At 34.3% G+C, this 115343-nt stretch carries 101 protein-coding genes, 1 tRNA gene and 1 pseudogene (1 of these 103 only partly in view); 80 read left to right on the plus strand and 23 right to left on the minus strand.

Annotation, left to right across the window (positions count from 1 at the left end; all coding sequences use genetic code 11):
• The 3 genes from OL234_RS04295 to OL234_RS04305 form a co-directional block, all read left to right on the plus strand.
• On the plus strand, nucleotides 1-557 hold the final stretch of the coding sequence (locus OL234_RS04295) for a PD-(D/E)XK nuclease family protein (RefSeq protein WP_275469921.1). It extends 3031 nt beyond the left edge of the window; only the last 557 of its 3588 coding nucleotides appear in the window; its start codon lies beyond the left edge, outside the window; its stop codon occupies nucleotides 555-557.
• On the plus strand, nucleotides 541-4329 hold the full coding sequence (addA, locus tag OL234_RS04300) for a helicase-exonuclease AddAB subunit AddA (protein ID WP_275469922.1): 3789 nt from the start codon (nucleotides 541-543) through the stop codon (nucleotides 4327-4329). The genes OL234_RS04295 and addA overlap by 17 nt, the downstream gene beginning before the upstream one ends.
• Nucleotides 4330-4485: 156 nt before the next feature.
• On the plus strand, nucleotides 4486-5196 hold the full coding sequence (locus OL234_RS04305; RefSeq protein ID WP_275469923.1) for a GntR family transcriptional regulator: 711 nt from the start codon (nucleotides 4486-4488) through the stop codon (nucleotides 5194-5196).
• A 75-nt stretch (nucleotides 5197-5271) separates the two neighbouring features.
• On the opposite strand, the gene OL234_RS04310 is transcribed toward OL234_RS04305, so the two are convergent.
• Nucleotides 5272-5910 (minus strand): YigZ family protein, encoded by a 639-nt coding sequence (locus OL234_RS04310; RefSeq protein WP_275469924.1) that lies wholly within the window; start codon nucleotides 5908-5910, stop codon nucleotides 5272-5274.
• Nucleotides 5911-6085: 175 nt separating this feature from the next.
• On the opposite strand from OL234_RS04310, the gene OL234_RS04315 reads away from it, so the two are divergent.
• Nucleotides 6086-6628, plus strand: coding sequence for a hypothetical protein (locus OL234_RS04315; RefSeq protein WP_275469925.1), 543 nt, complete (start codon nucleotides 6086-6088; stop codon nucleotides 6626-6628).
• Between the two features lie 30 nt (nucleotides 6629-6658).
• Here the strand turns inward: OL234_RS04315 and OL234_RS04320 are convergent, their stop codons facing one another.
• Nucleotides 6659-7588, minus strand: a complete 930-nt coding sequence (locus OL234_RS04320; protein ID WP_275469926.1) for an alpha/beta fold hydrolase — start codon at nucleotides 7586-7588, stop codon at nucleotides 6659-6661.
• 128 nt (nucleotides 7589-7716) lie between these two features.
• On the opposite strand from OL234_RS04320, the gene OL234_RS04325 reads away from it, so the two are divergent.
• From OL234_RS04325 to phoU, 13 genes are all read left to right on the plus strand, one after another.
• Nucleotides 7717-9051, plus strand: coding sequence for an ATP-dependent helicase ComFA (locus OL234_RS04325; RefSeq protein WP_496198500.1), 1335 nt, complete (start codon nucleotides 7717-7719; stop codon nucleotides 9049-9051).
• Between the two features lie 3 nt (nucleotides 9052-9054).
• Nucleotides 9055-9753 carry a ComF family protein gene (locus tag OL234_RS04330; RefSeq protein ID WP_275469928.1) on the plus strand — a complete coding sequence of 233 codons (699 nt, stop codon included), beginning with the start codon at nucleotides 9055-9057 and terminating at the stop codon, nucleotides 9751-9753.
• 231 nt (nucleotides 9754-9984) lie between these two features.
• Entirely contained in the window at nucleotides 9985-10551 is a 567-nt protein-coding gene (gene hpf / locus OL234_RS04335; protein WP_275469929.1) for a ribosome hibernation-promoting factor, HPF/YfiA family, read from the plus strand.
• Nucleotides 10552-10783: 232 nt separating this feature from the next.
• Nucleotides 10784-13312, plus strand: a complete 2529-nt coding sequence (gene secA, locus OL234_RS04340) for a preprotein translocase subunit SecA (protein ID WP_275469930.1) — start codon at nucleotides 10784-10786, stop codon at nucleotides 13310-13312.
• A gap of 67 nt (nucleotides 13313-13379) precedes the next feature.
• Nucleotides 13380-14481, plus strand: a protein-coding gene (gene prfB / locus OL234_RS04345; protein WP_275470110.1) for a peptide chain release factor 2 whose coding sequence is annotated in 2 segments (ribosomal slippage) — nucleotides 13380-13451 and nucleotides 13453-14481 — 1101 coding nt in all. Because the reading frame shifts where the segments join, the coding sequence is not laid out codon by codon here.
• Between the two features lie 107 nt (nucleotides 14482-14588).
• Entirely contained in the window at nucleotides 14589-15275 is a 687-nt protein-coding gene (ftsE, locus tag OL234_RS04350) for a cell division ATP-binding protein FtsE (RefSeq protein ID WP_275469931.1), read from the plus strand.
• A complete protein-coding gene (gene ftsX, locus OL234_RS04355) occupies nucleotides 15268-16152 on the plus strand; it encodes a permease-like cell division protein FtsX (RefSeq protein ID WP_302471697.1) in 885 nt (294 codons plus the stop codon). The genes ftsE and ftsX overlap by 8 nt, the downstream gene beginning before the upstream one ends.
• A 538-nt stretch (nucleotides 16153-16690) precedes the next feature.
• On the plus strand, nucleotides 16691-17548 hold the full coding sequence (locus OL234_RS04360) for a phosphate ABC transporter substrate-binding protein PstS family protein (RefSeq protein WP_275469933.1): 858 nt from the start codon (nucleotides 16691-16693) through the stop codon (nucleotides 17546-17548).
• Between the two features lie 88 nt (nucleotides 17549-17636).
• Nucleotides 17637-18557: a phosphate ABC transporter permease subunit PstC gene (pstC, locus tag OL234_RS04365; protein WP_275469934.1), complete on the plus strand. Its 921-nt coding sequence runs from the start codon at nucleotides 17637-17639 to the stop codon at nucleotides 18555-18557.
• Nucleotides 18557-19441, plus strand: coding sequence for a phosphate ABC transporter permease PstA (gene pstA, locus OL234_RS04370; protein WP_275469935.1), 885 nt, complete (start codon nucleotides 18557-18559; stop codon nucleotides 19439-19441). The genes pstC and pstA overlap by 1 nt, the downstream gene beginning before the upstream one ends.
• Before the next feature lie 15 nt (nucleotides 19442-19456).
• Nucleotides 19457-20266 carry a phosphate ABC transporter ATP-binding protein PstB gene (gene pstB, locus OL234_RS04375; protein WP_275469936.1) on the plus strand — a complete coding sequence of 270 codons (810 nt, stop codon included), beginning with the start codon at nucleotides 19457-19459 and terminating at the stop codon, nucleotides 20264-20266.
• Nucleotides 20244-21029, plus strand: coding sequence for a phosphate ABC transporter ATP-binding protein PstB (gene pstB, locus OL234_RS04380; RefSeq protein WP_437184430.1), 786 nt, complete (start codon nucleotides 20244-20246; stop codon nucleotides 21027-21029). The genes pstB (OL234_RS04375) and pstB (OL234_RS04380) overlap by 23 nt, the downstream gene beginning before the upstream one ends.
• A gap of 11 nt (nucleotides 21030-21040) precedes the next feature.
• Nucleotides 21041-21721: a phosphate signaling complex protein PhoU gene (phoU, locus tag OL234_RS04385; protein ID WP_275469938.1), complete on the plus strand. Its 681-nt coding sequence runs from the start codon at nucleotides 21041-21043 to the stop codon at nucleotides 21719-21721.
• Nucleotides 21722-21759: 38 nt separating this feature from the next.
• Here phoU and OL234_RS04390 read toward each other — a convergent pair whose 3' ends face one another.
• Nucleotides 21760-22893: a trans-sulfuration enzyme family protein gene (locus OL234_RS04390; protein WP_275469939.1), complete on the minus strand. Its 1134-nt coding sequence runs from the start codon at nucleotides 22891-22893 to the stop codon at nucleotides 21760-21762.
• 440 nt (nucleotides 22894-23333) lie between these two features.
• On the opposite strand from OL234_RS04390, the gene OL234_RS04395 reads away from it, so the two are divergent.
• The 3 genes from OL234_RS04395 to OL234_RS04405 are packed head-to-tail and all read left to right on the plus strand — an operon-like array spanning nucleotide 23334 to nucleotide 26496.
• Nucleotides 23334-23699, plus strand: a complete 366-nt coding sequence (locus OL234_RS04395; protein WP_275469940.1) for a Rid family detoxifying hydrolase — start codon at nucleotides 23334-23336, stop codon at nucleotides 23697-23699.
• Nucleotides 23700-23732: 33 nt separating this feature from the next.
• Nucleotides 23733-25070 carry a CoA-disulfide reductase gene (locus tag OL234_RS04400; RefSeq protein ID WP_275469941.1) on the plus strand — a complete coding sequence of 446 codons (1338 nt, stop codon included), beginning with the start codon at nucleotides 23733-23735 and terminating at the stop codon, nucleotides 25068-25070.
• Between the two features lie 16 nt (nucleotides 25071-25086).
• The gene (locus OL234_RS04405; protein WP_275469942.1) at nucleotides 25087-26496 is read left to right on the plus strand and encodes a cation:dicarboxylate symporter family transporter; all 1410 of its coding nucleotides are present in this window, start codon (nucleotides 25087-25089) and stop codon (nucleotides 26494-26496) included.
• 33 nt (nucleotides 26497-26529) lie between these two features.
• Here the strand turns inward: OL234_RS04405 and OL234_RS04410 are convergent, their stop codons facing one another.
• On the minus strand, nucleotides 26530-27210 hold the full coding sequence (locus OL234_RS04410) for a helix-turn-helix transcriptional regulator (protein ID WP_275469943.1): 681 nt from the start codon (nucleotides 27208-27210) through the stop codon (nucleotides 26530-26532).
• Nucleotides 27211-27412: 202 nt separating this feature from the next.
• Here OL234_RS04410 and glpK point away from each other — a divergent pair, with 202 nt between their 5' ends.
• The 4 genes and pseudogenes from glpK to OL234_RS04430 all read left to right on the plus strand — a co-directional run bounded on the left by glpK (nucleotide 27413) and on the right by OL234_RS04430 (nucleotide 31393).
• Nucleotides 27413-28909, plus strand: coding sequence for a glycerol kinase GlpK (gene glpK, locus OL234_RS04415; RefSeq protein WP_275469944.1), 1497 nt, complete (start codon nucleotides 27413-27415; stop codon nucleotides 28907-28909).
• 136 nt (nucleotides 28910-29045) lie between these two features.
• A pseudogene (liaX, locus tag OL234_RS04420) lies at nucleotides 29046-30655 on the plus strand (daptomycin-sensing surface protein LiaX).
• Between the two features lie 40 nt (nucleotides 30656-30695).
• Nucleotides 30696-31034, plus strand: coding sequence for a PspC domain-containing protein (locus OL234_RS04425; RefSeq protein WP_275469945.1), 339 nt, complete (start codon nucleotides 30696-30698; stop codon nucleotides 31032-31034).
• Nucleotides 31034-31393, plus strand: coding sequence for a phage holin family protein (locus tag OL234_RS04430; RefSeq protein WP_275469946.1), 360 nt, complete (start codon nucleotides 31034-31036; stop codon nucleotides 31391-31393). The genes OL234_RS04425 and OL234_RS04430 overlap by 1 nt, the downstream gene beginning before the upstream one ends.
• 483 nt (nucleotides 31394-31876) lie before the next feature.
• On the opposite strand, the gene OL234_RS04435 is transcribed toward OL234_RS04430, so the two are convergent.
• The gene (locus tag OL234_RS04435) at nucleotides 31877-33577 is read right to left on the minus strand and encodes an NFACT RNA binding domain-containing protein (RefSeq protein WP_275469947.1); all 1701 of its coding nucleotides are present in this window, start codon (nucleotides 33575-33577) and stop codon (nucleotides 31877-31879) included.
• A 168-nt stretch (nucleotides 33578-33745) separates the two neighbouring features.
• Here OL234_RS04435 and OL234_RS04440 point away from each other — a divergent pair, with 168 nt between their 5' ends.
• The 3 genes from OL234_RS04440 (at nucleotide 33746) to OL234_RS04450 (ending at nucleotide 37741) form a co-directional block, all read left to right on the plus strand.
• Complete coding sequence (locus tag OL234_RS04440; protein ID WP_275469948.1) at nucleotides 33746-34579, plus strand: hypothetical protein; 834 nt, start codon at nucleotides 33746-33748, stop codon at nucleotides 34577-34579.
• Between the two features lie 105 nt (nucleotides 34580-34684).
• Nucleotides 34685-36196, plus strand: a complete 1512-nt coding sequence (locus OL234_RS04445) for a D-alanyl-D-alanine carboxypeptidase (RefSeq protein ID WP_275469949.1) — start codon at nucleotides 34685-34687, stop codon at nucleotides 36194-36196.
• 105 nt (nucleotides 36197-36301) lie between these two features.
• Nucleotides 36302-37741: a D-alanyl-D-alanine carboxypeptidase family protein gene (locus OL234_RS04450; protein ID WP_275469950.1), complete on the plus strand. Its 1440-nt coding sequence runs from the start codon at nucleotides 36302-36304 to the stop codon at nucleotides 37739-37741.
• A 29-nt stretch (nucleotides 37742-37770) separates the two neighbouring features.
• Here the strand turns inward: OL234_RS04450 and OL234_RS04455 are convergent, their stop codons facing one another.
• Nucleotides 37771-38832 (minus strand): YdcF family protein, encoded by a 1062-nt coding sequence (locus OL234_RS04455; protein ID WP_275469951.1) that lies wholly within the window; start codon nucleotides 38830-38832, stop codon nucleotides 37771-37773.
• Between the two features lie 344 nt (nucleotides 38833-39176).
• On the opposite strand from OL234_RS04455, the gene abc-f reads away from it, so the two are divergent.
• The 10 genes from abc-f to OL234_RS04505 all read left to right on the plus strand — a co-directional run bounded on the left by abc-f (nucleotide 39177) and on the right by OL234_RS04505 (nucleotide 50620).
• Entirely contained in the window at nucleotides 39177-40790 is a 1614-nt protein-coding gene (gene abc-f / locus OL234_RS04460) for a ribosomal protection-like ABC-F family protein (RefSeq protein WP_275469952.1), read from the plus strand.
• A 283-nt stretch (nucleotides 40791-41073) separates the two neighbouring features.
• Nucleotides 41074-41958: a shikimate dehydrogenase gene (gene aroE / locus OL234_RS04465; protein ID WP_275469953.1), complete on the plus strand. Its 885-nt coding sequence runs from the start codon at nucleotides 41074-41076 to the stop codon at nucleotides 41956-41958.
• Nucleotides 41959-41979: 21 nt separating this feature from the next.
• The gene (gene aroF, locus OL234_RS04470; RefSeq protein ID WP_275469954.1) at nucleotides 41980-42999 is read left to right on the plus strand and encodes a 3-deoxy-7-phosphoheptulonate synthase; all 1020 of its coding nucleotides are present in this window, start codon (nucleotides 41980-41982) and stop codon (nucleotides 42997-42999) included.
• A 65-nt stretch (nucleotides 43000-43064) separates the two neighbouring features.
• Nucleotides 43065-44129 carry a 3-dehydroquinate synthase gene (aroB, locus tag OL234_RS04475; protein WP_275469955.1) on the plus strand — a complete coding sequence of 355 codons (1065 nt, stop codon included), beginning with the start codon at nucleotides 43065-43067 and terminating at the stop codon, nucleotides 44127-44129.
• Nucleotides 44130-44146: 17 nt separating this feature from the next.
• Nucleotides 44147-45313, plus strand: coding sequence for a chorismate synthase (gene aroC, locus OL234_RS04480; protein ID WP_275469956.1), 1167 nt, complete (start codon nucleotides 44147-44149; stop codon nucleotides 45311-45313).
• A gap of 31 nt (nucleotides 45314-45344) precedes the next feature.
• On the plus strand, nucleotides 45345-46631 hold the full coding sequence (gene aroA, locus OL234_RS04485) for a 3-phosphoshikimate 1-carboxyvinyltransferase (RefSeq protein WP_275469957.1): 1287 nt from the start codon (nucleotides 45345-45347) through the stop codon (nucleotides 46629-46631).
• Nucleotides 46632-47156 (plus strand): shikimate kinase, encoded by a 525-nt coding sequence (locus OL234_RS04490; RefSeq protein WP_275469958.1) that lies wholly within the window; start codon nucleotides 46632-46634, stop codon nucleotides 47154-47156.
• Between the two features lie 129 nt (nucleotides 47157-47285).
• The gene (locus OL234_RS04495; RefSeq protein ID WP_275469959.1) at nucleotides 47286-48284 is read left to right on the plus strand and encodes an LCP family protein; all 999 of its coding nucleotides are present in this window, start codon (nucleotides 47286-47288) and stop codon (nucleotides 48282-48284) included.
• A 101-nt stretch (nucleotides 48285-48385) separates the two neighbouring features.
• Nucleotides 48386-49234, plus strand: coding sequence for a DegV family protein (locus OL234_RS04500; RefSeq protein ID WP_275469960.1), 849 nt, complete (start codon nucleotides 48386-48388; stop codon nucleotides 49232-49234).
• Nucleotides 49235-49414: 180 nt separating this feature from the next.
• Entirely contained in the window at nucleotides 49415-50620 is a 1206-nt protein-coding gene (locus tag OL234_RS04505) for a multidrug efflux MFS transporter (RefSeq protein ID WP_275469961.1), read from the plus strand.
• A gap of 31 nt (nucleotides 50621-50651) precedes the next feature.
• Here OL234_RS04505 and OL234_RS04510 read toward each other — a convergent pair whose 3' ends face one another.
• Nucleotides 50652-50840, minus strand: a complete 189-nt coding sequence (locus tag OL234_RS04510) for a YjzD family protein (protein ID WP_275469962.1) — start codon at nucleotides 50838-50840, stop codon at nucleotides 50652-50654.
• Nucleotides 50841-50992: 152 nt separating this feature from the next.
• Here OL234_RS04510 and dnaE point away from each other — a divergent pair, with 152 nt between their 5' ends.
• The 15 genes from dnaE to OL234_RS04585 all read left to right on the plus strand — a co-directional run bounded on the left by dnaE (nucleotide 50993) and on the right by OL234_RS04585 (nucleotide 70408).
• Nucleotides 50993-54325 carry a DNA polymerase III subunit alpha gene (gene dnaE, locus OL234_RS04515; protein ID WP_275469963.1) on the plus strand — a complete coding sequence of 1111 codons (3333 nt, stop codon included), beginning with the start codon at nucleotides 50993-50995 and terminating at the stop codon, nucleotides 54323-54325.
• A 158-nt stretch (nucleotides 54326-54483) separates the two neighbouring features.
• Nucleotides 54484-55446 (plus strand): 6-phosphofructokinase, encoded by a 963-nt coding sequence (pfkA, locus tag OL234_RS04520; protein ID WP_275469964.1) that lies wholly within the window; start codon nucleotides 54484-54486, stop codon nucleotides 55444-55446.
• A gap of 77 nt (nucleotides 55447-55523) precedes the next feature.
• Nucleotides 55524-57287: a pyruvate kinase gene (pyk, locus tag OL234_RS04525; protein ID WP_275469965.1), complete on the plus strand. Its 1764-nt coding sequence runs from the start codon at nucleotides 55524-55526 to the stop codon at nucleotides 57285-57287.
• 186 nt (nucleotides 57288-57473) lie between these two features.
• On the plus strand, nucleotides 57474-58928 hold the full coding sequence (locus OL234_RS04530) for a S41 family peptidase (protein ID WP_275469966.1): 1455 nt from the start codon (nucleotides 57474-57476) through the stop codon (nucleotides 58926-58928).
• Nucleotides 58929-59041: 113 nt separating this feature from the next.
• On the plus strand, nucleotides 59042-59584 hold the full coding sequence (gene lepB / locus OL234_RS04535) for a signal peptidase I (protein WP_275469967.1): 543 nt from the start codon (nucleotides 59042-59044) through the stop codon (nucleotides 59582-59584).
• 26 nt (nucleotides 59585-59610) lie between these two features.
• On the plus strand, nucleotides 59611-60471 hold the full coding sequence (gene ylqF / locus OL234_RS04540; protein WP_275469968.1) for a ribosome biogenesis GTPase YlqF: 861 nt from the start codon (nucleotides 59611-59613) through the stop codon (nucleotides 60469-60471).
• Entirely contained in the window at nucleotides 60464-61240 is a 777-nt protein-coding gene (gene rnhB, locus OL234_RS04545) for a ribonuclease HII (RefSeq protein WP_275469969.1), read from the plus strand. The genes ylqF and rnhB overlap by 8 nt, the downstream gene beginning before the upstream one ends.
• A 173-nt stretch (nucleotides 61241-61413) precedes the next feature.
• The gene (gene dprA / locus OL234_RS04550) at nucleotides 61414-62175 is read left to right on the plus strand and encodes a DNA-processing protein DprA (protein ID WP_275469970.1); all 762 of its coding nucleotides are present in this window, start codon (nucleotides 61414-61416) and stop codon (nucleotides 62173-62175) included.
• Nucleotides 62176-62313: 138 nt separating this feature from the next.
• Complete coding sequence (gene topA, locus OL234_RS04555; RefSeq protein ID WP_275469971.1) at nucleotides 62314-64392, plus strand: type I DNA topoisomerase; 2079 nt, start codon at nucleotides 62314-62316, stop codon at nucleotides 64390-64392.
• A 62-nt stretch (nucleotides 64393-64454) separates the two neighbouring features.
• The gene (gene trmFO / locus OL234_RS04560) at nucleotides 64455-65765 is read left to right on the plus strand and encodes an FADH(2)-oxidizing methylenetetrahydrofolate--tRNA-(uracil(54)-C(5))-methyltransferase TrmFO (RefSeq protein ID WP_275469972.1); all 1311 of its coding nucleotides are present in this window, start codon (nucleotides 64455-64457) and stop codon (nucleotides 65763-65765) included.
• 122 nt (nucleotides 65766-65887) lie between these two features.
• Nucleotides 65888-66418, plus strand: coding sequence for an AAA family ATPase (locus tag OL234_RS04565; RefSeq protein ID WP_275469973.1), 531 nt, complete (start codon nucleotides 65888-65890; stop codon nucleotides 66416-66418).
• 167 nt (nucleotides 66419-66585) lie between these two features.
• Nucleotides 66586-67482 carry a tyrosine recombinase XerC gene (gene xerC / locus OL234_RS04570; RefSeq protein WP_275469974.1) on the plus strand — a complete coding sequence of 299 codons (897 nt, stop codon included), beginning with the start codon at nucleotides 66586-66588 and terminating at the stop codon, nucleotides 67480-67482.
• Nucleotides 67483-67535: 53 nt separating this feature from the next.
• The gene (gene hslV, locus OL234_RS04575; RefSeq protein WP_275469975.1) at nucleotides 67536-68084 is read left to right on the plus strand and encodes an ATP-dependent protease subunit HslV; all 549 of its coding nucleotides are present in this window, start codon (nucleotides 67536-67538) and stop codon (nucleotides 68082-68084) included.
• Nucleotides 68085-68096: 12 nt separating this feature from the next.
• Nucleotides 68097-69497: an ATP-dependent protease ATPase subunit HslU gene (gene hslU / locus OL234_RS04580; protein WP_275469976.1), complete on the plus strand. Its 1401-nt coding sequence runs from the start codon at nucleotides 68097-68099 to the stop codon at nucleotides 69495-69497.
• Between the two features lie 35 nt (nucleotides 69498-69532).
• The gene (locus tag OL234_RS04585; protein WP_275469977.1) at nucleotides 69533-70408 is read left to right on the plus strand and encodes an aldose 1-epimerase family protein; all 876 of its coding nucleotides are present in this window, start codon (nucleotides 69533-69535) and stop codon (nucleotides 70406-70408) included.
• A gap of 43 nt (nucleotides 70409-70451) precedes the next feature.
• Here OL234_RS04585 and ald read toward each other — a convergent pair whose 3' ends face one another.
• Together ald and plsY are read right to left on the minus strand one after the other, a co-directional pair.
• Complete coding sequence (gene ald / locus OL234_RS04590) at nucleotides 70452-71564, minus strand: alanine dehydrogenase (protein ID WP_275469978.1); 1113 nt, start codon at nucleotides 71562-71564, stop codon at nucleotides 70452-70454.
• Between the two features lie 137 nt (nucleotides 71565-71701).
• A complete protein-coding gene (gene plsY / locus OL234_RS04595) occupies nucleotides 71702-72331 on the minus strand; it encodes a glycerol-3-phosphate 1-O-acyltransferase PlsY (protein ID WP_275469979.1) in 630 nt (209 codons plus the stop codon).
• Between the two features lie 398 nt (nucleotides 72332-72729).
• Here plsY and OL234_RS04600 point away from each other — a divergent pair, with 398 nt between their 5' ends.
• The 4 genes from OL234_RS04600 to OL234_RS04615 are packed head-to-tail and all read left to right on the plus strand — an operon-like array spanning nucleotide 72730 to nucleotide 76472.
• Complete coding sequence (locus tag OL234_RS04600; RefSeq protein ID WP_275469980.1) at nucleotides 72730-73650, plus strand: energy-coupling factor transporter transmembrane component T; 921 nt, start codon at nucleotides 72730-72732, stop codon at nucleotides 73648-73650.
• Entirely contained in the window at nucleotides 73623-75308 is a 1686-nt protein-coding gene (locus OL234_RS04605; RefSeq protein WP_275469981.1) for an ABC transporter ATP-binding protein, read from the plus strand. The genes OL234_RS04600 and OL234_RS04605 overlap by 28 nt, the downstream gene beginning before the upstream one ends.
• Nucleotides 75305-76000 carry an ECF transporter S component gene (locus tag OL234_RS04610; protein WP_275469982.1) on the plus strand — a complete coding sequence of 232 codons (696 nt, stop codon included), beginning with the start codon at nucleotides 75305-75307 and terminating at the stop codon, nucleotides 75998-76000. Before OL234_RS04605 ends, OL234_RS04610 begins: the two co-directional genes overlap by 4 nt.
• Before the next feature lie 46 nt (nucleotides 76001-76046).
• Nucleotides 76047-76472, plus strand: coding sequence for a DUF4430 domain-containing protein (locus OL234_RS04615; protein WP_275469983.1), 426 nt, complete (start codon nucleotides 76047-76049; stop codon nucleotides 76470-76472).
• Between the two features lie 26 nt (nucleotides 76473-76498).
• On the opposite strand, the gene OL234_RS04620 is transcribed toward OL234_RS04615, so the two are convergent.
• Nucleotides 76499-77401: a Rossmann-fold NAD(P)-binding domain-containing protein gene (locus tag OL234_RS04620; protein WP_275469984.1), complete on the minus strand. Its 903-nt coding sequence runs from the start codon at nucleotides 77399-77401 to the stop codon at nucleotides 76499-76501.
• Between the two features lie 232 nt (nucleotides 77402-77633).
• Between OL234_RS04620 and parE the strand changes: the two genes are divergently transcribed.
• From parE to OL234_RS04665, 9 genes are all read left to right on the plus strand, one after another.
• On the plus strand, nucleotides 77634-79697 hold the full coding sequence (parE, locus tag OL234_RS04625) for a DNA topoisomerase IV subunit B (RefSeq protein ID WP_275469985.1): 2064 nt from the start codon (nucleotides 77634-77636) through the stop codon (nucleotides 79695-79697).
• A gap of 14 nt (nucleotides 79698-79711) precedes the next feature.
• Nucleotides 79712-82174 (plus strand): DNA topoisomerase IV subunit A, encoded by a 2463-nt coding sequence (gene parC / locus OL234_RS04630; protein ID WP_275469986.1) that lies wholly within the window; start codon nucleotides 79712-79714, stop codon nucleotides 82172-82174.
• A 391-nt stretch (nucleotides 82175-82565) separates the two neighbouring features.
• Nucleotides 82566-84812, plus strand: a complete 2247-nt coding sequence (gene pflB, locus OL234_RS04635; protein WP_275469987.1) for a formate C-acetyltransferase — start codon at nucleotides 82566-82568, stop codon at nucleotides 84810-84812.
• An 87-nt stretch (nucleotides 84813-84899) separates the two neighbouring features.
• Nucleotides 84900-85670 (plus strand): pyruvate formate-lyase-activating protein, encoded by a 771-nt coding sequence (gene pflA, locus OL234_RS04640; protein WP_275470111.1) that lies wholly within the window; start codon nucleotides 84900-84902, stop codon nucleotides 85668-85670.
• A 154-nt stretch (nucleotides 85671-85824) separates the two neighbouring features.
• Nucleotides 85825-86793, plus strand: coding sequence for a LysR family transcriptional regulator (locus OL234_RS04645; protein ID WP_275469988.1), 969 nt, complete (start codon nucleotides 85825-85827; stop codon nucleotides 86791-86793).
• Between the two features lie 12 nt (nucleotides 86794-86805).
• Nucleotides 86806-87732, plus strand: coding sequence for a manganese-dependent inorganic pyrophosphatase (locus tag OL234_RS04650; protein ID WP_275469989.1), 927 nt, complete (start codon nucleotides 86806-86808; stop codon nucleotides 87730-87732).
• A gap of 71 nt (nucleotides 87733-87803) precedes the next feature.
• Nucleotides 87804-88703: a DUF1803 domain-containing protein gene (locus OL234_RS04655; RefSeq protein ID WP_275469990.1), complete on the plus strand. Its 900-nt coding sequence runs from the start codon at nucleotides 87804-87806 to the stop codon at nucleotides 88701-88703.
• Nucleotides 88704-88828: 125 nt separating this feature from the next.
• Complete coding sequence (locus OL234_RS04660; RefSeq protein WP_275469991.1) at nucleotides 88829-89260, plus strand: hypothetical protein; 432 nt, start codon at nucleotides 88829-88831, stop codon at nucleotides 89258-89260.
• 130 nt (nucleotides 89261-89390) lie between these two features.
• Entirely contained in the window at nucleotides 89391-90419 is a 1029-nt protein-coding gene (locus OL234_RS04665) for an acyltransferase family protein (RefSeq protein ID WP_275469992.1), read from the plus strand.
• A 45-nt stretch (nucleotides 90420-90464) separates the two neighbouring features.
• Here the strand turns inward: OL234_RS04665 and OL234_RS04670 are convergent, their stop codons facing one another.
• Nucleotides 90465-91343 carry a restriction endonuclease gene (locus OL234_RS04670; RefSeq protein WP_275469993.1) on the minus strand — a complete coding sequence of 293 codons (879 nt, stop codon included), beginning with the start codon at nucleotides 91341-91343 and terminating at the stop codon, nucleotides 90465-90467.
• Between the two features lie 195 nt (nucleotides 91344-91538).
• Between OL234_RS04670 and OL234_RS04675 the strand changes: the two genes are divergently transcribed.
• Nucleotides 91539-92186, plus strand: a complete 648-nt coding sequence (locus tag OL234_RS04675) for a hypothetical protein (RefSeq protein WP_275469994.1) — start codon at nucleotides 91539-91541, stop codon at nucleotides 92184-92186.
• 135 nt (nucleotides 92187-92321) lie between these two features.
• Complete coding sequence (locus OL234_RS04680; protein WP_275469995.1) at nucleotides 92322-92528, plus strand: hypothetical protein; 207 nt, start codon at nucleotides 92322-92324, stop codon at nucleotides 92526-92528.
• 225 nt (nucleotides 92529-92753) lie between these two features.
• Here the strand turns inward: OL234_RS04680 and OL234_RS04685 are convergent, their stop codons facing one another.
• From OL234_RS04685 to OL234_RS04700, 4 genes are all read right to left on the minus strand, one after another.
• On the minus strand, nucleotides 92754-93089 hold the full coding sequence (locus tag OL234_RS04685) for a DMT family transporter (protein WP_275469996.1): 336 nt from the start codon (nucleotides 93087-93089) through the stop codon (nucleotides 92754-92756).
• Nucleotides 93090-93416, minus strand: coding sequence for a DMT family transporter (locus tag OL234_RS04690; RefSeq protein WP_275469997.1), 327 nt, complete (start codon nucleotides 93414-93416; stop codon nucleotides 93090-93092). It lies immediately after the preceding gene.
• Nucleotides 93416-93952, minus strand: coding sequence for a TetR/AcrR family transcriptional regulator (locus OL234_RS04695; RefSeq protein WP_275469998.1), 537 nt, complete (start codon nucleotides 93950-93952; stop codon nucleotides 93416-93418). Before OL234_RS04695 ends, OL234_RS04690 begins: the two co-directional genes overlap by 1 nt.
• Before the next feature lie 220 nt (nucleotides 93953-94172).
• Nucleotides 94173-94269: transfer RNA gene (locus tag OL234_RS04700), tRNA-Sec, on the minus strand.
• A gap of 178 nt (nucleotides 94270-94447) precedes the next feature.
• On the opposite strand from OL234_RS04700, the gene selD reads away from it, so the two are divergent.
• From selD to OL234_RS04745, 9 genes are all read left to right on the plus strand, one after another.
• Complete coding sequence (gene selD / locus OL234_RS04705) at nucleotides 94448-95467, plus strand: selenide, water dikinase SelD (RefSeq protein WP_275469999.1); 1020 nt, start codon at nucleotides 94448-94450, stop codon at nucleotides 95465-95467.
• A 23-nt stretch (nucleotides 95468-95490) separates the two neighbouring features.
• Nucleotides 95491-96108: a sulfurtransferase-like selenium metabolism protein YedF gene (gene yedF / locus OL234_RS04710; RefSeq protein ID WP_275470000.1), complete on the plus strand. Its 618-nt coding sequence runs from the start codon at nucleotides 95491-95493 to the stop codon at nucleotides 96106-96108.
• A gap of 11 nt (nucleotides 96109-96119) precedes the next feature.
• Complete coding sequence (locus OL234_RS04715; RefSeq protein WP_275470001.1) at nucleotides 96120-96398, plus strand: putative Se/S carrier protein; 279 nt, start codon at nucleotides 96120-96122, stop codon at nucleotides 96396-96398.
• A gap of 21 nt (nucleotides 96399-96419) precedes the next feature.
• Complete coding sequence (locus OL234_RS04720; RefSeq protein ID WP_275470002.1) at nucleotides 96420-97565, plus strand: aminotransferase class V-fold PLP-dependent enzyme; 1146 nt, start codon at nucleotides 96420-96422, stop codon at nucleotides 97563-97565.
• Complete coding sequence (gene selA / locus OL234_RS04725; RefSeq protein WP_275470003.1) at nucleotides 97546-99000, plus strand: L-seryl-tRNA(Sec) selenium transferase; 1455 nt, start codon at nucleotides 97546-97548, stop codon at nucleotides 98998-99000. Before OL234_RS04720 ends, selA begins: the two co-directional genes overlap by 20 nt.
• Before the next feature lie 151 nt (nucleotides 99001-99151).
• Nucleotides 99152-99385 (plus strand): hypothetical protein, encoded by a 234-nt coding sequence (locus tag OL234_RS04730; RefSeq protein ID WP_275470004.1) that lies wholly within the window; start codon nucleotides 99152-99154, stop codon nucleotides 99383-99385.
• Between the two features lie 467 nt (nucleotides 99386-99852).
• On the plus strand, nucleotides 99853-100779 hold the full coding sequence (gene apf, locus OL234_RS04735; protein WP_275470005.1) for an aggregation-promoting factor: 927 nt from the start codon (nucleotides 99853-99855) through the stop codon (nucleotides 100777-100779).
• 236 nt (nucleotides 100780-101015) lie between these two features.
• A complete protein-coding gene (locus OL234_RS04740) occupies nucleotides 101016-102131 on the plus strand; it encodes a M20/M25/M40 family metallo-hydrolase (RefSeq protein WP_275470006.1) in 1116 nt (371 codons plus the stop codon).
• A gap of 41 nt (nucleotides 102132-102172) precedes the next feature.
• Nucleotides 102173-102748: a hypothetical protein gene (locus tag OL234_RS04745; RefSeq protein WP_275470007.1), complete on the plus strand. Its 576-nt coding sequence runs from the start codon at nucleotides 102173-102175 to the stop codon at nucleotides 102746-102748.
• A gap of 30 nt (nucleotides 102749-102778) precedes the next feature.
• Here the strand turns inward: OL234_RS04745 and OL234_RS04750 are convergent, their stop codons facing one another.
• From OL234_RS04750 to OL234_RS04765, 4 genes are all read right to left on the minus strand, one after another.
• The gene (locus tag OL234_RS04750) at nucleotides 102779-103387 is read right to left on the minus strand and encodes a disulfide bond formation protein B (RefSeq protein WP_275470008.1); all 609 of its coding nucleotides are present in this window, start codon (nucleotides 103385-103387) and stop codon (nucleotides 102779-102781) included.
• Nucleotides 103388-103398: 11 nt separating this feature from the next.
• Nucleotides 103399-103560, minus strand: a complete 162-nt coding sequence (locus OL234_RS04755) for a DUF5993 family protein (RefSeq protein ID WP_275470009.1) — start codon at nucleotides 103558-103560, stop codon at nucleotides 103399-103401.
• Between the two features lie 265 nt (nucleotides 103561-103825).
• On the minus strand, nucleotides 103826-104494 hold the full coding sequence (locus OL234_RS04760; protein WP_275470010.1) for a hypothetical protein: 669 nt from the start codon (nucleotides 104492-104494) through the stop codon (nucleotides 103826-103828).
• Between the two features lie 131 nt (nucleotides 104495-104625).
• Nucleotides 104626-106116, minus strand: coding sequence for a helix-turn-helix domain-containing protein (locus OL234_RS04765; RefSeq protein WP_275470011.1), 1491 nt, complete (start codon nucleotides 106114-106116; stop codon nucleotides 104626-104628).
• 165 nt (nucleotides 106117-106281) lie between these two features.
• On the opposite strand from OL234_RS04765, the gene OL234_RS04770 reads away from it, so the two are divergent.
• Both OL234_RS04770 and OL234_RS04775 read left to right on the plus strand, forming a co-directional pair.
• A complete protein-coding gene (locus OL234_RS04770; protein ID WP_275470012.1) occupies nucleotides 106282-106491 on the plus strand; it encodes a hypothetical protein in 210 nt (69 codons plus the stop codon).
• Nucleotides 106492-106600: 109 nt separating this feature from the next.
• A complete protein-coding gene (locus OL234_RS04775) occupies nucleotides 106601-106780 on the plus strand; it encodes a hypothetical protein (protein ID WP_275470013.1) in 180 nt (59 codons plus the stop codon).
• 89 nt (nucleotides 106781-106869) lie between these two features.
• On the opposite strand, the gene OL234_RS04780 is transcribed toward OL234_RS04775, so the two are convergent.
• The 4 genes from OL234_RS04780 to OL234_RS04795 form a co-directional block, all read right to left on the minus strand.
• Nucleotides 106870-107880, minus strand: a complete 1011-nt coding sequence (locus tag OL234_RS04780; protein ID WP_275470014.1) for a LacI family DNA-binding transcriptional regulator — start codon at nucleotides 107878-107880, stop codon at nucleotides 106870-106872.
• A 14-nt stretch (nucleotides 107881-107894) separates the two neighbouring features.
• On the minus strand, nucleotides 107895-108893 hold the full coding sequence (locus OL234_RS04785) for an aldose epimerase family protein (protein WP_275470112.1): 999 nt from the start codon (nucleotides 108891-108893) through the stop codon (nucleotides 107895-107897).
• Nucleotides 108886-109554, minus strand: coding sequence for a beta-phosphoglucomutase (pgmB, locus tag OL234_RS04790; protein ID WP_275470015.1), 669 nt, complete (start codon nucleotides 109552-109554; stop codon nucleotides 108886-108888). Before pgmB ends, OL234_RS04785 begins: the two co-directional genes overlap by 8 nt.
• Nucleotides 109555-109635: 81 nt before the next feature.
• Nucleotides 109636-111918 carry a glycoside hydrolase family 65 protein gene (locus tag OL234_RS04795; protein WP_275470016.1) on the minus strand — a complete coding sequence of 761 codons (2283 nt, stop codon included), beginning with the start codon at nucleotides 111916-111918 and terminating at the stop codon, nucleotides 109636-109638.
• A 288-nt stretch (nucleotides 111919-112206) separates the two neighbouring features.
• On the opposite strand from OL234_RS04795, the gene OL234_RS04800 reads away from it, so the two are divergent.
• On the plus strand, nucleotides 112207-114390 hold the full coding sequence (locus tag OL234_RS04800; protein ID WP_275470017.1) for a PTS transporter subunit IIBC: 2184 nt from the start codon (nucleotides 112207-112209) through the stop codon (nucleotides 114388-114390).
• Nucleotides 114391-114463: 73 nt separating this feature from the next.
• On the plus strand, nucleotides 114464-115303 hold the full coding sequence (locus OL234_RS04805; protein WP_275470018.1) for an endonuclease/exonuclease/phosphatase family protein: 840 nt from the start codon (nucleotides 114464-114466) through the stop codon (nucleotides 115301-115303).
• Nucleotides 115304-115343: the final 40 nt, after the last annotated feature.

Here is a 115343-nt window from a genome sequence, read left to right on the forward strand (position 1 = left end):
TGCAAAATGCGGTTTCTCTGATTGGAACAGAAGGTGTTAAACCAGCAGGGGCTTTTTATTTACAAGTGAAAAATCCGATTTTAGAGGGAGGAACTTCTGAGGAGCAGTTAGAGAGTCAGTTACTGAAAGAATTTTCTTATAAAGGTATTTTATTAGAGGATGAGAACTTATTAGATACCTTAGACCCGACTGTAAAATCTTCTGGAAGTAGTTCTTTAGTATTTCCCTATAAAGAAACTAAAAAAGGTTACAAATCAACACAATTTGTGTCAGAAGAAGAGGTTGATTTACTGATTCAACATAACCGTGAAAATTTTAAAAAAGCAGGTAATGCTATTTTTACGGGAGAAACAGCTATTAATCCAGCCTACCGGGATAAAAAAAGAGTGGCCTGTGAGTATTGTCCGTTTAGAAGTGTTTGTCAGTTTGATGTATTGTTAAAAGAAAATAATTACAAAAGAATTGATAGTCTGAAAAAAGCAGACGCGATAAAGAAAATGACCCCATGTTCCGAAAAAGAAAATAAGCGAGGTATGCTAGATGACACAGACAAATAATATTCCTTTAAAACCAGATAATAGTCACTTTACAGATGGTCAGTGGCAAGCTATTTATGATGGTGGCGACAATTTATTAGTGTCGGCTTCTGCAGGATCTGGAAAGACGACTGTTTTAGTTCAGCGAGTTATTGAGAAAATAAAAGCTGGTATCAATGTGGATGAATTACTAATTGTAACCTACACAGAAGCTGCTGCAAAAGAGATGAAGCAACGTATTCATAGTGCTTTACAAGAGGCTATCACAAAAGAAAGTGAAATAGAATTAAAACAGCACTTCGTTCATCAATTATCATTAATACCAACGGCTAATGTTAGTACGCTTCATGCTTTTTGTTTACAAGTAATCAGAAAATATTATTATTTAATTGATATTGATCCCGTATTTCGTTTGCTAACAGATGAAACCGAAATGATTCTATTAAAAGAAGATGTTTGGGATGAACTGAGAGAAGAGTTATATGAATCAGATCAAGAGATTTTTTATCATTTAACAGCTAATTTTTCTAGTGATCGTTCGGATGAAGGGTTGATGCGTCTGATTTTTGCTTTATATGATTTCGCACGGGCAAACCCGAGTCCTAAAGGTTGGTTAGATTCACTATCTCTTGCTTATCAAACAGATGGCAGTATCACTCAGACACCTGTCTATCAAGAAATTTTAAAACCTAATTTTTTGGCTGAAACACAGCAATTAATTAATCGTGGTGAGAATTTTTTAAGACTAGTTGAAGGTGAAAAAAAATTTGAAAAACTGACACAATTGGCACAAGATGAATTAAGTTATTGGCAAACTATTCTCCGTTTTTTGAGTGAAGATAATTTGGAAGATGCATATGATTATATTAATAATAAAGTGATTTTCCCAACTTTTTCAACACCAAGAAATTTGGAGGATGAAGAGAAATATGTAAAAGATCAGGCTAAAAACTTACGTGATCAAAATAAAAATATTATCGAAAAATGGCGTAAGGATTTTTTTGCAGTCCCTCCTAAAAAAATGTTAGCAGTTATGGAAGAATCTTATGAATTAGTTGCCTATATGGCAAAAGTTGCTTATCGCTTTGATAAAGCTTACTCATCCCGAAAAAAAGAACGTAACTTAGTGGATTTCAATGACTTAGAACATTTCACCTTACGTATCTTAGCTAGTTTTGATGGTGAAAATTGGCAAGGAAGTGAGGCTTCAACATTTTATCGAAGTCTATTCAACGAAGTCTTAGTTGATGAATACCAAGATATAAATAAATTACAAGAAAGTATCTTATACTGGCTACGGCAAGCTGATTCTGAGCATGGTAATTTATTCATGGTGGGAGATGTTAAGCAATCAATTTATTCTTTTCGTTTAGCAGATCCAACCTTATTTATCGATAAATATAACAAATTTGGTGGGAATGAAGGTGGGCGTAGAATTATCTTAGCCGAAAACTTCCGTTCTCGTCACGAGGTGTTGGATTTTACCAATCTAATCTTTAAACAATTAATGAACCCTTCTGTGGGTCAGCTTGATTATGATGAGGCCGCGGAATTAGTTAATGGCTATCAAGATTTTCCTGAAGATGCACGTTTTAAGACAGAATTATTAATTTTTGAAAATAGTAACGAGGATCACGAAGGTGATGAGGTAGAAGATGTAGGGAATGACTTTCAGATTGATGATAAAACCGAAGGTGAATTGCGAATGGTTGGAAATAAAATTCAAAGTATGGTGCGAGATGAGATACCAATTTTTGATAAAAAAACAAAGACTAATCGCCCCATTAGCTACAAAGATATTGTCTTATTATCACCAACCAAAAAAAATAATTTAGTCTTATTAGATATTTTTAAAGATATGGGAATTCCTTTAAGGGTAAACGATACTCAAAATTATTTCCAAGCAACGGAAATTAAAATAATGATTTCTTTATTGACGATAGTTGACAACCCATTTCAAGATATTCCGCTAGTTTCCGTTTTACGCTCCCCTATAGTAGGACTTAAGGAAAATGATTTGGCTTTAATTCGTGCTAATTATCCTAATGGGTATTTTTATGAAGCAATGTGCCAATTTATTAATAAAAATAAGACTAACAAGACGGAGTTACTTAATAAATTAGCTAATTTTCATGAATTATTTTTAGAGTGGCGTGAACTAGCAAGACGCCAACAACTTGTGGAGTTAATTTGGCGTATATATCAAGAAACTGGTTTTTTGGATTATGTCGGTGGTATGCCAGCAGGTAAACAGCGTCAAGCTAATTTACATGCTTTATATGAGCGAGCAACTAGTTATGAAGAGATGAGTTTTAAAGGGTTATTTCAATTTGTTCGTTTTATTGAAAAAATGCAATCTAAAGATAAAGATTTAGCTGAACCAACGGACTTAAGTGATGAGGAAGATGCTGTGAGGGTGATGACTATTCATGCCTCAAAAGGCTTAGAGTTTCCAGTTGTTTTTGTTTTAGATTTAACACGTAAGTTCAACTTGATGGATTTAAATAAACCATATATTTTCGATGTTGATCTTGGAGCAGGCATACATTATATTGATGATGACCGTTTACGTTATCGCACACTTCCATTTAGCGGAATTCGTAATGAAAAACGTAAAAAATTGTTGTCAGAAGAAATGAGAAAACTATATGTTGCTTTAACAAGGGCTGAGGAAAAATTAATCTTAGTTGGTTCCTATAAAGATAAAGAGACAATGATTAAAAAATGGAGTCCTGCTGGTATGGAAGAAGGTGCTGTTCTATCCGACCAATTGCGTTTGAAAAGTAACAATTTAATGGATTGGATAGGGATGTCCTTGATGCGCCATCGTAGTATGGATCAATACCAAACAGACTATCCTACTAATAAAAAAATAACATCTGTCTTAGAACATCCTGCTAACTTTAGTATCACATTTTATAATTTAGATGATTTACGTCAAATTAGTGGTAAGATGTCTCAAGTCGAGTTGGAGGATGATTCAGAGGCAATCACGAATCAATCAGCAGTTGTTGACTTGTCAGCAGAAGAGAAAAGTTTATTATCTGAAGCTAAAGGGTTACTTGATTATCATTATGAACATGACATGGCAACTAAAACAGCAAGTTATCAGTCCGTTTCAGAGATTAAAAGAGTATTTGAAGATCCTGATAGAGTGAATTTGCTAACGTTAGATTTAAGTAAAGAGACTGCCCAAACTGTAAATAGGTTTGCTGAGGACTCTTTAGCTAAACCAAACTTTTTAACAAGTGATAAAAAATTAACTGCTGCAGAAATTGGAACAGGCACACATTTGGTGATGCAATTGATTTCGTTAGATGAAACACCGACTAAAGAAAGTTTAATAGCATTGATTGATGAATTGGTTCGAACAGAGTCATTAACGCAAAAGTTGGCTGATGAGATTAGCCTTGACCATTTATTAGCTTTTTTTCAAACAGAGTTTGGTCAACTATTGTTAAGTAGAAAAGGGACTGTTGTACGGGAACAACCTTTTTCGATGTTGCTACCAGCAAATCAAATTTTTAAAGAATATCCCAAAAAAGAGCATGATCAGATATTAATTCATGGTATTATTGATGGCTATTATGAAACTGATGATGAGTTGATTCTTTATGATTTCAAAACGGATCATGTAATGAATCCTACTAGTAAAGAAGAACTGATTCGTATTAAACAAAAATATAGTGGGCAATTACATTTATATAAAAAAGCCCTAAGTGAGGCTAAACAAAAAAATGTAACGGGTGTTAAATTAATTTTGCTTTCAACTTCTCAAATTATTGATTTTTAAAAAACAAGACTAGTTTTAGTCTTGTTTTTTTTAGGTTATTCTTGTAAGTTTTCGGTATACCAGTTATAATATTCTTTGAATGAGGGTTGTGATTTCAACGATTCTTTTGATGGTCGATGATAGACCAATGATTACATACGAGAAAGGAAGTAAATCGTGAGTAAAAAAAATTTACCTGTATATATTCAAATACATGACCAAATACGTGAAGAAATCGAAAAAGGGAAATGGGAAGTTGGCGATCGTTTACCTTCAGAGCGTGAACTAGCTATTGAATTCGGGGTTAGTCGTATGACGTTGAGACAAGCTGTACAAGCACTAGCCGATGAAGGGATTTTAGAAAGAAAGATTGGCTCTGGGACGTACGTCGCACGAGAAAAAGTCCAAGAAACCATGACAGGTACTACTAGTTTCTCGGATATTATGAAGGCACAAGGAAAAATTCCATCTAGCAAAACAGTTTCTTATTTTGTAACAACTCCCACTTCAAGTGAGATGGAAAAACTAGCTTTAGATTCAAATCAACAGATTATTCGCATGGAACGAATCCGTTATGCGGATGATTTACCTATTTGTTTTGAAGTAACTAGCATCCCATATGATTTGGTCAAGACTTATCAAAAAAAAGAAATAACGCAATCTTTATATCAAACCTTAACTAAGAGTGCACGTCATGATATTGGAAAATCAGTTCAACAAGTGACTGCTATGGTTTCTTCAGAACGTATCTCAGAATACTTAGATATAAAAAAAGGCGATGCGATCTTAAGACTGAAACAAGTGTCTTATTTTAAAGATGGCAAACCATTTGAATATGTTCGCTCTCAATATGTTGGCAATCGCTTTGAATTTATTTTAGAAAAATAGTGACAGACAGATATAGATATTACTAAGACTAAAAAAGCGCACATAATCAGTTCAACTATGTGTGCTTTTTTAGTCTTAGCCAAGGTAATCTTTTTCAAAATAAGATTTTTCCCCAAGGGATAGCTCTTGTTGCCCGTTTAATAATTCAGTTATATCGGTTTCGAAGGCAGATAATTTATTTTCATCAATCATACAAGTTAAAATAACTTTGTCAGTAAATTCGGTAGCTTTTAAATCATAGGATGAGTTAGCTAGAAAATTTTCTACTTTGCTATGTTGAGCGTAATCGACTGTTAACATTATTTCTTGCTGTAATTTACCTTCAACAATTCCGATAGAGTCAAGCGCCTCATTAACAGCACCACCATAAGCTCGGATTAAGCCACCTTTTCCTAGCTCAGTCCCGCCAAAATAACGTGTTACTACTGCTAATGTATTTATTAACTCTCTTTTTTTAAGGATTTCTAGCATTGGAATGCCTGCCGTACCACTAGGTTCACCGTCGTCACTACTTCGTTGACAGTCGCTGTTATCTCCAAGAACATAGGCATGACAATTATGACTTGCTTTCCAATGTTCTTTTTTTATTGCCTGAATTATTTCTTTTGCTTCTGTTTCTGTTTTTATCCTAAATAGAGTGCAAATAAAACGAGATTTTTTTATTTCAGTTTCATGTGTACCATCTTCTTTTACTGTCAAATATCGCGTTAACATAAAAATACCTCTTTCTAAAATTTCCTAATTTTAGTATAGTACACTGTCTAGATTAATAGCAAGAAGGGAAGGTTATTTCATAAGATGTTAAATAGTATCTTGAATAAAAATTGCCTTCATATCTTTATTAGTAGTATGATAGTAGCAGATAGATAAATGATTAGGAGTGAAATCAATGGAGCATATGGAAAAGATGACAGGTGTATTCGATGGGGAAAATTTAATACTGAGAGATGGGAAAATGATTCCTTTAAGCACAATCCAACGTTGTCGGATTGAAATGTTACCATATTTAGAGTTTCCAATTACAGTACAAGATGACGTGAAAGGTACGATAGAATCTGAAGGACGCATTATTTATCCAGTGACTGCTGACAATAAACATGAAAATAATGATTTAGTATATGGAAGTGTGCGACAAACGCGGATTGGGCATTTTTTCAACAAAGAAACAAAGGCAGTTATTAGAAAGCCAGACTTGAAAAATCCGCATCAAGTGACAACCCTAGGTTATCGTAAAATTACTCTTGAGATGAAAAATGGTGAGGAAATAAAAGTAGAGTTTGACGGCAATGGTGTTGAACTACCTGAAGAAGCTACTGTTATTATCAATCGTGATGAAAAAATTCCGTTAAAGCCGTTATTTGATAGACCGTCTCACTTTATAAATATCATAAAAAAATCAGGCATTGAAGTTTATTACTTTAATACACCGTAATAAAAAATGAAGCTAACATTATTGTTAGCTTCATTTTTTATTTTGTAAATTGATCCAACGAATTAAATCATTTTTAACTAATTCGTGTTCTGCTTCATTAAGAATTTCATGCCTTAAGTAGGTGTAAAGTTGTAATGTCACATTTTTAAAATCTTTTTTCGATAAATCGGTAGCTAGATCTTGTGGACCAATCCCAAAATTTCCAACTGGATCTTGTTCGCCACTTACGATGTAGATAGGTAGATCACGCCTTATGGAATCAGCCCAATTATCTTTAGTTGCATTTTCTGTTAGTTGAAAAAGTGTATCAAATCCATTGTTTGTAAACGTAAAACCAAGTTTAGGATCAGCGATATAAGCATCTACATTTGCTTTATTTTTTGATAACCAATCATAACTAGTTCGTTTTTCCGGAAAGTAGTTTGAAAAATTTCCAAAAGCAATTTTATCAATAAAACTGTTTACTACTTTAGGAGCTAATGAATTTAGTTTACTAGTAATATGTAAGCCTAATTTCAATTCTGGTCGCTGACCACCGGTGCCCATAATAATGGCACCATCTACATCTTGTGCATATTTTTTTAAATAATTTCTAACAATGAATGAGCCCATACTATGACCAAGAATAAAAAGTGATGCCTCAGGATAATATTCTTTTATCATATTTGTTACTAAATGAGTATCCTCAATCAATATTTTAGGACTATCTCCTTTAGAAAAATAACCTCGTATATGGGTCTCATCAGCTAAAGAATCACCGTGACCTAAATGATCATGACCAACAACAACAATATTGTGAAGATTTAAATAATTAGCTAAAGACTCATAACGTTCAATATATTCAGCCATACCATGAACAACTTGTAAAATCACTTTAGGTGCTGATTCAGTATTATCCCAAATTAGACAGTTTAATTTGGTTTGTCCATCCGTGGATAAAAGTTTAGTTGTTTTTTTCAAATAATTCACCCTTTCTAAAGAAGTATTAATGATAACTTTAGTATAAGCTATTTTTCTTTTAGTATCTAATAATATAAATGAAATTATTTGTTTTTTTCGAATATATAAGATAAAAGGAGGAGGTTGTTCTGGAATTAACAGGAAGAAGATTGCTTTTAGAAGAGATGGAGTTGGAACAGAAAGAGGACGCGCTAAGTCTATCAATAAACTCAGAAAAAGCTATGATTGATATGGGAACAGAAATAGAATGTGTAAGGTGTGGCACTCGCCATTTAAAGTCAGATGTGAGGCTGGGAGAGGAAAATAACTTTTATTATTATTGTTCAACTTGTATTCAGTTAGGTCGTGTTACAAGTAACCAATTATTGTATTTTGAAGAATGTCGTGCACCTGTTGCTAACAAACAAGAGATTAACTTATGTTGGGAAGGTCAACTGACTCAAGCACAACAAACTGTTTCCTTAAAAATAAAAAAGGCGATGTTTGACAAAACAAAATTATTAATTAATGCCGTTACTGGTGCAGGTAAGACAGAAATGCTCTTTAGTGGTATTGAACATTCTTTAAAACATGGAGCCAGGATTTGCATAGCTTCTCCGAGAGTAGATGTTTGTTTAGAGTTATACCCAAGATTTTCTAGCGTCTTTCCAGATATCGTTATCAGTTTATTATATGGCGATCAAACTGTTCCTTATCAGTATTCACCTTTTGTAATTTGCACAACCCATCAGTTGTTACGCTTTTATCATGCTTTTGATGTGTTGATAATAGATGAGGTGGATGCTTTTCCTTTAGTTAATAATTCGATGCTACAGTATGGAATTAATCATTGTAAAAAGCAACAGGCAGCTGTTATTTATCTGACAGCAACTCCTGGGAAAAAACTATTAAATACTACAAAAACAGGTGAAATAGAAGAAGTAATTCTTCCTAGTAGGTATCATGGTTTTCCATTACCATCCCCACGATTGATATGGCAATGGCGCTGGAGAGAAGTTCTGTTATCACACTTTAATTTAAGTAAGGTTTATACTCTACTTGAAAGCGAAGTAAAACAAAATCGTAGGTTATTAATTTTTTGCCCTAACATTTTATGGATGCATCGTTTTGAGCAGGTGTTAATGAAATATTTTCCACATAAAAATATTAGCGCTGTTTATTCCGCCGATAGCCAACGAAATGCTAAAGTAACTAACATGAGAGCTGGGACCATCGATTGGTTACTAACGACGACTATTTTAGAACGGGGTGTCACATTTAGCGATATTGATGTGATGGTAATAGGGAGCAATCATGATGTTTATACAGAGGCAACATTAGTACAAATTTCGGGAAGGGTAGGACGAAAAGCTACACATCCAACAGGAGCTGTTTATTTTATCCATGATGGAAAGACGCTAGCCATGATGAGATGTGTGAAACGAATAAAAAAAATGAATCAATTATCTGGATTAGGGGGATAAGAGATGGATTGTTTAGGGTGTGGTAATAGATTTCATCAACAAGTACTTGTTGGTGAAATCTTGTTAGGTGACAGCTTATTAATCAAGGAATGGTGTGAGATATGTCAAAAAGAATTAATCTTGGTAAGCAGTTACGAAGGTTGTCAAAAATGTGGTCAAATCTGTCTGGAAAAACTATGTGAAGATTGTCAAGAATGGCAGCGAATTTACGAGGATGAGTTATTTATTCATGATAGTTTATTTTTTTACAATGACGCAATGAAAGAGTGGTTTAGGAAATATAAGTTTTTAGGTGACAAACGTCTAGCTTCTTGTTTTTCTAAAGACATAGCAGCATATTTTCAGGATAAACAGGAATGGCTAATCGTTCCTATTCCTTTGGATAGAGAGAGGTTCAAAAAAAGAGGGTTTAACCAAGTGGAACACTTGTTGGATTTAGCGGGTGTTAAGTTCATACCATTATTAAAAAAAGTCGAAGGATTAGAATCTCAATCAGCAAAAACTAAGAAAGAACGTCTAGAAACGAAGCAAGCCTTTGAATTGAATGAGAAAGTAATTGGGCGGTATAAAAAGCAACTTTTAGGCATGAAAATTTTAGTTGTTGATGATGTTTATACAACAGGACGAACTATTCATCATGCTAAAGATTGTCTTAAAAAGTTACACCCAGTTATCATTAAAAGTTTTTCTTTAGCAAGATAGCTCTCATAAACTTGCCATAAATAAGAAATGATAGAGAAGCTAGACAACTCCTTTTTGATAACGTTTTATTATTGATTAAATAAAAATGTAAAAAGAGAATATAATGACAAAAACAAAAGTATATTAATTGTAATTTAATTTATTATTGGTTATAATACAGGTAGAAAGAAACTTAAAGAAAGAGTGGTCCTTCAAAGTTTCTTTAAACGGTAAACGAAAGGGGTAATTGTTATGCTAAGATTTAACATTCGAGGAGAAAATATTGAGGTAACTGATGCCATTAGAAATTACGTAGAAAAGAGAGTTTCTAAATTAGAACGTTATTTCGATAAAGATAAAGCTCCAGAAGCAACAGCTCATGTGAATTTGAAAGTTTACTCAGATAAAAATGCTAAAGTGGAAGTGACAATTCCTTTACCATATATCGTTTTAAGAGCCGAAGAAACATCTCATGATTTATATGCAAGTATTGATTTAGTTGTAGATAAATTAGAACGTCAAATCCGCAAATTTAAAACTAGAATTAATCGTAAACAACGTGAAGGAAATATCGACACACAAATGGCTGCAGTTTTCTTAAATTCTCAAGGAGAAGCAGAGAATGAGTCAGAAGAGTCAGATTTAGAGATTGTCAGATCAAAACGTCTATCACTTAAACCAATGGATAGCGAAGAAGCTGTTTTACAAATGAACATGTTAGGACACAACTTCTTTATCTTTGAAGATGCTGAAACAAATGGAACAAGCATCGTTTACCGTCGTAAAGATGGCAAGTATGGTTTAATTGAAACAAATTAAGAAAGGACCAAGGCGTACAAGCCTTGGTCTTTTTTGATTTGCATAAAAAATTGTATATAAAAGTGAGCATTTACAAGGAAAATGGATAGTGTTTAAAAGGAATAAGTCATTAAAAATAGTTTCCTTTTCAATCTAATAATGCTAGAATGAGAGAGATAGATTCAAAGTAACTATGAATAGGAACGTAGATAAAATGAAATAGTTTTATTTATATTAAGAGGGGAAGACTAGAATGGCGAATTTTCTAAAAAAAATGGTTGAAAGTGACCGTAAAGACTTAAAACGCTTAAAAAAAATAGCAAATAAGGTCGATAAACATGCAGATGAGATGTCTAATTTAACCGATCAAGATTTAAAAGCAAAAACAGATGAATTTAAAAAACGTGTTTCTCAAGGTGAGACTTTAGATCAATTGTTACCAGAAGCCTTTGCTGTTGTTCGTGAAGCAGCCAAACGTGTTCTTGGTTTATATCCATATAAAGTCCAAATAATGGGTGGAGCTGTTCTTCATGATGGAAATATTCCAGAGATGAAAACAGGTGAAGGTAAAACTTTAACAGCGACAATGCCAGTATATTTAAATGCTTTGACAGGTAAAGGGGTACATGTTGTTACTGTCAATGAGTATTTATCGACGCGTGATGCCAGTGAAATGGGAGAATTATACAATTTCTTAGGATTAACAGTAGGACTTAATTTAAATGCTAAGGGATCAGATGAAAAACGGACAGCATATGCTTGTGATATTACATACAGTACCAATAGTGAATTAGGCTTTGATTATTTACGTGACAACATGGTAGTGTATCGCAATGATATGGTTCAGCGTCCATTAAATTATGCAATTGTTGATGAGGTCGATTCAATCTTGATTGATGAAGCAAGAACACCATTGATTATTTCTGGCCAAGCTGAAAAATCAACCGCTTTGTATACTAGAGCAGATAACTTTGTTAAAGGGTTGAAAGCTGATGTGGATTACAAAATCGATGTACAGTCAAAAACAATTGCGTTAACTGAAACAGGTATTTCAAAAGCGGAAGAAAAATTTGGAATTGATAATTTATATGATATTGAAAATACTGCTCTAACACATCATGTAGACAATGCTTTACGAGCAAATTATATTATGTTGTTAGATATTGATTATGTGGTTGAAGATGGCAAAATTATGATTGTTGATCAGTTTACCGGTCGTATCATGGAAGGTCGTCGTTATTCAGATGGCTTACACCAAGCAATTGAATCAAAAGAAGGTGTAGAGATTGAAGATGAGTCCAAAACAATGGCCAATATTACTTATCAAAACTTCTTTAGAATGTACAATAAATTGTCAGGTATGACAGGTACTGCTAAAACAGAAGAAGAAGAATTTAGAGAAATCTATAATATGCAAGTTATTCAAATCCCAACCAACCGTGAGATAGCACGTGATGACCGTCCTGACTTACTGTATCCTACTTTACCAAGTAAGTTTAAAGCAGTTGTGCAGGATATTAAAGAGCGTCATCAGACAGGACAACCGATTCTTGTCGGGACTGTTGCAGTTGAAACGTCAGAATTACTTTCAGAATTATTGAATAAAGAAAATATTCCGCATGAAGTTTTAAATGCTAAAAATCACTTTAAAGAAGCTGAAATCATTTTAAATGCTGGTCAAAAAGGAGCGGTGACAATCGCTACTAACATGGCTGGTCGTGGAACGGATATTAAGCTTGGATTAGGCGTTAAAGAATTAGGTGGTTTAGCTGTTATTGGGACTGAACGACATGAATCACGTCGTATTGATAATCAGTTACGTGGACGTGCCGGTCGTCAAGGAGATCCCGGTGTGACACAATTTTATTTATCATTAGAAGATGATTTGATGAAACGTTTTGGTTCAGAAAAAGTTCAAGCGATGTTAAGTCGTTTTAAAATTGCTGAAGAAGATGCAGTTATTCAAAGTAAAATGATCACAAAACAAGTTGAAGGTGCTCAAAAACGTGTTGAAGGTAATAACTATGACACACGTAAAAATGTCTTACAGTACGATGATGTGATGCGTGAACAACGCGAAATCATCTATGGTCAACGTAATGATGTAATTATGGCAGAAGAGAGTTTGTCAGATGAGCTAATGGGAATGGTTGAAAGAACGATTGACCGTGTGGTGACAGATCACACGACAGCACCTGAAAAACGTGATTGGAATTTAGGTGGCATTGTTGATTTTGCAAGTAGTTGTTTAGTTCATGAAGATGATATTAGCTTAGGTGACATCGTTAAGAAAAAACCAGATGAAATCAAAACTTATTTATTAAATCTTGCTCGTAATGAGTTTAATAAAAAAGTTGAGGCTTTAAATGGAGACGGTCAGTTATTAGAATTTGAAAAAGTTGTTATTTTACGAGTTGTTGACATGAAGTGGACCGATCATATTGACTCAATGGATCAATTGAGAGAATCAATTGGGTTGCGTGCTTATGGTCAAAATAATCCCTTAGTTGAGTATCAACAAGAAGGTTTCCGCATGTTTGAAGAAATGATAGGCGCAATTGAATATGAAGTAACACGTTTATTTATGAAATCAGAAATTAGACAAAATGTTCAACGTGAACAAGTTGCTCAAGGTCAACCAGCACAACCAACCGCAGAACAAGGTCGTGTTGAGTCAGATCAACGTAAAAAACCAATTACTTCAGATAAAGTTGGTAGAAATGATTTCTGTCCATGTGGTAGTGGTAAGAAATTTAAAAACTGTCATGGTAAAGAAGTTTAATTAGTTAGTCAATGCGGTTTGGTTAATTCCAAACCGCATTTGCTTTGTTTTCAGGGAGGAAAATATGATAGAGATAAGTGAATTAAGAAATAATATAGAGGTAGCGTGCACGAAAATAAATGATTTTAGGGGGTCTCTTTGACTTAGATGCCCTAGAAGAACAGCTTGCTAATTTAGAAGATCAAATGTCATACCCAAGTTTTTGGGATGACAATGAGGCAGCCCAAGTTGTCATCAACGAAAGTAATCAACTGAAGAATAAGTTTCAAGCATTTAACAACCTAGCGGATGAACAAGAAGAGCTGGCAGTTATGCTAGATATGTTGCAAGAAGAGCCTGATGAAGAATTAGAAACAGAACTACAGGTAAGGATAGAGGCACTAGAGCAGGCATTGCAAGCTTATGAACTACAACAATTATTAAGTGAGCCATACGATAAAAATAATGCGATTATCGAGCTACATCCTGGAGCAGGTGGAACAGAATCCCAAGATTGGGGTGATATGTTACTTAGAATGTATACACGTTGGGCCAAAAATCATGAGTTTAGTGTCGAATACCTAGATTACACTGCTGGAGAAGAAGCAGGCATCAAAAGTGTCACGCTTTTAATCAAGGGTTATAATGCCTACGGCTATTTAAAATCTGAAAAAGGCGTGCATCGTTTGGTTAGAATTTCTCCTTTTGATTCTGCTGGGAAACGGCATACTTCTTTTTGTTCGGTTGATGTGATGCCTGAATTGAATGATGATATTGAAATTGAAGTGAATTCCGACGATATTAGGATGGATACTTTTAGAGCTAGCGGTGCTGGAGGACAACATATTAATAAAACGGATTCTGCGGTTAGATTAACCCATGAGCCAACTGGTATTGTTGTATCAAGTCAGGCGCAGAGATCGCAGTTAAAAAATAGAGAACAAGCTATGAGTATGTTGAAGGCTAAACTATATCAATTAGAAGTTGAAAAACAAGAACAAGAAGCAGCAGCTTTACGGGGCGAACAATTGGAGATTGGTTGGGGATCACAAATCAGATCATATGTCTTTCATCCATACTCTATGATTAAAGATCATAGAACCAGCGCTGAGACGGGAAATACGCAAGCCGTTATGGATGGTGATTTAGACTTGTTTATTGATGCCTATTTACGCTTGAAGTTAGCATAGAGGATATGAAATAATTTTGTAAAACTTTTTTTCTGAAATAATGTTATAATAATCAGTACTAAAAAGAAAAGTAGTGTGATTACTATTGAAAGATAGGAGAAAAATCCATGATTGAAATGCAGAATGTAAGAAAAAAATATTCCAATGGCACCACAGCAATTAAAGATTTAACAGTTAAGGTAGAAGCTGGAGAATTTGTGTATGTCGTAGGCCCAAGTGGTGCCGGAAAGTCTAGTTTTATTAAAATGATGTACCGTGAAGAAAAAGCGACAAGTGGACAAATTAATGTATGTGGCTACAATTTAATGAAATTAAAAGATAAGAAAGTTCCCTTGTTACGACGTGAAATTGGGATTGTTTTTCAAGACTATAAATTGATTCCATCAAAAACTGTATATGAAAACGTGGCTTATGCGATGGAAGTCATTGGCAAGCGTCCACGCGAAATACGTCGCCGTGTTAATGAGGTTTTAGGGTTAGTAGGATTGTCCCATAAAGCCAAAAGTTTCCCAAGTCAACTTTCTGGTGGGGAACAACAACGTGCCGCGATCGCACGAGCTATTGTCAATGTTCCTAAACTATTAATTGCGGATGAGCCAACTGGAAATTTAGACCCAGAAAATTCTTGGGAAATTATGAAGTTATTGGAAAAAATCAATACGCAAGGAACAACAATTGTAATGGCAACACATAATAGTACAATTGTGAATACGATTCGCCACAGAGTTATTGCCATTGAAGAAGGTCAAATTATTAGAGACCAATACGAAGGGGAGTATGGTTACGATGATTAGAACATTATGTCGTCATTTAGGTGAGAGTCTCAAAAGTTTAAAACGTAATGCCTGGCTTTCGATAGCATCAATCAGTGCTGTGACAATAACCTTGATTGGAGTGGGTATTTTCTTATCTGTTATGCTAAACGTTACAAAATTAGCAAAAGATGTTGAATCAACTGTTGATGTTTCAGTTTTTGTTGAAATCGGGACAAGTAAAAAAGAACTTAGTAAATTAGAAACTGAGTTGAAAAACTTGGATGATGTTAAAACAGTCACATTTTCTGGAAAAGACGAACAGTATGACCGTCTAGTCACAACTATGGGAGATAGTTGGAATCTGTTTACACGTGAAGATAATCCACTACACGATGTTTTTATAGTTAGCCCAAAAACGCCAGAGTTATCTAAAAAAATTCAAGAAGAAATTTCAGATTTTGATAATGTTTTTAAAGCGGATTACGGTGGACTTTCTTCCGATAAAATCATGATGATTTCTCGAGGGGTACAAAAGTGGGGCTTAATTGCTTCAGTTATTTTGTTAGTAGTTGCGATATTCCTAATTTCTAATACAGTTCGAACAAGTATTAGGATGAGAAAACCAGAGATTCAAATTATGCGCCTGGTAGGAGCTAAAAATAGTTTTATTCGTTGGCCATTCTTTTTTGAAGGGACTTGGATTGGTATTTTAGGCTCGATTATTCCTATGATTTTAATGTCTGTTATTTATCCTAAGGTTTATGTTCTATTGAATAGTGAATTATTTAATGCTGGTTACACGCTACTTGCACCTAATAGCTTGATTTTAAAGATAAATTTGGGAATGTTAGCATTAGGGATAGTGATTGGTTCAATTGGTTCAATTTTTTCAATGGGACGTTTTTTAAGAATATAATCATCTACTTAACAGTTAAATGATCATTTCATTTTATAAATATAATAGAAAAAGGACTCCCGTCGGAGTCCTTTTTCTATTATAAGGGATGATAATGTCACTTCATAAACAGATTTGGGGAATTAGTTATATGAAGTGTGAAATGGTTTTCAATAAATGGAAGGTAGGTTATGTCGGTATTAACCCGACAATATATTCAATTTTTCTGGTAGGATTAGGGGAAATAACCATAATTGCTTGAACTACCCTACCAATCTATTTAAAAGAAAACATTTCATACATATTATACCATATTGTTATTATTAAATGTCTAATCAGCCAAATAACTTATCATACTCACTGTTTATTCTTAGAGAATTATTATCTTCTATTGTAAATTACAGGTTATTTTCACTATTTTTGTGTATATAAATATAAAGCTTGCTTTTTGCTTTCAAAGGCATTATGTTTATATCAGATAGCCAAACATTAAAATTTGATTAAAGAAAAAGGTTATCGAAGCATAAGTAATTAGTGTAGAGATAGGAGTTGGAAAGTAGTGAAAAAATATATCCATCTGTGTTATCTAGTTTTAGGAGTGCTGTTATTGTCAGGTTGTAAAGTAGATAATGGCGAATCACTAAATGCCGTAGGATCATCTGCGATGCAACCATTAGTAGAAGCTGCTGGTGAGCAATATAGTGGCGAAAATTTTGGGAAATTTATCAATGTTCAAGGTGGTGGAAGTGGTACAGGATTGAGTCAGGTTCAATCTGGCGCTGTTGAAATCGGTAACTCAGATTTATTTGCTGAAGAAAAGACAGGGATAAATGCAAAGGAATTGATCGATCATAAAGTAGCAGTAGTTGGCACAACCCCTATTGTAAATAAAGAAGTTGGGTTGACAGATATTAGCTTATCAGATTTGAAACAAGTTTTTACAGGTAAGGTCACTAATTGGAAAGAAATTGGCGGTAATGATTTAGACATAGTGATTATCAATCGCGCTTCGGGGAGCGGGAGCCGTCAAACCTTTGAAGCAGCTGTTTTAAAGGGCGAACAAGCGGTTAAATCACAAGAACAAGAATCAACAGGAATGGTGAGACAAATTGTTAGTACCACACCAGGTGCTATCAGTTATGTTGCTTTTTCTTATGTAACAGATGAGGTTCATGCTTTGTCGATTGATAAGATTAAAGGAACAGATCAAAATGTTATGATAAACAAATGGCCAATTTGGTCATATGAGCATATGTATACAAAAGGAAAGCCAACTGGTTTAACAGCCGAATTTTTAGATTATATGTTATCAGATGAGATTCAGCAAAAAGTTGTACCACAATTAGGCTACATTCCGGTTGATAAAATGGAAATTGAGCGTCATTCAGATGGTGAAATTACTTCTGTCAGCAAATAATAACTATTAAAATTGGCTAAGTGATTATGATCATCCTAGTATCGTCATTAAAACCAAGAATTATGTGAGATGAATAGGAGGCTTTATCTTGGAAGATATCCGTAATGATTTACTAAAAGTATCAAAGAAGGCTAAATTAGAAAAAATTGGGAAGGCAATTAGCTTTTTATGTATTGCTTTTATTGTTGCTGTAGTATTAGCAATTTTCTATTTCGTAGCAAGCAAAGGCTTGGCAACCTTTTTTAAAGATGGTATCAATATTTTTGATTTTTTATTTGGAACAGAATGGAGCCCGGGTAATTTGGGAGAGGATGGTAAACCTCTAGTTGGAGCTTTGCCAATGATTTTGGGTTCGTTTACTGTAACAATACTTTCAGCGCTAGTAGCTACTCCTTTTGCCATTGGTGCAGCTATCTTCATGACAGAAATTTCTCCTAAGTGGGGGGCTAAAATTTTACAACCAGTTATTGAATTATTAGTAGGAATCCCTTCAGTTGTCTATGGTTTTATCGGATTGTCAGTAATCGTTCCTGCTATTAGATCTATTTTTGGTGGGAGTGGATTTGGGATATTAGCTGGGACCTTCGTATTATTTGTAATGATTTTGCCAACAGTAACCTCGATGACGACAGATGCCTTAAAATCTGTCCCTAGACATTATCGTGAAGCTTCTTTGGCCTTAGGTGCAACTCGTTGGCAGACTATATATAAAGTTGTTCTTCGTTCGGCTATTCCAGGTATCTTAACAGCAGTTGTTTTCGGCATGGCTCGTGCTTTTGGTGAAGCCTTAGCGATTCAAATGGTAATTGGAAATGCTGCATTAATGCCTCATAATTTAACAACGCCTGCGGCTACTTTGACAAGTATTTTAACAATGGGAATAGGGAATACTATTATGGGAACCTTAGAAAATAATGTCTTATGGTCCTTAGCGTTGTTACTATTATTAATGTCACTATTCTTTAATATTATGATTCGATTAATTGGGAAGAAAGGGGCAATGAAATAATGTCGCCAAAAAAAGCTGATAAATTAGCAACAGGAATATTATATGCGATTGCTAGTATTATTGTTTTGATATTAGCTAGCTTATTACTATATATCTTAGTTAGAGGAGTCCCACATATTAGTTGGGAATTTTTGACCCAAAGGTCTCGAACCTTTCAAGCAGGTGGCGGGATAGGTATTCAGTTATTTAACTCGTTTTATCTGTTATTAATTACTATGATTATCAGTGTGCCAATTTCATTAGGTGCAGGGATTTATTTATCGGAGTACGCGGGCAAAAACTGGGTTACAGACATGATTAGAACCGCTATTGAGATTTTAAGTTCGTTACCATCTGTTGTAGTCGGTTTGTTTGGTTTTTTAGTTTTTGTTGTGCAAGCAGGTTTAGGTTTTTCGATTATTTCAGGAGCATTAGCTTTAACCTTTTTCAACCTACCATTATTGACTCGAAATGTGGAAGAGTCACTAAAAACAGTTCATTTTACACAGCGTGAGGCGGGACTTGCTTTAGGCTTATCTCGTTGGGAAACAGTCATTAAAGTGGTTGTTCCAGAAGCTTTACCAGGTATCTTAACAGGGTTAATATTAGGCGCAGGGCGTATATTTGGTGAGGCTGCTGCCTTGATTTATACTGCGGGGCAAAGTGCTCCAGCCTTAGATTTTTCAAATTGGAATCCTTTAAGTATTTCTAGTCCATTAAATATTTTTAGACAAGCCGAGACGCTTGCTGTCCATATTTGGAAAGTCAATAGTGAGGGAACAATGCCTGATGGTGTCCAAGTTTCAGCCGGTGCATCAGCAGTGTTAATTATTGCAGTGTTACTATTTAATATGATTGCTCGATTTTTAGGGAAAAAACTACATAAAAAAATGACATCAGCCTAATAAGGAGTCTATAACATGAGAGAATATGATTTAAATGAACGAAACATTATAAAATTAACTGACGCGCATCAAAAAGTCGCGATTGCTACCAATGATTTACACGTCTGGTATGGACAAAATGAAGCGATTAAGGGGGTTAGTCTTGAGTTCGAAAAAAATAAAATAACTTCATTAATAGGTCCGTCAGGCTGTGGGAAATCAACATATCTTCGGTCACTTAATCGTATGAATGATGAGATTAGTGGGACTAAAGTAACAGGTGAAATTATGTATCAAGGGATTGATATTAATAGTTCTAAAGTAGATGTCTATGAAATGAGAAAGCATATTGGGATGGTTTTTCAACGACCGAACCCTTTTAGTAAGTCAATTTATGGTAATATCACATTTGCTTTGAAACAACATGGTCTAACAGATAAGCAAGAATTAGATGAGATTGTAGAATCTAGCTTAAAACAAGCTGCTTTGTGGGATCAAGTGAAGGACAACCTACATAAGAGTGCTCTAGCTTTATCTGGTGGACAGCAACAACGCTTATGCATTGCACGTGCTATCGCAATGAAACCAGATGTTTTGTTATTAGATGAACCAGCCAGTGCGTTAGATCCAATTTCAACCAGTAAGGTAGAAGAAACATTGATAAACTTGAAGCAAGATTATACGATAGCAATAGTCACTCATAACATGCAACAAGCCGCTAGGATTAGTGATTATACGGCGTTTTTCTATATGGGAAATGTATTAGAATACGACGAAACAGCAAAGGTTTTTACAAGACCTAAGGTTAGAGCAACAGAAGACTATGTTTCAGGACATTTTGGGTAGGAGTGAGACTATGACAATCATTGAATCAAAAGATTTACATCTGTTTTATGGTGAAAAAGAAGCACTCAAAGGAATTGATCTGGCCTTTAATCAAGGTGAAATTACAGCTTTAATCGGACCCTCCGGTTGTGGTAAATCAACTTTTTTACGCTCGCTCAATCGTATGAATGACTTGATACCCAATGTGACGATTAAGGGTGATATAACATTTAAAAATAAAAATATTTATGCTGAAGAGACTGATCTTGTTGAGTTACGTAAACAAGTTGGCATGGTATTTCAACAACCGAATCCCTTTCCCTTTTCGATTTATGAAAATGTGATATATGGTTTAAGGTTAGCAGGTAAGACTAATCGCCAAGAGTTAGACCAAATAGTAGAAGAAAGCTTAAAGGCTGCTGCCGTTTGGGACGATGTTAAAGATAAGCTACATAAAAGTGCTCTGTCACTCTCAGGAGGGCAGCAACAAAGAGTCTGTATCGCCAGGGTGTTGGCAGTTAAACCAGAAGTGATTTTATTAGATGAACCAACTAGTGCGTTGGATCCTGTTTCAAGTGGTAAAATTGAAAATATGTTGTATGAATTAAAGAATGATTATACAATGATAATGGTGACACATAATATGCAACAAGCGTCACGATTATCTGATAAAACAGCCTTCTTTTTAAATGGCGATTTAATAGAGTATGATAAAACTAAAAAAATATTCTTGAATCCTACTAAAAAAGAAACAGAAGATTATATTACAGGTAAATTTGGTTAAGGAGGAAAATCATGTTACGCACACAATTTGAAGATGACTTAAAAAATTTGCATCAAAAGTTTTATAGCATGGGACAATTAGTTAGTACAGCTGTATTTAAATCGGTTAAAGCCTTTATCAAACATGATAAAGAAATTGCATACGGGGTTATTGATGAGGATCAACAAATTAACGAGTTAGAAGTGCAATTAGAAAAAAAGAGTTTGGAAATGATTGCCTTACAACAACCTGTTACAACAGACTTAAGAATTATTATTACCGTGATGAAAGCAAGTTCTGATTTAGAAAGAATTGGCGATCATGCTGTATCTGTTGCTAAATCAACGATAAGGGTTAAAGGGAATGCACGTATTATTGAAGTTGAGGAAAAAATTTCAGAGATGGCGGATGCAGTAAAACTGATGGTCGATAATGTCTTGGATGCTTACATCAATGAAGATGCTGAAAGAGCAAAAGAAATTGCTAAAAGTGATAGTGAGGTCAATGCGTACTTTAAAGAAATCTACGATATGACTATCAAAGAAATGAAAGAGAATCCTAATACAGTTATTGGTGGGACGGATTACTTACAAGTTGCGGGGTTTTTAGAGCGAATAGGTGATTATGTTACTAATATTTGTGAGTGGATAGTCTATTTGAAAACAGGTAAGATCTTAGAATTAAATACAAATCGTGATGATGAAATCGATTAAAAAAGGAAGTAGCTATTAGCTACTTCCTTTTTTACTATTTAGTTGATGCACTTATCTAAGTCAGCAATTAAATCGTCACAATCCTCAATTCCACATGAAAAACGTAGCAGGGTAGGTGTTACGCCCATTTTCAAACGTTCTTCCTCAGGCATACACGCGTGTGACATCATCCATGGGTAAGATAAGATGCTTTCAACGCCACCTAAACTAACAGCGACAATTGGAACTTGACAATTATCAAATAGTGCTTTGACTTGATCAGTATTTTCTAATTCGAACGAAAGAACAGCTCCCCCGTCACTAGCTTGTTTCATATGAACATCATGATTAGTATGAGAGGCCAAACCTGGGTAATAAACAGTTTTGACTTGTACTTTTGATTCTAAAAATTCAGCTAACTGTAACGCATTAGAAACAGATTTTTCCATGCGTAACCCCATTGTTTTAACGCCACGTAATAATAACCAAGCGTCCTCAGTTCCTAGTGTCCCACCTAGTGCTTTCTGATGGGTTTTTAACTGTGGGTAGATTTCTTCATTGTTGGTAGCTAACAATCCTGCTACAACATCACTGTGTCCATTAATGAATTTAGTAGCACTATGGATAGCGATGTCAATCCCTAATTCTAAAGGATGTTGCGCTAGTGGCGTCATAAAGGTATTATCACAAGCTGTTAAAATACCATGTTGTTTGGCAATATTAGCAACCGCTTCTAAGTCGGTAATTGTTAATAAGGGATTGGATGGGGACTCAAGATAGAACATTTTAGTGTTATCTTGTACTGCTTCTTCCCATTCCCCTACATTGGATTCATCTACGAAGGTACATTCAACACCAAAGCGAGATAAGAAGTCTGTAACGGTTTGATAGGTTCCGCCATAAATATTTTTACCTAATACTAAATGATCCCCGTTTGATAATAAGAATAATACCGAGTTGATTGCAGCCATTCCGGATGAAAAAGCTAAGCCATACTTGGCATTTTCCAAAGCAGCAATACACTTTTCAGCCGCATCGACAGTTGGATTAGCAAATCTACTATAACTATAACCAGTGTGATTGAAGACATCTTTTTGATGAAAAGTAGATGTTTGGTATTTAGGAATTGAAGAGGCACCTGTTTCAGAGTCGATGACAGGGTAACCATGTAACAGTTTAGTATTGATATTCATTATGAGTTCCTCCATTTTAGTTACGACTTATTTGTGATAAAAAAAATTATCACAAATATAAAAATCTTTCACTACGAAAATAACACGTTTTGAAAACGCTTGTCAACAGTTCCCGATGAAATAAATTTATATAATTTTTTTAATACTATTAGAAAAATTTAATAATTCAAGTTGATTTGCTCATAATTAAACAAGAATCTCTTAAGCTTGGTGTGGGGGGATTTTAAAAAGAGCGCCAGCATTAATCTTCAACTTGACAACGCTTTCTTCGTGTGGTAAATTCCAATTGTAAAAAAATTATTATAAAGATAATTATTTATTAAACGGACTATTTTAAATAAGTTCGACAGAGGTTCAGTATTTGTTATTTTTATTTTTTATTATATGTAGTAATATTAAGAAGTATTTAAGAAGTATTTAAACTTAAGGAGGAAATAACAATGGGAAAAATTCCAGCAGCAATCGGACCATATTCAGTTTATAGAGAGGTGGGCGATTTAGTTTTTGTATCAGGACAATTACCTGTTGATGGTAACACTGGTGAATTTCCATCAAGTGAATTTGAAAGTCAAATCAAACAAGTAATGGAAAATATGAAACTAGTCTTAGAAGAAATGGGTGCTAACTTTGATCAAGTGGTTAAAACAACTTGTTTTTTAAAAGACTTAAACGATTTTGGCGTATTTAATGAGGTTTATGGTTCTTATTTTGGAACAGAATTCCCAGCACGCTCAGCTTTTCAAGTAGCTAAATTACCTAAAGATGCCTTAGTAGAAATTGAGTTTATCGTGAATAAAGGGGCTTAATTTTTCATTTTATTAAGATAGTGGAGGAAAGTTATGGAAATTGTTGTGATTGGTGGGATTGCTGCCGGTATGAGTACGGCAGCCAAAGCAGCTCGGACAAATCGTGAAGCAAACGTAACAGTTATTGAAAAAGAAAATTATATTTCTTTTGGCGCATGTGGACTCCCTTATTATTTAGGGGGGCAATTTGATGATAAGTCAGAAATGTTTGCCCGAACACCTGAACAGATGGAAAAATCAGGAATTAATTTAATGTTAGAACACGAGGTAACAAGTATCGACTTTGTGACTAAAACAGTGACAATGACTAATTTAAAAACAGATAACGTTGTGATAAAACAATATGATCGTTTGATGATAGCTACAGGTGCACAGCCAATTGTGCCGCCTCTAAACGGGATAGAAGCAGAGAATGTTTACACTATTACTAAGTTTGAAAATGTTGATCGTTTAAAAAAACTAATATCATCCGTTAAGGATATTGTAGTGATCGGTGGAGGGTTTATTGGAGTAGAAGTCGCTGATCAGTTAGCCTTACAGGGGAAAAATGTTCATCTGATTGAGGCAGGTTCAACTATTATGAGTGGGCCTTTTGACCCTGAATTTTCTCAAAAACTACAAGGGGCGATTGAAGAAGAAGGCATTCAAGTTCATATAGAGGAAATGGCACAAGAGTTGATTCTGGATGATAAGGGAAAAGTTGTCTCAGTTAAAACAGACAAAGGAAATTATTCAGCGGATGCTGTGATAGTAGCAATCGGTTTTAGACCTAATACCAGCTTTATTCGTCAGGATTTCTTAACATTGCCAAATGGGGCCATTGTGATTGATCAATATGGACGGACCTCTGTTCCTGATGTATTTGCAGCAGGTGATTGTGCAAGTGTCCCTCATCGTTTATTAGGAGACAGTTATATTCCACTAGCTACCACTGCTAATAAATTAGGTCGAATTGTGGGGACTAATATAGCCGTTGATGAAACTGATATGCAAGCTTACGTTGGGGCATTAGGAAGTAGCGCGATCAAGGCAGGTGCTTATGAAGCGGCCAGTACTGGTTTGACAGAAAAGCAAGCTAAAGCAAAAGGCTTAAATTATAAAACGACTTGTATTGAAACTAACAATCATTCTAATTACTACACTACCCAAGAAAAAATCATGATTAAATTAGTTTATGATGCTGAGACATTTGTTTTATACGGAGCACAATTATTCGGGAAAAATGAAACAGTTTTACGAGCTACAGGGCTAACAACCGCTATTCATGCAGGATTGACAACGAAAGAATTAGGTTTTATCGATTATGCTTATGCACCGCCATTTGCTTCAACTTGGGAAGCAATTAACGTCGCAGCCAACACCGCCAAATAAAAGGAGATGTTAGATAATGATAAACGAGCCGTTTTTCACGCAATTTTTGAAGGTTAGCAATTTTTATACAATAGGAGCAATTTTCTTATTAATTGTAGCAATTTTTTTTCTAAAAGGATTAAAAAATAAAAAAGTAAACTTTTCAAAACGAATGATTATTGCGCTAGTTATTGGACTAGGTATCGGGATAATCGTTGATTTAATTGGTGGCGATAGCACGACCTATTTAGAGTTTGGCCGAATTGAAATTTCAACCTGGTATGGGTTAATTGGAACAGGATTTTTGAAGTTAGTTCAATTATTAGCAATTCCTGTTGTTTTTTTATCAATCATTAAAGTTGTGGTTGATGTGCAAGGGGAGCGTTTAAAAACTTTGACAGGTAAAACTTTTTTTTCTCTACTAAGTACGACAGCAGTATCAGCAGCTGTAGGCATTTTAGTCGTTAAGTTATATAACTTAAAAGGAGCAGATTTTGCTGGTCAGTTAGCAGAACAAAAAGTTGAATCAATGGGGAACATTGCCGCTCAAAGTTTTCCTGAGTTTTTTTTGAATTTAATACCAAATAATATTATGGCCGTTATGGGAGACAATGGGAGTATCGTTTCAGTTGTAATTGTTGCAGCGCTTTTCGCAAGTGCTATTCGGTTTTTACAAGTAAAAAAACCGGAACAAGTGGCGCCATTTGTTACCTTATTAGATTCATTAAAGGTAACGGTTAACTCAGTATTAACTAATATTATTAAATTAATGCCGTATGGTGTTGTTGCTTTGGTTGGAAACACTATTATTTCTAATGGTTTGAATTCTATTACAGGGATGTTAGGTTTCATTTTAGCGTTATATACAGGCGTTATCATTATGTTAATTATCTATGTAATTATTTTGTTAGTTTTAGGTGTAAGCCCGATTATTTTTTATAAGAAAGCTTTCACAACATTGTTATTTGCATTTTCATCACGTTCGAGTGTAGGGACTTTGCCCTATACACTTAAAACCTTAGAAAATGACATGGGGGTCTCAAAAGAAACTTCCAATTTTGTTGGCACGCTAGGGACCGCTGTCGGAATGAACGGCTGTGCTGGTGTCTTTCCTGCCATGTTAGGGGTATTGATTGCATCAGCTGTTGGGACAGAAATGACTTTTTCTTTTTATGTCTTAGTGATAGTGGTAGTAACAGTTGGATCAATTGGAATTGCCGGTGTTCCTGGAACGGCAACTGTTGCCGCAACGGTAACTTTAAATGGTTTGGGTTACGGTCATACTATTGCAAGTATTGGAGCTATTTTTGGTATTGACCCGATTATTGATATGGGGCGTACTATGCTAAATGTGGCCGGTTCAATGGTATCAGCTATTATGGTTGACAAGTGGGAAGGTACGTTTGATAAAGAAGCCTTCAGCCAATCAATTGAAACAAAAGAGTAAAAAAAACTCACAATATTATATTGTGAGTTTTTTTTACTCTTTTGTTTCAAGAATTTTTAAATAGCGATAAACACTAGGTTCAGAAATATTCATAATATCTGCCACACGGGCTACAGCGCCCTTAATTTGAAAGACTCCTTTTTCCTCTAATGTTTTGATGATTTCTAATTTTAGTTCCTTACTTAAAATGATTTTTTGCTCTAATAAGTCTGGTGAGACAATAGCATAAATCATTCCTTCTATTGAATCTTCTAAAATTTCGACCGAATCAATTTTAAGGATTTCTGGCGTATTTTGACAAGGACGAGGATAATCATTTAGTGAGTGTGACGTTAAACCAGCTAAAGCTAATAGTTCATAAGAAAGTTCTTCATAACGGTGAGTATCTTGATTAATACAGAGCATTCCTTCTAGTTCTTGGTATTCGTTCTTAATAAAAAAAGTAGACCCTTTCAAATTCGTCCCATTAACAGTTTGAGTTTTATAGTCAGTTACAAAGTCTTTATCAATGTAAGTACCTGACTTGATTAACTCTAAAGCGAAACCTGTAATAGGAGAATTGACTGTTCGACCGCTAACATGGTTATTTTCAATTGCCGCGATATGGTAATTATCAGTTTCCAATACATGGAAAATTATTTCATAATTTTCTCCAAGGGTAGCACCTAAAAATTTAGTTAATGAGGAGTAAAAGGCGATTTGATTAATATTCATAAATAATATCTCCTAAATTATTATGTCATTTAAAATTAGAATAACATAAAAATAGACAAGATGCATTTCGTTTTTTTTACACGCTGCCAGATTGAAAACTAAAAAGTAGTAGGAAAATTATCTTTAGTTGATTGTCATACTAGTTAAAGTATTATAAACTAAAACTACTTAATTTTATTATTTGATAGCGGAAGGAATTAGTATGGAAAAATATATTTTAGTAATTGACCAAGGAACTACTAGCACTCGTGCCATTTTATTTGATAAAGAGGGAAACGATGTGGCTAAAGCTCAGGAAGAATTTCCTCAATATTTCCCACAACCTAGTTGGGTAGAACATGATGCCAATGAGATCTGGCAAAGTGTATTGAATGTTATTACAAAAGTCATGGAAGAAGGGCAGATTAAACCTAGTGATCTTGATAGTATTGGCATTACTAACCAGAGGGAAACAACTGTTATTTGGGATAAAGAATCGGGTATGCCCATTCACCATGCACTCGTTTGGCAGTCGCGCCAAACAAACCAAATCACAGATAAGTTAGTAAAGGATGGCCACGAAGACTTTATCAGAAATAGAACAGGTTTAAAAGTTAATTCTTATTTTTCAGCCACAAAAGTTATGTGGTTATTAGATGAAATACCCCAAGCACGTGTTCGAGCTGAAAATGGTGAATTATTATTTGGGACCATAGATACCTGGTTGATTTGGAAACTAACCGAAGGGAAAGTTCATGCAACAGATTATACTAATGCCTCAAGAACGATGATGTTTAACATTCATGAGTTAGTTTGGGATGATGAGCTTTTAGAGTTATACAGAATACCTAAAGCTATTTTACCTGAAGTTAAGGCATCTTCAGATGATTATGGTCAAACAGAATACTACCACGTATTTTCAGATCCAGTACGTATTACAGGCGTAGCAGGCGATCAGCAAGCAGCTCTATTTGGTCAGAACTGTTTTGAACCAGGAAATGTAAAAAATACTTACGGCACAGGTTCATTTATTTTAATGAATACTGGTGATAAGGCTGTTAACTCAGAAAATGGACTTTTAACAACACTTGCGTGTAATGATAAGGGAGATGTCTGCTACGCTTTGGAAGGGAGTGTCTTTGTTACAGGTTCAGCAATTCAGTGGTTAAGAGATGGATTGAAAATTATTAAAGATTCGATTGATACGCAGAAAATGGCCTATGAACTTGCTAGTAATGAAGGTGTCTATATAGTGCCAGCCTTTGTTGGTTTGGGTGCACCATACTGGGATTCAAATGTTAGGGGGGCTATTTTTGGTGTTACCAGAGGGACGTCACGCCAGACATTTGCTAGAGCTACTTTAGAGAGTATAGCGTACCAAACAAAAGATGTTGTGGAGACAATGGTACAAGAAACAGGTTTAGCTATTACTCAGATGAAAGTAGATGGGGGGGCGTCAAAAAATGAATTTTTGATGGCATTCCAAGCAGATATGTTAAATATTCCTATTTTTAGACCACTAATTAATGAAACTACTGCTATGGGAGCAGCTTATTTAGCCGGATTGAAGACAGGTTTTTGGCAAGACACAGAAGAGATTCGTCATATTTGGCAAGTTGATGGTAGCTTTTATCCAGACATGCCCGAAACCAAACGTAATCTTTATTATGACAAATGGCGTAGAGCAGTTGAAGCAGCTCAATTTTTCCATCAGGACTAAGTAAGCTAAGACTATCAAATGATAAATAAATCCATCTTAAGTCCTATGACATTTTTACCATCTCGTTGCATAATAAGAGTGTAAAGAAAACTTCTATTAAATAAAGAAGTGCTATTTAGCTAAGGAGGCTATTATTATGAAAGAACGTGAAAGAGTATTTGAGTTAGTTAAACAAGGCGTAATTACGACAGAGGAAGCTCTTGTCCTATTAGAAAATATCGCAACAGAGAAAGATGAAAAAATTGTTAAAAAAGAAGCAATAAATGTTAAGAAGCAAACACCCCTATCTGAAGATGAAGTTGAAAAGGCAGAGCCAGAGCTTTCAGAGCTCCCTGATTTTGACACTGCACAGGAAGAAGCTTTTCAAAAACTTGTCGAATCTGAAGAGGCGGACCGAAAGCGTTTAGAAAAAATACTAGATGAATTAGTAACAGAGGCTAATCGGGCGTCGGTTTCTTTAGACGAAGTAACGGCAGAAATAAAAGGTCTTGAACTTGAGATGAATGAAAAACAGGAAGAACTAATGGTCTTAAATACTATTGAAGAACTTGAAGCATTAACGCCAGAGCAAAGTCAGAAACAAGCTGAATTAGAAAGTGAGTTGCAAGATTTAACTGCTACTAAATTAGAACTAGAATCAGAACAGTCAAATTATGAAGAACAATTATCAAGCTTGCGTAAAGAACAGAAAGAAGCTGAAAAAGAACAAAAAAATGAACGTTTTGATTTCACAGAAGATTTGGAAGAAACATTCAATGAATTTGGTCAAAAATTTGGTGAGGCAAGTTCGCATTTTGGTAGAAAGATGGGCGTTGCAGGCGTGCAATTAGGACGTTTTGTAAAAGATACTATTAGAACTGTTTCAGATACCGTCAACGAGAATGTTGATTGGAAAGATATTAATATAAAAGTCCCTGGTATGACATCAAATAGTTTCCAACATGAATTTTATTATCCTCAAACAGGTGCGTCATTAATAGACGTTAAGGTAGCCAATGGGCAAGTAATGTTTAGTACTTGGGAGTCTGAAGATGTTAAAGTAGAGGCTAATGTTAAGCTATACGGTAAAATAACAGCAGATACTCCTTTTGAGGCATTTCTAGAAAGAAGCCAAATTTGCGTAGATGATGATACTATATCATTTCAAATACCTAATAAACGTATTAAAGTTGACTTACATTTTTATTTACCACAACGAGTTTACGATCACATGTCAGTTAAATTATTAAATGGCGATGTGGATATCATGGACTTAGAAGCGAAAGATATTTTTTTAAAGAGTACTAATGGTGATATGATTTTAAAAAATGTGACGGCAACGATGTTAGAAGTAGAAGGTGTTAATGGGAATGTTGTTGTAAAAGATAGTACTATTATGGATCTATTGGCAGAGTCAGTAAATGGTGATTTCGTTATCCAATCTATGATTGAAAGTGCTGGAATTTCGAATGTAAATGGTGATATTAAAATTACTGCTCAAAAAGAAAATTGAAAAAAATCGAAGCTAAAGTTGTCAATGGGACTATTAAAGTAGCAGTACCAGAAGATATTGGCATTGAAGGGTTAGCTAAAACTAGTATTGGGTGTATAAAAAATAGAATGGCCCACTATGACATTATTCGTGAAAAAAATGAAAAAACTAATCAAATGTTACAGTTTCGTCGTTTTAATGAAAATCAAACAGTTTACTTGAGTTTAAGTACTACAACGGGTAGTATTTATTTGAAAGATAGTGACGAAGCATAAGTAGAAAGATGCTAAATTGATTTAGCAAGGAGAGATGAAGATGAGTAGAAAATTAACTAAATCTAAAAATAATATTGTCGTATCAGGTGCTTTAGGTGGTATTGGTGAGTACTTAAGAATTGACCCAACTATTATTCGTGTGATATATATAATTATGACCTTTATGTCTGCGGGCGTACCTTTTGTTTTGTACTTTTTATTGATGTTGGTAATTCCTTCAAGTCCTTCTAGTGACAACTATCAAGATTATGGACGTACTAAGAATCCTTATCAAGGGTTTCATCGTTATAAAGATAATCAGGAATTTAAAAGTGAAAAGAAAATGAAACCAAGAAAAGAAGCAGAGAAGGTTGAAGAGGATGATTGGAGCGATTTTTAATGAGTTATTTTCAGAGATTAGCAGTTAATACTTTAAGTTTTATCTCTCTTTCAATGCTTTTACCGAATAATATGTTTTATGTTAGAAGTATTGTAACTGCTATAGTAGCAAGTGTGATTTTATCAGTTTTAAACACGTTGGTTAAGCCTATATTACATTTGTTATCTTTACCAATTACGTTACTTACATTCGGTTTGTTTAGTTTTATAATAAACGGAGCGATACTTAGTTTAACTGCTAATTTATTAGGAGAACAGAGTTTTAGTTTTTCAAGTTTCGGGACAGCTGTTTTAGTTGCTGCTATTATGTCATTTGTTAATTCTGTTGTCATTAACCATAACATGGGAAGCAAGTATTGATCAGATTTGATTTAGAGAAGTTTTTAACTAGATTAATGCTATTTGACCCTACCAAGACAAACGACATTATTTTATAGAAACGTTGTGTCAAAGTAGCCCTTAAATGAGCTGCTTTGAGCAACGTTTTTTCTTGTACGTTATTATCATATCTATTTCTTTCAGTGTCTTTTTTTAAATAAGGTGAAGACTGCTTCTAGTACGTCTACGTCAAAAAAATAATTGAGAGAGTATTCTAGCAAAAATCACTTATTTTATAGATAGTAGGTGTAGCAATTTGATTTTAAATAAAGGATGTTCTTTATATCATATCAAGCTTGTGTAGTGTCTGTTTTAAGTGGTGAGGTACTTGCTGATAAAAAACTTATAGTGTGATCATAAGTTTTTTAGATTTTGTGAGGATGAGATGTGGCGAGGACATGTAAGAATAGAATATCCCATAATAAAAAAGATAATGTCCCCTATTTGTAAGGGACATTATCTTTTTTAAATTTTTAACGTTTCAACGCTTTGTTTATCTGGCGTGACAAATAGAGTATGCTGGTTGTCATAAATAACGAAACCTGGTTTTGCACCATTAGGTTTTTTGACGTGCTTAGCTGCTACATAGTCAACAGGGACAGAGGCGGACAAGCGGTATTTAGAAAAATAAGCAGCTAACATCGCAGCTTCTTCCAAGGTTTGAGAGGAAGGATCGGCTGATTGAATAATCACATGTGAACCAGGAATATCCTTTGCATGAAGCCATATCTGGTTTTTTTCTGCAATTTTAAATGTTAGTTGGTCATTTTGAAGATTATTTTTTCCAACTAAGATAGGTGTCCCATCTGTAGAAAGATATTTTTCAGGTTTACTTTTGGCTTTTTTTTGTTTTTGAATATCTTTACGTTTTGGTCGAATATACTTTTCAGCAATTAATTCTTCTCGCATAATATCAACATCCATTGGGGAAGCTAGTTCTAACTGCGATAAGACAGATTCTAAATAGTTGTATTCTTTCTTAGCATTTTCGAGCTGTTCTTGAATAATCTTAACGCCATTTTTTAATTTGCCATACTTTTGGAAATATTTTTGGGCATTTTGAGAAGGGCTTAAATCTTCACGTAAAGAAATTGTAATGGGTAAGTTATCCTCATAATAATTTTCTAAAGTGATTTTTTTGGCACCTTTTGGCACCTTATGTAGAAATGTAGTTAATAACTCTCCTTTTTGTCGATATTCTTCAGCATTTTCAGTTTCTAATAAAGATTTTTCCAATTTTTTAGATTTAGTAGCAATTTTTTTAGCCTCATTTTCAATCGTTCTAACTAATTCGCCAGCCTGCTGTTTGAAACGTTCTTTTTCGGCTTTGCCTTCGTAAAACATATCTAAAAGTTCACTAAGAGAAGGAAAGGTATACACTTCAGGACCTAATGATTTATAAGTTATCGGGGTAAAGTATTCTTTATTTTCAAATATCGATAAAGTTGGTAAAGGTTGTTCGTCAATTTTTTGCCAAAAGTCTCGCCAAGTTTGAATTAAGTTATTTGGCTGTTCTTCTAAACGTTGCGCCAATTCAGTAGCAGTAGGGCGACCAATTCCTTGGAATTTTTTTTGTAAAAAAGATGTATCGATAGCCAGTGCTGTTACTAAGGATTCAAATAATTTCGTTTTTTCAACTGTGAAAGGATCAAACTGTTCGCTATCACTTGGGGCGGAGATATAACTTGCTCCAGGTAATAAAGTCCGATAGCTATTTTGTCCAGGACCGATGTGCTTAATACAGTCTAATATTTTTTGTTCATGTTCATTAATTAAAATAATATTACTATGTCGTCCCATCAATTCAATAACTAATTTAACTTGTTCTAAATCACCAAGTTCATTTCGTTTTGAGAAGGACATATGAACGATTCGGTCGTTACCAACTTGTTCGATTTTAGTTAATAAAGCTCCTTCTAAGTATTTCCTCATCAACATACAAAAATTTGGTGCAGTAGAGGGATTTTGATAGTCCATATTTGTTAATTGCATACGAGCGTAGTTGGGATGTGCAGATAATAATAATTTATGATTTTTTCCGTTGCTTCTAATAACTAGAATAATTTCATTATCATAAGGTTGATGTATTTTAGATAATCGTCCATTTAAGACTGTGTTATTTAATTCGTTAATCATGGCATGAGTAAAAACGCCGTCAAAGGTCATGAGAATTCCTCGTTTCTAAAAATATTTTTATTGTTATATAGGTAAATAGCTTTTTTATTTTAAAATTCGTCACTTTTTTTAAAATCGGACAATTGTTTTAATAAATAAGCTTTCTTTTTTTATCATCAATGAGTATACTATTATTATAACAGAGTAAAGGTGACGTGTATGGATAAATTTAAGAAGATTAAAGAGTCTAATAATACTGTTGAAGAGCCGAATAGTCAAATTCAGGAGTCAACTAACAGTATTGAAAAATCAGTTGATCAAATTCAAGAGCTGAGTAGTACTACAAATACTCCTAATGAAAACATCAATCATGAGATAGAAAAGCCTAATAGCAATAGTAAAAAACTTGATAGTGATATCATAGCGAGGTTTTTACAGATAGTCAAAGATAAAAAAGAATTAATTATTTTAGCTTTTTTGAGTATCGTTCTAGCAAGCTTATTTATAACATTTGTTGTACCAAATATTCATAAAAAAATTGTTTGGAAGCAAACAGAGGCTTTAGTAGATCACCATTTTGCTAATGATAAAAATGTTTTATTAATTAGACCGTATGAGTTGGGTGAGACGATAGCTAGTGAAAAAAATATCACCATTGCAATGTTTAACCAAAATAATAAGCTGTATCCTAAATTTGAAATAGCAGTAAACAATGAACGTAAAATGTCTAATTATACAGGAAAGTTATATTTATATCCTATTATCTTCGATGTAGAAGAGACTCAAAAATTTTATAAAGTAGATAATAAAATCACCTTAATTCATTTTGAAAATAAAAAAGAAACAAGTCGGAAAGAATTAACCTCTGAAAAAGAGATTGATTTATATTTAGCAGATTATTTAAATAGTTTAGAACGCGGTGAAGACGTTCCTGAGGTCGCAGAAAATGGAACGACTAATGATGAAGCAACTAGTGTCGAAGAGATGCCTGATAAAGCTAAGGCTAACGCAAAATCGGACATCATTGACGAATTGAAAGATGTTATAAAATAAGTATTATCACAAAAAAAGATTTTGAATATATTATTCAAAATTTTTTTTTGATTAAAATACAATGATATAGAGTGAGAGTAAAAATATGGGGTAAGGAGTTTTAGTATGGGAAAAAGTAAGGTTATGGTGGCTTTAGTAATAATTAGTATGTTGAGTAGTTTTGCAAGCCCTTTATTAGGCTATGCTGTTGAAGAACCATTTGTAAATGTAACAGGAGTAGAAGAGACTTCTAGAGAAAATCCTGAAGAGATTGCTCAAAAGCAAACGGGAAAAAAAGAAGCCAGAGAGACACAAGATATTATGCAAATTTCAGCGGCATACGGTTATCCAGCTAATGATTTTTATCGACCAGCCGCATCAATGGTTATTGAAGCTGATACAGGTGATATTGTATGGTCAGATCAACCAGATTTGGAGCATGAAATAGCAAGTATCACAAAATTGATGTCAGTTTATTTGATATTTGAGGCAATATCTCAGAAGAAAATCACCTTAGATACGAGTTTAACTGTATCTGATAAAATTGCTGAGATTGCTAACATTAGTTCATTAAGTAATAATCGTTTGATAGCAGGTACAAACTATAAAGTATCCGATTTGTTATCAATTATTTTAATGGCATCATCTAATGCAGCAACTGTTATGCTAACTAATTTTTTGGTTGATGATAACGAAGGAAAATTTGTTGAGATGATGAATACAAAAGCAAAAGAATTAGGAATGAACCGGACAAATTTTTATAATTCATCAGGAGCCACAGCTAGTGCTTTTAATGGTTTGTACAATCCAGAAGGCTTTGATGCAATGAGTGAAAATACCTCGACTGTACATGACCTAGCTCTTTTAACATATCATTTGTTGAAAGAATATCCAGAAATTTTAGAATATACAAAAAAACCAGTTGTGACAGTTATGGCAGGAACAGAGATGGAAGAAACTTTTAGTACCTATGTCTATTCTGTTGAGGGATCATTATTCAGTTTGGAAGGGACAGATGGTTTAAAAACTGGCTCTAGTCCTACAGCAGGATTTGGACATGTGGGGACAACTAAGCGAGGAAACCCTAGGATGATAGAGGTGTTTTTAGGAGTTGGTGACTGGACAGACCCTCAATCAGAGCTAGTCAGATTTGGTATAGGAAATGCTTTGATGGAAAAAATGTTTGACGACTTCAGTGTTAAAAAAGTGTTAAAAAAAGGGGTTAGAAAAATTAACGGGAAAAAAATCGTCCTTGAAAAAGATTTGTCGGGCTTTGTCAGAACGGATAAAAAGCCAGAGTTTGAGTTTAAAGGAAATCAAGTGGTGCTCAAACCAGAATTCAAAAAAATAAGTAAGGGTTTAAAACAACCTAGTGTCACGTATAAAAAATTTTTAACAGCGGCACAGAAAGCAGAAATTGAGCATCAACGGAAAGTAAATAAAAGAATTGGTCAGTATATCGTCCCACTTCTTTTATTATTAGTAAGTGCTGTTTTTCTTACACTAGCAAAAATTTTCCAGCAAAAAGAACGTTCGGAGGCGATTGCCTGCTTTATGTTAGGAACATTGATTCTTGCCATAACGTTGATATTAACAGCTTATACATTAGTAACAGGACAACCATTTCTTTACTTATAAATTATTATATTTTAAAAAAAATTAGAAATAATTATCTATTTACAAGTGAAAAAGGGCATGATAGTTTAATATTAAGTGGTAAAAATATTAAAGGGGCTTAGGAGATTGAAAAAGAAAAGTTTTATTATAAGGACTATGGTGTTAGTAGCTTTTATCGCATTATTTATAAAGCCGATGATAAGTTTAGCGCAAGACGATGTTATGACTCTCACGCGTGAAGCTGGATATGAAATTGATGATAGTTTCCGACCCAAGGCCTCAATAATAATTGAGGCAGAGGAAGGTCAAATATTGTGGGGAGATAATATTGATACGCCTTTAAGTATTGCAAGTATAACCAAAGTGATGACCGCCTATTTAGCATTTGAAGCGATTGAAAAAGGTGCGTTCACTTTAGAAACACTGGTACCAGTAGATCAAACAATTGTTGATATTAGTAATATATATAGTTTAAGTAATAATAAAATGGTCTTAGGTGTCGACTATAGCATTGCAGATATTTTAACGTTGATGTTAATTCCATCTTCGAATGCTGCGACGGTGATGATGTCTAATTTCATTTCTAATAATGATGAAGCAGCTTTTATTGATTTGATGAATGAGACAGCTCAGAAATTGGGAATGAAAAATACCACCTATTATAATTCATCTGGTGCAACTGCGGCCTCTTTTGAAGGACATTATTCCCCAAAGGGGTACGATCCTGATGGAGACAATTTGTCGACACCGAGAGATTTAGCTATTTTAACGTATCATTTTTTAAAAAAATATCCTGAAGTGTTAGAGTTTACGAAAAATCCAACAGTTACAGTATTGCCTGGAACAGAGTATGAAGAAACCTTTGAGACTTATGTGTTTTCGGTAGAAGGCGCTAAGTATGGTATTAAGGGGATGGATGGTTTAAAAACAGGCTCAAGTCCTTCAGCAGGCTTTGGTTACATTGGGACCGCTAAGCGTAATGAGACGCGTTTAATTGAAGTTGTTTTAGGAGTAGGCTCTTGGGAAAATCAAGATGGTGAGGAAATGAGGCATCCTATCGGGAACGCCTTGATTGAAAAGGCATTTAAGGATTATGATTATAAACAGATAGTAGATAAAGGTGATGAACTTACCTTACCACAACAAGTAAAAGTATTAGAGCCACTTGTTGGTTTAGTCGAAAAAGGCAACAAACCAGAATTTGAGTTAGAAGGAACGCAGTTAAGCCTTAAATCAAATCGTGAGTCTGTTATAGCAAATAGAAAAGAAAAAGCTGTGCCAGTTGAGTTAGTATCTAAGAAAAAAAAGGAAAAAAGTGAGGCTAAAAGCATAAAAAAAAGTGAAACAAAAGATCACGACCAGCCTCAAAAATTAGAAAGTAGCTCATTTTATAAACTTAAAACGATTGCCTTATCACTATTATCATTCTTATTATTTTTATTGTTTATGGTTTTAGCGAATTTTATCGGTAAGAAAAAGAAACCGGGTGCTAAAACAATTTTCTTTATTGGTATTTTCGCTCTGTTAGCATGTTTATATTTTATGGTGAAGGCTATCTTATTATAAAAAAGCAACCGACATGTCGGTTGCTTTTTTTATTTAATCAAATTTATCAATAGTGTTAAAAGAAAGGGCAGTAGTGAGATACCAAATAAGCAAATAATCATGATGATGTGCATGCGTTTACTCATGACTAAGTAACCAATATATTCTCTAATAAAAGCTGTGGGTAGGTAATAAAGTCTAGTTTTAGCACCTGTTCCACGAATGTTTAAATCCAGTTCTTTAGCAATTTTACCGGCTCTGAGTAAATGATAATTATTAGAAGCAACGACAACTTTTTTATTTTGGAAACCAGTAATAGCATCTTTTTTACACGCTACCTGCTGGGAATATAACAAATTTTCACGAGTAGTGGTGGACTGCTCTTCTAAATACAAGTTATTTATTTGATAGTTTTTATCATCTATATAATGCTTCATTGCCAATGATTCAGAGATTAATTCGTCACTGCCTTGACCACCTGATAAAATAATAGTGGGATGATGTTGCCATTTTTTGACTTGTTTATAGTAAAGTTTAACCCCAGCTTCAATACGTGCTGCTAGTAAAGGTGTTACTTTATCTTTATTTAGCCCTGCGCCTAGTATAATAATATAATCGACTTTATAAGTAATAGGAAAGAGATTATATAAAATTGACGTGAGTGTGTAGAGCATGAAAAGTAGCATAAAATATAAAGCTGAGAGATTAATAAAGCCAAAGGCTTTTAGAATCCACTCATTATTGATTTTATTACCTATTAAAAATAAAAGGATTTCTAGTAGGATTAGTCCAGTTGCAAGGATTAACGGTAATAAGTTACCGAGTGATAATCGTTCATGCTTTAGTAATACTCGTTCATTCCAAAATAAAGCAATAATCATAGCATAAATACCAAAAAGAGCAGTTGCTACTAGGATGAGAGCAGCGGGAACCGCAATAATAATTGCTATTGTTCGATTGAATTTTTCTAATACTAAGAAAAATATCACAGTTAGCCCTCCTAAAAAATAAAGAAAGTAAAAACCTGTCCATAAACTTGTCGGTCTTTGATAAAGCCAATATCCAAAAAGTAGAGTTGGTATAACAAATAATAAGGTAATAATAACTTCCATTAAAAAACTCCTTTCAAATACATAGTAATTGTTGTTATTATAACATGATTGAATAAATAGAATGCACTTAAGAAAGTTAGTGATTTACATTTTAATATATATCTGTTATATTTTAAATATATTAAGAAAGAATGAGGTAAAAGAGCATGAAGTTTTAATCTTATTGAATCAATAAACATTTTTATGTTAAACAATAGGATTAGTATGCACTTTTATAAAAATAGAATGTGGTCAAAAAGGCTTTTTTAGTCATTTTTTAGTGACCACTGTGTGTTAACTAATCCTTCCAATTGAAATTTGGGAGGATTTTTTTATCCTCCTTTTGATGAAAGGTTAGTGATAATATGACAAAATTAATAGAATTAACTAATATTGTATTAGGATATCAGGTAGATATGTTAGAGGTAGGCAAAGTAAGTATTCATAAGGGAGATATTATTGGTATAGTTGGTGAAAACGGTACTGGAAAAAGTATGTTATTAAAGTTGTTGGCAAGGGAACTTTCAACAAAAGCATATACCGGTTCAGCCAATTATTACTTAGAATCGAATAGAATAGCTTATTTAGAACAGGAAACAGAAGAGTTTTATGAATCAAAACAGACTTATTTTAAAGGGACTAATCTAAGCAATAGTTGGAGGCAATCAAAAGAGTATCGTGTCTTAAGCGGGGGAGAAAAAATTAAAAAAAGGCTCTTGGCCTGTTTGAGCGAGGAGAGTAAGTTGTTACTATTAGATGAACCAACTAATCACCTGGATGAAAAAAGTGTAGAGGACCTAATAAAGTCACTGAAAAATTATGGTGGAACAATGGTTATTGTTTCACATGATCGTTATTTTTTAGATCAATTAACTACAAAAATTTGGTCATTAGAAGACAAACAATTAAAAAACTATATCGGTAATTATACCCAGTTTACTGAACAACGAGAACATGATCGAAAAAGGCAAGCGAAGGTTTATGATAAACAAGTAAAAGAAACAAAAGAAGTAGAACGAGAGATGAAACAGCTATATAATTGGTCTAATAAAGCACATGCTCAGTCAACAAAACAGGAATTTCCAAAAGAGTTTTATCGTTCTAAAGCTAAGCGTATGGATAACCAGAGAAAATCTGTTAAAAAAAGGCTAGAGAATAAGTTAGCCAAACAAGGCATTGAATCACTGCCAGTAGAACATGAGATAAAATTTGAACTAGATACAAATCAAATAAAAAAAGGACCGGCTTTTTTAATAGAGAATTTTAAATTAATGCAAGAGGACCAATTATTGGCAAATAATATTAATGTTAATCTTATGTTTGGTGAACGTGTTGCGATTGTTGGGGAAAATGGGGCAGGTAAGAGTACTTTTATAAAAGCGATACTTAAAGACAGTAGCATTTGGAGGTCGGATTTTGCTGATATTGGCTACTTAAGTCAAGATGTTTTTGATTTTCCTGATGGGTATACCATTTCTGATTATTTAGACGTATCACGTCAAGATTTAAGTCAAAGTTTAACGTGGCTAATTCAATTAGGTTTTAATCGACAACAATGGGATCAGTTAATTAAAGAGTTAAGTATGGGAGAACGTATTAAATTAAAATTATTAAAATTTATGATTTCTAAAAAGAATGTTTTATTGTTAGATGAACCTACTAATCATTTAGATATTAAAACCAGAGAGACGTTGGAAAAAGTATTGAGTCGCTATAATGGTACCTTACTTGTAGTGTCTCATGATCGTTATTTTAGAGAGAAAATTACAAATAAAACATGGGAGATTAAGAATAAGGCAGTAATGGAAGTTAAGGATGAACTTCCTAATCAGATGCCTCCTCTTGAGAAAAACCGGCTAGTTTTAGAATTAAAACGTGACGAATTATTAGGGATTCTGTCTAGTAATGATTCAACCTCACTAGCTTATCAACAAGCAAACGAAGAGTTTAATCAGATTTTAAAAATGTTACAAAATTAAGATGATAACGATAGAAATGTATTTTGATAAAAGTGATTGTCTACCTAAAAATAGTTGATTTGACAATGATTTTAAGTAGCGATATACTAGGATAAATTGATATAAATAGGGATTTCAACAGGCTGCTGTCAGGTAGTTTTACTAGGGTAGCCGTTGAAATTTAATAATAGTTATACTTTTAGAGTTAAAAGTAAAAAGTATTACCGTGCTGACGTTTACCCCAAGTAATAGTTACTGGTAAACGTCTTTTTTTATGTATCACAATAGAAAAGAGGAGGATTTGATGGGAAATCCACTAATGATTACCGGTCACACACGGTTAGCAGCAGTTTTGGCAAGTCCAATTAGTCATAGTTTATCTCCGTTAATTCACAATACTGCTTTTGAGCTATTAGGTATTGATGCTGTCTATTTAGCTTTTGATATAACAGCAGATCAATTAGAGGAGGCGTTTGCCGCTGTGAAGCTATTTAATTTATTGGGGTGTAATTTATCGATGCCAAATAAACTAAGAGGCTTTGAGTTAGTCGACGAACACTCCTTAGAGGCAAAATTAATCGGATCAATTAACACAGTCGTACAGAAAAATGGCTGCTTAACTGGCTATAACACTGATGGGATTGGTTTTATCAATAACTTAAAAGCTGAAGGTGTTGAGGTAGCTAGAAAAAAAATAATTGTCTTTGGAGCTGGTGGTGCCGGTTTAGCAATCATCGTTCAAGCCGCTTTAGAGGGGGCAGAAGAGCTCATTGTAGTGACGAGAGATTCTAATAAGATCAAAAGTTTAGTTAATAAATTACGAGAAATTCAAGGAAGTACTGCCTGTACTTTAAAGCGTATCTCCTTAGCAGACTCTGAAAAAGTTTTTGAAGCCATGTCAGACAGTGATATTTTAATTAATACCACGAGCGTAGGTATGGAAGGAAATAACGTCAAAGAATTTTTACCAAACTATGATGCCTTACATGATCGTACTATCGTAGTGGATATTGTTTATCAACCGCTTGAAACGCCATTATTATCAGCTGCTAGGAATAAAGGTTGCCGAACAATTAATGGCGTAGGTATGTTGATTCATCAAGCAGCTGTGGCTTTTAACTTGTGGACTGGAAAAGAGATGCCAATTAATAAAGTTAAAGAAGTATTAGAATTTCAGGGGAAATGTTAGAGAATGTTAGGAGAATAAAAAATGATTGTCAAGATGAACAGAAATGCCACACCTCAAACGGGTCAAGCTGTATTAAATTTATTAAAATCAACGACCTTTCAAATTAAAGAAAGTTATGGAAAAGAGACAATATTTGGAGTCGTTAACGGTCAAATCGATAGAATAAAAATTTTATTACAAGAGTATTTGGAACAAGTAGAAATTCATGAATTGACCAGTAGTTATAAGTATACTAGTCGCGAATTCCATCCAAGTGATACTTTAGTAAAAGTTGACGATGTAGTGATTGGTGGAAATGATTTTATAACCATGGCAGGACCATGTTCCATAGAAAGTTTAGACCAAATTATGGAATGTGCGCGTATTGCTAAAGCTGGGGGTGCGAAAATCCTTAGGGGTGGGGCTTTTAAACCAAGAACGTCTCCCTATGCTTTTCAAGGTTTAGGTGAAGAAGGTTTAAAATATATGCGACAAGCCTCAGATGCTTACGGCTTAAAAATGATTACTGAAGTAATGGATGAAGCAAATTTAGAATTGGTTTGTCATTATACTGATATTATCCAAATCGGAGCACGTAATATGCAAAATTTCCGTTTGTTAGAAGCAATTGGCAAGACGCAAAAACCAGTAGCACTCAAAAGAGGTATATCAGGGACCATAGACGAATGGCTTCACGCAGCAGAATACATCGCAAGTCAAGGTAATTTAAATATTATTTTTGTTGAGAGAGGCATTAGAACTTATGAAACAGCGACACGCAATACTTTAGATTTGAGTGCAGTGCCAATCATCCAGAAATTAAGTCATTTTCCCATCATTGTAGATCCAAGTCATGGTGTAGGTGTTTGGGAATATATCCCTCCGATGGCTGTGGCTAGCGTGGCTACAGGGGCTTCAGGTATGATTGTTGAAATCCATCCAACGCCCGAGCAGGCGTGGTCAGATGGCCCCCAATCATTAAAAGAAGATACCTATCTAAAGATGATGAGACAAGTAGATGTTATGGTAGAAGCCATGCAGAAGATAAGAGAAATAGAGTAGTTTGCGTTAGACAAAGAAAAACTAAGCTAATAATAATCGTTTAGTTAAGAAAGGATGTTAGGGCTATGAAAGAGGTTAGCGTATCACTGAATCATTGTTCCTATGAAATTACCTTAGGTAGAAATTTATTACCCAAAATTGGGCAATGGGTCTCCAAGATGTGGAAACAACAAAAAATTGCAATAATTACTGACCAGACTGTGGCAGAATTATATCTAGCAGAGGTCACACAATCGTTAGAATTATCTGGTTTTGATGTTATAAGTTATGCGATCGTGCCAGGAGAAAGCAGTAAGAGTTTAGAAATGGCAGAAACCATCTATGCTTGGCTAGCAGACCATCAGTTTACCAGAACTGATGGTCTAATTGCCTTAGGTGGTGGCGTAGTAGGTGATCTAACTGGTTTTGTTGCTTCAACCTATATGAGAGGCTTGCATTTTTTACAAGTACCAACGACCCTACTGGCTCAAGTAGATAGTAGTGTCGGAGGAAAGACTGCAGTTAATACTAAGGTTGCTAAAAATTTAATTGGAACGTTTGCTCAACCGAAGGGGGTATTGATTGATTTAGAGACATTGAAATCATTAGAAGCTCGTCGTATTCGTGAAGGGCTAGCTGAGATAATCAAAATGGCTGCTATTATGGATAGTGAACTTTGGGAATATTTAAAAAAATGCGGAACACTTTCTGAATTTTTAGCTAATAGTGAAGAGATTATCGGCCGGTGTTGTCAGTTGAAAGCTCAAGTTGTGGCCTCCGATGAATTGGATCAAGGTGAGCGACTTATTTTAAACTTTGGTCATACGATTGGTCATGGTATTGAAGTTAGCTCTGGACTAAACACCATTACACATGGTGAAGCAGTTGCGATGGGAATGGTACAAATAAGTCAATCAGCTGAACAAAAAGGATTAACGCAGTTAGGCACTACTCAACAATTAATTTCGCTACTCAAACAGTTTGGGCTGCCACTATCTTATCCAAAAGAATTGAATCAAGCGATTCTTCAAGCAATAACTCATGACAAAAAAGCGCAAGGAAATACGATACGTTTAATTGTTTTAAAAAAAATTGGTGAAGCAAATATCATCAAAGTACCGATTTCAGAGGTGCGGACTTATTTAATCTAAAAGGAGGGAGTATGTTGATGAGATTTTTAACAGCAGGGGAATCACATGGACCAGAGTTAACAGCTATCATCGAGGGATTACCAGCAGGGTTACCTTTAAGTATTGATGATATTGATAAAGAGCTAGCACGTAGACAAGTAGGTTATGGTCGTGGTGGTCGAATGTTGATTGAGAAAGATAGAGTTAAAATTACATCAGGTTTACGTCATGGTTTGACTTTAGGGTCACCTTTAACCTTAGTAATTGAAAATAAAGATTGGAAAAACTGGCAATCTGTGATGTCCCAAACTGAAATTTCTGAAAAGGAAAAAAAGAAAAGAAAAGTAACGCGCCCGCGTCCTGGTCATGCTGATTTAGTAGGTGGAATTAAATATGGTCATCAAGATTTACGAAATGTACTGGAGCGATCATCAGCTAGAGAAACAGCTATGCGAGTAGCTATCGGGGCAGTATCAAAAGTATTGTTACAAGCATTAGATATCTCAGTGGCCAGTCATGTTCTTGAAATCGGAGGGGTCAGAGCAACGTTACCTAAAAATTTAGCCATGTCACAGATTAAAGATCAATCTGAGGCATCTGATGTTCGATGTTTAGATGCTGTTGCAGCAATTAAAATGCGTGAAATTATTGATTTGGCTAAAAAAGAGGGCAATACAGTTGGTGGCGTAGTAGAGGTAGTTGTAGGTGATGTTCCAGTTGGTTTAGGTAGTTATACCCATTGGGATCAAAAACTGGATGGTAAGATTGCGAAAGCGATGATGAGTATCAATGCCTTTAAAGGGGTTGAATTTGGTGTCGGCTTCGATGCAGCTCGTTTGCCAGGGAGTGAAGTTATGGATGAAATAACTTGGTCTGATCTAGTCGGTTATCGTCGTGAAAGCAATCACTTAGGAGGATTTGAAGGAGGGATGACCAATGGTATGCCAGTGGTTGTTCGTGGTGTGATGAAGCCTATTCCAACTTTGTATAAACCATTGGCTAGCGTTGACATTGAAACAAAAGAAACATATAAAGCAAGTGTTGAACGCTCTGACAGTTGTGCAGTTCCAGCTGCTAGTGTTATTGCTGAAGCTGTTGTAGCAACAGAAATAGCCAATGCTTTATTGAATAAATTTGATAGTGATTCGTTCGGGCGTTTGAAAAAAGAATTAAGTGAGTATCGAGAATATACTCGTCAATTTTAAAGAAAATATAGTAATAGGAAGGAGTCATCTCATGAAGTTAATAACTAATCAAAGACAATTAACTGGTCTAATAAAAGTTCCTGGCGATAAATCAATCTCACATAGAAGCCTTATGTTTGGTGCTTTAGCAGAGGGAAAAACCGAAATACATGGCTTTTTACCTGGCGAAGATTGTTTGGCCACTAAAAAATTATGTGCGTCTTTAGGTGTGGTTATTGAAGAAAAAGATACTGTTATTACGATCTATGGAAAAGCTGGTAGGTTCAAAAATCCTTCTCAACCAATTGATATCGGTAATTCAGGGACAACAATGCGTCTAGGTTTAGGATTACTTGCTGGTGCGGGCGTGGAAGCAACATTGTATGGAGATGACTCTTTAAATCACAGACCGATGGCGCGTGTGATGACGCCACTTAATAGTATGGGTGCCAGAGTTTCAGGTGATTCTGGAACGGAGTACGCTCCGATAAAAATCAAAAAAAGTCAACCGTTAGATGGGATAAGTTATGACATGCCAGTTGCTAGTGCTCAAGTTAAGTCGGCTATTTTATTTGCTGCATTACAAACCAAAGGTGAAACACTCATCAAAGAGCGTATTGCTACAAGAAATCATACAGAAGAGATGATTAAACAATTCGGCGGTCAAATTGAGGTATTTGATAACCAAATTAGAATAATTGGTCCTCAACAGTTATTGGGACAACGAATCGAGATACCAGGAGATATTTCTTCAGCTGCTTTTTTCATTGCCGGTGCGTTGTTGACTTCTGATAGCCAAGTTTGTTTAGAAAATGTTGGACTTAACCCAAGTCGAACTGGTTTACTAGATGTTTTAAATGCAATGGGAGCAGACATTGAAAAAATAAATATTGACCCACATAACCAGTTAGGAGATTTGGTTGTTAGAAGTAGCCGACTAACAGGAACAGTTGTGGAAGGTGAGATCATCCCTCGTTTAATTGATGAATTACCAATACTAGCTTTAGTTGCTACGCAAGCACAAGGAACAACCATTATTCGCGATGCAGAAGAGTTAAAAGTTAAAGAAACTAATCGAATTGATGCTACTGCAAGTGAACTAGCTAAGTTGGGAGCAGATATTACACCAACAGAAGATGGTTTGATTATTAATGGGCCAACACCACTTAAACCAGCTACAGTATCAAGCCATGGCGATCACCGATTAGGGATGATGTTAGCAATCGCTAGCCTCTTAGTAAAGGAAGGAACGGTTACCTTAGAAGGTTCTGAGGCTATCTCAGTATCTTATCCCCGTTTTTTTGAAGATTTAAATACATTATTAGTTAAGGATTTTTAAATGAATAAAGTTAATATTGTGTTGGTTGGTTTTATGGCATCAGGGAAAACAACGATTGGTAGAAGACTTTCAGAAATAACACAACAAACTTTTTTCGATACTGACGACTATTTAGTCAACAAATTTGAGATAAGTATACCAGAATTTTTTGATGTCTTTGGTGAGGAACTATTTAGAGAAGCAGAGACTAGTATTTTAAAGGACTTGCTTAAGTATGCGCCGATTATTTCGACAGGTGGCGGTATTATTTTAAAAAGTGTCAACCGTAAGCTATTAAAAGAAAGTGGACATGTTGTAGTCTTTTTAGATGCTACTTTTGAGGCAATCCAAATCCGATTAATTTCGGACAAAAATAATACACGCCCCCTAGCATCTGTCTCCCAAATGGCTCAATTAAAAGAACGTTACGAGATGCGACAAAGTTATTATCAAGAGGTCGCTGATTTGGTGATTGATACAACAGGCAAGACACCTACTGAAGTGGTATCGGAAATTGAATTTTTTTTGAAAAAAAGTAATGCTTAAAAAGCGGGTCTAAACGATCCGCTTTTTAAGCATTGTTAATCGTATCAAAATCAAGCGGGCAGTCTGTTCAACATAATTTTTTCTATATGACAAAATAAGAATATATAAATTGAAAATGAGGTGTTTAAAATGTCAAGGATGGATCGGCGTCACCCTGAATCATTGAAAAAAGAAAAAAAAGTAGCTAGCGATCTTAAGAAAAAACCAAATAAAAATAATGGAAATATGAGACCCAGTATCTTACAGTCAATTGCTAAATCACTACTATTTATCGTCGTGATGGTGGCAGCTTTTTGTTTCTATGAATTTTCACAAGGTAAGCGTGAAGCTAAAAATGATGAAGATTTTTCTCAAGTTGAGGTAACTGATTTTAAAGGTGAGAAGGTAAGGGGTTCTCAAACTAATATTTTATTATTAGGAAGTGATTCTAGAGGCAATGAGCGTGGAAGATCGGATTCGATTATGGTGGTCAGTTATGATACTAAAAATGGAACACCTAAAGTTATTTCTTTTATGCGTGATACGTATGTCAATATTCCAGAAGTAGGATATAACAAACTAAATGCGGCTTATGCTTTTGGTGGTCCAGAATTAGTTCGACAGACTATTACGACTAATTTTAAGTTACCGATACATTACTATGGCATTGTAAATTTTGCAACTTTTTCAAAAATTATTGATACCTTAGCTCCTAAAGGACTAACTATTGATGCCGAAAAAACTCTCGAAGTAGACGGTGAGCAAATTGAAGCAGGTAAACAAAAAATGACTGGACATACAGCTTTACAATATGCCAGATTCAGAAAAGATGAAGAGGGTGATTTTGGACGAGTCCGTCGACAACAACAAGTGATGAATGCGTTACTTGATCAAGGATTTAAAGCTGCTAACTTATTTAGAATACCTAAGGCGATGGGAAAGATGCAAGGCTATATGACAACTAATATTCCAGGACGCCTATACCCAGGAATTGGCAAACATTTTATTTTCAAACACAAATCATCTATTGAAAAAATGGTTATTCCCGTTGAGGGGACTTGGGGTTACGGTGAATATCCGGATGCTGGAAGTGTGTTAGAGATTGATGAACTGGCCAATCAAGATGCCGTGGAAGGTTTTTTACATTAATAGTATAAAATTTATATTTGGAAAGTTTCAATTGTTTTCATAGTACGTAACATATGGTATAGTATAAGTTATGTAAGCTTTAGAAAAAGTGAGGTATATATATGAAAACGGCAGTTGTTACGGACAGTACAGCCTATCTTTCGGAAGAATTAAGAAAGCATCCTGATTTGTACATTATCCCAATCCCTGTTATTTTGGATGGTAAGATTTATAATGAGGGTATTGATATTGAAGCAAATGATTATTATGAGTTATTAAATAACAGTAAAGAATTCCCGACAACATCACAACCTTCGATAGGTGAAGTTTTAGAATTATACAAAAAGTTAGCTACAGAAGGGTATAAAAGAGTTATTAGTATTCACTTATCATCAGGTATTTCAGGATTTGTGAATAATTTGATTGCAATGGCACCGGGTATTGAAGAAATTGAAGTTTTACCTTTCGATTCTAAAATTACAAGTATGCCAATGGGATATATGGTAAGTAAGACCTTAGAAATGGTTGCACAGGGTGCATCAGTTGAACTGATTTTTGAAAAGCTTGAATTTATTCGACAACATACAGATGCTTTTTTAGTAGTCGATGATTTGAATATCTTAGTAAGAGGTGGTCGTCTTAAAAATGGTGCAGCTTTAATTGGAAGCATGTTGAAAATTAAACCTATTTTAAAATTTGATGATGGCAATATTATTCTTTCTGAAAAAATACGTTCAACTAAAAAAGCTTTGTCACGTGCTGAAGATTTAATGGCTAAAAAGCATAAAAAAACAAAAGATGAATTAAAATATTTTATTATTCATGCTAATAGTTTAGCAATAGCTGAGTTGGAAAAAAAAGAGATGGAAGAAAAATTCCCAGGTATTGAAATAGAGATTGGGCATATCGGGCCAGTCGTAGGGACGCATATTGGAGAAAAAGCAGTTGTATTTGCATGGTGTGGTAAATAATTTCATTATGTCAGGTATAGGTGATTTCAAAAAAAGACAAGTGGGACTTTCACTTGTCTTTTTTTAGATTAAAAAACAGTGAAGAGTAAATAGATGGCTAATTTTTCAAAACATGTTAAAGTTAAAGGGAAGAGTAACGATGTCTAAATAGTAAACTATTAATAAAAAAGAGGCGGTATAATGCAAGTTGATTGGAAACGAAATCTCTATATTGCGTGGTTAGGTTGTTTTTTTACAGGAGCAAGTTTTAGTTTAGTTATGCCATTTATTCCTGTTTATATTGAAGAATTAGGAGCGCCAAAATCTAAGATTGAGTTTTATGCTGGCTTAGCTATTAGTGTAACAGCTTTGGCTTCAGCTCTAGTTGCCCCTATTTGGGGCAATTTAGCAGATCGTAAAGGTAGAAAGTTGATGATGGTTAGGGCGGCTGCTGGGATGACCATTACTATGGGGGCGTTAGCTTTCGTACCAAATGTTTATTGGTTACTCATTATGCGCTTTATGACAGGTGTTCTATCTGGCTATGTACCCAATGCCACAGCAATGATTGCTTCTCAAGCCCCCATGGAGAAGAATGGATGGGCTTTAGGAACATTAGCGACAGGAGCAGTTGCTGGGAGTTTAATTGGCCCATTAATGGGAGGTGCTTTAGCAGAAGCTTTTGGTATGCAAAATGTGTTCATTATTACAGGAAGTGTTTTATTTTTAAATACGCTGTTAACTATATTTTTTGTGAAAGAAGATTTTCAGCCTATTGCTAAAAAAAATATTGTTTCAACAAAGGATATTATCGGTAAAATTAAAGATCCATCTATGTTGTATGGTTTATTTATAACAACATTAATTTTACAGATTGGAATTACGAGTATTAGTCCTATTCTAACTTTATATATCCGAGAATTAGGCGGCGGTGTAGAAAATATCTTGTTTGTAAGTGGGATGATTGTCTCAATTGCAGGCGTGTCAGCTTTTATTTCCTCGCCTTTTTTAGGTAAGATAGGAGATAGGTATGGTAATCAAAATGTCTTATTAGTGGGACTTGTCTTATTTATGTTTTGCATTATTCCCATGGCTTTTGTAAAAACGCCCTTCCAGTTAGGTGTTTTAAGATTTCTGATGGGATTTTCGACAGGAGCTTTAATGCCATCAATTAATTCAATTATCAGTAAGTTAACACCTAAAGAAGGCGTTAGTCGAATATTTAGTTATAATCAAATGGCCCAAAATTTTGGACAAGTCTTAGGTCCTTTGATCGGGTCAACGATTGCGACTGGTTTTGGTTATTCAGGAGTTTTCATTGGAACGGCAGGTTTTATACTAATAAATATTGGGTTATCACTGTACAATTTTAAAGGAACGATAGGGAAGCATATTGATTATACTTAAATAAAAAAGAAGCAGCTACGCTGCTTCTTTTTTATGAGTTTTTAACTTCTTTTTTAGAAGGTTGTGATACTTCACCAACTAGGATAGTAACGATCGCAATTAAAATTGAACCCATTACTGCTTGAGGGAAGTTATACAAACCATGGTTAAGGGCGGCTCCAAGATAGGCAACGATTTGACCTAAAATTAATGCCCAAAATAATACGACGACATGACGCATAATGCTACACCTCTTTTCACTATCGTATTTTAGCATAAAAATACGATAAATTAAAGTATATTACGATTATTTTCACAAGTTTGAAAGTAACCAATGTTAGATTTCATGGTATAATATAAGCATTCTAAAAAAGGGGAAAGGGGGAGTCACTAATGGCTACTGCTCAATTACAAGTCTTAACAGCTTATTCGCTGTTAGCCAGTACTAATAGAATTGAAGAACTTGTCCAAAAGGCAAAAAACTATGGTTATGATGCACTTGCAATTACTGATTTAGATGTTATGCATGGTGTGGCTGAATTTTATCAAGCCTGTCAAAAGGTTGGGATTAAACCTTTGATAGGGCTAACAATTCGTTATCGTTATAGTCGTCAAGATGAGTACGATTCCAAAATGATTTTATTAGCTAAAGATGAAATTGGTTATCAAAATCTATTAAAAATTTCAACTCTAAAGATGGAGAGAGCAAAGACAGACTCTTTTTATTTTAATCAAATAAAAAATTATTTACATCATTTGGTAGTAATTATCAGTGATGATACGTCCCATATAGGAAGGTTATTCCAACAACAATCATCGGAACTAGAGACGTCTTTAACAGACCTACAAACCTTAGTCGATCACGGGTCACTGTATGGCGGAATATCTATTGTAAATGAAGAAGAGCCACGCAAAATGAGTTGGTTGAACTTCCTAAAGGGTTTTGACATCGAGTTAGTTGCTTTACATGAAGTACGTTATTTAAATCCAAGTGATGATTTTTCATTAAGGGTATTGGAGCATATTGAAGCAGGGACAAAATTGAGTACTGACACCATCCAACAGACGGGACAATACTACTTGCCAACACCGGATAATTTTGTGGCACGCCTAAAAAATTGTGATCTATCTACAGTTGGGGAAACTATTTCAAAAGTAGTGGAAGCGTGTCAATTTGAAATGAAATTTGATCAAACACTTCTCCCTCATTACAAAGTACCTGAAGGACGTCACGGTGCTGAATTTTTACGTGAAATTTGTTTTAATAATTTACCAACAAGAGTTAAAGATCCTGATGATCGTTACATAGATCGCTTAAATTATGAACTGTCAGTTATTACGGAAATGGGTTTTGTTGATTATTTTTTAATTATTTGGGACGTTATGAATTTTGCAAGGTCCAAAAAAATAGCTTTTGGACCAGGACGAGGATCAGCGGCAGGTTCGTTGGTCTCGTTTGTGACACATATAACAGACGTTGACCCTATTCAATACGATCTTTTATTTGAGCGTTTTTTAAATAAAGAACGTTATACAATGCCAGATATTGACTTAGATATACCTGATAATCGTCGTGATGAAATATTAAACTATGTTAGTCAGAAACACGGGCATCATCACGTAGCTCAAATTGCTACATTTGGAACATTGGCTGCCAAGATGGCTCTTAGAGATGTTTCTAGAGTATTTGGGTTGTCACAAAATGAAGCAAATCAATGGTCTAATGCGATTCCTAATGTGTTAAAGATAACGTTAAAAGAAGCGCTTGAACAATCAAAAGAGCTAAAACAATTAGTGAATGAGACTGAAAAAAATCGCTTGATTTTTGAGGTAGCTTCAAAAATAGAAGGCCTACCTCGTCATATTTCAACACATGCTGCAGGTGTTGTCATTAGTGATCAAGATTTAACTGAGTTAGTTCCGTTACAATCAGGGACAGGAGATATTCCATTGACTCAATTTACAATGAATGATGTGGAAGCAATCGGCTTGTTAAAGATGGACTTTTTAGGTTTACGTAACTTATCTATCTTAGATGAGGCCGTGCAACAAGTTAAACGAGTTTATAACCAAGAGTTAGTCTTGCAAGATATTCCAATGAATGATGAATTAACCTTAAAATTATTTAGACAAGCACGCACCGTTGGGGTTTTCCAATTCGAATCACCTGGTATAAAAAATGTGTTGCGAAAATTAGGTCCAACTTCGATTGAAGATGTTGCGGCAGTGAATGCTTTATATCGCCCAGGTCCGATGGAAAATATTGATTTGTTTGTTGCTCGAAAAAAAGGTGAGGAGCCAATTGACTACCCTCATGAAAGTTTACAAGAAATTTTAGGTGTTACTTATGGCATCATCGTTTACCAAGAGCAAATTATGCAAGTTGCAGCTAAGATGGCTGGTTTCAGTCTAGGTGAGGCAGATATTTTAAGACGGGCTATTAGTAAAAAGAAAAAAGACGTATTGGATGATGAACGTCGACACTTTGTAGAAGGTTCTCTTGAACAAGGTTATGATGTTGCGGTAGCCAATAAAGTTTATGATTATATTGAACGTTTTGCTAACTATGGCTTTAACAGATCTCATGCTATGGCTTATGCTTTTATTGCCTATTGGTTAGCGTATTTAAAAGTTCACTACCCCACGCCATTTTTTGTGGCGTTATTAAATTCTGTCCGCCATAACTTAGGTAAAATTAAAGAATATGTCAATGATGCAAGGCGTTTTGGTCTAAAAATAAAAGGCCCTCATATTAATAGAAGTCATTATGGCTTTTATCTAGATAAAGAAGAAATCATTTTTGGGTTTAATTCCTTAAAAGGGGTTCGCTCAGATTTTACTAAAAATATTTTGAATATTAGAAAAGAGAATGGCCACTTTACTTCATTTGATGATTTTTTATTAAGAATAGATCGAAAATTTCTAAAAACTGAAAATTTATTACCTTTAATTTATAGCGGGGCTTTTGATGCGTTACACAGTAATCGTCGCCAACTGGTTGAAGATTTAGATAGCTCTATAAAAAATATCTTATATAGTGGGGGAAGTATGGATCTTTTATCTATCTTGAGTTTGAAAAAGGAAGAAATCGAAGATTATTCGATCCCAGACAAACTAGAGCAAGAAGCATCTTATCTAGGTACGTATCTATCTGGTCATCCTGTCGATGAATTTAGAACCTTAAAAATCATGAAAAATGTTAAAAACGTTGAGCAATTGACTGAGCAAGTTCCTATCAAATTACTATTGTTGATTAAAAACATTCGTATTATTAGGACTAAAAAAGGAGAACAAATGGCCTTTGTTGATGGGCACGATGCGTCAGGTGAGACCTCTGTTACTATCTTTCCTGGAACTTACCGCCAAATAAGTAAACGTCTAGATAAGGATAAAGTCATTTTAGTTCAAGGGAAAGTTAGTCGTAGTAAATTTGATAAGGCATTGCAAGTAGTAGCTGATTCTATTGAATTTGCAGAAGATTATCAAGATAAACTTGGTCCTAAAATTTGTTACCTCAAAATCGAAGAGGCAGATGAAAGCGAGACTCTTTTAATTCAATTAAAAGGGATTTTTAAACAGCATCCAGGGATAACACCAGTCATCTTATATTTTGAAAAAAACGCTCAAAAATTAGTATTAAGTGATGAATTTTGGGTAAATGAGAGCATTAATTTGAAAAATGAGTTATCATGTATAGTGAATAAAGGTAATATTGTCTTTAAGTAATAACTTATAGATAAGCTTCTTTCATTTTTTTTCATAGTATTTTCTGTTTTTCAAAGACTTTTTCTGGATAAAATGGTAAAATAAAAAGGAAGTTTTATTAATATTTAGAACATTAAATATAATAAATTGACTTTAAATAATTATCGAGGTGAATTGTAATGAAACGTATCGCTATTTTAACTAGTGGTGGGGATGCACCAGGTATGAACGCAGCTGTCAGAGCCGTGACTCGTAAAGCTATCCACGATGGAATGGAAGTTTATGGTATTAATTATGGCTACGCAGGTTTAGTTGCGGGTGATATTCGCAAGTTAGAGATTGCAGATGTTGGGGATATTATTCAACGTGGGGGAACATTCTTATACTCTGCTCGTTATCCAGAATTTGCAACACAAGAAGGACAATTAAAAGGGATTGAGCAATTAAAAAAATTCGGAATTGAAGGTTTAGTTGTGATTGGTGGAGATGGTTCTTATCATGGTGCTATGGCTTTAACTAAACATGGCTATCCAGCTGTCGGTATTCCAGGAACAATTGATAATGATATTCCAGGAACAGACTACACAATCGGTTTTGATACAGCTATCAACACAGTATTAGATGCTGTCGACAAAATTCGTGATACTGCCACATCACATGTCCGTACATTTGTGATTGAAGTAATGGGACGTAATGCTGGTGATATTGCAATGTGGGCAGGTCTTGCAGGTGGAGCAGATGTCATTGTCGTACCTGAAAAAGAATATGACATGAAAGATGTTGCAGCAAAAATCACTGAAGGTCGTGAGCGTGGTAAAAAGCATTGCCTAATTATGTTGGCAGAAGGTGTTATGCCAGGTCATGAATTTGCTGAAAAATTATCAGAGTATGGGGATTTTCATGAACGTGTCTCTGTTTTAGGTCATGTTGTTCGTGGGGGGTCACCAACTGCTAAAGACCGCGTATTAGCAAGCAAATTTGGTTGGCATGCTGTTGAGTTACTTAAAGAAGGTAGAGGAGGCTTGTGTGTCGGTGTTCGTAATAATGACATCGTGGCAAGTGATATTATCGAAATTCTTGAACAAGGTAAACACCAACCAGACATGTCTTTATATACAATTAATAAAGAGATTTCACTGTAGGTAATTATTAGAGTAGGTATATAGTTATTAAGATTATAATCAAAATAAACTCAATAAATATTAGGAGCGTTTTTAAAATGAAAAAGACTAAGATCGTTTGTACAATTGGACCAGCTAGTGAAACAGTAGATATGCTAGTAGAATTAATGAATTCTGGAATGAATGTTTGTCGTTTGAACTTTTCACACGGTGACTTCGAAGAGCATGGTAATCGTATTAAAAACATTCGTGAGGCTTCAAAAATTTCTGGAAAACGTGTAGCTATTCTTTTAGATACAAAAGGACCAGAAATCCGTACCCATGATATGGCTGGCGGTTCAAAAATTACTATCGTCAAAGATTCAACTGTTCGTATTGCTATGACACAAGTTGAAGGGACTCCAGAAAAATTTTCTGTGACTTATGAGGATTTAATCAAAGATGTTCAACCAGGTTCACACATTCTTTTAGATGATGGTTTAATTGATTTAGAGGTTGTTGAAATTGATACAGCAGCTAATGAAATTGTAACAATCGCTAAAAATGAAGGATTGCTAGGTAGTAAAAAAGGCGTTAACGTTCCTGGAGCATCTATCAATTTACCTGGTATTACTGAAAAAGATGCAGCAGATATCGAATTTGGTATTAAAAATGATGTTGACTTCATCGCAGCTAGCTTTGTTCGCCGTCCAAGCGATGTCTTAGAAATTACTCGTATTCTAGATGAAAATAATGCGACTCACATTCAAATTATTTCTAAAATCGAAAATCAAGAAGGTATTGATAATTTAGATGATATTTTAAAAGTTTCTGATGGTTTAATGGTTGCTCGTGGTGACTTAGGGGTTGAAATTCCAACTGAAGAAGTTCCAGTTGCACAAAAATTAATGATTAAAAAATGTAATGCAATCGGTAAAGTTGTCATTACAGCGACTCAAATGTTAGATTCTATGCAACATAATCCTCGTCCAACACGTGCCGAAGCAAGCGATGTAGCTAATGCTATTTATGACGGAACAGATGCTATTATGTTATCAGGTGAAACAGCTGCTGGAGACTATCCAGTTGAAGCTGTTCAAACAATGCATAATATTGCTGTACGTACTGAAGAAGCCTTAGTTGATCAAGATGCATTCGCACTTAAAAAATATGGCAAATCAGATATGACAGAAGCAATCGGACAATCAGTTGGTCATACAGCTCGTAATTTAGGGATTAAAACAATTGTTGCTGCAACTGAATCAGGTCATACAGCCCGTATGATTTCTAAATATCGTCCAAAATCACATATTGTAGCGATTACATTTGATGAACGTAAAGCGCGTGGTTTATCATTAGCTTGGGGCGTATTCCCAACAGTTACTGACAAACCATCATCAACAGATGATATGTTTGATTTAGCAACAGAGGTTTCTCAAGAACAAGGTTTTGCTAAAGAAGGCGACTTAATCTTGATTACTGCAGGTGTTCCAGTTGGAGAACGTGGCACAACTAACTTAATGAAAATTCAATTAATTGGTTCTAAATTATTAGAAGGTCAAGGTGTTGGTCGTGAATCATTCGTTGGAACAACGGTGGTTGCTGAAACAGCTGAAGAAGCTAATTCAAAAGCGATTGAAGGCTGTGTCTTAGTTGTTAAAACAACCGATAAAGACTACATGCCAGCAATTGATTTAGCAGGAGCTTTAATTGTTGAAGATGGCGGCTTAACTTCTCATGCAGCAGTTGTTGGTATTGCTAAAGGGATTCCCGTTGTTGTTGGCGCTACAGATGCTACTGGTATTATCCCAGATAATACCTTAGTCACAGTTGATCCTCAACACGGTATCGTTTCAAGTGGTTTAACATCACACGCTAAATAGTAATAAAAATAGTAGCCTCGTCATGCATTATGACGAGGCTTTTTGTTTTAAAGATAAATAAGCTTATTTTAGACCACATGTGGTAAAATAAAATATGACTTTATAAAAATAGCAAGATGAGTATTAGTGGTGGGCAATATTTTTTGTCTTGTTAATAAAATATGTCAAAAGAAAGAGCGTGAATGTATGAAAAAAAATAAAAAGTTTATTTCATATAAACAATATATTATCTCGCTAGTTTGTGTGGCAGTTATCGCAAGTGGTGGTGCTTATAAATTGGCGGAAATGACCTATGAAAAGGAGCGCCACCAATTCGAAGCAGCATTTCCTCATGCTGCAGAATTGAAAAAGTTTAATACATCATATGAAGCCATACGACAACAATATGTGGGTGATTACAAAAAAGAAGAGCTAGTAGATGGAGCGATAAAAGGGATGACATCTGCCTTATCTGATCCTTTTACAGATTATGTTGATGGTAAAGATTTAACAGATCTCAACACGACAATTAGTGGTAGTTTTGATGGGATTGGTGCCACGATGACACTAGAAAATGAGCAACCTATTATTGCGGAACCACCAATTAAAGGGTCTCCTGCAGAAAAAGCAAGATTAGAAGCACATGATATTATTTTGAAGATAGATGGAAAAGAGACTAAAGGCCAAATTTTATCAGAAATTATTGAGAAAATAAGAGGGAAAAAAGGCTCTGAATTAACATTGACTATGCAAAGAGGAGCGGATATTTTCGATGTTACCTTGGAACGTGATAGTATTGTAATTGATTCTGTTACAACAGAAATAGATAAGGATCATAAAGATATTGGAATTATTTCTATCAGCCATTTCTCTGAAACAACTGCTAAAGAGCTAAAAGCAGGCGTGAAAGGTTTAAGAAAGCAAGGAGCTAAAGGATTCGTCATTGATGTCAGACATAATCCTGGTGGCTTATTGGACCAAGTTGCTATTATGAGTAGTATGTTCCTTGAAGATAAAAAAACAATTGTCAAATTTGAGAATAAAGAAAAAGATAAAGAAACGTGGGTGGCAGGTAAGGAATTAGACAATGGCTTTAAAGTAACAGAACCGACAGTCGTTTTAGTTGATGGGAATAGTGCCAGTGCCTCAGAAATTTTTGCCGCAGCTTTAAATGAGTCTGCCGATGTCCCCATTGTCGGTAAAAAAACCTTTGGTAAGGGAACTGTCCAATCAGTTCAACCTTTATCGGAAGATAGTGATTTAAAGCTAACTACAAATAAATGGTTAACACCTAAAGGGACATGGATTCATAAAAAAGGAATAAAACCGACAATTGAGGCAGATTATCCAAGTTATGCTTACTTAGCCCCAATTGATAAAGGAACCGTTTATAGTTTGGGGATGGTCGCGCCTGTTATCAAGAACATTAATGGCATATTAAGTGGGTTAGATTATGAAGTAGAGCCAGACACAGAAGAATATACTGATTCTACTTTAGAAGCAGTTAAGAGCTTCCAACAAGCAAACGATTTGGAAATGACAGGTGAGATTGATGCTCTGACGGCAAATGCGCTAGAAGCACATCTGGCTAAAAAAATAAGTGAAAATGATAATGCGTACAAAAAAAGTGTCTCCGAAGTATTATTGCTGATGAAAAAATAAAAAGGTTACCTGTATGGTAGCTTTTTTATTATGAAAACCATTTATTTTTTTAAAATAGTAGCTATCTGTTATATTTTTTATTATCATGTAATTAAGTGAGATTGGAGGACAGTATGAAAGATAAGATTGTCGAAAATTTTTTTTATTGGACAAAAATGATAGTTTTAGCTAGTGTGATTGTCTTTTTAATTCGTGGTTTTGTCTTTATTCCCATGAAAGTGGATGGTAATTCAATGGCTAAAACATTAAAGCAAGATGACCAATTAGTTTATGAAAAATTTTCAGAAATCAAGCGGTTTGATGTCATTATATTCAAACAAAATGATGGGGCGACTTATATTAAACGTGTTATTGGTATGCCTGGTGAAAGAATTCAATATATTGATGACGAATTATTTGTAAATGAAAAAATAGTGGATGAAGAGTTTTTAGGTCAAGCAAAGATAAAACGCAGCAGCAACCAATACACAACTAATTTTGATACGTTGGATTTGTTAGAAAAACCAACCATTTCGGAAGATGCCTATTTTGTTTTAGGGGATAATCGAAGACTTAGTAAAGACAGTCGATCATTTGGTGAAGTGAAAAAATCTGAGGTTATTGGAAAAGCAGTGATGGTTTATTATCCAATTAAGCATTTTAAACTAATAAAGTAAGATAAGAGATGGAGTGAGTGTTTCACATGACGATTCAATGGTTTCCAGGTCATATGGCCAAAGCAAGAAGAGAAGTAACAGAAAAATTAAAATTTGTAGACATTGTCATCGAGTTAGTTGATGCCCGTTTACCTTTATCAAGTAGAAATCCAATGATGGATGAAATTGTTCAACAAAAACCACGATTGGTTATTTTAAATAAAGGTGACCTAGCTGATCCTCGTGAAAATCAAAAATGGCGTCAGTATTTTGAAAATAAAGGGTTTGCAGCTGTTATCGTTAATTCTCATGAAGGGAAAGGGATTAACCAAATTATTCCTGCCTGTAAGACTGTTTTAAAAGAAAAAAGAGAACGGCAACAAGCAAGAGGGATTAAACCTCAACCGATTAGAGCGATGATTATTGGAATTCCAAATGTTGGTAAGTCAACGCTTATGAATCGTTTGGTCAAAAAAAATATTGCTAGAACTGGGAACAAACCAGGTGTTACTAAAAGTCAACAGTGGTTAAAAGCTGGAACTGATATGGATCTTCTAGACACACCAGGAATTTTATGGCCTAAATTTGAGGACCAAGAAATGGGTCGCAAATTAGCAGTGACAGGGGCGATTAAAGATAATTTATTACATCTGGATGACTTAACTTTATACGCTTTAGAATTTTTAGGGAAACATTACCCTGAAGATTTAAAAAAACGTTATCAATTAACTGATGAGGATTTAGCGTTACCGACAGTTGAGCAATTACTATTAATAACTAAAAAACGAGGATTCAGGGATGACTATGACCGTGCTAGTGCGATGATTATTCAAGAAATCAGAAATGGCATGGTTGGGCGTTTTACTTTGGACCGATATGATGAGATGCGAGATGAGTTAGATGACTAAAAAAGATTCAATTAAAGTAGTAAAAGAGAAATTAGCTAGTATTACAAGCCAAACGGATTCTTATTTTAGAGCTTTACAGGAAGATGACCGTAAAGGTGTTCAAAAGTTATTAGCAACTTGGGAAATCAATCAAATTAAACAGGCTCAGATTAAAGAAAAAGCAGAAATGATTTTGGCTTATGAGCACGCTGCACAAGCCAAAGGCTATAGAATGATTGCCGGTATCGATGAGGTGGGTCGCGGACCACTAGCGGGTCCAGTTGTGGCTGCAGCTGTTATTTTACCAAAGGACTTTGAATTGTTAGAAATTGATGATTCAAAGAAATTATCTGAAAAGAAACGTGATATGTTCTACGACTTAATCTTAGAACAAGCTGTATCGGTAGGTATTGGAATTATCGATGAAAAAATCATTGATAAAATTAATATTTATGAAGCGACGAAGGAAGCTATGAAGTTAGCCGTAGCAAAATTATCATTTCCACCGGATTATTTATTGATTGATGCAATGAAATTAGAAAGCCTTCCAATACCTCAAGAATCCATTATTAAAGGTGATGCTAAGAGTGTCAGCATTGCTTCGGCAAGTATTATTGCAAAAGTAACAAGAGATCGTTTAATGAAATCTTTTGATACCAAGTACCCCGGCTATGGTTTTGCAAATAATGCAGGTTATGGGACGAAAGAACACCTTGAAGGTCTTGAAAAACTAGGCCCCTGTCCTATTCACCGTGAAACATTTGCCCCGGTAAAAAAATATTTAAACTAATAAAAATGAAACATCAATTTTTTACTTATCTTTATTATAAGACTAGTAGAAAGTGGGTGTTTTTTTTGAGTTCTTTAAAGTTTTTTATTTTTTTAATGAAGCACGTTGACTATTTGAGTAACGCTAAACTTTTGAAATTGATTTCAAAAGTTGATGAGTGTAATTGTTGGGAGATGACGACTAGAGAAATAGCCGGATTAGCAGAGATAGCAGCACCGAAACTAACTAAATTCTTAAAAAGTATGGAGATGATTTTTAATAGAAAAGATAGTTTGTATATGGAGTATTTATGTGGGGGATTTGTTACTATTTTAGATGATGATTATCCGAACACCTTACGTGAAATTTATAATCCTCCAGCCGCTTTTTTTTACCTGGGAGATATTGATCTATTAAAGTATAAATCGATAGCAATTGTAGGCGCTAGAGAGGCTACTTGGTACGGAAAAAGAGTGACTAGAGAATTAGTTCGCGGTTTGGTAGACAATTGTTTTGTGACGGTTAGCGGGATGGCTTTGGGGATCGATACCTATGTTCACGAGGAAACTATTATCGCAAAAGGCAAAACCATCGCCGTGGTGGGGTGTGGTTTTGATACAGTTTATCCAATAAAAAATGCTAGACTTCATGAAGAGATTGCTTGCAACCACTTAATCATAACAGAGTATATCAGGACATCACGACCACTTCCTTTTCACTTCCCATCTCGCAACAGAATTATCGCAGGGATTAGTAAGGGGACATGTATAGTAGAAGCGAAAAAACGGAGTGGCAGTTTGATAACTGCCCAATTAGCTTTAGATATGGGGCACGAGGTATTTGCTGTACCAGGCAACATTTTATTACCATCTTCAGAAGGGTGTCACAAACTGATTCAAGATGGTGCTAAATGCGTGACTTGTTTCTCTGATATTTTAGAAGAATTTTATAATTAAATTTGATTTTTTGAGGTAAATAACCATCTATTGTTGACAAACAGTTGGAATATGGCATAAGATTGTAACGATTCGATATATGAAAATATAATCAATGCGATGATTCAAAGTGAATAAATAAAGGTGGTAGTAAATTACATGGCGTATAAATATTTAGTAATCGTGGAATCACCAGCTAAAGCAAAAACAATCGAAAAATACCTAGGTAGGAATTATAAAGTCGTCGCTAGTGTTGGACATATTCGTGATTTACCAAAAAGTAAGATGGGTGTCGATATTGAAAATAATTATGAACCCCATTATATTTCAATCCGAGGTAAAGGACCTGTTATTAAAGAATTAAAGAAATTAGCAAAAAAAGCACAAAAAGTTTATCTTGCAAGTGACCCGGATAGAGAAGGGGAAGCTATTGCTTGGCATCTGGCACATTTGTTAGATTTGGACTTAGAGGATAAAAATAGAGTTGTATTTAACGAAATTACTAAAGAGGCTGTCAAGGCCGCTTTTAAAGAACCACGTTCAATCAATCTTGATTTAGTTGATGCGCAACAAGCTCGTCGTATCTTGGATCGTTTAGTGGGCTACTCAATTAGCCCAATTTTGTGGAAGAAAGTCAAAAAAGGTTTGAGCGCAGGTCGCGTTCAGTCAATTGCTTTGAAGATTATTTTAGAAAGAGAAGAAGAAATTCGCCAATTTGAGCCTGAAGAATACTGGAGTATTGCAGCTAATTTTCTTAAAAAACGGAAAAAATTCAAAGCGTCTTTTTATGGTGTAGATGGTAAAAAAACTAAACTAGCAACTGCTGAAGAAGTTAAAGCTGTCACTGATCGACTAGAAGGTGATGCGTATACTATTACTAAAATCACTAAAAAAGAACGTAAACGAAATCCTGCAAAACCATTTACTACAAGTAGCTTACAGCAAGAAGCAGCCAGAAAATTGAATTTTAGAACACGTAAAACTATGATGGTTGCGCAACAGTTGTATGAGGGGATCGCCTTAGGGAAACAAGGAACAGTCGGTTTGATTACCTACATGCGTACCGATTCAACTCGCTTGTCTAACACTGCTAAAAATGAAGCAGCTAGTTTTATTGAGGAGACGTACGGAGCAGAATACGCTATTGGCTTTAAAGAAACATCAAGTAAAGAAAAAGGAGCTCAAGATGCTCATGAAGCGATTCGTCCCTCTAGTATTTTAAGAACTCCAGAGTCTGTCAAGCAATATTTAGATAAGGATCAGTTTAAATTGTACAACTTAATTTGGTCTAGGGTAGTTGCTAGCCAAATGACCTCTGCCGTTTTAGACACTATGCGGGTCAATTTAGAACAAAATGGGGTTATGTTTGTTGCCAATGGTTCTAAAATAAAATTTCCTGGGTTTATGAAAGTTTACATTGAAGGAAATGATGAAGGCAAAGAAGAAAAAGAAAATATCCTACCAGAATTAGACGAGGGTGAAGAAGTTAAAGCAGTTGATTTAGAACGTAAGCAACACTTTACTCAACCACCGGCACGTTTTAGTGAGGCAACTTTAATTAAAACGCTTGAAGAGAATGGTGTAGGACGCCCTTCAACTTATGCACCAACCCTTGAAACTATCCAGAGACGCTACTACGTTAAATTGGTAAGCAAGCGATTTGAACCAACGGAATTAGGTGAAATCGTAAATGGTTTGATTGTTGAGTTTTTCCCAAGGATTGTTGATATCAATTTTACGGCTCAAATGGAAGAAGATTTAGATAAAATCGCGGAACATGAAGAACAGTGGAAAGAGGTCGTTGATCGCTTCTATAAACCTTTTGCAATTGAGTTAGATTCTGCAGAGGAAAATATGGAAAAAATCCAAATCAAAGATGAACCAGCGGGTTTTGACTGCGAAGAGTGTGGTCATGAGATGGTTATTAAATTAGGTCGCTACGGTAAATTTTATGCGTGTAGTAATTTTCCTGATTGCCGTAATACTAAAGCAATTGTTAAAGAAATCGGTGTAAAATGTCCTACTTGTAAAAAAGGAGAGGTAATCGAGCGTAAATCAAAGAAAAATAGATTGTTTTATGGTTGCAGTGATTATCCTGAATGTGAGTTTACTTCATGGGATAAACCGATTGGTCGTGACTGTCCAAAATGTTCTCATTATTTAGTTGAGAAGAAAATTAAGGGCGGAAAACAAGTTTTATGTAGTGATTGTGACTACAAAGAAGATATTCAAAAATAAAAATGAGACGGCAGATCGTTGCGACCTGTCGTTTCTTATTTGAAATAATAGGAGATGAGATAATGACAACACAAACAGTAACAGTTATTGGAGCAGGATTAGCAGGTAGTGAAGCAGCATGGCAAGCCGCAGAATCAGGCGTAAAAGTTAAGTTATATGAAATGCGTAAGGTGAAAAAGTCACCTGCCCATCATACGGATAAATTTGCAGAATTAGTATGTTCGAATTCATTGCGGGGGAATAATTTAACAAATGCAGTTGGTTTACTAAAGGAAGAAATGCGCCAGTTTGATTCTGTCATTATCGGTTCAGCTGATGCTACCGCAGTGCCAGCCGGAGGTGCCTTAGCAGTCGATCGCGAAAATTTCTCTCAAATGGTAACCGACAGAGTTCGTAATCACCCTAATATCACAGTATTAGACGAAGAGATGACAGAAATTCCTGAGGGAATTGTCATTATAGCGTCGGGTCCCTTAACTTCAGAGGCATTAGCAGACCAGATAGCTACCTTTACCGAATCAGAAGGCCTGTATTTCTACGATGCAGCTGCACCAATTATTGAAAAATCTACTATTGATATGGATAAAGTATATTTAAAGTCACGTTACGATAAGGGAGAAGCAGCTTACTTAAATTGTCCGATGAACAAAGAAGAATTCACCGCTTTCCGTGAGGCTCTGATCACTGCAGAAGTAGCACCTTTAAAAGAGTTTGAAAAAGAAAAATATTTTGAAGGTTGTATGCCAATTGAGGTAATGGCTGATCGTGGAGAAAAAACAATGTTATTTGGACCTCTAAAACCTGTTGGGTTAGAAGACCCTAAAACTGATAAACGTCCATATGCAGTCATTCAATTACGTCAAGATAATGCAGCAGCTTCGCTCTTTAATATTGTTGGCTTCCAAACTCATTTGAAGTGGGGAGAACAAAAACGAATTATTCAAATGATTCCTGGTTTAGAGAATGCTGAGATTGTACGTTATGGTGTTATGCATCGTAATACTTTTATGAATTCTCCAGAATTATTACAACCAACTTATCAAGCACGTAAACGCTCAAACTTGTTCTTTGCAGGTCAAATGACTGGAGTGGAAGGATATGTTGAAAGTGCAGCTAGCGGTATGGTTGCAGGGATGAACGCAGCTCGTTTAGCCAAAGGAGAAGAGTTAATAGAATTCCCACGCGAGACGGCAATTGGAAGCATGGCGTATTATATTACACATACGGCAGGCAAACATTTTCAACCAATGAATGCTAACTTTGGTATTTTCCCAGAACTACCAACCAAGATCCGTGATAAGAAAGATCGTTACGCGGCAATTGCAGAACGTGCACTAAAGGCAACTGAAAAAATAGTTTCAAATAAAAATTAATAAAAAAAGCTCAGTATTTTACTGAGCTTTTTTTATTAGAATGTGAAAAACAAGCTTTCACTTCCTATCTAAATAACGTATACTAATAAACGAGTCTTAAAAAAATAAGGACAGGTGTTATTATGAAAATTCATATTGTTGGGCCAGTAGGTTGTGGGAAAACTAGGTTAGCTGTAGCCTTGGCACAAAATTTTGATATTCCGCATTATGAGTTAAATGCTATTATGCTAAAAGATGATACAGGGAAATTAGAACAAGATAGTGCTACAGCCAAGGCTCAGTTAACTAAACAATTATTGAGTAGTAGTTGGATTTTTGAAAGTAGTGTTGACGAGTTATTTGATAACTATTTTTCTGAAGCAGATATTATTGTCGTATTAGATACGCCATCGTACAAAAATCGCTGGCAAATAGTCTCAGGTTTTTTTAAAGAAAAATTAAATAATGTGAAAAATAAAATAGCTTATGATAATAAATTTGATAAAACTTTTAATGACATGAAAAAACAATTACAGGCAGAAAAAGAGTATCGTAAAGTGAAACGAGGTAATTTAATTGATCAGTTAATGCCTTTTGAATCAAAGGTTATCGTGTACACTAGTGCTAATATTGCATTTGAAGATCTGGTCGAACATGTCTTAAAGGATGATTAAAAAACTACTAATACTCTGTTAGTAGTTTTTTTGGTGACTTTATTTAGCCTAAAGTTTGAGTAAAATGTGACAAACTATGAAAAAAAGAGCAAATTTATATTAAATTAATTGTATTCAAATTTTTGTTATGATACATTATCTTTGTGTTAGAAAGTGGGGAGAGTAGAGTGAGTAGAGACTGGGTTAAAGATTTTTTAGATTATTTAGTTGTCGAACGGCAGTATTCGCTAAAAACTAAAGAAGCGTATGAAGAAGATATAAGAAACTTTTTAGCTTTTTTACATGAAACGTGTGAGACAAATTACCTAGAAGTATCTTATCAAGATGTTAGAATTTATCTCTCATATTTGTATGATAAACAGTACAGTCGTAACTCAATTGGTCGAAAAATATCTAGTTTACGTTCTTTTTATCAATTTTTATTGAGACAAGAAGCAACTTTAACCAATCCCTTTTCCTATGTACAGATGCGAAAAAAGCAATTACGTTTACCACGCTTTTTTTATGAAAAAGAGGTAGATGCTTTATTTCAAACAGTATCAGGTGACGAACCGTTAACTATACGAGATGCGGCTTTGCTAGAAGTATTATATGGGACAGGTTTGCGAGTAAGCGAGTGTGCCAATTTAAAATTGAGAGATATTGATTTTGAAACCAATGTTCTCTTAATCCATGGTAAAGGAAATAAAGAACGCTATGTCCCGTTTAGTTCATATATTGAAGCTGCGTTGATCCGTTATTTTGAAGAAAGCCGAACGAGTTTGATGACGCATTATCAAAAAGATCACTCTTATGTATTTGTAAATCATCGTGGTGATCAGTTGACACCTGCGGGTATTACGTATATTTTAAAACAAATTATCAAAAAAAGTAGTCTGACTACTGAAATACATCCGCATATGTTACGACATACTTTCGCAACACACTTATTAAATAATGGTGCAGATATGCGTACTGTTCAAGAGTTATTAGGTCATGAAAGTTTGGCTTCAACTCAAATATATGCGCATGTGACTAAAGAAAAATTACAACAAAGCTATCGTAATTTTCATCCTAGAGCTTAATTAGGTAATAGGTGAATTAATAGAGGGCTTAGTTAATCAGGAGGATTATAATTATGGGATATACAACTTTTCATTCAACAACGATATGTGCAGTTGAAAAAGATGGAAAATTTGCAATGGCTGGAGATGGTCAAGTAACAATGGGCGAGTCTGTTGTTATGAAAGGGACAGCTAAAAAAGTTAGACGTATCTATAATGGCGAAGTTGTTGTCGGTTTTGCAGGAAGCGTAGCTGATGCATTCAATCTAGAGGGCAAATTTGAAGCAAAACTTAATGAATATAAAGGAAATTTGATGCGTGCAGCTGTTGAACTAGCAATGGAATGGCGTTCAGATAAAATGATGCAAAAGTTAGAAGCTATGTTGATCGTGATGAATGATAAAGAGATGCTAGTTGTATCTGGAACAGGTGAAGTGATTGCGCCAGACGATGGCATCTTAGCTATTGGTTCAGGTGGTAATTACGCTTTAGCAGCAGCTAGAGCGATGAAACGTCACGGGCATGACAAGCTATCAGCAGGAGACATCGCAAGAGAAGCACTCCATGTCGCTGGAGACATTTGTGTCTTTACAAACCATAATATTATCGTAGAAGAATTATAGAGGGGTAAAATAATGACTAATACAAACAAAACACCAAAACAAATTGTAAGTGAATTAGATAAATTTATAATTGGCCAAAATACAGCTAAAAAAGCAGTAGCAGTTGCTCTTAGAAATCGTTATCGTCGCATGTTACTAGACGAAGATATGCAACAAGAAGTAACACCGAAAAATATGCTAATGATTGGCCCAACAGGTGTCGGAAAAACAGAAATTGCACGTCGATTAGCTAAAATTATTGAAGCACCTTTTGTTAAAGTTGAAGCGACTAAGTTTACAGAAGTTGGTTATGTAGGACGTGATGTTGAATCAATGGTACGTGATTTAGTTGAAGCAAGTATCAAGATTGTAGAAAAAACGCAACACAGTCAAGTCTATGCACAAGCTAAAAAACAAGCAGAGGATCGCTTAGTTAAATTACTAGTACCTGGTATTAAAAAGGAACAAAAAAAGTCAACCAACCAATTTGAGGCTATGATGCAAATGGTGAATTCTATGCAAGCTGGTCAAACAGAAGAAAAAGAAGAAGTTAACGAAACGATTAAAACTAACCGCCGAACAATTGCTGAAGAGTTAGCTAAAGGTAATTTAGAATCGCGGGAGGTCTCAATTGAAATTGATGAACCTAAAAAAGCAGCCCCAATGATGAATAACGGTTTAGAACAAATGGGGATTGATCTAGGAGATACACTGAACTCTCTTGCACCTAAAAAACGTATTAAACGAACGCTAACGGTGAAAGAAGCACGAGATATTTTAATCCGAGAAGAGTCTGATAAATTAATTAATAAAGGTGACTTGTACAGTGAGGCAATCAAGTTAGCTGAAAATAACGGAATTATCTTTATCGATGAATTTGATAAAATCACATCACGTTCACAACAATCAGGCGAAGTGTCACGAGAAGGTGTCCAGCGAGACATTTTACCAATTGTCGAAGGATCGCAAGTAACAACTAAATATGGTGTGATTTCAACAGACCATATTTTATTTATTGCTTCAGGGGCCTTTCATTTAAGTAAGCCTAGTGATTTAATTCCAGAACTTCAAGGGCGTTTTCCAATCCGTGTTGAGCTGGATGATTTAAGTGCTGATGATTTTGTTAAAATTTTAACAGAGCCAGATAATGCAATCGTCAAACAATATATTGCACTATTAGGAACAGAAAATATTGATGTCACATTCACTATGGAAGCTGTAGAGCGCATTGCTCAGATAGCTTATGATGTTAATAGTGAAACGGATAACATTGGTGCACGTCGTTTACATACCATCTTAGAAAAATTATTGGAAGACCTATTATTTGAAGCCTCAGATATGCAAATGGGCGACATTGTTATCACTGAAAATTATGTAGATGAGAAATTAGGGCATATTGCGAAAGACGAAGATTTAAGTCGCTACATTTTATAAAAAATAATTAATATGCTGGAGAAAGAGGAGTAGGAATGAACTGGACAATTGAGAATGAAAAACTCACAGCATCTTTTAAACAAAAAGGTGGCGAGCTAACGAGTTTGAAGAGTAAAGAAACAGGAATCGAATATTTATGGCAGGGGGATCCTAAGTTTTGGGCACGTCAGGCACCAGTCTTGTTTCCTTTTGTCGGACGGCTAAAGAATGATTCATATGTTTATAATAACAACTCTTACGATGTGGGGCAGCATGGATTTGCAAGAGATTTAGACTTTGAAGTTTATGAACAAACAGCGGAGGCATTATCACTTGTTTTAAGAAGCTCTGATACGACAAAAAAAATGTATCCCTTTGATTTTGAATTGATTCTAAGCTATCATTTGGAAGGCTCGAGTTTAGTTTGTGGTTATGAAGTAAGGAACCTCTCTACTGAAATTATGTATTTTTCAATAGGGGGTCATCCAGCTTTTAATTTACCACTAGATGAGACAAGCCAGTTTACTGATTATTATTTCCGTTTCGCTCCTAAAAAATCACGTATACAACTGCCTTTAGTCGGTCCATATGTTGATTTGGAAAATAAAACATTAGGTCAAACTAATACAGATATTGCGATTAGTCATGATTTGTTTAAAAATGATGCACTGATTTTTGAAACACCTGGTTCTCAAAGCATAAGTATTTGTTCGGATAAATCCGTTCATAGTATTACGTTATCGTATACTGATATGCCTTATGTGGGTCTGTGGAGTCCGAACGTAGAGGATGCCCCATTTGTTTGCATTGAACCTTGGTGCGGTATTGCTGATACAGTGTCTACTAAGGGGACGTTAGAAGATAAGTTAGGAATTAATCGTTTGGATAAAAATGAAACATTTTTATCTGACTATACAATTACTCTTAAATAACAGTAAAAAAGAGACTTCAGATGATCATCTGAAGTCTCTTTTTTTAGAATAATGTCAAAGGATCAACGTAATCGTGGCCTTGTGACGTAGCAACATCTAGGTTAGTTAAGTGATGTTGATAAGTATTGAGTCCCTTAAGGAGAGCTTCATTGGCATGTAGTGAAGCATTCAAACCAAGATTTGCTAGCTGTAAAATATAAGGAAGGGTCACATTCGCTAGTGCATTAGTTGCCGTTTTAGGAACAGCGCCTGGCATATTAGCAACAGCATAATGTTGCACGCCATATTTTATATAAACTGGTTCATCGTGGGTAGTTGTATGGTCGATGCTTTCAAAAATCCCACCTTGATCGATAGCAACATCAATGATTACTGAACCGACTGTCATATTTTTAACCATGTCAGTTGTCACTAACTTAGGAGCTGTTTGTCCAGGAATTAGGACGCACCCAATAACTAAATCAGCAGTGGCAACGACTTTCGAAATATTTTGTGGTGTAGATATGAGTGTTTGAATTTTAGTTCCAAATTGGTTTTCAAGTTGAGCGAGTCTTTGAGGATTGATATCCAAAATAGTCACATTAGCACCGATCCCTACTGCAATTTGGGCTGCATTAGCACCGGCTGTTCCTCCTCCGATAATAACAATTGATCCTTTAGCAACTCCGGGAACTCCGGATAACAAAAGACCTTTTCCACCAGGTTTTTCTTCTAAAAAATGAGCACCAGTTTGCACAGATAGCCTTCCAGCTATTTCACTCATTGGGATTAATAGTGGGAGGTTTTTATTATTTAATTGAATTGTTTCATAAGCAAGAGAGGTAGTACCAGAATCAAGCAAGGCTTTTGTTAACTGTGGATTAGGAGCGAGATGTAAGTAGGTAAATAAAATTAAATGATCGTTTAGAAAATGATATTCACTAGTAAGGGGCTCTTTGACTTTAATGACGATTTCAGCTGACCAAATTTCTTCGGGTGTTTGAACAAGTGTGGCACCTGCATCAAGATAATCGGTATCTAAAAATCCCGATCCGACACCTGCTAGAGTTTCTACCAAGACTAAGTGATTAAAACTTATCAGTTGTTTGACACCATCAGGAGTGAGACTTACACGATTTTCATGATTTTTAATTTCTTTTGGTATTCCAATAATCATATCATTTCCCTCTTTCTTTATGCCCTTAAACACTTCAAGTATAGCACCTGACTCCAGATAAACTAAGCTTTATTTCATTAATAACAAACAAAAAAGATGATACTTTTAAGATAAGCATCATCTTTTATCCAGTGCTGTTATTTTTTTTTGGTACCTAGGCCAAAAGGAACACGACTTTCTGTTCCGTTCAAAATCCGTTTAATATTTTCTCTGTGTCGGATGAAAATAAAAATAGTCAGCCCGCATGCGATTATTATCAGTAACCAATCAAGTTCTGGTAAGACTGTCGGCCAAATAAATGGTAGGACAAAGGTGGATAGAGTGATTAATACTGCACTAACCATGCTTGTTAAACTAACCATACTTGTAATTAATAGTGAGAATATAAAAATTGAGGCTGAGTAAATAAAAAACAAAGGTTGATAACCTAATAACATTCCTGCGCTAGTGGCAACTGCTTTACCACCTTTAAAGCCAGCAAAAATTGGAAAAGTATGTCCCATAACTGCAGCCAAACCAATCCATAGAGGATTAATATCACTGTGTAGAAGTTGAGGGAGACAAGTGGCTAAAGTTCCTTTTAAAATATCCATCAAAAGAACAGTAGTACCGGCTGTTTTACCTAAAACTCGAAAGGTATTAGTAGTGCCAGAATTACCACTGCCAAATTGACGAGGATCTTTTTTGAAAAAAAATTTGCCAATCCATACACCAGAAGGAATTGAACCAAGCAGATACCCGATGATAACCATAAAGAAAATTGTCATGAAGTCAAAACTCCTCTAATTATTAAATATAAACTAGCCATTATTTTACCACGAATAGGAAAAATGAACAATCATTCTGAAAGAGATTAATAAAAGATAAGTGATTATTTGTGAATGTGACAGAAAAGGAACGACTTAAACGCGGATTTCAATTGACTTTTGTTACTGATTAAGGGAAAATAGGAGTGTTATTAATGTATTCATAAAAAATGAGGTGAAATTCCTCAACAGCCCCCGCCTACTGTATATCTACTTGGTTAGATTAGTCAGACTTTTATGAGTGTAATTGAATAAGTATTGTGGGAAATCGGTTTTAAGTATGTTGTATAACATGACCATTTTCTTAAGAATGGTCATTTTTTTGTATAATTTTTTATTTGATCCTAAGGAGGCGTGGTATGCGTTTTATAAATCAAAATGTTTTGGCAACCTATCATCCAGTTATTTGTTTATTGTATTATGTCATAGTATTAACGACTACCATGTTTACTACTAACCCAATTGTTCGAGGGATTTCTTTATTTGGAGCCTTAGTAGCTTGTCTGTTAACGATTGATCGTAATCGTTTAGTAAAAAATATCAGATTAGCTATTGGAGTTTGTTTAGTATCAGCTATATCTAATTTTTTATTGGTACATAGTGGTAAAACAGAACTTTTTAATTGGTCTGTTGAGCTTTTTGGTAAAGTATTTAATTATTCTTTTACATGGGAAGCCCTTTTTTATGGTTTTTCATTTGGGATTATGATGGCAGCAGTGTTATTGTGGTTTCAAACGATTAATGAAGTTTTAAGTTCAGATAAAATTGTGTTTTTATTTGGTCGATGGGCACCTAAAATTGCTTTAGTTATTTCTATGGTAATGCGTTTTATCCCCTTATTTCAAAAGCAACTCTTAACAATTCAAAGCGCTCAAAAAGGGTTGGGTGTAACTGTAACAGATAATAAAAAGCAGCAAATGCTTCATGGTAAAGATACGTTTAATAGTTTATTATCATGGGCATTAGAAAATGCGATTGATACGTCTGATTCGATGAATGCACGTGGATTTGGTCTGAAAAACAGGACTAATTTTACAATTTATCAATTTAGACGTCGAGATATTTGGTTTTTAAGTTTAGTGATTGGCTTAATGATGGCAACCTTATACTTTATCAATAACCAAACATTTAGTTTTTATTATTATCCAAGACTAAGACAAATGGTAGAACCTATCGAGGGCGCAATCGGCTATTTGACAATCAGCTTATTGATGCTAGTTCCCTTATTAGTAGAACTGAAGGAGAGAGTGAAATGGCATTACTTGAAATCAAAAATTTGAATTTTTCTTATCCAAAGCAACATGATTTAGTCTTAGAAGGGATAAATTTAAAAATAGAACAAGGGGAGTTCATCGTCGTATGTGGTGAATCAGGTAGTGGGAAAAGTACCTTATTAAGACTGTTAAAAAGAGAGTTAGCACCTCATGGTAACGTGACAGGTGATATTTATTATCAAGGAAAACCGGTTCAAGAGATGGCCGATTATGAATCAGCTTCTAAAATCGGATTTGTGATGCAAAATCCTGAAACACAAATAGTGACAGATAAAGTCTGGAGCGAGTTAGCATTTGGTTTAGAAAATCTGGGAGTAGCACCACAAGTAATTAGAAGTAGAGTTGGGGAGATGGCTAATTATTTTGGGATTCATGAATGGTTCAAACAGGATACGGCTGGATTATCCGGAGGGCAAAAACAAATATTAAATTTGGCTTCAGTATTGGTTATGCAACCTGATATTTTAATCTTAGATGAACCAACAGCTCAACTAGACCCGATTGCAGCAGCTGACTTTATGAAAACATTACACCAATTAAATCAAGAAATGAATATTACTATTGTTATCGTCGAACATCGCTTAGAAGAGCTCTATTCCCTTGCAACTAAAATTGTTTTATTAGATAAAGGTCATCTCGTGTTGGAGGGGACGCCGCGAGTGGTTGGGAAAGAAATGTTAAAGACGCTTAATAACAAAAAAATGTTAGCTGGTTTTCCAGCTTCTTTAAGACTCTATTATGATTTGAATATTCCAGACACCCCACCATTAAATGTAAAAGAAGGAATTAGCTTCTTAAAAAAGCATTACCAAGGACACGTGGTTGCGCAACAAGATTCTGATAGTGAAGGAAAACTAACGGCCCCCGTTATTGCAGAATTATCTGATATTTGGTTCAGATATAATCGTAAAGGAAAAGATATCTTAACTGATGTTAATTTAAAGGTTCATCAAGGAGAAATATTTTGTTTATTAGGTGGTAATGGGTCTGGAAAAAGTACGCTACTTAATGTGTTGAGTGGTATTCATAAAGCTTATGAAGGTCGCGTTAAATTATTTGGAAAACGTTTAGCTTCGTATAAACCATCTGAAATTTATGGAACTAAGTTAGCCGTCTTGCCACAGAATCCATTAGCTTTATTTATTGATGAAACAGTTGAGGATGATTATAAAAATCTGTGTCAGTCAGTAGGGTATAGTAAAGAGGATACTAATAAAAAAATAGAAGAAATAGTATCTTTATTAGAGATTCAGTCATTATTATCACGGTATCCGTATGATGTTAGTGGCGGTGAACAGCAAAAAATTGCTTTGGGTAAAATTTTATTATTGGATCCAGAATTTATTTTATTAGATGAGCCTACCAAAGGAATTGACGCGCATGCTAAAAATAATTTTGGGGATATCTTAAAAACATTACAAGCCAAAGGTAAAACTATCTTTATGGTCACCCATGATACTGAATTTGCCGCTGCATATGCCAGTCGGTGTGCTTTATTTTTTGATCAACAAGTAGTGTCTTTAAACACACCTGTCGGTTTTTTCTCATCGAATTATTTTTACACAACCCCAGCTAATAAAATAGCTAGAGATTTGTATCCTTCAGCGATAACAGTTGATGATATTGTCAATTTTTGCCGCATAGAAGAGAGGAACAACAAATGAAAAAATACCAACAATTATTAAACGTTGCGATTTATTTTATCTTAATCCCTATGCTACTTATTTTTGGTTTTTTTATTTTGCGCGACAAACAGTATAACTTAATTTCAATGAGTATTGTTATATTGATGTGTGTGCCATTTTTTATAGCATATGAAAAAAAAGAAAGTACGTCTAGAGAACTTGTTTTATTAGCTATTATGGTGTCATTGGCAGTTGTGGGGAGAACAGCTTTTTTCTTCTTACCAGCACTAAATCCAATGGCAGCAATGGTCATTTTAGCAGGTGTTTATTTAGGTCCTGATTTAGGGTTTATGACAGGTGCCTTATCGCCACTTATATCTAATATGATTTTTACGCAAGGACCATGGACTCCCTTTCAAATGTTTTCTTATGGTTTGGTAGGATTTATCGCAGGTTGGCCTTTTATTGCAAAATTGGCTAAAAAAAATCGAGTGATACTGAGTTTACTGGGCATTTTAGTAGGTGTTTCATATTCACTATTAATGGATATATGGACAGTTCTATCAATGGATAGGAGTTTCAGTATTGAAAGATATTTAGTGGTGATTACACAAGCGATTCCTTTTACAATTAGTTATTTGATTGCTAACGTGACATTTTTAAATATACTTAATACAGCTATCGGGACACGAATCGAACGTGTCAAAATGAAATACGGTATTAACATCTAATGTTGATGTTAACTATAGATAAAAAGAAAAGAATGGAGCGGTAAAAATGAAAAATTTAACAAAATTAATGATGGTTGCTTTAGCAGGTCTTGCTTTAGCAGGGTGTGGTAAACAAGAAGAGGCTGGCAATAAGACAGATTCATCAGCCCCTAAGACAGAGCAAAAAGCGACAAAATCAGATAAAGAAGAAGGTAAATTCAAAATCACGTTAAATGAAGATGATAAAGAAATTACATCTAAAGAACTATCATTTAAAGAAGGCGATTTTCTACAAGATGTTATGGAAAATGAGTTTGATATTTTAGAAGAAAATGGTATGATTTCAGCTATTGATGGTCATGAGAAAAATGACAAAGAACAAAAATATTGGTTATATGAAGTAAACGGAGAGCAACCAACAGTAGGGGCTAAAGAGTACAAATTAAAAGATGGCGATAAAATCGTCTTTGATTTAAAAAAATTAGATATGTAAACAAGATAAAAAAGACTAGTAAACTATTAACGTTTACTAGTCTTTTTTATTTCGTCTTCACCCAGTCTTGTCATTAAAGAGGGTAACCATGAATCCAAACTTGTCACTGAATATCCTTGTTTTTTTAATAGTGATGTATCTAAAGGTTCATCGTATTTTGAGAAAGGTGAAGGTGTCTGAGTTGAATCATAAATGACTGTTAATTCATCTAAATTAAGGGCCATTTTTAGAGCAATGATAAAGTCTTTAGTCGAATAAATCTGATCAGAAGCTAAATTAATAGGACCAGTTAAGTTGTTAAGGATAATAAATTCTAACATGCTTGGAATTTCCGAAGCGCGTACAAAACTAAAACGACCCGTTTTTCTACGAAAGACAATCGTTTCTTTAGCAAGGGCTGCTTTCACGTAAAAATGAAGACGTTCAGTATAATCATCATCATCTAACACAATTGGAAAGCGTAAATAAGTTACCTTACCAGGATAATTATGAGCGAGATAACTTTCTGCTTCGCGTTTTCCTTCACCATATTCATAATCACTATCACTGGTAGCTTCAGTATGGTAATTTTCAGGAATAAAATCACTCTCTTTATAGCCATCAAGCGAAGCTTCCCCTTGGTAGGTTGCTAAACTTGAGGTAACTAAGTAGTGTTGGACATCTGTCAAATAGTGACAAGCAATTTTAGCATCATTTTGTGTAAAACAAATATTATCAAATACAATATGCCAATGTTGATTTTGAATCTCTTTCCATCCAATGTGTGAATAATCCCCTCGATCAATAATTAAGCGAGAAACCTCTTGTCCGAAGCTATCAGGGGTTGTCCCTCTAGTTGCAATGGTGACGTCATAACCAAGGTTTAGGAAATGTGTGACTACTTTTTTTCCAAAAAAGCGAGTGCCACCAAATATTAATATTTTTTTCATTTATCGACCCTCCATATTTAATCATTATCAATTCTATTATAAACGATTACTCATCTAAATTATAGAAAGAGCTTGTTTTAAAAAAACAAACTAACAGAAAATTCACAATTTTGAAGATGGAAAACTCTTTTCAAATAGTAGGATTTAGAGTATGATGAATCATGGTGTAGTAAAAGCCTAGTTAAATCAGGCTTTTAGCTAACGCAATAGTTTGATATGAGGGAGTTATACAATGTCAAAAAAAATAAATAATGAGTATAATGATGCTTCCATTCAAGTCTTAGAAGGACTGGAAGCAGTTCGTAAAAGACCAGGTATGTATATTGGTTCGACTGATTCACGTGGTTTGCATCATCTAGTGTATGAAATTGTTGATAATGCTGTTGATGAAGCATTATCAGGATATGGAAATGAGATAGAGGTTACGATTCATAAAGATAATAGTATTAGTGTCCAAGATTTTGGACGCGGGATGCCTGTTGGAATGCATGCATCAGGAGTACCCACGGTTCAAGTTATTTTCACGGTGCTACATGCCGGAGGGAAATTTGGGCAAGGAGGTTATAAAACATCAGGTGGCTTACATGGTGTTGGTGCCAGCGTAGTAAATGCTTTATCAGAGTGGCTGACCGTTTCAATCGTTCGAGAGGGCATTGAGTATGAACAACAGTTTGTTGAAGGGGGTAAACCACAAGGTACCTTGAAAAAAATAGGAAAAACATCAAGAAAGAATGGAACATTCATTCATTTTTTACCAGATAAAACTATTTTTTCAACGACAAAATTTTCATATGAAACGCTTGCTGAAAGGTTACGTGAATCAGCTTTCCTATTACGAGGTGTCAAAATAACAATCCGTGATGAACGTCAAGATGAGACTGTAGAAGAGGTTTTTCATTTTGAAGAAGGTATTAAAGAATTTATTACGTATTTAAATGAAGATAAAGATGATTTAACGCCAGTTATTTACTTTTCCGGAGAAAAAGAAGGCATTGAGACCGAGTGTGCTTTTCAATATAACGATGGCTATTCAGAAAATATTTTATCATTTGTTAATAATGTCCGAACTAAAGATGGTGGGACACATGAAGTTGGTATGAAAACGGCATTAACTAAAACATTTAATGAATACGCTCGTAAAGTTGGTTTGTTAAAAGAAAAAGATAAAAACCTCGAAGGTAGTGATTTTAGAGAAGGGTTAACGGGTGTTGTCTCTGTTAGAATTCCAGAACACTTGCTACAGTTTGAAGGTCAAACAAAAGGGAAGTTAGGGACGCCTCTTGCTCGTTCCGTTGTCGAATCGACCATTAGTGACCAAATGGTTTTCTATTTGCAAGAAAATAGTGACATAAGTCAAATGTTGATTCGTAAAGCGATTAAAGCGCGTGAGGCTCGTGATGCAGCCCGCAAGGCACGGGAAGAAAGCCGAACAGGTAAAAAGAAACGTAAAGGTGAATCTCTTCTTTCAGGGAAGTTGACACCTGCTCAGTCTCGTAATCCTAAACGAAATGAATTGTATTTAGTCGAAGGAGACTCTGCTGGGGGATCGGCCAAACAAGGTCGAGATCGTAAATTCCAAGCAATCTTGCCTCTAAGAGGTAAAGTTATCAATACAGAAAAGGCTAAAATTCAAGATGTTTTAAAAAATGAAGAAATTAACACGATGATTTATACAATTGGTGCAGGAATAGAACCTGATTTTTCATTGGAAGATTGTAATTATGATAAAGTGATTATTATGACTGATGCAGATACCGATGGTGCTCATATTCAAGCCTTACTATTAACTTTTTTCTATCGCTTTATGAAACCTTTAGTGGAAGCTGGAAAAGTTTATATTGCCTTACCTCCATTATATAAAGTATCAAAAGGAACAGGGAAGAAAGCAGTTATTGAGTATGCTTGGACAGATGAGGAACTTGCTAAGATTACTGAAAAGATGGGCAAGGGCTACATGATTCAACGTTATAAAGGGTTAGGTGAAATGAATGCAGATCAATTGTGGGAGACGACAATGGATCCTGAGACTAGAACCCTTATACGAGTCACTTTAAATGAAGAAGACGGTGAAGCTGGAAGTAATGAGCGGATTGTTTCAACTTTAATGGGTGATAAAGTTGATCGTCGTCGTCGATGGATTGAAAATAATGTTGCCTTTACAATGGAAGAAGAAGGCAGTATTTTAGAGAATAAAGAAGAGGTAGCAGAAGTAACACCAATCGAAGAAAAGATTGAAACAAAAGATAATCAAGAAGAGATCTTGAAAGAAATAAGGTTATTTGAGTTTGACGAGTAGGGAGATGAGATAATATGAACGCACGAGATGATATTCAAGAGCTAGCGCTTAAGGATGTGATGGGTGACCGCTTTGGTCGTTATTCAAAATATATTATCCAAGAACGTGCCTTGCCAGATATTCGAGACGGTCTAAAACCTGTACAACGCCGTATTTTATATGCGATGTCTCAAGATGGCAATACGTTTGATAAAGGATTCCGTAAGTCTGCTAAATCAGTAGGAAATATTATGGGTAATTACCATCCTCATGGGGATAGTAGTATTTATGAAGCGATGGTTCGTATGAGCCAAGATTGGAAATTACGTGATGTTTTAATTGAAATGCATGGTAACAATGGTAGTATGGATGGCGATCCACCAGCTGCAATGCGTTATACAGAAGCTCGTTTATCCAAATTGAGCGGTGAATTATTAGCCGATATTGAAAAAGATACTGTGGAGTTTGTTTGGAATTTCGACGATACTGAAAAAGAACCAACAGTTTTACCGGCAAAATACCCTAATTTATTGGTGAATGGTTCAACAGGGATTTCAGCGGGCTATGCCACAGAAATTCCAACACATAATTTAGGTGAAATTATTGCGGGTACGATTTATTTAATTGATCATCCTAATGCAACCTTGGATAAGTTGATGACTTATATTCCAGGACCAGATTTTCCAACGGGTGGTATTTTACAAGGTAAAAAAGAGCTAAAACAAGCTTACGGAACAGGTAAGGGACGTGTTGTTTTACGCTCAGTTACAAAAATTGAACCACTAAAAGGTGGCAAACAACAAATTGTTATTAACGAAATCCCATACGAGGTTAATAAAGCAAATTTAGTTAAAAAGATGGATGAAATTCGTTTAAACAAAAAAGTAGATGGAATTGCGGAGGTTCGTGACGAAAGCGACCGGACTGGACTCCAGATTGTTATAGAGCTGAAAAAAGATACCAACGCTGAGGGTATTTTGAATTATTTATTTAAAAATACTGATTTGCAAGTCAACTATAATTTCAATATGGTAGCAATCGATGCTCAACGACCTCAACAAGTAGGATTGAAGCAAATTTTAGAGGCCTATGTAACGCATAGAAAACAAGTGATTGTTCGTCGTAGTGAGTTTGAACTAGCAAAAGCACGTAAACGTCAACATATTGTCGAAGGCCTTATTAAGGCGTTGTCAATTTTAGATGAAGTAATTGCAACAATTAGAGCTAGTAAAGATAAAAAAAATGCTAAAGTTAATTTGGTAACTAACTATCAATTTACTGAAGAACAAGCAGAGGCGATTGTCTCACTTCAATTATATCGCTTAACTAATACTGACATTACTGCCTTAGAAGAAGAAGCTCGTGAGCTAGCTGAAACGATTACTAAACTATTAGCTATTTTGAATGATGAGGAGACGCTTTTAACAGTTTTAAAAACAGAATTACGTGAAGTGAAAAAAAATTATGCAACGCCACGTAAGACCTTGATTGAAGAAGAAATTCAAGAAATTATTGTCAATACAGAAATCTTAATTGCTCAAGAAGAAGTGATGGTAACTGTTACAAACGAAGGCTATTTAAAACGAACTAGTTTGCGTTCTTATGGCGCCTCTAGTCCTGAAGAGATTGGAATGAAAGAAACGGACTATTTAGTTTTTGGTAAGCAATTAAATACGTTAGAACATGTCTTGATTGTAACCAATCAAGGGAATATGATTTATCGTCCAGTCCACGAATTACCAGATTTACGTTGGAAGGATGTTGGGGAACATATTTCTCAACAAATTTCAGGTTTGTCGGCAGATGAAAAAATAATAGCGGTGTTTGATTACCAAAAACTGTCTGAAACTAGGTCCTTTGTCTTTATCAGTCGCTATGGTTTAATTAAACAAACGAAGATGGTAGATTTCTCTCCTTGGCGTTCATACAAGGGTCGTCCAACTATTTGTATGAATTTAAAAGATGAGAAGGAAGAAATTGTAAATTGTTACTTAGTAAAAGATGATGACCCATTAGATGTCTTCTTAGTAACTACTAAAGGTTTTGGGTTACGTTATCCTTTAGCCGAGGTACCAGTAGTAGGAGCTAGAGCAGCAGGCGTCAAATCAATTAATCTCAAAGAAGATGATTATGTCGTGAATGGCGTTTTAGTTGTTCCTGATGGTGATACCGCAGTGACGATTGTGACTCAACGTGGCGCAGTTAAGCGAATGCTCGCCCAAGAAATACCACCATTGAGTAGAGCTAAGAGGGGGTTAATGGTAATTAGGGAACTAAAAGCCCACCCACACCGTATTGTATATATGACACCTTCTAGTCAGCAACCTGAGTTAGATATTACCACGCAAAATAACACACGTTACCGTGTGTCAGAAAACGATTTTCCGATAAGTGATCGAACGTCAAATGGGTCATTTATTGGAGATGAGAAAAAAGATGGTCAGATTTTTGATATCCATCAGGTTATCCAAGCTAAACTTCGTGAAAATAACGAATAGAATTTAAGACGTTTTATTGTTTTATGATTTTTAAAAGTGAGCAATCGCCAGGTTGCTCACTTTTTTTATGCTAAACGTTTTATTGTTGGTAGGTTAAACGTTTACAAAAGATAGTTCTGTTATAGAAAATTCAACTTAAAAATCGTCTGTATTAGTACAGTTATAAAAAGATTGAGGAACAGAAACGGCCTTTTTTTTTGATAGTTTGTTAAAAAATGTTCAAATATAAAACGTTGATATGACAGCTTTTGTAGTGTTTTTTATATTAAAAAAACAAAAGCATGCATTTTTTTAGCAATTTTCTATTGTGATTTTTTTATCTTGTGTTATACTATGTTTATAAACCTGTTATATATGACTTATTCATATAAATTAAAGGAGGCCATTAATTATGGACGCATGGAAAGGCTTTAAAGGCAATCAATGGAAAGAAGAAGTTAACGTTAGAGACTTCATTCAAGCAAACTACACAGAGTACACTGGTGATGATAGTTTCTTAGAACCGATTGCACCAAGTACAGACAAATTATGGACAAAATTACAAGAGTTATTTGATGTACAACACGAAAAAAATGGTGTGTACGATATGGATACTAATATCCCTGCAACAATCACATCACATGAACCTGGTTATTTAATTAAAGAAGAAGAAACAATTGTTGGGTTACAAACTGATGTTCCATTAAAACAAGCATTCATGCCATTTGGTGGTATCAACATGGCAAACAACGCTTTGACTTCAAATGGGTATGAGATTGATCCAGAAATGTCTCATATTTTTACAGATTACCGTAAAACACATAACCAAGGTGTATTCGATGCTTACACACCTGAGATGCGCTCAGCACGTAAAAATAAAATTATTACTGGTTTACCAGATGCTTACGGACGTGGACGTATCATCGGTGACTACCGTCGTTTAGCTTTATATGGTGTTGACTTCTTAATGGCTCAAAAAGCTAAAGATCATGCCAATACTGGTAACAAAGTTATGACAGATGATGTTGTTCGTTTAAGAGAAGAAATTTCAGAACAATATCGTGCATTAGGACAAATCAAAGAAATGGCAGCCTCATATGGATTTGATGTTTCTAAACCAGCAACTGATTCTAAAGAAGCGATTCAATGGTTATACTTTGGTTACTTAGCAGCAATCAAATCACAAAATGGAGCGGCAATGTCTATCGGACGTATCTCAGCATTCTTAGACATTTATATCCAACGTGATTTAGAAGCAGGTGTCATTACTGAATTTGAAGCACAAGAAATGATTGATCATTTAATCATGAAATTGCGTATGGTTAAATTTGCTCGTACTCCAGAGTACAACCAATTATTCTCTGGTTACCCAATTTGGGCTACTTTATCAATCGCTGGTATGGGATTAGATGGACGCTCATTAGTTACTAAGAACGATTTCCGTATCTTACATACATTAACAAACATGGGACCTTCTCCAGAACCAAACTTAACAGTATTATATTCATCAAGCGAACCAGAAGGGTTCAGAACATATGCTGCTAAAATTGCTAAAGAATCATCATCAATCCAATTCGAAAATGATGACTTATTGCGCGCTAACTGGGGATCAGATGACTGTGCGATTGCATGTTGTGTCTCTGCAACAGTTATGGGTAAAGATATGCAGTTCTTCGGAGCTCGTGCTAACTTAGCTAAAGCTGTGCTTTATGCAATCAACGGTGGTGTTGATGAAATGACTAAAGCTCAAGTTGCACCAAAATTCCGTCCAATGACTGGCGATAAATTAGACTACAACGAATTTATTGAACGCTATAAAGATATTATGGATTGGTTAGCAGAATTATATGTTAATACTCTAAATGTTATTCACTACATGCATGATAAATATGCATATGAAGCGCCTCAATTAGCATTTATGGATAGTGATTTAAAACGTACGTTCGCAACAGGGATTGCAGGTATTTCACATGCGGCAGACAGCTTAATGGCTATCAAACATGGTAACGTTGAAGTTATTCGCGATGAAAATGGTTTAGCTATTGATTACAAACCAACTCAAGAATTCCCAACTTACGGAAATGATCAAGAAGAAGCTGATGAGATCGCTAACTGGATTTTAGATTATTTCATGACTCAAATCAAACGCCAACATACTTACCGTAACTCTACACCAACAACATCATTATTAACAATCACTTCAAACGTTGTTTATGGTAAAGCTACTGGTAATACACCTGATGGCCGTCGTGCTGGTAAACCTTTAGCACCAGGAGCAAATCCATCTTATCAAGATGGTAAATTCCTAGGAGAGAAACATGGTCTTTTAGCGTCATTGAACTCAACTGCTCGTTTACAATACACTAACGCTTTAGATGGTATTTCAAATACTCAAACTATCAATCCTAACGGATTAGGTAAAGATGATGACACTCGTATTAATAATCTACGTAACGTTATGGATGGATACTTTGATAAAGGTGGTTATCACTTAAACGTGAACGTATTTACTAATGAATTATTACTAGATGCGCAAGCTAACCCAGAAAAATATCCAAACTTAACAATCCGTGTATCTGGCTATGCTGTTAAATTCCGTGATTTAACGCCAGAACAACAAGCAGATGTTATTTCAAGAACTTCACACGATCATATGTAATTTCTAGAAACATCTGTTATAATAGATACATAATTTTAAAGGGGTGACTAATTAGTCATCCCTTTTATAATAAGGATGGGAATCGAAATGACTAAACCTGTAGTAGGGCGTATACATTCAACAGAAAACTTTGGAACCGTTGATGGTCCTGGTGTTCGTTTTATTATTTTTACACAAGGTTGTCGTATGCGTTGCGAATTTTGTCATAATCCAGATACTTGGGAAATTGGCAAGGGGCGTGAAGTGACAGCTGATGAAATGATTGAAGAAGCTTTGAAATATCGCAGTTATTGGGGTGAAGAAGGCGGCATCACCATTAGTGGTGGAGAGCCATTGTTGCAAATGGATTTTTTAATTGATGTATTTAAAAAAGCGAAAGCTTTAGGAATCCATACGACAATCGATACTTGCGGAAAACCTTTTACGAGAGAAGAACCATTTATTAGTGAATTTACTGAACTAATGAAATATACTGATTTGTTACTTTTTGATATTAAACATATTGATGCAGAAGGTCATAAACGTTTAACACAACAGTCTAATGATAATATTTTAGAAATGGCACAATACTTATCTGAAATTAATCAGCCTGTTTGGATTCGTCATGTATTAGTACCAGAAAGAACAGATTATGATGAATTTTTAATCCGTTTAGATGAGTTTATTAAAACACTTAACAATGTAGATAAAGTAGAAGTATTACCGTACCATACTATGGGTAAATTCAAATGGGATGAGTTAGGTTTAACCTACCCACTTGAAGGTATTAATCCACCTGAAAAAGAGCGTGTAGAAAATGCTAAAAAATTATTACATGTTGCTGATTATAAAGGGTATGAAACGCATAAAGGAAAGTAAAAAACAAATCGATTCTAGGTTAATCTAGAATCGATTTGTTTTTCTAGTTTTATAGAGAATTTTAAGTATGAAAAATCGTGAAAGAACTAATATTTTGAGTTGAATTATGATACAATGAATACGGATTTTCATTTTTCAGAAAGAGGGTTATCAAGTGAAAGAACATCCTAATAAATTGATTTCATCCAGAGCATTTGCTTATTTTTTACAGTTAGCCGAAACACTTAATTATACTAAAACAGCACAGCTTTTAGGCATATCTCAGCCAGCTTTGACGCAACAAATTAAAAAATTGGAAAGCAAAGTGGGTGCTTCATTATTTAGAACAGCAGGTAAGCAACTATCCTTGACAGAAGCTGGGATTATCATGAAAGAGGCCGTTGAAAATATTTATGATGTTTTAGTCGAAGCAACTGAAAAAATTCACGATGAAAACTCATGTACACAAGGAAAAATCACTATTGGTATTTCTGCTTCCGTGGAAGATTGTGTGCTTACAAGTTTTATTACGGATTATTTCAAAGAATATCCTAATGTTGAAGTGACTCTTTTTATGGTAGGACGTAGAGAAGTCTGGGAATTTCTTGAAAAAAATAAAATTGATATAGCTATTTTATACTTACCAAGCGGTGTTTTAAATAAATGGTCAGGGTATGAGTCCATTGATATTATTACTGATGAATTATTATTTTTACATCATGATGCAGAACTAGAGTTAAAAGAAAGTATTACCTATAAAGAATCTCAAGAATACCCATGGGTCACATATCCCAAATCTTATTTTGTATCAGAAGTAATCCAATCAGCTTTTGAGTCAATTGATATGAAAAAACCAGAAAGTGTTGCTCATTTTACTAAACCAGAACAAATGTTTCGATTTAGTAATGAAACAGGGGTCAATACAGCCTTGCCACGTTCATTTTTTCAAGCGCATAAAAGAGAGGGCGAGTTACGAGCGATACCTTTTAATCCGCCAATTACAATGGATTTAACCTTTGTTTTTAGAAAAGAGAAGATGAATGTTCCAAGAATTGCTCATTTTTTAAATGTATTTCAAGATTATGTTAAAGACGAAGATTATATTTCTCGTTTAAAAAATAATAATAAAAAAAATATTGAATAGGGAGTTTTTATTATGTCAAAAGTTTTAGTTTTTGGTCATCAAAATCCAGATACAGATGCTATTACATCTGCAATTTCATTTGCTTATTTGCAAAAACAATTAGGAGTTGACGCTGAAGCGGTAGCTTTGGGACCAGTTAGTGAAGAAACACAGTATGCTTTGGACTACTTTAAAGTTGAGGCTCCTCGTGTGATTGAAACAGCTGGAAATGAAACAAACCAAGTGATGTTAGTTGACCATAATGAGGCTCAACAAAGTGTTGTTGATATCAAGGACTTGGAAGTTTTAGCGGTAGTTGATCATCATCGTATCGCTAATTTCGAAACAAGTAACCCATTATTTTATCGTGCAGAACCTGTCGGTTGTACAAATACTATTATTTTAAAAATGTATAAAGAACATAACATTGAAATACCAGCTGCTGTTGCAGGGCTAATGTTATCAGCTATTATTTCTGACACGTTATTATTTAAATCACCAACATGTACAGAACAAGATATTAAAGCAGCTAAAGAATTATCAATGATTGCTAAAATTGATTTAGATGTGTATGGATTAGAAATGTTAAAAGCTGGGACTAACTTAAATACTAAATCTGATGAGCAGTTACTTTCAATGGATGCTAAAAGCTTCCCAATGGGTACTAAGAGCGTTCGTATTGGTCAAGTCAACACAGTAGATGTTGATGACGTATTAGAGCGACAAGCGACTTTAGAAGCGGCTATGGAAGCAGAAAATAAAGCTGAGGGATATGATTTATTCTTATTAGTGATCACTAACATCTTAGATAGCGATTCTGTTATTTTAGCTGTTGGGGATGGTATGGATAAAGTAGAAAGTGCTTTTAATGTGAAATTAGAGAATAATACTGCTGTCTTGCCAGGCGTTGTTTCTCGTAAAAAACAAGTTGTACCACAATTGACAGACGCATTTAAATAAAATAAAAATAGCAATCTGTTAAACAGATTGCTATTTTTATTATGAGTCTAGAGCAATAAGGAGACCGGTTAATGAAAAATTATCAATTACTGTCATTAAATTATCAAAGTAGTCATATATCAGAAGAATTAGTAAAAAAAATAACAAATTTATGTAATTGGATGATAAATGAAAATGTTACAGAAGCGAGTTTGGCAACTATAAAAAAACAATTTCCTAAATGGAAAACCCTTCCTATTGATATTGATATACTTGTGTCTCAAGGGATTTTAGAAAGGTATGACCGTCGTTATCGTTTTAGTGTGCCACTTTTAAATAGAACTGGGTGGTATGAACTTGAAAAAGTAGTGACATCATCTTGCGATAAATTAATCTATCAGTTATCTCATAATAGTGTTACTAGTTTAGCGTGTTTCATCGAATTTGCGAAGTTGCCTCAACAAGTTTATTTGGCAGCAGAAGGAGTTTCTGAACCTTATAAAGACTATCATTTATTACGGACAGATAATTTTATCTATTTAGATAGCCCATCAAAATTGGGATACGCCAGCTATTTTAAAGAAAATCAGATGAAGCTGCCACCTGTATCTCATAACTTAACTAAGTTATTAGGTGATGTTAATCCAGATTACTTTTGTGAAATGGTAGGAAAAGTTATTGGAACAATTAAAAATCAGACTGATTACGATAGGGTTAAGCGACCTAATATTTTTATGGAAAGTTTAGAACTATTGGGATATATTTCGCTTTCAGAAGAACAAAAAATAAGCTTTGACTATCAATATATTGAAGTAACAAAAAGAGAATTAGAGAAAGAGAGTAGTCAATTTAGTAATACATTTACAGAGGGATTGACAGAATGTCAAAGTCAGTTACCTCATTTGGATAGTGAGATTTTAGAATTATTGATGTATCGTTATTTAATATCATCATTACAGATAAATAAATATCTATTTGCAATAAAAAAATAATTTAGGTTGTAAAGTGAGTACTTGATTATATTATGTATAGTAATCAGGTACTTGCTTTTTTTTTGTGATAAGCTAAACTTAAGATAGAAAAGATAAAGGTAAGAGTTAAAGGGGTAAGCTAACGAATGGATGAAATCATTGAGGTAATCGAAAGTGAGTCACTATTACTTGCAGAAGCGAGCTTTTTAGAAATGGCATATGATCCGGATTCAGACTTAAAAGGAAATAGAAAAAAAGTGAAAAAAAATTATGACTTAGATTCTGATTCAGATGAGGTTAAATCAGAAGGATTAGATGGTTTAAATGGCAATTCTGGTAAGCAAGGCAATACAGGACTTAAAGGTAATCAAGGTTATTTAGGAAACTTAGGCAAAATTGGCAAAGAAGGCAAACGTTTAGATGCGTTAAATTTTTCTTTTTTTAATGGTAACCGTGAAAAAAAATGGGCTTTTCCAAAAATAAGCGAAAAGGTTGAACTGGAATCAGTCTTATCTTTCGTTTTTGTTACAATCAGTTTGTCTTTGATTTATTTCACCTTAAGACAGCAAGATGATTAATTTACTATGCCTCAAAAGACGTGTCATAAGATAGTAAACAGAATGTAATGTACTGTGTCTTGTTAAAAAAGTCAAAGTAATTTAAAATTGTTAATTATTGATAAACTTATGACAAAATAGGAGGTTATTAATGACTGAGAAACGTTCAAATGACAGGGATTATTATTTTGACAATGCTAAATTTATTTTAATAGCTCTTGTGGTATTTGGTCATTTTATACAGCCTTTTATAAGTAAAAATTGGTTGTTAGAAGATCTTTATTATTTTATTTTTACATTTCATATGCCGTCGTTTATTTTCATATCTGGTTATTTTAGTAAAAAGTATCAAGAACCTTATTATTTACTAAAAGTCACAAAAAAATTATTATTTCCTTATCTCATGTTTCAAATATTGTACAGTATTTTTTATGCATGCATTGGGTTATCAAACGGCTTCAACTTTAAGTTATTAGTACCTGAGTGGTCTTTATGGTTCCTTCTGAGTATGTTCTTTTGGCAATTGAGTTTATTTTTATTTGGTAAGTTATCCCCTTTTCTTGGTATTTTACTTTCAATTATTATGAGCGGACTGGTTGGATATGTCCCATTCATTGGTCAAGAATTGAGTATCTCACGCACATTAGTTTTCTTACCATTTTTTTTAATTGGTCATTATACAACACCAAGGGCGATTCAAATCGTCCGATCAAGACTGCCAAAGTTAATCGCCATAGGTTTGTTTTTTTTAGTAGCTCTTTTAGTTGAACAGAATGACCAAATGAACAAATACTGGTTTTTTGGCTCATTATCTTATGATCACTTTTTAGAAAATCCATCATTAGGTTTTATTGTGAGACTGTATATCTATAGTCTTAGTTTTTTAGCAATGCTGGCTTTTTTCATTATTATACCTAAATATAGATTATTTTTTAGTAGGTGGGGGAGAAACACCTTATATACCTATTTGCTGCATGGTTTTTTAATAAAAGCTTTGCGCGCGGCTGATATTAGTAGCATCCCACTAACTAGTTTTAGTTTTTTTATATTATTTATTTTAAGTATTAGTGTTAGTATTATTTTATCAACCAATCGAGTGGCTAAAATTTGTCAACCTGTGATGGAATATCAAAAATTTTATACTTTATGTTACACTAATTATCAAAAGTTTCTACAATAAAAAGACGAACATTATCTATTTTAAGATAAGATTCGTCTTTTTTTATTAAATATTATTTTTAATAATTACTTTTCTTTGTTTTGTTTGGTCATCGTACGCCACGATACCGCGTGATTCCATTGTCTTTAAGAGGCGATCTGCCCGAATATAACCAATTTTTAATTGTTTTTTTAAAAGCGAGACATTGGCCTTTCCTTCTCGTATAACTAGGTTTACGGCATCGTCATAAAGACTATCTAGTTCTTCATTTTTTTTAGCTACTACTAAGGGGGAAGGGTCATGATCGTGAGTATAGAAAAAATCATCTGCTAAAATACTGTCAGGTACATTTACTTTTACAAAAGCTTCTTTCAGTAGTTCTATTAAATAATCTCTATCCCATAATTCGATATTAGTTTTCTCTGCTGCCGCCATGGCAGGAGCTGTGAAATAGTTAGTAGTACAAACGATACCAAAATCACAATCATAAATGGTCGTACCAGTAAAACATTCTTGAACAGCTTTAATGTCTACACTAGAAGAATAATGCTTACATTGGACAGCAAATAGATAGCCACTTTTTTCTGCAATAATATCTACCCCTTTGTCTCCTGAGGCAGGGGTGACTCGAGTCGTATATCCAAGCTTAACAAGCAAGTCAGAAATAAAGGATTCAAATTCAAGCCCATTTAAACTATCAATATATTTTAACTCTGTCGCAAGTAAAAAATGCTGAATATCATGCAAGTAATTTTTAAAGAAGCCGATATTTCGCTTTAGTTTATCATTTAATTGTTGATGGTTAAAGATGTCTTCAACAAGATTTTCTTTAGTTTCACGTAATTGTTTTATTTCATATTCCAACATGGCAAGTTCTTTTTGCTTATCTTGTAATAGTGACTGAGTTTTAATTTCTTCATATTTTTGACGTCTAGATAAAAACACAATTCGCACTCCTTAATAAATTAATGCTATTTAACTTTTATTATAGCTATATTACCACAAAATAAAGGGAATAGACAGAAATAGACAAGTTGAGTACACTAAAATAATAATAGTTTATCTTTATCAAAAGCGATGGTTAAAAGGATTAGAAAATGTTATGATAAAAAAGAAATTTGATTAAGTGAGGGTTATGATATGAAAAATAATAATTTTGTACAAGTGACAGATGTAACAGAGACGGAGACAATCACCTTTTTACACATTATCAAAGAGATGGTTAGTTATTTTAAAGTGGCTGTCAATGAAGAGGTTTATAGTACTCAATTGCCCTATAAAGCAATAATAGAGGAAGAAGAAGTTAGTTTAATTAGCTTAACATCTGATTTACAATTAGATGTAGTAATAATAAGAGATCCTGATGATAGTTACCATGTAGAAATAATAAATGATGAGAATTACGTCCTTTCTTTACCTTCTTATCAAGATATTGGGAGTAAAGAATTAGAACAATTAGCAAATTTTGATAAAAAAATAGAGCGATTAAGTGGTCAATCTGACGATGAAGCTTTTATGATCCAACTAGCAAGTGGAATCAACGACAATTTTTCTAAAGGAAAGGCTATAGATGAAGTAGTTATCAATCCCTACTTAGATCTTGATAAAGCAAACATAGAAGGATTTTTAGAAAACGGTGGGGTACAGTTTAAGAATAATTTAGTAGTTATCCCTAGTGCTTCAAGTCTTTTTCATGAAACATTTATTGTATTAGCACTAAAAAATAATGAGATAGTGGACATGAAACAACAAGCTTATTTTGCTGGAGATATAAAAATTATAAAATAACTTCATATTTTAACAATATAAAGTTAAGAAAATATTAATCCTTTTTCTTAATATAATTGATATTATTAACCTATTAGTGATTTAACGTTGCTTTATTAAAAGTTAAATCAACATAAGACTTAGGAGTGGATATCAATGGTAATTAACTCGCATTTTAATGATCATATGGGATTTAAAGTAGCATTTGAAAAAGAAGGCGTTATTTTTTATAGAACAATTGTAAGTGATTTAGAGATGACAGAGGAACAATTGATGAATAACCTTCAATTAGAGTTAGAAAATGAAGATGTTACAGTTAAAAGTGTAGTGGAAGAAGAATATTTACTATCATTAGTTGAATAAAGTAAAAAATGTTAGTCGTTGATGTAATGAAATAAAGAGTATCTTATTTAAATAAGTCACTATTTTGTAAAAAATTCTACATATTGCTGTTTTTTTAAAAAAACAGGATAAACAAAAATAATATTAATGTGTTATTATTATTACATAACACACCACTAACAGATTTTTATCCAAAAAAAGGCTTAACATTACCGCTCAGTAATGTTAAGTCTTTTTCCCTTTTTATTAAGTGTTTTTTTTAGTATCAGTCGGACTATTTAAAAAAATAATACCTAAGATAATTAAAGTAAAGCCAAAAGCAGTCATCATGTTGAATGGATCATTCCAAAGAAGGACACCGATGGAGGCTGTCAAAATCGTTCCCGCCCCTGTCCAAATCGCATAAGCAACACTTAAGGGTAATGTTTTCAAACAAAGAGATAAAAAATAAAATGCTCCGATATAACCGATGGTTAGTAAAATAGAAGGGAGTAAGTTTGAAAAACCTTCAGATAATTTCAGCATAGTTGTTGCAAAAACTTCAAGAATAATCGAACCAATTAAATAATAGTAACCAGTCACCTAATGGACACCTCCATATAAATTTAAAACAATCACACCTAAAATGATCAGACCAATCCCACTTATCTTCTTAAAATTTAAAGGTTCATGGTATCGTAAGACTCCAATTAAGCAAGTTAAAATAGTTCCAATTCCACCCCAAATGGCATAAGCACCACCAAGAGGGAATAATTGAAGGACTAGTGATAGAAAGAAAAAAGAGATGGCGTAACTCACGACAACGAGCACACTAGGTAGTAATTTTGTAAAGCCACGTGTTAATTTTAGAGAAGAGCTTGCTAGTACTTCAAACAAGATAGACCCTCCCAAATAAAAAGCTATTTTCATTATTGATTTTCCTCCAAAAAAGTGTATAAATAATTAAGTGTTTCCAAGGTTTCCAAATCATCTAAAGGCATATTATTTAAATAGCGTGAATAATATAGACCATCGATAGTCATGCGAATGATATTGGATTGAGAGGAAGGAACTTTGTCATACGCCAGCTTTTCTAATAAACTAACATAGGAGTCAGACATATCATGGTGTGTATATTGACTGATAATGATGGCTAAATTATACTCAGTTTCACCCAATAAATCTGATTTAGAACACTCTATAAATGATTTGTGATATTTGAAAGTGTCATTCAAGGGGTAAGTCCTAGCAACTTCTTCAAAATTTTTAGTAAATTTTTGAGCAATAGCATCAGCCAAGGTGTTGAGTAAATTATTTTTGTTAGTAAAATGATATAAAATCCCACTCTTGGTTGAAATAGATTTATCAGCCAATAAATCCAAGGTGAAGTTAGAAATATCACATGTTTTTAATAAGCTTAAGCAATCTTCAAGAATAATTTTTTTAGTTTTATCTCCTTTTGTCAAGATAATGCCTCCTTTTAAACAAAAACTGACCACGCGGTTAATTTTAACCTTGTAGTAGTTAGGTGTCAATGATTATTTCCCACGAAGTAAATTTAAAAGTAGTAGTTTAAAATAAAAGATTATGCTATTAGCGTCCTATGAATAATAAAAAAGTCTCACCTTTAAAAGAGGTGAGACTTTTTTTATTATATACTATCTATTTTGATTATTTAAATAAAATTGGCGGGAAAGTGTGGGAATCGAACCCACCTAAGAAGCTCTTAACTCCTCATGCTGGTTTTGAAGACCAGAGGGAACACCAGAACCCATCCAATCCCATTTAACAAGATAAGTATACCATAACTACCAACAGAATGACAACGCTTTCTTTTTTGGAAGGTAGATAAAAAGATTGTGAGAAGCATTGCAAAGATTGTTTGTAAGCGTTATCATCGAGTTGTAAGTTCTACGTGTAAATTAGGAAAATTAAGTCTTAAACTAAGAGGAGATTGAATAATGAAAGAAAAACTGATGATTTGTGGTGGGTGCAATGCCAAAATTGGGCCTGGAGATTTGAATAAAATCTTAACTAAGATACCTCAGACAACTTCAGAAAGACTGTTAGTAGGTTTTGATACATCAGATGATGCTGCGGTTTTGAAAATGACAGATGATTTAGCAATTATTCAAACATTAGATTTTTTTCCCACGATGGTCAGTGATCCATATCTTTATGGGAAAATTGCAGCCACGAATGCTCTAAGTGATGTTTATGCAATGGGCGGAGAAGTGTTATCTGCGATGAATATTGTTTGTTTTCCGGAAAATTATGATCTAGAAATGTTAGGAGAAATATTAAAAGGTGGGGCTGAAAAAGTTAAAGAAGCAGGTGGTGTGTTAGTTGGAGGACACTCTATCCATGATAGTACGCCTAAATATGGCCTTTCTGTGACTGGATTAATTCATCCTGATAAAATTTTAAAAAATAATAATTGCCAATTAAATGATAACTTAATACTAACTAAGCCAATCGGGAGTGGGATTATCACAACAGCTTATAGTGTAGGAGAAGCCTCAGAAAAAGCTTTTTTAGAAGCGACTGAAGCGATGCAAACTTTAAATAAGTACGCAGCAGAGGTAATAGTAGACTATGACGTCAATAGTTGCACAGATGTGACCGGTTTTGGTTTGGCAGGTCATTTATTAGAGATGTTGGCAGGTGCTTATAGTGCCAATATTTATTTTGACAAAATACCGTATATCATGGAGGCATATGAATGTGCTAAAGAATGTTTAGTCACAGCAGGTGGACAACGAAATAGAAATCAATTTTCTAATCAAGTTGAAAATATAACTCAGGAATTTGCTGTCGAGGAGTTGATATATGATCCCCAAACTTCGGGAGGTCTGTTGTTAAGCGTAACAGAGAAAGAGACTGACGAACTTTTATTAGCTTTGTTAGATGCAGGGGTCTCAGCTTCATTGATAGGAAAAGTTATAGAAAAAAATAAGGTAGGTATTACTATTTATAATTAAACAATAGAAAGGAAGTCTATAAGTTGGAAAAAATTAATTGTTTGGGAGACGCTTGTCCTCTACCGGTTATCAAAACCAAGAGAGCTTTGAAAAAAGCGAATAAAGTTGAAGTCTTAGTTGATAATCTTATTGCGACACAAAATCTAGTGAAAATGGCAGAACAACTGGGGGGAAATGTATCAGTTGTGAAGGAAAATGACAATTTGTATCATGTTTTTTTACTTAAAGAAGAGAATTCATTAGTGACGGATTCGGATATTACTGATATTACTATAGAAGAATCTAAATATAATTATAAAAAGGAGCAACCTTATATCGTCGTTTGTTCCTCTGAAATGATGGGGGCAGGTGAGACAGAGCTTAGCAAACTTTTGATTAAAAGTTTTTTATACGCCTTAACAGAACAAGATGTCTTACCTGAAAAAGTTTTATTATACAATAAAGGAATTTATTTAGGGTTAAAAGACTCGGAAACAGTAGCTGATTTACATTTATTAGAACAAGCGGGAGTCGATATTATGTCATGTGGCTTATGCGCTGATTACTATGGTGTAACAGATGATATTGAAGTAGGGACGATAACAAATATGTACGCTATTATTGAAAATATGCGTTTGTACCCAGTGGTTAAACCATCTTAGGAGGTGACGTGATGCTTACTTATTTAGTGATTGTTTTTGATTCGACTCACTATGCTATTAAAACGGAAAAATTAATGAAACAAGTGAATATTTCTGGCCGATTAATCCCGACACCTGGTAATTTAAGAGCGGGATGTGGCTTGAGTTATAAAGTTGACATTAATTTGAAAAAAAAGGTTCTGACTTTATTAAACGAAGAAATTGGACAAGGTTACGAAGTGTTTGAAATAAAAAAGTCTGAAAAAGGAACTGATAGTGAGCAATTAACCGTCTTAAATGAGTTTAATTAAACAAGGAGGTGTTATTTACAGATGTATTATTTTGACAACGCGGCAACTACCATAAAAAAACCTAAACAAGTTGGAGAAGCTATTTTTGAAGCTGTTACATCAGAGAAGGTAGGAAATCCAGCCAGAGGTGCACATAGTTATTCGATTGATGCTTTTAGCGCTGTCTATGAAGCGCGGTTGAAGATAGCTTCTTTATTTGGTGCAAGCGATGAACTTGCTGTGGCTTTTACCCAGAATGCAACAATGGCTTTAAACATTGCTATTAAAGGATTGATACCCTCGGACTGTCATGTTATTACAACTGTTTTAGAGCATAATTCGGTCTTAAGACCTCTTTATGAACTAAGTCAAAGAAATGTGAACCTGTCATTTGTAAATTATGACAAAGACAGGCAGTGTTTATGTTATGAAGAGTTCGAAAAGTTAATACAAGAAGACACACGAGCAATTGTTTGCACACAAGTCTCAAATGTTTTAGGCGATATTGTTAATCTTGAATTTATTTCTAAACTATGTCAAAAATATAATTTGTTATTTATTGTTGATGGCTCACAAGGAGCTGGATTAGTTCCCTTTAACTTTGATAGGTTAAAAGTTGACGCATTTTGTTTTACGGGTCATAAAAGTTTGTATGGTCCTCAGGGAACAGGAGGACTTATTGTGAAATCAGATAGTCAAATAAAAGGAATAGTATCAGGCGGGAGTGGTAATCTGTCATTTTCTAAAAAACATCCTCAAGAATTACCAGATCGTTTGGAAGCAGGCACCTTGAATAGTCATAGTTTAATAGGCTTATCAGCTGGAATTGATTATGTTCTTGATGAAACACCTGAAAAGTTGTGGAACCAACAAATCAAGTTAACTTCTAAGATGCGAGAAGTTTTTAAGTCGATGGATAGCATTTCATTATACGGCTCAGATACGCAAAGCATTGGAACTTTAGCGTTAAATATTGGTCAGGTTAATGCAAGTGACATTGCGATGCTGTTGTGGGATGAATATAGGATTGCTGTAAGGGCGGGAAGTCATTGTGCTCCCCTTGTTCATCAAACTTTTAAAACGATAGAACAAGGAATGGTTAGATTTTCTTTTTCAAGTTTTACAACGGTTGAAGAAATTGACTATGCTATTGAAGCGGTAGACGCTATTGCGAAAAAAATCAGGTAAGGAAAAAGGTGAAGAAGTGACTAAAAGTAATCTGGCATTGTTACCTTCTGTAAGTGAGTTACTAAAACAACCCCAAATGGCTTACTATCAAACTGTTATTGGTCAACTATTATTAATAGAAGTAATTCGTGAAAGTATCAATTTAAAAAGACAGCTATTTTTATTAGGTAACACAAAAGTACTTGCTACTACTAAAGAAGAAAATATTCATAATTTAATGATTGAAATATCTCGTAAAGTTAAAGAAAAACAGACGGTTAATTTGAAAAGAGTGATTAACGCAACAGGGATTGTCTTACATACAAATTTAGGTCGAGCGATTCTACCCCGAAAGGTTCAAGAGAATATAGTTCAAGTTACATCTGGTTATACCAATCTAGAATATGATATCGACAAAGGACAGAGAGGTTCGCGTTATGATCATTTGCTAACAATTATTAAAGAACTGACAGGTGCAGAGGACGCTTTAGTTGTTAATAATAATGCCGCAGCAGTGTTATTAGTGTTAGATACACTGGCTAAAAATAAAGAAGTCATTGTCTCAAGAGGTGAGCTAGTTGAGATTGGGGGATCTTTTAGAATACCTAATGTTATACAAGCAAGCGGGTGTATTCTTAAGGAAGTTGGGACAACCAACAAAACACATTATTATGATTTTGAAGAAATCGCAACTGAAAATACAGGCGCTATTTTAAAAGTTCATACAAGTAATTATAAAATTATAGGGTTCAGTCAGATGGTAGAGAGTAAAAAGTTAGCAAATTTAGCAGCATCCAAAGGGATTCCTTATGTTGAAGATTTGGGTAGTGGTTTATTTATCGATCTGAGTCCATATGGTCTTAGCCACGAAGCGACAGTTAATGAGACAATTAGAGCAGGAGCAGACATCGTGACTTTTAGTGGTGATAAGATTTTAGGTGGCCCTCAAGCGGGGATTATCATAGGGAAGAAACACTATATTAATCAAATAAAAAAAAATCAATTAACTCGTTGTTTGAGAGTCGATAAAATGGTTCTGGGAGCTTTGGAAGCAACGTTTAAATTGTACCAAGACGAGGCTGTAGCGTTAAATGCAATCCCAACCTTAAAAATGCTAACAACCTCTTTAAGAACTCTTGAAATAACAGCTGAAAATTGGCAAGCACAGTTAGAGAAAAAAAAACTGCCGATTGAAATAAACTTATTCCCAGTTAGATCTCAAGTAGGTGGCGGTGCCTATCCAGGTGATTCTCTAAAGTCAATCGCCTTACAATTAATACCAAGTGATATGAGTGTGAATCACTTAGAACATGCTATGAGGATGCAAGATATTCCTATTATAACGAGGATTAAGGAAGAGTCAATTTTGCTAGATGTTCGAACTATTTCAGAAGAAGATTGGAACTATATAGTAGACTCTTTAGTTGCAATCTTTCATAGAGAAGGGGATAGTTAATACGATATTTAGTAATACAATAAGTAATTGTCTTACGAACTTAAAGTAATTAGAAAGGGTAAAATAACCAATCATGATATATAATAAAACCTACTATAGTATAGAATTTATTTAGATATGGGTAAAAATGTGAGAGGAAGTAATTTGTCTTATGGGAATAAAAAGTTTTTTTAGCAGAAAAAAAACCTTAATTGGTAATCAAGAAATGATAACTAAGGCGATTAATTTTATTGAAATGGAAGAAAATACTTCTAAAACTGAGATTTTAGATTTTTTAAAAAAAGAAGCAATGAAAGAAGTTAATAATAACCAGTTGGAAACATTCCCTAAAGAGCAAGAGTTCTTAGAGTTGTATACATTAGTGACGACTATCTATAAAAAATAAGATAAAATAACAGTATTATCTAGTAGACATGGCATTTACTAATAAAACAACTTTAAAAAAGCTAATTTGGTTGACTTAAACAACTGAATTAGCTTTTTTGGGTTAAAAATAAAAGAGAAGTTCATTTATTTATTAAGTATTTGAACCTTTGTAACATAAGTATAAAATTTAATGGTGTAGAAGTTAAGAAAAAAAGAGAATTTATACAATTGAAATCCTAAATGATGTTAACGTTTTAACGTTGTTTCTATAGGTTTTTCGTTTTTTTTATAAAAGTGTATAAAAAACTGAAATTGAATAAAATTTCAATTTTAGTTCTTCAAGTTAGTGAAATGTTATATTTCACTACATAATTTCTGTGAAGAGATGGATATCTTACTGTAATACTTTTGTAATATTTCTATGTTACATTAAGTAGGTCGAAACGAGAGAGAATACTTTCTCAAATCATTGGAGGAATTTAAAACATGTCAGTAAAAAAATTATTAGTATCAACAGCAGTATTAGGTGGAGTAGTTGCAGGTGGATTATTTGCAAGTGAAGCTAGTGCGGATAGCATTTATACAGTAAAACAAGATGATTCTTTATCAAAAATTTCATATCGTTTAAATGGTGACTTTAGTTTAGTTGACCAATTAGCAACAGTGAATAACATTAAAAATATTGATTTAATTTTTGTAGGTCAAAAATTAAATTTATCAGTTGATGGAACAATTAAGCCAGCAACTCAAGAAGATATCGCGACAAAACCTGAAGTAGCAAACCCAGAAGAAGCAGTAACAGTACCTGAAGCTCAAATGGAAGCGGTAGTAGAAGCAGGTCCTACAGAAAAAGATGTATATACAGTTGCTGTAGAACAACAACCAGTTCAAGAAGAAACTTATGTAGCACCTGTTGTAGAAGAACAACCAGTTCAAGAGGAAGCTTATGTAGCACCTGTTGTAGAAGAACAACCAGTTCAAGAGGAAGCTTATGTAGCACCTGTTGTAGAAGAACAACCGGTTAAAGAAGAAGCTTATGTAGCACCTGTTGTAGAAGAACAACCGGTTAAAGAAGAAGCTTATGTAGCACCTGTTGTAGAAGAACAACCAGTTCAAGAGGAAGCTTATGTAGCACCTGTTGTAGAAGAACAACCGGTTAAAGAAGAAGCACCAGTTTCAAATGTAAGTGGTAGTGATGCCGATGCAAAAGCATGGATTGCTATGAGAGAATCAACAAATAGCTATACCGCTCAAAATGGTTACTACTATGGTAAATACCAATTAGGACAAAATTTATTAAAATATGGAACATCACCTGAAGGACAAGAACGTGCAGCTGATGAATATGTATCAGAACGTTATGGTTCATGGTCAAATGCACAACAATTCTGGATGTCAAATAACTGGTATTAAAAAGCATTTCAAAAAAAGAGACTACTCAGGTAGTCTCTTTTTTATTTGACAAGAGATAAGTATTTAGCTTAAACTTACGACATTAGGTATTCTATTTAAGAAAATAATGACCATTATGGCTTTTAAAAAGCAACAATAGTAGCATAAAGAGAGACTAGGCATTTTATTAAGTATCTATCTATGCGTATTGGATGTCTTTTAAATAAGTTATCTCGGTAAGAAGTGAGGAAATTAAGATGATAACCAATCAATTGATAACCAAAACGGTTATCGCTTTTCAAAATTATTTATATCAAACAGCTTTTTTTTTGGAAAATGAGCAACAAGGGCTATCGCAAAAGGTCACTAGTGATTTTATAAAAAAAGAATTAGCTACCTTAAATTTACCGATTTATCCAAGTTCAAATACTGGTTTTTTTGCTGTATTAGACAGTGGAAAGCCAGGTAAGACCATTGCTTTGAGAAGCGGACTTGATCGTCACTTACTTAATGATACAAAAGTATCTTATATAGATAACGACAGTACTTTACATTTTGAAAATCAAATGAAAAATATAGCGACTATGTTAGCAACAGCCCATATTTTGAAAAGTTGGCAATCTGATTGGACCGGTAAGGTCATCTTTATTTTTGAAGATAGTGAAAAAAATGGGACCGGTATTTTTAAAATGGTTCAAAGTCTATCAAAATGGCCAATTGATGCTATTTACGGCTGGCATTTGACCGAAAAGTTAGAATCAGGAACGTGTAGTTTGACTCCAGGACCTGTTATGAGAGGGAAAAGAAGATTGTCTGTCGACATTGAAAATAGGGGACAGGAGCGTGCTAATGCACTTTTAGCTGGATCAATGATTATATCAGAGCTATTGTCAACATGTAATAACGAAGTTACTCATTTAGATATTACACAAATCAATACGCCTGTAGTGCCGGGAACTATCCCTAGATTAATTAGAATTAAAGGGCGATTGTCCTTCCTTAATGCAGAGGAAGGGATAACTAGTTTGCAACAGACCAAAGAGATAATTACTAAGCAAGCTGATAAATATGGTTGTCAAATTAAATATGGACCAGATATAGAGACTGGTTTAAACCCGGTGATCAATAATCTTAAATTGACCAATAATTTTAAGAAAAGTTTATTAAATCTATCTGAGGATAGTTTAGCTCCAGATCAATCACTCAATACTGCTAATTCTTTTACGAGATATAGGGAACTAGCACCTAGTGTTATGTCTTTAATAGGAGCAGCTAGTTTGCAATATGAAAAAAAAAGCAATTTAATGGATGAGAAATTAGCTAAATATAGTCTGGCAACTATGTTGAAGCTTACTACAGATTTCTTAAATTAATTGCATCAACAATCAAATGGAAGGGTCGTGATGAGGTGTCCTTGATAACAGTAGTTGGAAATAAATTAGGAGTTAGCATGGTTTCAGATGGCACAACACTTTTTGACAAAGAGGATCGATTATTATATGGAAAACCTCGTGAGTATAAAGAGTATGTAGTTTCTTTAAATGGTAGGATGTCAAGAGACTCTTTTATAGACACATTTAAAAGAATTGAAAATGTCTTGGAAAAACCTACAACAAATAGTTGCGCATTTAAAGAGTTAGAAAGTATTATTAAAGAGGTCGTTTATCAAAAAGATGATGCAGAGATATTTTTAGTGTTTTCAGGCTTTCGCAATGGTCAAGGTTATTTATTTAGTACATCTAACCTTCCTTTTGAGGAGACTCATAAACTTAGATTAACAGAAGATACTCGTTTTTTAATTATGAGCAGAAGCGATGCGTATAAAAAGCATGTTGGGATGTTTCAAAAAATGTTGAGCGAAAACCAACTTGAAAGATTTGACGATATTAGAAAAACTCAGGAAAATTTCAATGCGAGGTTAACAGGACTAGATTCAACGATTAATAATAAATTAACTTCTATTGTGGTGATGAATACAATCATCAAATAATAAAAAAGAAGACCTCTAGGGTCTTCTTTTTTATTTGAATAAATCGAATAGTTGGTATTCAGTTGGATCATCAGGTAACAAGAAGTTAAATCCTTGTTGGAAAATCATCGCAATAAAGGCAATGATTACAATTACGAAGAATACCCAAACAACCAGTTTAGCTACCCCTACGAAAGGTGTAATCTCGTCAGCTGGTGGAACTAATTTATCAGCAAAGATTAAGTTAGCTGCACAAAAGACAATAACGATAAAGAATGTTACTAAAGACCAGGTATAGAAATGGATACCTAAGAAAGCTCCACCAAAACCAGGATCTTCAGGTGAGATATGTAATAAAATTTGTCTAACAGATGAAATCATACCGACACAGGCAGCAATGATTGACATACCGTATCCAATGGCAAATTTTTGGATGTTAATTTCACCTTTTAATGTTGATACAATAATATAAATAGGTCCGACAACAGCTAACATCATGCTATATCTTTGGATAACACACAATGGACATGGCAATTCACCTAAAATGAATTGTGCTCCCATACTTCCACTGATTACCAAGATATATGCGCCGATAAAAGCAACAGCTAGCCAGAAACCTAAGAATTTAATGTTTTCTTTAATAAATTTTCCAATATTCATTATAATTCCTCCTATAAGCTAATTGGTAATGTACTTGTTGCGTGAAGCTTGAATAAAATTAGTGATAAAATAATAAGGACAAACCACAACATAATTACCTTCCAAGATGTATCTTTTTTGACAATTAACATGTAAAACAAACTAGTCATCAAAAATAAAATAATGATATCCATAAATACAACGCCTCTTTCTTTGTGTTTTTGTTCACGACGTAATAGTAGCATACCAGAAAAGAATAAGGAGGGTTTGCTTGAAAAAAATAATATGTTTTCATGAAAGTTTAATGAAAATTATATATACATTTAATAAAAGGTTGATAAATGCAACTGTTAACTCATAAAGCGCTTTAATAAAAAAACTAACCCCTTATTTATATAGAGTAGTTCTCTCTAAATAGGAGTTAGTTTTTTACTAGTCTAATCTAGTATATAAGGACTATTAGTCAAATTTTATAGGTATATTATAAGTATGTTGAGACTCATGATCTAAAAATTCTGAAGTTAGATAATTAGCCTTAACTAATAATTTTGCGTTTTTTAATTGCTCTATGTTTAACGTTTTTATAAAAAAAGGTGTGTATCCTGATTTCGATACTCCTTTTAAAATTTCGCCATCCCAGTAGCCCATATCAAGGGTAGCTTCAACCTCTTGTTTCTCTCCGATGATTAAAAGACTGTTATTAGGATAGATAGCAACATCACGCTCAGGACTATTAAACTTAAAATGAACAAGTAAAACAGCTTCATAGGAAGTATTATCACGTGATTTATAGTCTTTTAATTGTAGCAAAGTAGCTGTATCTATTTCGATATGCAAGCCTTGCCAGGTGTCGTCTTGAAAATTTTGGGGATAGGTGTTGTATTGGGTAATAATTGCAGCCTTATCTTGAGAATGGTAGGCTAATTCGTTAAAATCTGTGTCTTTGCTTAACAAGCGTTCATCCGTATCAATTTCTAAAGCTAAATTTTTTTTTACAGTATAGTCATCAAATAAGTGAGGGTAAGATTTTTTCGATTGATTAAGGCACCCACTTAAAAATAAACAGATTAGTGATAGACATAATAATTGAGACATTCTTTTCATTAAATCTCCTCCAATAGATTCCATAAAAATAAAGCGCTTTCTACAAATAGTGTATCATATGTTACCGAACGAATGATGAGATTATGATTGATAGTCTATTTAAAGAACATTTTAAAAAACAAAACACCCCTATCTGTTAAAGATGGGGATGTTTTCTAATAATCAACCATACTTAATAGATCATAATAATAAGTCATGATCTCCATGACAAGTTTCTTACGTGAAGCAATAGATAAGTGATTATTAAAAAAAATAGTTTTCTTGTCAGAAATATCAGAAATGGGATAATCTATAATGACAAGATTTGCTAATTCATAATCATTAGTGATATTAAATGAACGTTCAGATAATACTTCATTTAATTCATTTTTTAAGACCATTTCTACATCAGGTGTTTTAATAGTATCAATATAAATATTAACTTGCTTGCTTAAAATATGAATAGCAATGGTGGACAATAATTTTTCAATCATAAATTGCTCTTTCGGACTATTAAATTCCCACGAATTTTCTTTGAATAAATTCTCAGTAAATTGACGCGTCATCGTCATTATGGCTGAATTTTTAAATGTATCCTGTTTATAAGACAAGATTGTTCTGAAAAAATTCGTCTTGATATCTAAGGTTACTTCAAATGAAAAAAATATTTTCAAAATGAAAAAATAAAGACTTTCTGCATAAAAATCATCATCAATCTGAGAATGATGGAATTCCAGAAAACTATCGATAATAAAACGTGCTTTTATTACATAGGGGTGATGATTATGTTTTTTCATTAGGTAATAACCTGACATAATTCTATTTTCTTTACTAATAACTTCATAAACATTGGACCGTAAGGCAAGCTCCATGAAAATCAATTGATCATCTGTAAAACGTTCATTTCTAACGTTGATAAAGGAAGGTTGAAAACTGAAAAGAGACGTAGCTATATCTTTTATTGAAGGTTCACTTAGGCGAAAAGTATCAAATTCAGCTTTATTTTCAAGAAAAGCCTCTTCTAATTTTATCAACCGAAATCCTTTTAGGTCGTTTGAAACGGATGTGAAATTTTTTCTAAGCTTTAAAGGCTTTTGTCTTAGGATGCTTTGCTGAAATAATTCTTCCGTGTGATCGTATGTAATAGTCTTGAAAAAATAATTAATCATTATTTTACACGTAACATCACCAATAATTGTATAATAATTATCTGTTTTGGTGAGAGTCAATCCAAGTTGTTTTAAAATAATTTTAACTTTCTGTAGCTCTTTTAAGCAGTAACTATGGGAGATCGATAGGTCTGAACACAATTTAAAGATGTGCACTTTCTTTTCTCTAGCCAATGTAGATGTTAACTGATAGGCTATTGAATTATTAAGGTAAAATAATAATAAACGTTTCTCAGGATTATGTTGATCATTATCCTTAAAATCAGGACTGAAATAAATTGATTTATCTTTAATAATACAAAAATAGTCTAATGCTAATTCTGTTAAATCTTCATTTATTTTATTGATTAGGCGAGTGGTAGTGGAACGATTGTAGCCTGTTAATTGACAGAGATCATGAATCGTAATTTTTTCTTGTGTTATTATGTGATGATAAACGGTTATTTTTTTAAAGTCTAATTCGTTAAAATAATCTAATTGTGTCGGTGTATCTAACAATAGTTTGCCTCCTGTTTTCTTCATGTGATAAAAATTGTTCAGATTATAATATCTGTATATGAAACTTTTTGTGTATAAAAAGATAATCACCAAGTTTTAGTGAGAGATACAATTATATCATAAAAGGAATAGTTAACGAATGACTATTATAATAGGAGGATAATAATGAACGTTGATAAACATTTCAATGATTATATGATATATAGAGTTAAGTTCAAAGAATCAGGCTGCACTTTTTACCGTAGTGTTATTGCGAGTATTGAGGACACTGCTACTAGTTTGCGTGATCGCTTGGAAGCTGAATTAATTTCAGAAAATGTCACAATCGAAGACGTTTGTGAAGAAGAATACGCTTTAGAATTAGTTGTATCATAAACAATTTGGTTTATTTATAGTTAAAAATAACCTTTTTATAAAAAATGATTTAACCTCTAATTTTCTTTTGTTATAATAACAAAAGAAAATTAGAGGAGGACTGTTTATTATGAATGAAGAGGAACAAGACTTAGAAGTAATCAAAAAAGATGTGGCAGATATGTTAGCCTCTCTTGAGGCAGGTGTCCCTCAAGTAAGCGAGTCAGAAAAACCGCTAGAAGCGTATTATCAAGAGGCAGAAAACTTAAAAAATAAGGTGGCCACTTTATTTGATAAAATTTACGATTAGTTAATTTATTACTATAGTAGCAATAAGACAAACACCCCCTTACCAGTTTTTGATGGCTAAGAGGATGTTTGTCTTATTTAATTTCAATTTCAATTTAATTTTAGAACTGTTTCTCTTTTAATTAATTTATGCGGGATGACCATACGAACTCCTGTTGCATTGGTATGGTGTAGCTGTTCCATTACTTTTTGTAAACTTTTTTTCCCTAGTTGGGTAATTTCGACATCAATGCTCGTTAAATAAGGATGGGTTAGGGTAGCGAAGATAGAGTTGTTAAAACTAATAATAGATAAATCATCAGGTACCCGATAACCTGACAGCTCTGCTAATTGCATTACTCTAAGAGCAAAGATATCATCAATTACAACGACAGCTGTCGCGCTAGTTTCTTTTAATAGACTTTCGAAATTGAGTAAATCAGCAGTTGTTTCCATAGAAACAGCTGGATAGCAAGGTAGATTAGCCAACATTAACGCTTTTTGATAACCAAAGTAGCGTTCAAAATATAAATTTTCATGAGTTGTATTCGTAACAAATAGAATGGATTGATGTCCATTTTCTATTAAAAAATCAGTCGCATTTTTTCCTAATAATTGGTTATCATTATCAACATAAACAATATCTTCTTCATTCTTATAAGGTTGTCCGACTAAGGTAAAGGGGATATTATTTTTATATAAATAATCAATTATGGGATCTTGACTGTCAGAATAAAGTAAGATAAACCCATCAACCTGTTTTTGGAGGTGCATCAAGCGAACGTTTTCTAAAAGTAAGTCAAAAGTTTTTGCTGTCGCAACTGAAATAGTCACTTGAAAAGTTCGTGCTTCTTCATTAATAGCATTGATCATTTCCAAATAGAAAGGATTACCAATTCTTTCTTTAGAATCTAGTGGTGGCAGAATTACGCCAATGGCATTAGCCGTTCTTTTCCCTAAATTTCGTGCAGCGATATTAGGCACGTAACCCATTTCTTCCATTACTTTTCTAACTTTTTTCTTAGTATTATCTGAAATGCTTGGATGATCATTAATCACCCGTGATACAGTCGATGTGGCGACACCTGCTTCTTTTGCAACATCTTTTACAGTAACCGTCATAGTGACACTCCTTTTTATCTTTCAACAGAGAATGAATAAGTGGTATTAAATCTTTTGGTCTGGTTTGGAGATAATTCGATTGATCCCCAAGTTGGGTGATGTATCGCATCCGGTAATTCTTGTGGTTCGATTGCTAGACCATAGTTGGAGTGCATTGGCTTTCCGTTTACCATAAAGTTTGCATCAAACCCAGTCGTAGAAAATAATACCATACTTTGACGATTACTTGCTACTGTTAGTTGTCGACCGCTAAGAGATTCAGAGAGTATTAACTGTTTTTTTGTTTGAGGCTGTAAGATAAAAGCATCGTCTAAACCAATTGGAAGTACTTCGAATACCTCGTTTAAATATCTTGGTTTAGTAAAATCAAAAGGCGTACCCGAAACTTTCAAGAGTCTTCCAGTAGGGATTTTTTCAGAATCCAGTTCTAAAATATTATCAGCAGCGATTGTTAATTGATGAGACGTAATATCTCGCTTTCCGTTGCCAGATAAATTAAAATAACTATGATTAGTAGGATTGATAAGTGTCAATGCTTTTGATTGACACACCGTTGTCATTGATAGAGAATTATGACTCAATTCATAGCAATTAGTTACTAATATGGGACCGGGATATCCTGATAAATAATCAGTTAAACGAAAGAGAACCCCAACAGTAGTTGAAGTTTCAAATAATTGATAGTCCCAATACTGTTGCGACCAACCGTTTTTTCCTCCGTGTATATGATGATTACCATTATTTTTACTAAACTTCCAATGCTTCCATTGAGCATCTTTCAAACGTCCAGCAACAGGACCTACAGTAGCACCGAAAAATGCTGTATCATTCAAGATTGTTTTAGGCTCATCAAGGCTTAACAAAATATTTTCAGTTACACCGTTTTTGTCTGGCGTGAAAAGCTCATACATTCGGGCACCAAAATTCAAAAAACTAGCGGTAATAGTGCCATTTTGAAGAGTGATTTTGCTGATGTTTTGATAAAAATTTTCTTCTATGTGACTGCTAATCATGATGGCTATTCCAAGTGTTGTGTAAGTAATCATATGTTAATTGATCAGTTTTTGTAACCAAAGGAATATTGGCACCAAGTTCTTTGGTTGTGCCAACCCCGATAGGTAAGGCACGACTCTTAATGATAGCTTGTATACCCGCTTTAGAGTCTTCGATTCCAATACATTCTTCAGGTTGAATATTTAAACCCTTAGCGGCTGCAATGAAAATATCAGGCGCAGGTTTCCCAAAGGGAACTTTTGCAGGATCAGCAACTGTATCAAAAAATGATGTTAAGGCCATCTTTTCAAGTAAGAATGGTCCGTTTTTACTTGCAGAGGCTAGACCAATCTTCACTTGATGTGCTTTTAGTTCTTGAAGTAATGCTAAGATACCTGGAAAGACATCTTTGGGACCGATAGATTGAATAGTACTAAGATAATAATGATTTTTCTTTTCAGCCAATCTCGCACATTCTTCTAATGTATATTTATTTGTTTGGTCGCCATGGTTTAAAATCAGTTTTAAAGAATCTTCTCGGCTAACCCCTTTTAGACTTTCGTTAAAATCACGATCAATTGTTATTCCTAATTCTTTTGCTAGTAATTTCCATGCTTGATAATGGTATTCTGCGGTATCTGTAATGACGCCATCCAGATCAAATAATACCCCTTTAAACATTGAGATTCATCCTTTCAAATTCAACTAGAAGATGTTTGACTATTTTGAGCAACAAACATCTTCTTTGATTATTTTATACTATTAAACAGACTGAGTAGGGACGGTTAAAACATTTGTTAAGGTAACTTGACTACCGTAGAGTGTAATGTCTAGTGGGTTACCTTGTAAAAGAGTCAATGTCACGGTATCATCAACACATATTTTCAATAAACGTTGACGATAATTGATGTGAAATTCATATTTTTCCCATTTTTTTGGTAAGAAAGGTGCAAAGCTTAAGTGTTCATCAAATGTTTTCATTTGAGCAAACCCTTGGACAATCGCTAACCAGCTACCTGTCATAGAAGTAATATGAAGACCATCCTCTGTATCATTATTGTAGTTGTCTAAATCTAAGCGAGCAGTTCGTTGGTACATTTCTACAGCTTTTTCTTCAAAACCTAATTCAGCTGCTAAAATAGCATGGATAGAAGGGGATAAAGATGATTCGTGAACAGTCATTGGTTCATAAAAATCAAAATTAGCTTGCTTTTCCTCTAAGGTATAGTGGTTTCCAAAGAAATAAATACCTTGTAAGACATCCGCTTGTTTAATAAAACAAGAGCGTAAAATACGATCCCATGACCATTTTTGGTTTAGAGGTAAATGTTTAGGATCTAAGTCATTGACTGCGATTAATTCTTTATCTAAAAAAGTATCATGTTGAACAAAAATACCTAGCTCATCATTAGTAGGGTAATACATATTAGTAATAATATCTTCCCAATTTTTTAATGTCGCTTCCGGAATTACATGAGGCGTGATTTCTTTATACTTGTAATAGCTTTCGGAAGTATAACGGAGAACCCATGCGGCTATCGTGTTAGTATACCAATTGTTATTAATATTATTTTCATATTCGTTTGGTCCTGTCACACCATGAATCATATACTTACCTTTGGTTGTAGAGTAGTGAACACGATCTGCCCAAAATTTAGCAATTTCGATTAACACTTCAAGCCCGTCAGTTTCTAAATAACTAGTATCACCTGTATAATTTGTATAGTTATAAATAGCGTAGGCGATTGCGCCGTTGCGATGGATTTCTTCAAAGGTAATTTCCCACTCATTATGGCACTCAACACCAGTAAAAGTTACCATTGGATAAAGCGCGCCATCAAGTCCCTGTTGTTTAGCGTTATGTTGTGCTTGTGCTAACTGATTGTGACGATATTTAAGTAAATTTTTAGTAACAGAAGAATCTGCTAGAGCTAAGTATAGTGGGACAGCATAAGCTTCGGTATCCCAATAAGTAGCTCCACCATATTTTTCACCTGTAAAACCTTTAGGACCGATATTTAATCGCTCGTCTTCGCCATAATAGGTAGAGAACAGTTGGAATAAGTTGAAACGAATACCTTGTTGTGCTTCTTCGTCGCCTTCGATAACAACATCTGCTAGTTCCCAACGTTTAGCCCATGCAATATCTTGAGCCTGACGTAAGTCTGAATAAGTATTATTTTTTAAGTTATTTAAAATAGCAGTTGCTTTTGCTAATTGTGTTGACTGAGGATGGTCTCTGCTTGTAATTATTGCAATTCGTTTTTCTAAAGTTATAGGTTGATTAGGTAGTAAATCAAACTCAAAAATCTCACTTGTTACTAAAGGTCCGGTTGTCTTAATCGGATTTACCTCAGGTTGCGAGATATGTGTCATAGCTGCTGTCACAGTGAACTGTTCGATTTGAAACTCATTTGGAATAGTACGCACTGTAAGGTAACTGAAGGGATCTACCACTTCGTTGATTGCTTGTTCCTCCCAAAACATTTCATCATAATTACTATCTTCATTGTGAATATTATTATCTAATTTCGAAATTACTGATAAAGAACCATTTCCTTTCAGACTTTCAGCACTAAATTTAACCACACCTAATTCAGGGTTATCAAGGCTTAAAAAACGTTCAAATGTAAACCGAACAGTTGTTTTAGGTGTGATAACAGTGTATTGACGTGATAAAATACCATTTTTCATGTCTAATTCTAAATAAAAATCGTCATAAGAGGTCGTGGCCAAGTCGACTAATTGCCCGTTAAGTATTAACTCCAATGAAATAAAATTCATCGCATTAATTACTTTTCCGAAATATTCAGGATAACCATTCTTCCACCAGCCTACACGTGTTTTATCAGGGTACCAAACACCAGCCAAGTAAGTTCCTTGATGATGATCGCCTGAATAGGTTTCTTCAAAATTCCCGCGCATACCCATGTAACCATTGCCAATACTTGTTAGAGATTCTTGGAGACGTCGTTGAGTCTTATCGAGAGTGGTTGAGGCGATCTTCCAAGGGTCTATATCGAATAATCTTTTAGTTTGTTGCATATTTTATTCCTCCTATACACTGTTTAATATTTAATATAGTGCTATCATATACGCAATCGGTTGCTTCGTCAATAGTGAGTTTTTTTATACCAAATAATTAACAAGTTAAATCGTCGTTTAAAAGAATAATCGTTATTACAACTACTACCAGAACTTATATTTAAATTAAGGGTTTACAAAAAAAAGGTTTCAACGTATAATTTCATCAAGAAGTCTAAGAAACCGATTGCGTAAAAATGATGTGTTTTTTTAAAGTCGTTTAAATGCAAATCAGAAAAGAGGAAAACAATGAAAAAAGTGTTTAATTTTGAGTTTTGGCAAAAATTCGGAAAAGCTTTAATGGTTGTAGTAGCAGTTATGCCTGCAGCAGGACTAATGATTAGTTTAGGTAAAACAGTACCACTGATTAATCCAGAATTAGCCGCCTTAGTGACAACAGGTAATGTTGTCGAGAGCATTGGTTGGGCAATTATTGGAAACCTACATTTGCTTTTTGCTTTAGCTATTGGTGGAAGTTGGGCAAAAGAGAAAGCGGGAGGTGCTTTTGCTGCTGGTATGGCTTTCATTTTAATTAATCGTATTACGGGTGCTATCTTTGGAGTGACTGGAGATATGTTAGCCGATGATAAAGCATTTACTCATACTTTGTTTGGCACCAAAATTATGGTCAAAGGTTTTTTCACAAGTGTATTAGAGGCACCCGCTTTAAATATGGGCGTATTTGTAGGGATTATAGCTGGGTTTGTTGGAGCTATGGCCTTTAATAAGTATTATAATTATCGTAAGTTACCAGAAGCGTTATCTTTTTTTAATGGGAAACGTTTCGTTCCCTTTGTAGTAATTACTTGGTCTGTACTAGTGTCAGTTATGTTTGCTTTAGTTTGGCCCTATATCCAAGCCGGGATTAATAACTTTGGCTTGTGGATAGCAACATCTCAAGATACAGCGCCAATCTTAGCACCTTTTCTATATGGTACTTTAGAACGTCTATTACTACCTTTTGGCCTGCATCATATGCTGACCATTCCAATTAATTACACTCAATTAGGAGGAACTTATGAGATACTATCAGGTGCTCAAGCCGGGACACAAGTATTTGGACAAGATCCCTTATGGCTAGCTTGGGCTACTGATTTGGTTAATTTAAAAGCAGATGGGGATTTAACTAAATACGGTGAGGTTTTAACTGGTTGGACACCAGCTCGTTTTAAAGTTGGCCAAATGATAGGTGCCTCAGGCATTTTAATGGGGTTAACAGCAGCTATGTATCGTAATGTTGATAAAGATAAGCGTCAGAAATATAAATCCATGTATTTATCAGCAGCCTTGGCAGTTTTCTTAACAGGGGTGACAGAACCGATTGAATTTATGTTCATGTTTGCCGCAGTTCCATTGTATGTTATTTATGCATTCATTCAGGGGTTGGCTTTTGCAATGGCTGATATTATTTCATTGAGAGTTCATTCTTTCGGCAATATTGAACTATTAACACGTACCCCATTAATTTTTAAAGCAGGACTTGGCATGGATCTTTTAAATTATATTTTAGCAGTCATAGGTTTTGGTATATTCACTTTCGTTATCAGTAATTTTTTAATTAAAAAATTTAACTATGCAACACCTGGACGCAATGGTAATTATGAGGTTGATATGTTGGATGAGAGTGAAGAGAATGCTAACCCGCAGTTGACGGAAAATCAGCAAGTTATAGATATTATTAATTTGTTAGGTGGGCGTGCCAATATTGTTGATGTCGATGCTTGCATGACACGTTTACGAGTGACAGTTAAGGAAAATACGTTAGTTGGGGATCAAACAAATTGGAAAAAAGCTGGAGCTATGGGATTGATTATGAAAGACAATGGTGTCCAAGCGGTATATGGACCTAAAGCCGATGTTTTGAAATCTGACATTCAAGATTTGTTAGAATCAGGTGTAGAAATTCCTATATCTGATTTTAAGACGACTCCCTCATTAAGTAAACAAGAGTCTAGTAAAATGACTAATGAGCGTATTATCACAACTGAATTAGTCACGATTGCAGCTGGAGAGGTAGTGCCCATTGAAGAAGTGACAGACCCAGTTTTCTCACAAAAAATGATGGGAGATGGTTTTGCAGTAAATCCTACAAATGGGCTGATTTATTCACCTGTTAATGGTGTCATTACAACTATATTCCCAACTAAACATGCGTTAGGAATTATTACAAAAGAAGGTCTAGAAATTTTAATTCATATTGGTTTAGACACGGTTGATATGAAAACACCAGCTTTTGAGGTTTTTGTGACAGAAGGACAAGAGGTGACCGCAGGACAAGCGATAGTAGAAGCCAATATAGCAGCTATGCGCTCAGAAGGGAAAGCAACAACTGTAATTGCTGTTTTCACAAATGGTAATATTATCAAAGAGTATCAACTAATTACAACAGGCTATCAGACAGAGCAAACACCAATTGGTTACGTAAAAGTATAAACTAAACTATCAGATAAGCGTTCAAGTGAAATAGGACTTGATCGCTTATTTTTAAAATTAAGGAGACTCAAAAATGAAAGTTTTAACATTAAATTGTCATAGTTGGATGGAAAAAAATGCCCTAGAGAAACTGGAACAGTTAGTTTTAACTATAGAGAGAGAACAATTTGATATTATTGCACTACAAGAAGTAAACCAACTGATCACTACTAAGGCAGCGACTTTAGATGATTATTTTCAACCATTGATTTCCCACCAACCTATTGTTCACCAAGATAACTTTGCTTTAAAAGTCGTTGAAAAATTAAAAAAATTAGGTGTTAATTATTATTGGTCTTGGAATGTCAGCCATCTAGGATATGATCGTTATCATGAAGGCGCTGCGCTTCTTTCTAAAAATCCTATTCAGCCAGATGATTTTTTAGTATCTAAGGTAAGTGATATAGATGATTTTCATACTAGACGTATATTAAAAGGACGGACAGTATTGGGCGAGACAGAACTGGTTGTATTTAGTTGTCACTATTCTTGGTGGTTAGGAAATCAGCAAGAAGAAGGTTTTTATTATGAATGGAACCAAACAATCGAAAAAATGACGAGGATGGCGTCACCGTTATTATTATTGGGTGATTTTAATAATCCAGCAGACAATTGTGGAGAAGGATATGATTATTTAAAAAGAACTAAACCTGAGTTGCAAGATGTTTTTAAAGTAGCGAAAAATAAAACTGGAGAACATACAGTTTCTAAAGCAATCGATGGTTGGAGTGAAAATACTCAAAATTTACGTTTAGATTATGGATTTATTTCATCAGAATTTCATGTGGAGGAGTATCGGGTGGTTTTTGATGGGAAACAGACGCCAATTATAAGTGATCATTTTGGAATAGTGTTGACTTTATCATTAAAATAAAAAAAACAGTGGTGATTGCCACTGTTTTTTTTAATAGATA

This window comes from Vagococcus intermedius, assembly GCF_029144185.1.
Lineage (GTDB): Bacteria > Bacillota > Bacilli > Lactobacillales > Vagococcaceae > Vagococcus_D > Vagococcus_D intermedius.

Excerpts from the sequence above, each read along its gene's own strand:
- OL234_RS04650 (WP_275469989.1), top strand. The coding sequence starts at position 86,806 with ATGTCAAAAGTTTTAGTTTTTGGTCATCAAAATCCAGATACAGATGCT.
- OL234_RS04615 (WP_275469983.1), top strand. The coding sequence starts at position 76,047 with ATGAAAAATTTAACAAAATTAATGATGGTTGCTTTAGCAGGTCTTGCT.
- OL234_RS04770 (WP_275470012.1), top strand. The coding sequence starts at position 106,282 with ATGAACGTTGATAAACATTTCAATGATTATATGATATATAGAGTTAAG.
- ftsE (WP_275469931.1), top strand. The coding sequence starts at position 14,589 with ATGATTGAAATGCAGAATGTAAGAAAAAAATATTCCAATGGCACCACA.
- trmFO (WP_275469972.1), top strand. The coding sequence starts at position 64,455 with ATGACAACACAAACAGTAACAGTTATTGGAGCAGGATTAGCAGGTAGT.
- OL234_RS04530 (WP_275469966.1), top strand. The coding sequence starts at position 57,474 with ATGAAAAAAAATAAAAAGTTTATTTCATATAAACAATATATTATCTCG.
- ftsX (WP_302471697.1), top strand. The coding sequence starts at position 15,268 with ATGATTAGAACATTATGTCGTCATTTAGGTGAGAGTCTCAAAAGTTTA.
- pstA (WP_275469935.1), top strand. The coding sequence starts at position 18,557 with ATGTCGCCAAAAAAAGCTGATAAATTAGCAACAGGAATATTATATGCG.
- OL234_RS04405 (WP_275469942.1), top strand. The coding sequence starts at position 25,087 with ATGATAAACGAGCCGTTTTTCACGCAATTTTTGAAGGTTAGCAATTTT.
- OL234_RS04805 (WP_275470018.1), top strand. The coding sequence starts at position 114,464 with ATGAAAGTTTTAACATTAAATTGTCATAGTTGGATGGAAAAAAATGCC.
- ald (WP_275469978.1), bottom strand. The coding sequence starts at position 71,564 with ATGATTATTGGAATACCAAAAGAAATTAAAAATCATGAAAATCGTGTA.
- OL234_RS04655 (WP_275469990.1), top strand. The coding sequence starts at position 87,804 with ATGAAAAATTATCAATTACTGTCATTAAATTATCAAAGTAGTCATATA.
- OL234_RS04785 (WP_275470112.1), bottom strand. The coding sequence starts at position 108,893 with ATGATTAGCAGTCACATAGAAGAAAATTTTTATCAAAACATCAGCAAA.
- parC (WP_275469986.1), top strand. The coding sequence starts at position 79,712 with ATGAACGCACGAGATGATATTCAAGAGCTAGCGCTTAAGGATGTGATG.
- pflB (WP_275469987.1), top strand. The coding sequence starts at position 82,566 with ATGGACGCATGGAAAGGCTTTAAAGGCAATCAATGGAAAGAAGAAGTT.
- dnaE (WP_275469963.1), top strand. The coding sequence starts at position 50,993 with ATGGCTACTGCTCAATTACAAGTCTTAACAGCTTATTCGCTGTTAGCC.
- OL234_RS04720 (WP_275470002.1), top strand. The coding sequence starts at position 96,420 with ATGTATTATTTTGACAACGCGGCAACTACCATAAAAAAACCTAAACAA.
- OL234_RS04675 (WP_275469994.1), top strand. The coding sequence starts at position 91,539 with ATGAAAAATAATAATTTTGTACAAGTGACAGATGTAACAGAGACGGAG.
- apf (WP_275470005.1), top strand. The coding sequence starts at position 99,853 with ATGTCAGTAAAAAAATTATTAGTATCAACAGCAGTATTAGGTGGAGTA.
- aroB (WP_275469955.1), top strand. The coding sequence starts at position 43,065 with ATGAAAGAGGTTAGCGTATCACTGAATCATTGTTCCTATGAAATTACC.
- OL234_RS04510 (WP_275469962.1), bottom strand. The coding sequence starts at position 50,840 with ATGCGTCATGTCGTCGTATTATTTTGGGCATTAATTTTAGGTCAAATC.
- pstB (WP_275469936.1), top strand. The coding sequence starts at position 19,457 with ATGAGAGAATATGATTTAAATGAACGAAACATTATAAAATTAACTGAC.
- OL234_RS04605 (WP_275469981.1), top strand. The coding sequence starts at position 73,623 with ATGGCATTACTTGAAATCAAAAATTTGAATTTTTCTTATCCAAAGCAA.
- OL234_RS04660 (WP_275469991.1), top strand. The coding sequence starts at position 88,829 with ATGGATGAAATCATTGAGGTAATCGAAAGTGAGTCACTATTACTTGCA.
- abc-f (WP_275469952.1), top strand. The coding sequence starts at position 39,177 with ATGACAAAATTAATAGAATTAACTAATATTGTATTAGGATATCAGGTA.
- hpf (WP_275469929.1), top strand. The coding sequence starts at position 9,985 with ATGCTAAGATTTAACATTCGAGGAGAAAATATTGAGGTAACTGATGCC.
- OL234_RS04455 (WP_275469951.1), bottom strand. The coding sequence starts at position 38,832 with ATGGAAGTTATTATTACCTTATTATTTGTTATACCAACTCTACTTTTT.
- OL234_RS04610 (WP_275469982.1), top strand. The coding sequence starts at position 75,305 with ATGAAAAAATACCAACAATTATTAAACGTTGCGATTTATTTTATCTTA.
- OL234_RS04715 (WP_275470001.1), top strand. The coding sequence starts at position 96,120 with ATGCTTACTTATTTAGTGATTGTTTTTGATTCGACTCACTATGCTATT.
- pgmB (WP_275470015.1), bottom strand. The coding sequence starts at position 109,554 with ATGTTTAAAGGGGTATTATTTGATCTGGATGGCGTCATTACAGATACC.
- OL234_RS04780 (WP_275470014.1), bottom strand. The coding sequence starts at position 107,880 with ATGACGGTTACTGTAAAAGATGTTGCAAAAGAAGCAGGTGTCGCCACA.
- OL234_RS04760 (WP_275470010.1), bottom strand. The coding sequence starts at position 104,494 with ATGGAATCTATTGGAGGAGATTTAATGAAAAGAATGTCTCAATTATTA.
- addA (WP_275469922.1), top strand. The coding sequence starts at position 541 with ATGACACAGACAAATAATATTCCTTTAAAACCAGATAATAGTCACTTT.
- pfkA (WP_275469964.1), top strand. The coding sequence starts at position 54,484 with ATGAAACGTATCGCTATTTTAACTAGTGGTGGGGATGCACCAGGTATG.
- OL234_RS04775 (WP_275470013.1), top strand. The coding sequence starts at position 106,601 with ATGAATGAAGAGGAACAAGACTTAGAAGTAATCAAAAAAGATGTGGCA.
- OL234_RS04440 (WP_275469948.1), top strand. The coding sequence starts at position 33,746 with ATGGATAAATTTAAGAAGATTAAAGAGTCTAATAATACTGTTGAAGAG.
- aroC (WP_275469956.1), top strand. The coding sequence starts at position 44,147 with ATGAGATTTTTAACAGCAGGGGAATCACATGGACCAGAGTTAACAGCT.
- OL234_RS04750 (WP_275470008.1), bottom strand. The coding sequence starts at position 103,387 with ATGAATATTGGAAAATTTATTAAAGAAAACATTAAATTCTTAGGTTTC.
- rnhB (WP_275469969.1), top strand. The coding sequence starts at position 60,464 with ATGACTAAAAAAGATTCAATTAAAGTAGTAAAAGAGAAATTAGCTAGT.
- OL234_RS04620 (WP_275469984.1), bottom strand. The coding sequence starts at position 77,401 with ATGAAAAAAATATTAATATTTGGTGGCACTCGCTTTTTTGGAAAAAAA.
- selD (WP_275469999.1), top strand. The coding sequence starts at position 94,448 with ATGAAAGAAAAACTGATGATTTGTGGTGGGTGCAATGCCAAAATTGGG.
- OL234_RS04800 (WP_275470017.1), top strand. The coding sequence starts at position 112,207 with ATGAAAAAAGTGTTTAATTTTGAGTTTTGGCAAAAATTCGGAAAAGCT.
- OL234_RS04795 (WP_275470016.1), bottom strand. The coding sequence starts at position 111,918 with ATGCAACAAACTAAAAGATTATTCGATATAGACCCTTGGAAGATCGCC.
- OL234_RS04330 (WP_275469928.1), top strand. The coding sequence starts at position 9,055 with ATGGATTGTTTAGGGTGTGGTAATAGATTTCATCAACAAGTACTTGTT.
- lepB (WP_275469967.1), top strand. The coding sequence starts at position 59,042 with ATGAAAGATAAGATTGTCGAAAATTTTTTTTATTGGACAAAAATGATA.
- OL234_RS04425 (WP_275469945.1), top strand. The coding sequence starts at position 30,696 with ATGAGTAGAAAATTAACTAAATCTAAAAATAATATTGTCGTATCAGGT.
- OL234_RS04435 (WP_275469947.1), bottom strand. The coding sequence starts at position 33,577 with ATGACCTTTGACGGCGTTTTTACTCATGCCATGATTAACGAATTAAAT.
- OL234_RS04315 (WP_275469925.1), top strand. The coding sequence starts at position 6,086 with ATGGAGCATATGGAAAAGATGACAGGTGTATTCGATGGGGAAAATTTA.
- OL234_RS04390 (WP_275469939.1), bottom strand. The coding sequence starts at position 22,893 with ATGAATATCAATACTAAACTGTTACATGGTTACCCTGTCATCGACTCT.
- OL234_RS04445 (WP_275469949.1), top strand. The coding sequence starts at position 34,685 with ATGGGAAAAAGTAAGGTTATGGTGGCTTTAGTAATAATTAGTATGTTG.
- pflA (WP_275470111.1), top strand. The coding sequence starts at position 84,900 with ATGACTAAACCTGTAGTAGGGCGTATACATTCAACAGAAAACTTTGGA.
- plsY (WP_275469979.1), bottom strand. The coding sequence starts at position 72,331 with ATGACAATTTTCTTTATGGTTATCATCGGGTATCTGCTTGGTTCAATT.
- secA (WP_275469930.1), top strand. The coding sequence starts at position 10,784 with ATGGCGAATTTTCTAAAAAAAATGGTTGAAAGTGACCGTAAAGACTTA.
- aroE (WP_275469953.1), top strand. The coding sequence starts at position 41,074 with ATGGGAAATCCACTAATGATTACCGGTCACACACGGTTAGCAGCAGTT.
- OL234_RS04680 (WP_275469995.1), top strand. The coding sequence starts at position 92,322 with ATGGTAATTAACTCGCATTTTAATGATCATATGGGATTTAAAGTAGCA.
- aroF (WP_275469954.1), top strand. The coding sequence starts at position 41,980 with ATGATTGTCAAGATGAACAGAAATGCCACACCTCAAACGGGTCAAGCT.
- phoU (WP_275469938.1), top strand. The coding sequence starts at position 21,041 with ATGTTACGCACACAATTTGAAGATGACTTAAAAAATTTGCATCAAAAG.
- OL234_RS04740 (WP_275470006.1), top strand. The coding sequence starts at position 101,016 with ATGATAACCAATCAATTGATAACCAAAACGGTTATCGCTTTTCAAAAT.
- OL234_RS04500 (WP_275469960.1), top strand. The coding sequence starts at position 48,386 with ATGAAAACGGCAGTTGTTACGGACAGTACAGCCTATCTTTCGGAAGAA.
- OL234_RS04755 (WP_275470009.1), bottom strand. The coding sequence starts at position 103,560 with ATGGATATCATTATTTTATTTTTGATGACTAGTTTGTTTTACATGTTA.
- pstB (WP_437184430.1), top strand. The coding sequence starts at position 20,244 with ATGTTTCAGGACATTTTGGGTAGGAGTGAGACTATGACAATCATTGAA.
- ylqF (WP_275469968.1), top strand. The coding sequence starts at position 59,611 with ATGACGATTCAATGGTTTCCAGGTCATATGGCCAAAGCAAGAAGAGAA.
- dprA (WP_275469970.1), top strand. The coding sequence starts at position 61,414 with ATGACGACTAGAGAAATAGCCGGATTAGCAGAGATAGCAGCACCGAAA.
- OL234_RS04410 (WP_275469943.1), bottom strand. The coding sequence starts at position 27,210 with ATGAATATTAATCAAATCGCCTTTTACTCCTCATTAACTAAATTTTTA.
- OL234_RS04730 (WP_275470004.1), top strand. The coding sequence starts at position 99,152 with ATGGGAATAAAAAGTTTTTTTAGCAGAAAAAAAACCTTAATTGGTAAT.
- OL234_RS04310 (WP_275469924.1), bottom strand. The coding sequence starts at position 5,910 with ATGTTAACGCGATATTTGACAGTAAAAGAAGATGGTACACATGAAACT.
- OL234_RS04395 (WP_275469940.1), top strand. The coding sequence starts at position 23,334 with ATGGGAAAAATTCCAGCAGCAATCGGACCATATTCAGTTTATAGAGAG.
- parE (WP_275469985.1), top strand. The coding sequence starts at position 77,634 with ATGTCAAAAAAAATAAATAATGAGTATAATGATGCTTCCATTCAAGTC.
- hslV (WP_275469975.1), top strand. The coding sequence starts at position 67,536 with ATGGGATATACAACTTTTCATTCAACAACGATATGTGCAGTTGAAAAA.
- OL234_RS04400 (WP_275469941.1), top strand. The coding sequence starts at position 23,733 with ATGGAAATTGTTGTGATTGGTGGGATTGCTGCCGGTATGAGTACGGCA.
- OL234_RS04600 (WP_275469980.1), top strand. The coding sequence starts at position 72,730 with ATGCGTTTTATAAATCAAAATGTTTTGGCAACCTATCATCCAGTTATT.
- OL234_RS04495 (WP_275469959.1), top strand. The coding sequence starts at position 47,286 with ATGTCAAGGATGGATCGGCGTCACCCTGAATCATTGAAAAAAGAAAAA.
- pyk (WP_275469965.1), top strand. The coding sequence starts at position 55,524 with ATGAAAAAGACTAAGATCGTTTGTACAATTGGACCAGCTAGTGAAACA.
- OL234_RS04665 (WP_275469992.1), top strand. The coding sequence starts at position 89,391 with ATGACTGAGAAACGTTCAAATGACAGGGATTATTATTTTGACAATGCT.
- OL234_RS04585 (WP_275469977.1), top strand. The coding sequence starts at position 69,533 with ATGAACTGGACAATTGAGAATGAAAAACTCACAGCATCTTTTAAACAA.
- topA (WP_275469971.1), top strand. The coding sequence starts at position 62,314 with ATGGCGTATAAATATTTAGTAATCGTGGAATCACCAGCTAAAGCAAAA.
- aroA (WP_275469957.1), top strand. The coding sequence starts at position 45,345 with ATGAAGTTAATAACTAATCAAAGACAATTAACTGGTCTAATAAAAGTT.
- OL234_RS04565 (WP_275469973.1), top strand. The coding sequence starts at position 65,888 with ATGAAAATTCATATTGTTGGGCCAGTAGGTTGTGGGAAAACTAGGTTA.
- OL234_RS04490 (WP_275469958.1), top strand. The coding sequence starts at position 46,632 with ATGAATAAAGTTAATATTGTGTTGGTTGGTTTTATGGCATCAGGGAAA.
- OL234_RS04430 (WP_275469946.1), top strand. The coding sequence starts at position 31,034 with ATGAGTTATTTTCAGAGATTAGCAGTTAATACTTTAAGTTTTATCTCT.
- hslU (WP_275469976.1), top strand. The coding sequence starts at position 68,097 with ATGACTAATACAAACAAAACACCAAAACAAATTGTAAGTGAATTAGAT.
- OL234_RS04505 (WP_275469961.1), top strand. The coding sequence starts at position 49,415 with ATGCAAGTTGATTGGAAACGAAATCTCTATATTGCGTGGTTAGGTTGT.
- OL234_RS04690 (WP_275469997.1), bottom strand. The coding sequence starts at position 93,416 with ATGAAAATAGCTTTTTATTTGGGAGGGTCTATCTTGTTTGAAGTACTA.
- glpK (WP_275469944.1), top strand. The coding sequence starts at position 27,413 with ATGGAAAAATATATTTTAGTAATTGACCAAGGAACTACTAGCACTCGT.